This window comes from Comamonas thiooxydans (assembly GCF_000964545.1).
In the GTDB taxonomy this organism is placed as follows: domain Bacteria; phylum Pseudomonadota; class Gammaproteobacteria; order Burkholderiales; family Burkholderiaceae_C; genus Comamonas; species Comamonas thiooxydans.
This window is the reverse complement of record NZ_BBVD01000008.1, coordinates 1-112,752: the sequence shown is the minus strand read 5'-3', so window position 1 is coordinate 112,752 and position 112,752 is coordinate 1. Positions and strand designations below refer to the sequence as shown.

Annotated in this window: 104 protein-coding genes, 2 tRNA genes and 3 pseudogenes (1 of these 109 only partly in view); 60 read left to right on the top strand and 49 right to left on the bottom strand. The window is 60.8% G+C overall.

Features of this window, described 5'->3' with window-relative positions; translation table 11 throughout:
* The 6 genes from ligK to Cth01_RS13895 form a co-directional block, all read left to right on the top strand.
* Positions 1-506 carry the 3' portion of a 4-carboxy-4-hydroxy-2-oxoadipate aldolase/oxaloacetate decarboxylase gene (gene ligK, locus Cth01_RS13920; protein ID WP_012838739.1) on the top strand. Its footprint begins 178 nt before the window's first position, so 506 of the gene's 684 nt are visible here — the last part of the coding sequence; the start codon falls outside the window, past its left edge; the stop codon is at positions 504-506.
* 171 nt (positions 507-677) lie between these two features.
* The gene (locus Cth01_RS13915) at positions 678-1,595 is read left to right on the top strand and encodes an amidohydrolase family protein (protein ID WP_045839487.1); all 918 of its coding nucleotides are present in this window, start codon (positions 678-680) and stop codon (positions 1,593-1,595) included.
* A gap of 81 nt (positions 1,596-1,676) precedes the next feature.
* Entirely contained in the window at positions 1,677-2,135 is a 459-nt protein-coding gene (ligA, locus tag Cth01_RS13910) for a protocatechuate 4,5-dioxygenase subunit alpha (protein ID WP_039048948.1), read from the top strand.
* 3 nt (positions 2,136-2,138) lie between these two features.
* Positions 2,139-3,008 (top strand): class III extradiol dioxygenase subunit beta, encoded by an 870-nt coding sequence (locus Cth01_RS13905; protein WP_012838736.1) that lies wholly within the window; start codon positions 2,139-2,141, stop codon positions 3,006-3,008.
* Positions 3,009-3,096: 88 nt separating this feature from the next.
* A complete protein-coding gene (locus tag Cth01_RS13900) occupies positions 3,097-4,056 on the top strand; it encodes a Gfo/Idh/MocA family oxidoreductase (RefSeq protein WP_045839486.1) in 960 nt (319 codons plus the stop codon).
* A 146-nt stretch (positions 4,057-4,202) separates the two neighbouring features.
* Positions 4,203-5,225: an aldo/keto reductase gene (locus Cth01_RS13895; RefSeq protein WP_045839485.1), complete on the top strand. Its 1,023-nt coding sequence runs from the start codon at positions 4,203-4,205 to the stop codon at positions 5,223-5,225.
* A gap of 174 nt (positions 5,226-5,399) precedes the next feature.
* Here the strand turns inward: Cth01_RS13895 and Cth01_RS13890 are convergent, their stop codons facing one another.
* Entirely contained in the window at positions 5,400-6,293 is an 894-nt protein-coding gene (locus tag Cth01_RS13890; RefSeq protein WP_045839484.1) for a CoA transferase, read from the bottom strand.
* Positions 6,294-6,568: 275 nt separating this feature from the next.
* Here Cth01_RS13890 and ygiD point away from each other — a divergent pair, with 275 nt between their 5' ends.
* Complete coding sequence (gene ygiD / locus Cth01_RS13885; protein ID WP_082085666.1) at positions 6,569-7,495, top strand: 4,5-DOPA-extradiol-dioxygenase; 927 nt, start codon at positions 6,569-6,571, stop codon at positions 7,493-7,495.
* Between the two features lie 189 nt (positions 7,496-7,684).
* On the opposite strand, the gene Cth01_RS13880 is transcribed toward ygiD, so the two are convergent.
* Complete coding sequence (locus Cth01_RS13880; protein ID WP_003067573.1) at positions 7,685-8,881, bottom strand: amino acid aminotransferase; 1,197 nt, start codon at positions 8,879-8,881, stop codon at positions 7,685-7,687.
* A 175-nt stretch (positions 8,882-9,056) separates the two neighbouring features.
* Here Cth01_RS13880 and uvrB point away from each other — a divergent pair, with 175 nt between their 5' ends.
* From uvrB to Cth01_RS13830, 10 genes are all read left to right on the top strand, one after another.
* Entirely contained in the window at positions 9,057-11,123 is a 2,067-nt protein-coding gene (uvrB, locus tag Cth01_RS13875; RefSeq protein ID WP_139032070.1) for an excinuclease ABC subunit UvrB, read from the top strand.
* 228 nt (positions 11,124-11,351) lie between these two features.
* Positions 11,352-11,888, top strand: a complete 537-nt coding sequence (gene iscR / locus Cth01_RS13870; protein ID WP_003054211.1) for a Fe-S cluster assembly transcriptional regulator IscR — start codon at positions 11,352-11,354, stop codon at positions 11,886-11,888.
* A gap of 173 nt (positions 11,889-12,061) precedes the next feature.
* The gene (locus tag Cth01_RS13865; RefSeq protein ID WP_034354231.1) at positions 12,062-13,282 is read left to right on the top strand and encodes an IscS subfamily cysteine desulfurase; all 1,221 of its coding nucleotides are present in this window, start codon (positions 12,062-12,064) and stop codon (positions 13,280-13,282) included.
* A 34-nt stretch (positions 13,283-13,316) separates the two neighbouring features.
* Positions 13,317-13,712: a Fe-S cluster assembly scaffold IscU gene (iscU, locus tag Cth01_RS13860; protein ID WP_003054213.1), complete on the top strand. Its 396-nt coding sequence runs from the start codon at positions 13,317-13,319 to the stop codon at positions 13,710-13,712.
* A gap of 4 nt (positions 13,713-13,716) precedes the next feature.
* Complete coding sequence (gene iscA, locus Cth01_RS13855) at positions 13,717-14,040, top strand: iron-sulfur cluster assembly protein IscA (RefSeq protein ID WP_003054214.1); 324 nt, start codon at positions 13,717-13,719, stop codon at positions 14,038-14,040.
* Positions 14,041-14,188: 148 nt separating this feature from the next.
* On the top strand, positions 14,189-14,707 hold the full coding sequence (gene hscB / locus Cth01_RS13850) for a Fe-S protein assembly co-chaperone HscB (RefSeq protein WP_045839482.1): 519 nt from the start codon (positions 14,189-14,191) through the stop codon (positions 14,705-14,707).
* A 94-nt stretch (positions 14,708-14,801) separates the two neighbouring features.
* Positions 14,802-16,661, top strand: coding sequence for a Fe-S protein assembly chaperone HscA (hscA, locus tag Cth01_RS13845; protein ID WP_045839612.1), 1,860 nt, complete (start codon positions 14,802-14,804; stop codon positions 16,659-16,661).
* Between the two features lie 15 nt (positions 16,662-16,676).
* A complete protein-coding gene (gene fdx, locus Cth01_RS13840; protein ID WP_003054218.1) occupies positions 16,677-17,015 on the top strand; it encodes an ISC system 2Fe-2S type ferredoxin in 339 nt (112 codons plus the stop codon).
* Between the two features lie 173 nt (positions 17,016-17,188).
* Positions 17,189-17,920: a DNA polymerase III subunit epsilon gene (dnaQ, locus tag Cth01_RS13835; RefSeq protein ID WP_003067586.1), complete on the top strand. Its 732-nt coding sequence runs from the start codon at positions 17,189-17,191 to the stop codon at positions 17,918-17,920.
* Positions 17,921-17,936: 16 nt separating this feature from the next.
* Positions 17,937-18,011 (top strand) — tRNA-Val (locus Cth01_RS13830).
* A 494-nt stretch (positions 18,012-18,505) separates the two neighbouring features.
* Here the strand turns inward: Cth01_RS13830 and msrA are convergent.
* From msrA to msrB, 3 genes are read right to left on the bottom strand one after another with little or no spacing between them, the layout of a single operon-like run.
* Positions 18,506-19,246: a peptide-methionine (S)-S-oxide reductase MsrA gene (gene msrA / locus Cth01_RS13825; protein ID WP_045839480.1), complete on the bottom strand. Its 741-nt coding sequence runs from the start codon at positions 19,244-19,246 to the stop codon at positions 18,506-18,508.
* A gap of 4 nt (positions 19,247-19,250) precedes the next feature.
* The gene (locus Cth01_RS13820; RefSeq protein WP_045839479.1) at positions 19,251-21,083 is read right to left on the bottom strand and encodes a cytochrome c biogenesis protein DipZ; all 1,833 of its coding nucleotides are present in this window, start codon (positions 21,081-21,083) and stop codon (positions 19,251-19,253) included.
* 13 nt (positions 21,084-21,096) lie between these two features.
* Positions 21,097-21,588 carry a peptide-methionine (R)-S-oxide reductase MsrB gene (gene msrB, locus Cth01_RS13815; protein ID WP_034382044.1) on the bottom strand — a complete coding sequence of 164 codons (492 nt, stop codon included), beginning with the start codon at positions 21,586-21,588 and terminating at the stop codon, positions 21,097-21,099.
* Between the two features lie 177 nt (positions 21,589-21,765).
* Here msrB and Cth01_RS13810 point away from each other — a divergent pair, with 177 nt between their 5' ends.
* From Cth01_RS13810 to Cth01_RS13785, 6 genes are all read left to right on the top strand, one after another.
* Positions 21,766-22,482, top strand: coding sequence for a response regulator transcription factor (locus Cth01_RS13810; protein WP_045839478.1), 717 nt, complete (start codon positions 21,766-21,768; stop codon positions 22,480-22,482).
* Positions 22,479-23,945, top strand: a complete 1,467-nt coding sequence (locus tag Cth01_RS13805; protein ID WP_045839477.1) for a sensor histidine kinase — start codon at positions 22,479-22,481, stop codon at positions 23,943-23,945. The genes Cth01_RS13810 and Cth01_RS13805 overlap by 4 nt, the downstream gene beginning before the upstream one ends.
* A gap of 455 nt (positions 23,946-24,400) precedes the next feature.
* Complete coding sequence (locus Cth01_RS13800; RefSeq protein ID WP_034354211.1) at positions 24,401-25,099, top strand: gluconate 2-dehydrogenase subunit 3 family protein; 699 nt, start codon at positions 24,401-24,403, stop codon at positions 25,097-25,099.
* 3 nt (positions 25,100-25,102) lie between these two features.
* Positions 25,103-26,872: a GMC family oxidoreductase gene (locus Cth01_RS13795; RefSeq protein WP_012838722.1), complete on the top strand. Its 1,770-nt coding sequence runs from the start codon at positions 25,103-25,105 to the stop codon at positions 26,870-26,872.
* 12 nt (positions 26,873-26,884) lie between these two features.
* Positions 26,885-28,264, top strand: a complete 1,380-nt coding sequence (locus Cth01_RS13790) for a cytochrome c (RefSeq protein ID WP_045839476.1) — start codon at positions 26,885-26,887, stop codon at positions 28,262-28,264.
* 371 nt (positions 28,265-28,635) lie between these two features.
* Entirely contained in the window at positions 28,636-29,091 is a 456-nt protein-coding gene (locus tag Cth01_RS13785; RefSeq protein WP_003062481.1) for an Lrp/AsnC family transcriptional regulator, read from the top strand.
* A 177-nt stretch (positions 29,092-29,268) separates the two neighbouring features.
* Here the strand turns inward: Cth01_RS13785 and phnE are convergent, their stop codons facing one another.
* From phnE to Cth01_RS13765, 4 genes are all read right to left on the bottom strand, one after another.
* The gene (gene phnE, locus Cth01_RS13780) at positions 29,269-30,843 is read right to left on the bottom strand and encodes a phosphonate ABC transporter, permease protein PhnE (protein ID WP_045839475.1); all 1,575 of its coding nucleotides are present in this window, start codon (positions 30,841-30,843) and stop codon (positions 29,269-29,271) included.
* Entirely contained in the window at positions 30,834-31,676 is an 843-nt protein-coding gene (locus Cth01_RS13775; protein ID WP_045839474.1) for a phosphonate ABC transporter ATP-binding protein, read from the bottom strand. The genes phnE and Cth01_RS13775 overlap by 10 nt, the downstream gene beginning before the upstream one ends.
* A 74-nt stretch (positions 31,677-31,750) precedes the next feature.
* Positions 31,751-32,632, bottom strand: coding sequence for a putative selenate ABC transporter substrate-binding protein (locus Cth01_RS13770; protein ID WP_034406087.1), 882 nt, complete (start codon positions 32,630-32,632; stop codon positions 31,751-31,753).
* 224 nt (positions 32,633-32,856) lie between these two features.
* Positions 32,857-34,833 carry a choice-of-anchor I family protein gene (locus Cth01_RS13765; protein ID WP_045839473.1) on the bottom strand — a complete coding sequence of 659 codons (1,977 nt, stop codon included), beginning with the start codon at positions 34,831-34,833 and terminating at the stop codon, positions 32,857-32,859.
* Positions 34,834-35,321: 488 nt separating this feature from the next.
* Between Cth01_RS13765 and Cth01_RS13760 the strand changes: the two genes are divergently transcribed.
* Together Cth01_RS13760 and Cth01_RS13755 are read left to right on the top strand one after the other, a co-directional pair.
* Positions 35,322-36,158: an RNA ligase family protein gene (locus Cth01_RS13760; RefSeq protein ID WP_034354191.1), complete on the top strand. Its 837-nt coding sequence runs from the start codon at positions 35,322-35,324 to the stop codon at positions 36,156-36,158.
* Positions 36,159-36,231: 73 nt separating this feature from the next.
* Positions 36,232-37,377 carry an AAA family ATPase gene (locus Cth01_RS13755; protein ID WP_045839472.1) on the top strand — a complete coding sequence of 382 codons (1,146 nt, stop codon included), beginning with the start codon at positions 36,232-36,234 and terminating at the stop codon, positions 37,375-37,377.
* Between the two features lie 72 nt (positions 37,378-37,449).
* Here Cth01_RS13755 and Cth01_RS13750 read toward each other — a convergent pair whose 3' ends face one another.
* The 5 genes from Cth01_RS13750 to Cth01_RS13730 form a co-directional block, all read right to left on the bottom strand.
* Complete coding sequence (locus Cth01_RS13750) at positions 37,450-38,682, bottom strand: cyanate transporter (protein ID WP_045839471.1); 1,233 nt, start codon at positions 38,680-38,682, stop codon at positions 37,450-37,452.
* Between the two features lie 95 nt (positions 38,683-38,777).
* The gene (locus Cth01_RS13745; RefSeq protein ID WP_045839470.1) at positions 38,778-39,218 is read right to left on the bottom strand and encodes a nucleoside deaminase; all 441 of its coding nucleotides are present in this window, start codon (positions 39,216-39,218) and stop codon (positions 38,778-38,780) included.
* Positions 39,219-39,393: 175 nt separating this feature from the next.
* Positions 39,394-40,395 carry an alpha/beta hydrolase fold domain-containing protein gene (locus tag Cth01_RS13740; RefSeq protein WP_045839469.1) on the bottom strand — a complete coding sequence of 334 codons (1,002 nt, stop codon included), beginning with the start codon at positions 40,393-40,395 and terminating at the stop codon, positions 39,394-39,396.
* Positions 40,392-41,348, bottom strand: a complete 957-nt coding sequence (locus tag Cth01_RS13735) for a class I SAM-dependent methyltransferase (protein ID WP_034380845.1) — start codon at positions 41,346-41,348, stop codon at positions 40,392-40,394. The genes Cth01_RS13740 and Cth01_RS13735 overlap by 4 nt, the downstream gene beginning before the upstream one ends.
* A 150-nt stretch (positions 41,349-41,498) precedes the next feature.
* Positions 41,499-41,804: a hypothetical protein gene (locus tag Cth01_RS13730; RefSeq protein ID WP_034380842.1), complete on the bottom strand. Its 306-nt coding sequence runs from the start codon at positions 41,802-41,804 to the stop codon at positions 41,499-41,501.
* A 117-nt stretch (positions 41,805-41,921) separates the two neighbouring features.
* Here Cth01_RS13730 and Cth01_RS13725 point away from each other — a divergent pair, with 117 nt between their 5' ends.
* The 5 genes from Cth01_RS13725 to Cth01_RS13705 all read left to right on the top strand — a co-directional run bounded on the left by Cth01_RS13725 (position 41,922) and on the right by Cth01_RS13705 (position 46,455).
* Entirely contained in the window at positions 41,922-42,638 is a 717-nt protein-coding gene (locus Cth01_RS13725) for a methylated-DNA--[protein]-cysteine S-methyltransferase (RefSeq protein WP_045839468.1), read from the top strand.
* 218 nt (positions 42,639-42,856) lie between these two features.
* Positions 42,857-43,648, top strand: a complete 792-nt coding sequence (locus Cth01_RS13720; RefSeq protein ID WP_003062433.1) for an SDR family oxidoreductase — start codon at positions 42,857-42,859, stop codon at positions 43,646-43,648.
* 126 nt (positions 43,649-43,774) lie between these two features.
* The gene (locus Cth01_RS13715; protein ID WP_034354168.1) at positions 43,775-44,197 is read left to right on the top strand and encodes a PaaI family thioesterase; all 423 of its coding nucleotides are present in this window, start codon (positions 43,775-43,777) and stop codon (positions 44,195-44,197) included.
* 135 nt (positions 44,198-44,332) lie between these two features.
* Positions 44,333-45,349 carry an NADP-dependent oxidoreductase gene (locus tag Cth01_RS13710; protein ID WP_045839467.1) on the top strand — a complete coding sequence of 339 codons (1,017 nt, stop codon included), beginning with the start codon at positions 44,333-44,335 and terminating at the stop codon, positions 45,347-45,349.
* 200 nt (positions 45,350-45,549) lie between these two features.
* Positions 45,550-46,455, top strand: coding sequence for an SDR family oxidoreductase (locus Cth01_RS13705; RefSeq protein ID WP_045839466.1), 906 nt, complete (start codon positions 45,550-45,552; stop codon positions 46,453-46,455).
* Positions 46,456-46,500: 45 nt separating this feature from the next.
* Here the strand turns inward: Cth01_RS13705 and Cth01_RS13700 are convergent, their stop codons facing one another.
* On the bottom strand, positions 46,501-47,124 hold the full coding sequence (locus Cth01_RS13700) for an Lcl C-terminal domain-containing protein (protein WP_233425172.1): 624 nt from the start codon (positions 47,122-47,124) through the stop codon (positions 46,501-46,503).
* Between the two features lie 200 nt (positions 47,125-47,324).
* On the opposite strand from Cth01_RS13700, the gene Cth01_RS13695 reads away from it, so the two are divergent.
* The 5 genes from Cth01_RS13695 to Cth01_RS13675 all read left to right on the top strand — a co-directional run bounded on the left by Cth01_RS13695 (position 47,325) and on the right by Cth01_RS13675 (position 56,161).
* Entirely contained in the window at positions 47,325-48,524 is a 1,200-nt protein-coding gene (locus Cth01_RS13695) for a multidrug effflux MFS transporter (protein ID WP_034380836.1), read from the top strand.
* Positions 48,517-49,950: an MFS transporter gene (locus Cth01_RS13690; protein ID WP_045839465.1), complete on the top strand. Its 1,434-nt coding sequence runs from the start codon at positions 48,517-48,519 to the stop codon at positions 49,948-49,950. Before Cth01_RS13695 ends, Cth01_RS13690 begins: the two co-directional genes overlap by 8 nt.
* A gap of 287 nt (positions 49,951-50,237) precedes the next feature.
* A complete protein-coding gene (locus Cth01_RS13685; protein ID WP_034354154.1) occupies positions 50,238-51,536 on the top strand; it encodes an efflux RND transporter periplasmic adaptor subunit in 1,299 nt (432 codons plus the stop codon).
* A gap of 18 nt (positions 51,537-51,554) precedes the next feature.
* On the top strand, positions 51,555-54,722 hold the full coding sequence (locus Cth01_RS13680) for an efflux RND transporter permease subunit (RefSeq protein WP_034354150.1): 3,168 nt from the start codon (positions 51,555-51,557) through the stop codon (positions 54,720-54,722).
* Positions 54,719-56,161: an efflux transporter outer membrane subunit gene (locus tag Cth01_RS13675; protein WP_045839464.1), complete on the top strand. Its 1,443-nt coding sequence runs from the start codon at positions 54,719-54,721 to the stop codon at positions 56,159-56,161. The genes Cth01_RS13680 and Cth01_RS13675 overlap by 4 nt, the downstream gene beginning before the upstream one ends.
* Before the next feature lie 125 nt (positions 56,162-56,286).
* Here Cth01_RS13675 and Cth01_RS13670 read toward each other — a convergent pair whose 3' ends face one another.
* Positions 56,287-56,925 carry a TetR/AcrR family transcriptional regulator gene (locus Cth01_RS13670; protein WP_034354146.1) on the bottom strand — a complete coding sequence of 213 codons (639 nt, stop codon included), beginning with the start codon at positions 56,923-56,925 and terminating at the stop codon, positions 56,287-56,289.
* Between the two features lie 171 nt (positions 56,926-57,096).
* Positions 57,097-57,597 (bottom strand): flavodoxin family protein, encoded by a 501-nt coding sequence (locus Cth01_RS13665; RefSeq protein ID WP_034380827.1) that lies wholly within the window; start codon positions 57,595-57,597, stop codon positions 57,097-57,099.
* 552 nt (positions 57,598-58,149) lie between these two features.
* On the opposite strand from Cth01_RS13665, the gene Cth01_RS13660 reads away from it, so the two are divergent.
* From Cth01_RS13660 to Cth01_RS13635, 6 genes are all read left to right on the top strand, one after another.
* The gene (locus Cth01_RS13660) at positions 58,150-61,281 is read left to right on the top strand and encodes a bifunctional diguanylate cyclase/phosphodiesterase (protein ID WP_045839610.1); all 3,132 of its coding nucleotides are present in this window, start codon (positions 58,150-58,152) and stop codon (positions 61,279-61,281) included.
* A 51-nt stretch (positions 61,282-61,332) separates the two neighbouring features.
* Positions 61,333-61,662 carry a YnfA family protein gene (locus Cth01_RS13655; RefSeq protein ID WP_034354139.1) on the top strand — a complete coding sequence of 110 codons (330 nt, stop codon included), beginning with the start codon at positions 61,333-61,335 and terminating at the stop codon, positions 61,660-61,662.
* A gap of 252 nt (positions 61,663-61,914) precedes the next feature.
* Positions 61,915-65,442, top strand: a complete 3,528-nt coding sequence (gene smc / locus Cth01_RS13650; protein WP_034354136.1) for a chromosome segregation protein SMC — start codon at positions 61,915-61,917, stop codon at positions 65,440-65,442.
* A 36-nt stretch (positions 65,443-65,478) separates the two neighbouring features.
* The gene (locus tag Cth01_RS13645; RefSeq protein ID WP_034354132.1) at positions 65,479-66,828 is read left to right on the top strand and encodes a cell division protein FtsZ; all 1,350 of its coding nucleotides are present in this window, start codon (positions 65,479-65,481) and stop codon (positions 66,826-66,828) included.
* Between the two features lie 63 nt (positions 66,829-66,891).
* Positions 66,892-69,018: an NAD-dependent DNA ligase LigA gene (gene ligA, locus Cth01_RS13640; protein ID WP_034406052.1), complete on the top strand. Its 2,127-nt coding sequence runs from the start codon at positions 66,892-66,894 to the stop codon at positions 69,016-69,018.
* A gap of 29 nt (positions 69,019-69,047) precedes the next feature.
* Positions 69,048-70,094, top strand: coding sequence for a patatin-like phospholipase family protein (locus tag Cth01_RS13635; RefSeq protein WP_012838693.1), 1,047 nt, complete (start codon positions 69,048-69,050; stop codon positions 70,092-70,094).
* A 41-nt stretch (positions 70,095-70,135) separates the two neighbouring features.
* Here the strand turns inward: Cth01_RS13635 and Cth01_RS13630 are convergent, their stop codons facing one another.
* From Cth01_RS13630 to Cth01_RS13620, 3 genes are all read right to left on the bottom strand, one after another.
* Positions 70,136-70,486, bottom strand: coding sequence for a DsrE family protein (locus Cth01_RS13630; RefSeq protein WP_034354121.1), 351 nt, complete (start codon positions 70,484-70,486; stop codon positions 70,136-70,138).
* 76 nt (positions 70,487-70,562) lie between these two features.
* The gene (dsbG, locus tag Cth01_RS13625; RefSeq protein ID WP_052703322.1) at positions 70,563-71,408 is read right to left on the bottom strand and encodes a thiol:disulfide interchange protein DsbG; all 846 of its coding nucleotides are present in this window, start codon (positions 71,406-71,408) and stop codon (positions 70,563-70,565) included.
* 56 nt (positions 71,409-71,464) lie between these two features.
* Entirely contained in the window at positions 71,465-72,832 is a 1,368-nt protein-coding gene (locus Cth01_RS13620) for a prolipoprotein diacylglyceryl transferase family protein (RefSeq protein ID WP_045839463.1), read from the bottom strand.
* A 237-nt stretch (positions 72,833-73,069) separates the two neighbouring features.
* Between Cth01_RS13620 and Cth01_RS13615 the strand changes: the two genes are divergently transcribed.
* The 4 genes from Cth01_RS13615 to Cth01_RS13600 all read left to right on the top strand — a co-directional run bounded on the left by Cth01_RS13615 (position 73,070) and on the right by Cth01_RS13600 (position 77,470).
* Positions 73,070-73,744 carry a response regulator gene (locus Cth01_RS13615; RefSeq protein WP_003062385.1) on the top strand — a complete coding sequence of 225 codons (675 nt, stop codon included), beginning with the start codon at positions 73,070-73,072 and terminating at the stop codon, positions 73,742-73,744.
* Positions 73,744-75,570, top strand: a complete 1,827-nt coding sequence (locus Cth01_RS13610; RefSeq protein ID WP_072248251.1) for an ATP-binding protein — start codon at positions 73,744-73,746, stop codon at positions 75,568-75,570. Before Cth01_RS13615 ends, Cth01_RS13610 begins: the two co-directional genes overlap by 1 nt.
* A 185-nt stretch (positions 75,571-75,755) precedes the next feature.
* The gene (locus Cth01_RS13605) at positions 75,756-76,475 is read left to right on the top strand and encodes a c-type cytochrome (protein ID WP_045839462.1); all 720 of its coding nucleotides are present in this window, start codon (positions 75,756-75,758) and stop codon (positions 76,473-76,475) included.
* 17 nt (positions 76,476-76,492) lie between these two features.
* Positions 76,493-77,470 carry a c-type cytochrome gene (locus Cth01_RS13600; RefSeq protein ID WP_012838687.1) on the top strand — a complete coding sequence of 326 codons (978 nt, stop codon included), beginning with the start codon at positions 76,493-76,495 and terminating at the stop codon, positions 77,468-77,470.
* A gap of 287 nt (positions 77,471-77,757) precedes the next feature.
* On the opposite strand, the gene cyoE is transcribed toward Cth01_RS13600, so the two are convergent.
* Positions 77,758-78,663 carry a heme o synthase gene (gene cyoE / locus Cth01_RS13595; RefSeq protein WP_003062379.1) on the bottom strand — a complete coding sequence of 302 codons (906 nt, stop codon included), beginning with the start codon at positions 78,661-78,663 and terminating at the stop codon, positions 77,758-77,760.
* A gap of 24 nt (positions 78,664-78,687) precedes the next feature.
* On the bottom strand, positions 78,688-79,866 hold the full coding sequence (locus Cth01_RS13590) for a COX15/CtaA family protein (protein WP_045839461.1): 1,179 nt from the start codon (positions 79,864-79,866) through the stop codon (positions 78,688-78,690).
* 508 nt (positions 79,867-80,374) lie between these two features.
* Between Cth01_RS13590 and Cth01_RS13585 the strand changes: the two genes are divergently transcribed.
* Positions 80,375-80,448: transfer RNA gene (locus Cth01_RS13585), tRNA-Gly, on the top strand.
* Between the two features lie 30 nt (positions 80,449-80,478).
* Here the strand turns inward: Cth01_RS13585 and Cth01_RS24295 are convergent.
* From Cth01_RS24295 to speG, 6 genes are all read right to left on the bottom strand, one after another.
* Complete coding sequence (locus tag Cth01_RS24295; RefSeq protein WP_233425170.1) at positions 80,479-80,790, bottom strand: site-specific integrase; 312 nt, start codon at positions 80,788-80,790, stop codon at positions 80,479-80,481.
* Positions 80,759-81,118: a tyrosine-type recombinase/integrase gene (locus tag Cth01_RS24290; RefSeq protein ID WP_232096793.1), complete on the bottom strand. Its 360-nt coding sequence runs from the start codon at positions 81,116-81,118 to the stop codon at positions 80,759-80,761. Before Cth01_RS24290 ends, Cth01_RS24295 begins: the two co-directional genes overlap by 32 nt.
* Positions 81,119-81,329: 211 nt before the next feature.
* On the bottom strand, positions 81,330-82,688 hold the full coding sequence (locus tag Cth01_RS13575) for a Fic family protein (protein WP_052703320.1): 1,359 nt from the start codon (positions 82,686-82,688) through the stop codon (positions 81,330-81,332).
* A gap of 363 nt (positions 82,689-83,051) precedes the next feature.
* On the bottom strand, positions 83,052-84,320 hold the full coding sequence (locus Cth01_RS13570) for a type II toxin-antitoxin system HipA family toxin (protein WP_045839458.1): 1,269 nt from the start codon (positions 84,318-84,320) through the stop codon (positions 83,052-83,054).
* The gene (locus tag Cth01_RS13565; protein WP_045839457.1) at positions 84,317-84,844 is read right to left on the bottom strand and encodes a helix-turn-helix transcriptional regulator; all 528 of its coding nucleotides are present in this window, start codon (positions 84,842-84,844) and stop codon (positions 84,317-84,319) included. Before Cth01_RS13565 ends, Cth01_RS13570 begins: the two co-directional genes overlap by 4 nt.
* Positions 84,845-85,362: 518 nt before the next feature.
* Positions 85,363-85,878, bottom strand: a complete 516-nt coding sequence (gene speG / locus Cth01_RS13560) for a spermidine N1-acetyltransferase (protein ID WP_034354104.1) — start codon at positions 85,876-85,878, stop codon at positions 85,363-85,365.
* A gap of 108 nt (positions 85,879-85,986) precedes the next feature.
* On the opposite strand from speG, the gene Cth01_RS13555 reads away from it, so the two are divergent.
* Both Cth01_RS13555 and Cth01_RS13550 read left to right on the top strand, forming a co-directional pair.
* Complete coding sequence (locus tag Cth01_RS13555) at positions 85,987-86,859, top strand: LysR family transcriptional regulator (RefSeq protein WP_045839456.1); 873 nt, start codon at positions 85,987-85,989, stop codon at positions 86,857-86,859.
* 33 nt (positions 86,860-86,892) lie between these two features.
* Positions 86,893-87,224 (top strand): annotated as a pseudogene (locus Cth01_RS13550) (transposase); the annotation flags it as partial.
* A 19-nt stretch (positions 87,225-87,243) separates the two neighbouring features.
* Here Cth01_RS13550 and Cth01_RS13545 read toward each other — a convergent pair.
* The gene (locus Cth01_RS13545; RefSeq protein WP_233425169.1) at positions 87,244-88,062 is read right to left on the bottom strand and encodes a fimbrial protein; all 819 of its coding nucleotides are present in this window, start codon (positions 88,060-88,062) and stop codon (positions 87,244-87,246) included.
* A 296-nt stretch (positions 88,063-88,358) separates the two neighbouring features.
* Between Cth01_RS13545 and Cth01_RS13540 the strand changes: the two genes are divergently transcribed.
* Both Cth01_RS13540 and Cth01_RS13535 read left to right on the top strand, forming a co-directional pair.
* Entirely contained in the window at positions 88,359-88,631 is a 273-nt protein-coding gene (locus Cth01_RS13540; RefSeq protein ID WP_045839455.1) for a hypothetical protein, read from the top strand.
* Positions 88,632-88,722: 91 nt separating this feature from the next.
* Positions 88,723-88,875, top strand: coding sequence for a hypothetical protein (locus Cth01_RS13535; RefSeq protein ID WP_156160276.1), 153 nt, complete (start codon positions 88,723-88,725; stop codon positions 88,873-88,875).
* 6 nt (positions 88,876-88,881) lie between these two features.
* Here Cth01_RS13535 and Cth01_RS13530 read toward each other — a convergent pair whose 3' ends face one another.
* On the bottom strand, positions 88,882-89,337 hold the full coding sequence (locus Cth01_RS13530; protein WP_045839454.1) for a universal stress protein: 456 nt from the start codon (positions 89,335-89,337) through the stop codon (positions 88,882-88,884).
* Between the two features lie 149 nt (positions 89,338-89,486).
* Positions 89,487-89,960, bottom strand: coding sequence for a universal stress protein (locus Cth01_RS13525; RefSeq protein WP_012838626.1), 474 nt, complete (start codon positions 89,958-89,960; stop codon positions 89,487-89,489).
* Positions 89,961-90,188: 228 nt separating this feature from the next.
* Between Cth01_RS13525 and Cth01_RS13520 the strand changes: the two genes are divergently transcribed.
* Entirely contained in the window at positions 90,189-90,746 is a 558-nt protein-coding gene (locus Cth01_RS13520; protein ID WP_045839453.1) for a DUF1003 domain-containing protein, read from the top strand.
* Positions 90,747-90,892: 146 nt separating this feature from the next.
* Positions 90,893-91,318, top strand: coding sequence for a hypothetical protein (locus tag Cth01_RS13515; protein ID WP_045839452.1), 426 nt, complete (start codon positions 90,893-90,895; stop codon positions 91,316-91,318).
* Between the two features lie 619 nt (positions 91,319-91,937).
* On the opposite strand, the gene Cth01_RS13510 is transcribed toward Cth01_RS13515, so the two are convergent.
* The 8 genes and pseudogenes from Cth01_RS13510 to Cth01_RS13475 form a co-directional block, all read right to left on the bottom strand.
* Positions 91,938-93,050, bottom strand: a complete 1,113-nt coding sequence (locus Cth01_RS13510; RefSeq protein WP_233425168.1) for an AAA family ATPase — start codon at positions 93,048-93,050, stop codon at positions 91,938-91,940.
* Between the two features lie 9 nt (positions 93,051-93,059).
* Positions 93,060-93,755 (bottom strand): AAA family ATPase, encoded by a 696-nt coding sequence (locus tag Cth01_RS13505; protein ID WP_072248250.1) that lies wholly within the window; start codon positions 93,753-93,755, stop codon positions 93,060-93,062.
* 52 nt (positions 93,756-93,807) lie between these two features.
* Positions 93,808-94,350: a hypothetical protein gene (locus Cth01_RS13500; RefSeq protein WP_233425167.1), complete on the bottom strand. Its 543-nt coding sequence runs from the start codon at positions 94,348-94,350 to the stop codon at positions 93,808-93,810.
* 194 nt (positions 94,351-94,544) lie between these two features.
* Entirely contained in the window at positions 94,545-94,955 is a 411-nt protein-coding gene (locus tag Cth01_RS13495; protein ID WP_082085663.1) for a LexA family protein, read from the bottom strand.
* A gap of 286 nt (positions 94,956-95,241) precedes the next feature.
* Positions 95,242-95,580: a DUF6616 family protein gene (locus Cth01_RS13490; protein ID WP_034396900.1), complete on the bottom strand. Its 339-nt coding sequence runs from the start codon at positions 95,578-95,580 to the stop codon at positions 95,242-95,244.
* Positions 95,581-95,590: 10 nt separating this feature from the next.
* Positions 95,591-96,364 (bottom strand): annotated as a pseudogene (locus Cth01_RS13485) (DNA alkylation repair protein).
* A complete protein-coding gene (locus Cth01_RS13480; protein WP_045839448.1) occupies positions 96,361-96,855 on the bottom strand; it encodes a MarR family winged helix-turn-helix transcriptional regulator in 495 nt (164 codons plus the stop codon). Before Cth01_RS13480 ends, Cth01_RS13485 begins: the two are co-directional and overlap by 4 nt.
* 320 nt (positions 96,856-97,175) lie before the next feature.
* On the bottom strand, positions 97,176-97,856 hold the full coding sequence (locus tag Cth01_RS13475) for a hypothetical protein (protein ID WP_045839447.1): 681 nt from the start codon (positions 97,854-97,856) through the stop codon (positions 97,176-97,178).
* A gap of 78 nt (positions 97,857-97,934) precedes the next feature.
* On the opposite strand from Cth01_RS13475, the pseudogene Cth01_RS24285 reads away from it, so the two are divergent.
* Both Cth01_RS24285 and Cth01_RS24445 read left to right on the top strand, forming a co-directional pair.
* A pseudogene (locus tag Cth01_RS24285) lies at positions 97,935-98,048 on the top strand (GNAT family N-acetyltransferase); the annotation flags it as partial.
* Between the two features lie 156 nt (positions 98,049-98,204).
* Positions 98,205-98,501 (top strand): TOBE domain-containing protein, encoded by a 297-nt coding sequence (locus Cth01_RS24445; RefSeq protein WP_267884609.1) that lies wholly within the window; start codon positions 98,205-98,207, stop codon positions 98,499-98,501.
* Between the two features lie 221 nt (positions 98,502-98,722).
* On the opposite strand, the gene Cth01_RS13460 is transcribed toward Cth01_RS24445, so the two are convergent.
* The 3 genes from Cth01_RS13460 to Cth01_RS13450 form a co-directional block, all read right to left on the bottom strand.
* Positions 98,723-99,055, bottom strand: a complete 333-nt coding sequence (locus Cth01_RS13460) for a hypothetical protein (RefSeq protein ID WP_034354061.1) — start codon at positions 99,053-99,055, stop codon at positions 98,723-98,725.
* A 148-nt stretch (positions 99,056-99,203) separates the two neighbouring features.
* Positions 99,204-99,545 carry a hypothetical protein gene (locus tag Cth01_RS13455; RefSeq protein WP_045839605.1) on the bottom strand — a complete coding sequence of 114 codons (342 nt, stop codon included), beginning with the start codon at positions 99,543-99,545 and terminating at the stop codon, positions 99,204-99,206.
* 75 nt (positions 99,546-99,620) lie between these two features.
* A complete protein-coding gene (locus Cth01_RS13450) occupies positions 99,621-100,544 on the bottom strand; it encodes a LysR family transcriptional regulator (RefSeq protein ID WP_034354058.1) in 924 nt (307 codons plus the stop codon).
* Positions 100,545-100,642: 98 nt separating this feature from the next.
* Between Cth01_RS13450 and Cth01_RS13445 the strand changes: the two genes are divergently transcribed.
* From Cth01_RS13445 to blaOXA, 3 genes are all read left to right on the top strand, one after another.
* A complete protein-coding gene (locus tag Cth01_RS13445; RefSeq protein WP_034354055.1) occupies positions 100,643-101,164 on the top strand; it encodes a DMT family transporter in 522 nt (173 codons plus the stop codon).
* 200 nt (positions 101,165-101,364) lie between these two features.
* Positions 101,365-101,781, top strand: a complete 417-nt coding sequence (locus Cth01_RS13440) for a VOC family protein (RefSeq protein ID WP_034408464.1) — start codon at positions 101,365-101,367, stop codon at positions 101,779-101,781.
* A 200-nt stretch (positions 101,782-101,981) separates the two neighbouring features.
* On the top strand, positions 101,982-102,782 hold the full coding sequence (blaOXA, locus tag Cth01_RS13435) for a class D beta-lactamase (protein WP_045839446.1): 801 nt from the start codon (positions 101,982-101,984) through the stop codon (positions 102,780-102,782).
* 117 nt (positions 102,783-102,899) lie between these two features.
* Here the strand turns inward: blaOXA and Cth01_RS13430 are convergent, their stop codons facing one another.
* From Cth01_RS13430 to Cth01_RS13415, 4 genes are all read right to left on the bottom strand, one after another.
* On the bottom strand, positions 102,900-103,619 hold the full coding sequence (locus Cth01_RS13430) for a PA1136 family autoinducer-binding transcriptional regulator (protein ID WP_034354045.1): 720 nt from the start codon (positions 103,617-103,619) through the stop codon (positions 102,900-102,902).
* Between the two features lies 1 nt (position 103,620).
* Positions 103,621-104,469: a glyoxalase III HchA gene (gene hchA / locus Cth01_RS13425; protein ID WP_034396576.1), complete on the bottom strand. Its 849-nt coding sequence runs from the start codon at positions 104,467-104,469 to the stop codon at positions 103,621-103,623.
* A 119-nt stretch (positions 104,470-104,588) separates the two neighbouring features.
* Entirely contained in the window at positions 104,589-106,235 is a 1,647-nt protein-coding gene (locus Cth01_RS13420; protein ID WP_045839445.1) for a sensor domain-containing diguanylate cyclase, read from the bottom strand.
* 239 nt (positions 106,236-106,474) lie between these two features.
* Positions 106,475-107,875: an aminotransferase-like domain-containing protein gene (locus tag Cth01_RS13415; RefSeq protein WP_174447083.1), complete on the bottom strand. Its 1,401-nt coding sequence runs from the start codon at positions 107,873-107,875 to the stop codon at positions 106,475-106,477.
* Positions 107,876-108,044: 169 nt separating this feature from the next.
* Between Cth01_RS13415 and Cth01_RS13410 the strand changes: the two genes are divergently transcribed.
* Entirely contained in the window at positions 108,045-108,278 is a 234-nt protein-coding gene (locus Cth01_RS13410) for a hypothetical protein (RefSeq protein ID WP_034381030.1), read from the top strand.
* A gap of 165 nt (positions 108,279-108,443) precedes the next feature.
* Here the strand turns inward: Cth01_RS13410 and Cth01_RS13405 are convergent, their stop codons facing one another.
* Entirely contained in the window at positions 108,444-109,325 is an 882-nt protein-coding gene (locus tag Cth01_RS13405; RefSeq protein ID WP_045839444.1) for a LysR family transcriptional regulator, read from the bottom strand.
* A gap of 51 nt (positions 109,326-109,376) precedes the next feature.
* On the opposite strand from Cth01_RS13405, the gene Cth01_RS13400 reads away from it, so the two are divergent.
* Both Cth01_RS13400 and Cth01_RS13395 read left to right on the top strand, forming a co-directional pair.
* Positions 109,377-110,315 (top strand): DMT family transporter, encoded by a 939-nt coding sequence (locus Cth01_RS13400; RefSeq protein ID WP_045839443.1) that lies wholly within the window; start codon positions 109,377-109,379, stop codon positions 110,313-110,315.
* An 81-nt stretch (positions 110,316-110,396) separates the two neighbouring features.
* Positions 110,397-111,029 (top strand): LysE family translocator, encoded by a 633-nt coding sequence (locus Cth01_RS13395; RefSeq protein WP_045839442.1) that lies wholly within the window; start codon positions 110,397-110,399, stop codon positions 111,027-111,029.
* A gap of 164 nt (positions 111,030-111,193) precedes the next feature.
* Here the strand turns inward: Cth01_RS13395 and Cth01_RS13390 are convergent, their stop codons facing one another.
* Positions 111,194-111,445, bottom strand: a complete 252-nt coding sequence (locus Cth01_RS13390; protein ID WP_045839441.1) for a TonB-dependent receptor domain-containing protein — start codon at positions 111,443-111,445, stop codon at positions 111,194-111,196.
* Between the two features lie 162 nt (positions 111,446-111,607).
* The gene (locus Cth01_RS13385; RefSeq protein ID WP_045839440.1) at positions 111,608-112,555 is read right to left on the bottom strand and encodes a bifunctional helix-turn-helix transcriptional regulator/GNAT family N-acetyltransferase; all 948 of its coding nucleotides are present in this window, start codon (positions 112,553-112,555) and stop codon (positions 111,608-111,610) included.
* Between the last annotated feature and the right edge of the window lie 197 nt (positions 112,556-112,752).

Sequence of the window (112,752 nt, the reverse complement as noted above, 5' to 3'; positions counted from 1 at the left end):
TGCTGCTGCAGCCCGGCGACAACTGGATGATGCATGTGGCTGCCGAGCAGATTCAGCCCGGCGACATCGTGGTTGCTGCCGTCACCGCCGAGTGCTCCGACGGCTACTTCGGCGACCTGCTGGCCACCAGCTTTCAGGCGCGCGGCGCACGCGCTCTGATCATCGATGCCGGCGTGCGCGACGTGAAGACGCTGCAGGAGATGGACTTCCCGGTCTGGAGCAAGGCCATCTCTTCCAAGGGCACGATCAAGGCCACCCTGGGCTCGGTCAACATCCCCATCGTCTGCGCCGGCATGCTGGTCACGCCCGGTGACGTGATCGTGGCCGACGACGACGGCGTGGTCTGCGTGCCCGCCGCGCGTGCCGTGGAAGTGCTGGCCGCTGCCCAGAAGCGCGAAAGCTTCGAAGGCGAAAAGCGCGCCAAGCTGGCCTCGGGTGTCCTGGGCCTGGATATGTACAAGATGCGCGAGCCCCTGGAAAAGGCCGGCTTGCGCTATGTGGATTAACACCCCCTGAGCGGCTGCGCCGCTTCCCCCTCTCTCGCTGCGCGGGAAGGGGACGACACCCTCGGTGCGGGGCGGCCCTTCCTCGGTGTCTCTGAGATGTGGCAGCGCCAGTTTCATGGATGGTGGGAAGTGCGCAGCGCACGGTGCAATCAACAATTGAGGAGCAAACAGATGAGCGCCTTTGAAAAAACCCCCGGTTGGCTGGACTGGTATGCCAACCCCAGCAAGCCCCAGTTCAAGCTGCCTGCCGGCGCTGTGGATGCGCACTGCCATGTGTTCGGTCCCGGCAACGAGTTCCCCTTCGCCCCCGAGCGCAAGTACACGCCCTGCGATGCCAGCAAGGCCCAGCTGTATGCGCTGCGCGACCACCTGGGTTTTGCACGCAATGTGGTGGTGCAGGCCACCTGCCACGGTGCGGACAACCGCGCCATGGTCGATGCCTGCAAGTCCTCGGGCGGCAAGGCCCGCGGCGTGGCCACGGTCAAGCGCTCCATCAGCGATGCCGAACTGCAGGAGCTGCACGACGCCGGCGTGCGCGGCGTGCGCTTCAACTTCGTCAAGCGCCTGGTGGACTTCACGCCCAAGGACGAGCTGATGGAGATCGCTGGCCGCATCGCCAAGCTGGGCTGGCATGTGGTGATCTATTTCGAAGCCGTGGATCTGCCCGAGCTGTGGGACTTCTTCACTGCGCTGCCCACCACCGTGGTGGTTGACCACATGGGCCGCCCCGACGTGACCAAGGGCGTGGACAGCGAGGAGTTCGCGCTGTTCCTGAAGTTCATGCGCGAGCACAAGAATGTCTGGAGCAAGGTTTCCTGCCCCGAGCGCCTGTCCGTCTCCGGCCCCAAGGCGCTGAATGGTGAGCAGAACGCCTACCAGGACGTGGTGCCTTTCGCGCGTCGCGTGGTCGAGGAGTTCCCCGAGCGCGTGCTCTGGGGCACGGACTGGCCGCACCCCAACCTGAAGGACCACATGCCCGACGATGGCCTGCTGGTGGACTTCATTCCCCATATCGCTCCTACCGCGCAGCTGCAGCAAAAGCTGCTGGTGGACAACCCCATGCGTCTGTACTGGCCCGAAGAGGTCTGACGGAGTTCCGGCGACACATACACCCGGAAACAGGCCGCAGCCTTGTCGCATGGGCTGCGTCATCCGCAACGAGGAGAATTTATGGCTTTGGAAAAACCGTATCTGGACGTGCCCGGCACCATCATTTTCGATGCCGAGCAGTCCCGCAAGGGCTACTGGCTCAACCAGTTCTGCATGAGCCTGATGAAGGCCGAGAACCGCGAGCGCTTCCGCGCCAACGAGCGTGCCTATCTGGACGAGTGGGCGATGACCGAGGAGCAGAAGCAGGCCGTGCTGGCGCGCGATCTGAACTGGTGCATGCGCACCGGCGGCAATATCTACTTCCTGGCCAAGATCGGCGCCACCGACGGCAAGAGCTTCCAGCAGATGGCGGGCTCCATGACCGGCATGACCGAAGAAGAGTACCGCGCCATGATGATGGGCGGCGGCCGCTCTGCCGATGGCAATCGCTATGTGGGCGAGGACGGTGATGCGCAGGCGCATCGCCAGCCACAAGGAAGTGCTCGCAGCGCAGGCAACCAGAACAAGGAAGGCAACTAAGACATGGCACGCATCACCGCATCCGTTTTCACCTCGCACGTGCCTGCCATCGGCGCCGCCATGGACATGGGCAAGACCCAGGAAGCCTACTGGGCGCCTCTGTTCAAGGGTTATGACTTCTCCCGTCAGTGGATGAAGGACAACAAGCCCGATGTGATCTTCCTGGTCTACAACGACCACGCCACGGCCTTCAGCCTGGACTGCATTCCCACCTTCGCCATCGGCACGGCTGCGGAATTCCAGCCCGCCGACGAAGGCTGGGGCCCGCGCCCCGTGCCCAAGGTGGTCGGCCATCCCGATCTGGCCAGCCACATTGCCCAGTCCGTGATCCAACAGGACTTCGACCTGACCATCGTCAACAAGATGGACGTGGACCACGGCCTCACGGTGCCGCTGTCGCTGATGTGCGGCGAGCAGGACCCCAAGACCGGCTCCTGGCCCTGCCCGGTGATCCCCTTCGCCGTGAACGTGGTGCAGTATCCCGTGCCCACCGGCCAGCGCTGCTTCAACCTGGGCCGAGCCATCCGCAAGGCCGTGGAGAGCTACGACCAGGACATCAACGTCCATATCTGGGGCACGGGCGGCATGAGCCACCAGTTGCAGGGCGCGCGCGCGGGCCTGATCAACAAGGAATGGGACAACCAGTTCCTGGATCTGCTGATCGAGAACCCCCACGGTCTGGCGCAGATGCCGCATATCGACTACGTGCGCGAAGCCGGCTCGGAAGGCATCGAGCTGGTGATGTGGCTGATTGCGCGCGGCGCCATGTCCGATGTGGACGGCCCCGCACCGCTGCCCAAGGTGGCGCACCGCTTCTACCATGTGCCCGCATCGAACACCGCAGTGGGCCATCTGATCCTCGAGAATCAGTAAACGTTTCACCACGTTCGCTGCTTCGCGTATTCACTGCCCCCTGTGGGGGGCTTCGCCTCCTTGAGGCGGCTCTACGGAGATCCCAATCATGAGCAAGAACATCAAAGTAGCGCTGGCTGGCGCAGGTGCCTTCGGCATCAAGCACCTGGACGGCATCAAGAACATCGACGGCGTGGAAGTCGTCTCCCTGGTCGGTCGCCGTTTTGACCAGACCAAGGAAGTGGCCGACAAGTACGGCATCAAGCATGTGGCAACCGATCTGGCCGAAAGCCTGGCGCTGCCCGAAGTCGATGCCGTGATCCTGTGCACGCCCACGCAGATGCACGCCGAACAGGCCATTGCCTGCATGAAGGCCGGCAAGCATGTGCAGGTCGAGATTCCTCTGGCCGATGCCCTGAAGGACGCCCAGGAAGTGGCCGAGCTGCAAAAGCAGACCGGTCTGGTGGCCATGGTGGGTCACACCCGCCGCTTCAATCCCAGCCACCAGTGGGTGCACAAGAAGATAGCAGCCGGCGAGTTCAACATCCAGCAGATGGATGTGCAAACCTACTTCTTCCGCCGCACCAATATGAACGCGCTGGGCCAGGCTCGCAGCTGGACCGACCACCTGCTGTGGCACCATGCCGCCCACACCGTGGACCTGTTCGCCTACCAGGCCGGCAGCCCCATCGTCAAGGCCAACGCCGTGCAAGGCCCGATCCACAAGGATCTGGGCATCGCCATGGACATGAGCATCCAGCTCAAGGCCGCCAACGGCGCGATCTGCACGCTGAGCCTGTCGTTCAACAATGACGGCCCTCTGGGCACCTTCTTCCGCTACATCGGCGACACCGGCACCTATCTGGCCCGCTACGACGATCTGTTCAACGGCAAGGACGAGAAGATCGACGTGTCCCAGGTCGATGTGTCCATGAACGGCATCGAGCTGCAGGATCGCGAATTCTTCGCCGCCATCCGCGAAGGCCGCGAGCCCAACTCCAGCGTGCAGCAGGTGTTCAACTGCTACAAGGTCTTGCACGATCTGGAGCAGCAACTCAACGCCGAATAAGTCCCGGTGATCGATTGAGACAGACAAAGGCCGGGGCATGCTCCGGCCTTTGCTGTTTTTGCTTTGAAATTTATAGCTTTAAACGCTCTGTTCATATGGGCTATAGGCTATAAATGACTTAACTTTGCCATCCTCAAGGAGCATCCGTGCAAAACCGACCACTAGGCCCATTCAGCGTCGCCAATGTCGCGCTGGGCTGCATGAATTTCTGCCATGCCTACGGCAACCCCGTCTCTACCGAGCAGTCGCACGCCGTGCTGCATGCGGCACTGGACGCGGGCGTCACGCTGTTCGACACTGCCGCGCTCTATGGCTTTGGCGCCAGCGAATCGCTGATCGGACCCGTGCTCAAGCCCCATCGCAACCACATCACCCTGGCCAGCAAATGCGGCATGGCGGGCGTGCGCGGCGAAGACGGCGTGATGCGCCGCGTCATCGACGGTCGTCCCAAAACCCTGCGCCAGAACTGCGAAGACAGCCTCAAGCGCCTGGGCACTGATGTGATCGATCTCTACTATCTGCATCGCTGGGACAGGAACGTGCCCATCGAGGAGTCGGTGGGCGAGATGGCACGCCTGAAGGAAGAGGGCAAGGTTCGCGCTCTGGGTCTGTCGGAAGTGGGCGTCGATGCGCTGCGCCGCGCGCACAAGGAGCACCCGATTGCCGCACTGCAAAGCGAATATTCGCTGTGGTCGCGCAATGCGGAGCTGGGCACGCTCGCCGCCTGCAAGGAGCTGGGCATTGCCTATGTGGCTTTCAGTCCCATGGGCCGCGCCTTCTTCAGCGGCAAGCTGCAGCAGGTGGACAACCTGGTCAAGGGCGATATCCGCGCCACCATGCCGCGCTTTGCCGGCGAGGCCTATGCGCAGAATCTGCGCCTGCTCGCGCCCATGCAGGCCGTGGCGGAAAAGGCTGGCTGCACGCTGGCCGAGCTGGCCATCGCCTGGGTGCTGCACCAGGGCGAGCATGTGATTGCCTTGCCCGGCACCACCAGCGTGGAGCATCTGCACGAAGACATTCGCGGCGGCAGCGTAAAGCTCGACGCCGAGCTGCTGGCCGAGCTCGATGACATCTTCAAGCCCGAAGCCATTGCCGGCGACCGCTATGCGCTGCAAGGCCAGGGCGAGGTCGATACCGAGAAATACGCGTTTGAAAAACGCCCAGGCTAGTGCCTTTGCGGACGCCCGGTCAGGGGCCGTCTGCGGCGTTGCCTCGCCGGTCGCGCAAATCCTCGCAATAGCACCACTATTGCTGCGGTATCGCGCGCGGGGGGCCGCCCCCTAGCATCCCATTCCGCGAAGGCCCTGGCGCGGAGGGGGAGCGTAAACAGGTTCTGGTTTGCTTCAGGTTTGGGGCAGGGCGTGCAGGGGAATATCCTTCTCCTGTGCCAGCTGCATCAGTTGCGCGCAGCTGCGTGCGGCCAGAAACCGGGCCACGCCCTGATGGATCTCGGGCTTGCGCATATCGGTTGGGTTGCTGAACAGCAGGTCTGCCGCTTCACACAGGCGCTGGGCAAAGTGAGGCTCCAGCGCGGCCACGGCCACGATGCCGTCGGCACAGGGATAGATGCGGTAGCCCGCATGGGCGCCGCCGACATCGCCTGCGGGCTGGGTCAGGCCCCAGTGCCAGGGCAGGGCCAGCCATTGCGCGGCCTGGGCCAGTCCGACCTCGCGCAGTATGCCGCGCCCGCTGCGGCTGCTGACCAGCACGGCCTGGAGCACGGCTTCGCTGGCCATCAGCGCCCCCGCCATATCGGCAAACAGGCTGGGGGGCAGGGCGGTGCTGTGCACGAGGCCCGCTTCGGCCTGATAGGTGAGGTCATGGCCGGGGACATCGGCCAGCTCGCCCGCGCTGCCGACCACGCGCACCAGCGACAGCCCGGGGTAGCGCTGCTGCAGGGCTTCCCAGCCCAGGCCCAGCTTGCTCAGGGCCGAGGGACGGAACGAGGTCAGCAGCACATCGGTTTGCGCCAGTTGCGCATGCAGACTGGCCTGACCTTCGGCGGTCTTGAGATCGGCCTGCAGGGTTTGCACCCTGTCATGCATCTGCGCGTAGGCATCTGGGCAGTAGAGGCCCATGGGGTCGGCGCTGCGGCTTGCGCCGGAGGCCAGAGGCTCGAGCTTGCGGCAATCGGCTCCCATGCCGGCGCAGCGCCACAGTGCGGCAGGGCCGGGCAGGTTCAGAGCCAGGCTCAGTATGCGAATTCCTTGCAGGGGTTGAATGGCGGTGCTGGGCATGAGTGGGAGTATTCCTTGTCTGGGCTTGTGCAAGCCAGGGTGGCATCAGGATGGTTTCCTTGAAGCGAAGCCCTTGCCTGAGCCTGTTTGGCGTGAGTCGTGCTTGTGCAACTGCCGTTGTAGTGCAAGCCGGGCCCTGACCCTGGCACTTTCAGGACAGTCTGTTGCGGTGGCGGTGCTTTCAGGCGCTGTTGCGCTGTGGCAAGCTTGTCCTATCTGTAAAAAAATGCCCCTAGGGGCGTGTTCGATTGACCGAGATGCGTAGACGTACGCTTTTGTCCCTGGGCGCAGCCTCCGTGCTGGCCGCCGGCGGGGGCTGGAAGGCTTTTTCCATGAACTCCACTTCTTCTTCCCTGTTGCCCGAGCAACTGTTGCAGCAGCTCAAGCCTTCGCCGCGCATGCCGGTGATGTTCCTGGGCCACGGCAGTCCCATGAATGTGATCGAGGACACGCACTGGCGCCAGAGCTGGAAGGCGCTGGGCCAGGAACTGACGGCCAAGGGCATTGAGCCGCAGCTGATTCTCTGCGTTTCGGCCCACTGGCTGACCGAGTCCGACTGGGCGCTGACCGGCATGGCCCAGCCGCGCACGATTCATGACTTCGGCGGCTTTCCGCAAGAGCTGTTCGACCAGCAATATCCGGCTCCCGGCGCGCCAGAGGTGGCGAGACAGCTGGCGGCCGAGCTGCATTCGCCGCTGGACGGATCGGCCCTGCTGGTGGACCAGAAATGGGGTTTTGACCACGGAACCTGGTCGGTGCTGCTGCCCATGTTCCCCGAGGCCAGCATTCCCGTCATGCAGCTGAGCATGCCCTATGGACTGGCGCCCGAAAAGCATTTCGAGATGGGTCGCCAGCTGCGCGCGCTGCGCGACCGCGGCGTGCTCATCGTGGGCAGCGGCAATGTCGTGCACAACCTGCGCGCCATGCAGCGCGGTGCCAGCGACAACCAGGCCTATGACTGGACGATACAGTTCGACACCGAAGTGCAGCAGCGCCTGGACAGCGGCAATCTGGCGGACCTGAGCACCTTTCTGGACTGGGGTCCGCAGGCCCGTCTGGCCCATCCCACGCACGACCACTATCTGCCTCTGCTGTATGCGGCAGGTGCCGTGCAGGAGGGCGAAGCGCCGCGCGTGTTCAACACGGCCTACCAGTATGCGGCGCTGTCCATGCGCTCGGCCATCTGGGGACTGAGCGCCTGATCAAGATTTTGATAGCTTGCTGCGCTTGGTTTACAAGGTTTTCAGATAATTTTCTGCCTGAAAGCGATATGGGAAGAGCGCTGGCAGCTATCAATTAATAGGTGGACACTGAAGCAGCCATAAAAAAGAGCAACGGATTGAAAGTCCGTTGCTCTTTGGTCTTCAGGGCCGAAGCCCCGCATCGTGAGCTTAAATCACGGCGGCGATGGCCTTGCAGACATAGTCGATGTTCTTGCTGTTCAGCGCAGCCACGCACATGCGACCGGTGTCGGTGCCGTACACGCCGAACTCGGAGCGCAGGCGTACCATCTGGTCCTTGGACAGGCCGGAGTACGAGAACATGCCGATCTGGGTGGTGATGAAGGACATGTCCTGGGTCACGCCAGCAGCCTTCAGGCCGTCAACCAGCTTCTGGCGCATGGCCTTGATGCGCACGCGCATCTCGCCCAGTTCCTTTTCCCACAGAGCGTGCAGCTCAGGGTTGTTCAGCACGGCTGCCACGACGGCGCCGCCATGGGTGGGAGGGTTGGAGTAGTTGGTGCGGATGACGATCTTCAGCTGCGACAGCACGCGAGCGGCTTCTTCCTTGTCGGAGGCCACCACGGACAGGGCGCCCACGCGCTCGCCGTACAGGCTGAAGCTCTTGGAGAAGGAAGTCGAGACAAAGATGTTCAGGCCGGCAGCCACGAACTTGCCGATCACGGCGCCGTCTTCGGCGATGCCGTGGCCAAAGCCCTGGTAGGCCATGTCCAGGAAGGCGACCAGGCCCTTGGCCTTGACGACGGCGATCACTTCATCCCACTGGGCGGCAGTGATGTCGTAGCCGGTGGGGTTGTGGCAGCAGGCGTGCAGCACGACCACGGTGCCGGCAGCGGCAGCGTTCAGGTCGGCCAGCATGCCGGCGAAGTCGATGGAGCGGGTGGCTGCATCGTAGTAAGCGTAGGTGCCGACTTCAAAACCAGCGTTGGTGAAGATGGCCTTGTGGTTTTCCCAGCTGGGGTTGGAGATCAGGACCTTGGCGTTGGGGTTGAGCTTCTTGAGGAAGTCGGCGCCGATCTTCAGGCCGCCGGTGCCGCCGATGGCTTGCACGGTGGCCACGCGGCCGGACTTGACCACGTCGGACTCGGCTCCGAACACCAGGGCCTTGACGCCGTTGTCATAGGCGGCAATACCGTCGATGGGCAGATAGCCACGGGCGGTGGGCTTTTCCATCATGGCCTTCTCGGCGGCCTGCACGCACTCCAGCAGGGGCAGCTTGCCGTTGTCGTCGAAGTACACGCCCACGCCCAGGTTCACTTTGTTGGGGTTGGAGTCAGCGTTGAATTGCTCGTTCAGACCCAGGATGGGGTCGCGGGGGGCCATTTCGACGGCGGTAAACAGAGACATGAAAAAATCCTTGAGGGATGGAAATAAGTCAGGTCACCCCCAGCTACTGCTCCGAGCGCGTTAGACGGGCAGGGCATTGCCCGGTGCTCGAAAAAACGCATCAGCCTAGGTTAGGCTTGAGGGTTGGGCTGCCATTCTACTCCGCGCTTACCCTATGCGTCATGGACATGAGATCATGCAAGAACAAAATATGAATGCCAAGCCGCAAGGCCGTTTCGTGCAATACCCGGACTCGCCGTTCGAGCTGTTCCAGCCCTATCCACCGGCGGGCGATCAGCCTGCGGCCATCGAAAAACTGGTCGAAGGCGTCAATGACGGCGAGTCTTTCCAGACGCTGCTGGGCGTGACGGGTTCGGGCAAGACCTTCACCATGGCCAACGTGATCGCGCGTCTGGGCAAGCCCGCCATCGTGTTTGCGCCCAACAAGACGCTGGCGGCACAGCTGTACTCGGAGTTCAGGGAGTTTTTCCCGAAAAACGCGGTCGAGTACTTCGTCAGCTACTACGACTACTACCAGCCCGAAGCCTATGTGCCCCAGCGCGACCTGTTCATCGAAAAGGACAGCGCCATCAACGAGCACATCGAGCAGATGCGCCTGTCCTGCACCAAGAGCATCATGGAGCGGCGCGACGTGGTGATCGTGGCCACCGTCTCTGCCATCTACGGCATCGGCGAGCCCGAGAGCTACCACCGCATGATCATGACGCTGCGCGCGGGCGACACGCTCAACCAGCGCGATGCGATTGCGCAGCTGATCCGCATGCAGTATCAGCGCAACGACCAGGATTTCTCGCGCGGCACCTTCCGCGTGCGCGGTGACACCATCGATGTGTTCCCGGCCGAGCATTCGGAGCTGGCCGTGCGCATCGAGCTGTTCGACGATGAGGTCGAGAGTCTGCAACTGTTCGATCCGCTCACGGGCCGGGTGCGCCAGAACATTCCGCGCTTCACCATCTATCCCAGCAGCCACTATGTGACGCCGCGCGACAAGGTGCTGGCGGCCGTGGAGACCATCAAGGAAGAGCTGGCCGAGCGCCTCAAGCAGCTCGTGGGCATGGGCAAGCTGGTGGAGGCGCAGCGCCTGGAGCAGCGCACGCGCTTCGATCTGGAAATGCTCAGCGAAGTGGGGCACTGCAAGGGCATCGAGAACTACACGCGCCATCTCTCGGCCTCCAAGCCCGGCGATCCGCCCAGCACGCTGACGGACTATCTGCCGCGCGACGCCATCATGTTCCTCGACGAGAGCCATCAGATGATCGGCCAGCTCAACGCCATGTACAACGGCGACCGGGCGCGCAAGACCACGCTGGTGGAATATGGCTTCCGCCTGCCTTCGGCGCTGGACAACCGGCCGCTCAAGTTCGAGGAGTTCGAGCAGCGCATGCGCCAGGTGGTGTTCGTCTCGGCCACGCCCGCCGAATATGAAAAGACTCATGCCGGGCAGGTGGTGGAGCAGGTGGTGCGCCCCACGGGCCTGGTCGATCCCGAGATCGAAGTGAGGCCGGCCATTCATCAGGTCGACGACGTGCTGCAGGAGATCCGCCAGCGCGTGGAGCTGGAGGAGCGCGTGCTTATCACCACGCTGACCAAGCGCATGGCCGAGCAGCTGACCGAATACCTGACCGACAACGGTGTGAAGGTGCGCTATCTGCACTCCGACGTGGATACGGTGGAGCGCGTGGAAATCATCCGCGACCTGCGTCTGGGAGCCTTCGATGTGCTGGTCGGCATCAACCTGCTGCGCGAAGGCCTGGATATTCCCGAGGTTTCGCTGGTGGCGATTCTGGATGCCGACAAGGAAGGCTTTCTGCGTGCCGAGCGCAGCCTGATCCAGACCATCGGTCGCGCGGCGCGCAACGTCAACGGCAAGGCGATCCTGTACGCGGACCGCATCACGGAGTCCATGAAGAAAGCCATCGGCGAAACCGAAAGACGCCGCGAAAAACAGATGGCTTTCAATGAAGCCAATGGAATCGTGCCAAAACAGATTGTCAAGAGGGTGAAAGACCTGATTGATGGTGTCTACAGCGAAAAAAGCGGCAAAGAGGCCGAACGTCTGCAGGAGCAGGCTCTACAACAGGCACGTGTCGAGGATATGTCGGAGAAAGACATCGCCAAGGAGATCAAGCGTCTGGAGAAGCAAATGCTGGAGCACGCCAGGAACCTGGAATTCGAGCAGGCAGCGCGTGTGCGAGACCAGCTTTCGCTTCTCAAACAGCAATTGTTCGGGGCGGCACCGTAGGAATATTTCTTCGCAAATCTCGGGGTTATTACGTGAGTGCACGCTGTTACCCGACAAAATTGATGGGGAATGTGATATACTCGCCTCAAACACTCAACAACAAACTTCCCTCACAGAAGGGCTCTGAACCTAATCACAGGACGGAGTAAGGGCGGAGACTGTGCTCGTCTAGGTACTGTGACCGGGCGTGCGTTTCTGTAACGAACAATCCTGACTGAAGGAGCTCGTATGCGTCTTACGACCAAAGGCCGCTTTGCGGTCACCGCGATGATCGACCTGGCACTGCGCCAGAACAATGGCCCTGTGACTCTGGCTGCCATCAGCCAGCGTCAGCAGATTTCGCTGTCCTATCTGGAACAGTTGTTTGGCAAGCTGCGTCGCCACGAACTGGTGGAATCCACCCGTGGCCCCGGCGGCGGCTACACCCTGGCCCGTAAGGCAACGGACATCACCGTGGCTGACATCATCGTCTCGGTGGATGAACCTATTGATGCGACCCAGTGCGGTGGCAAGGAAAACTGTCTGGGCGAAGCAGGCCGCTGCATGACCCATGAGCTGTGGGCTGCACTGAATCAGCGCATGGTGGAATTCCTGGACTCCGTCACTCTGCAAAAGCTGGTGGACGAGCAACTGGCCAAGGGCATCCAGATCGAGGACAAGCCCGTGGTGCGCCGCGCCATCTCCACAGCACCCGTGGTCAAGCCCATTCGTGTGAACGCACCGAACTCGGTGTTCGCCCTGGGTAACGCCTTCGCGAAATCCTGATCCGGGGCCGCTCGAGCAGTGCTCAGGCGGCAACCAGATCGGCATGAAGCCCGACTCCGATAGTCAGGGCCTGGATGCATGCATGGCTGTGCGGCATGTTTCTTCGCCCTGATGGCACCACAAGGTGCATCGATTCCTCACGATTTGTCAGCCAAAAACAAGACGAGCCAGTCATGGACATGACCCCGCACTTTCCCATTTATCTCGACTACGGTGCAACCACTCCGGTGGACCCCCGCGTGGCGGACGCCATGATTCCCTGGCTGCGTGAACATTTTGGCAATGCCGCATCGCGCAGCCATGCCTGGGGCTGGGAAGCCGAAGAAGCCGTCGAGAAGGCCCGCAAGCAGGTCGCCGATCTGATTGGCGCCGACCCGCGTGAAATCGTCTGGACCAGCGGTGCGACCGAGTCCGACAACCTGGCCATCAAGGGTGCAGCGCATTTCTACCAGGGCAAGGGCAAGCACCTGATCACCGTGAAGACCGAGCACAAGGCTGTGCTGGACACCATGCGTGAACTGGAGCGCCAGGGCTTTGAAGTCAGCTATCTGGACGTGCAGGAAAACGGTCTGCTGGACATCGAAGTGTTCAAGGCCGCGATCCGTCCCGACACCATCCTCGCCAGCGTGATGGCCGTGAACAACGAGATCGGTGTGGTTCAGGATCTGAACACCATTGGCGCTCTGTGCCGTGAGAAGGGCATCATCTTCCACGTCGACGCCGCTCAGGCCTCGGGCAAGATGGATCTGAACATGCAGACCATGCCCATCGACCTGATGAGCCTGGCTTCGCACAAGACCTACGGCCCCAAGGGCATCGGTGCGCTGTACGTGCGCCGCAAGCCGCGCGTGCGTCTGGAAGCTCAGATGCACGGCGGCGGTCATGAACGCGGCATGCGTTCCGGCACGCTGGCAACCCACCAGATCGTGGGCATGGGCGAAGCCTTCCGCATTGCCAAGGAAGAGATGGCCAAGGATATGGAGCACGCACGTGCACTGCGCAAGCGTCTGCTCGATGGTCTGAAGGATCTGGAGCAGGTGTTCGTGAACGGCGATATGGAGAACGGCGTTCCCCATTACCTGAACATGAGCTTCAACTTCGTCGAAGGCGAGTCGCTGATCATGGGCATCAAGGGTCTGGCCGTGTCCTCGGGTTCCGCCTGCACATCCGCCAGCCTGGAGCCCAGCTATGTGCTGCGTGCCCTGGGCCGCAGCGATGAGCTGGCACACAGCTCCTTGCGCATGACCTTTGGTCGCTTCACGACGGAAGAAGAAATTGACTACGCGATCAAGTCGATCCGCGAAAACGTGCTGAAGCTGCGCGAGCTGAGCCCTCTGTGGGAGATGTACAAAGACGGCATCGACCTCAGCACTATTCAATGGGCTGCACACTAAGCATAGATTACAAAGAGTTCAAGAGGTAGACACCATGGCTTACTCCGAAAAAGTTGTTGACCACTATGAAAACCCCCGCAACGTGGGCTCGTTCGATAAGAGCGATGACTCCGTGGGCACGGGTATGGTGGGTGCGCCCGCTTGCGGCGACGTGATGAAGCTGCAGATCAAGGTCAATCCTGCCACCGGCGTGATCGAAGATGCACGCTTCAAGACCTATGGCTGCGGCTCTGCCATCGCCTCGTCTTCGCTGGTGACCGAATGGGTCAAGGGCAAGACGCTGGATGAGGCTGCCGCCCTGAAGAACAGCCAGATCGCCGAAGAACTGGCGCTGCCACCGGTCAAGGTTCATTGCTCCATCCTGGCTGAAGACGCCATCAAGGCTGCTGTGAACGACTACCGCGCAAAGCGCACGGCGACGGAAGCCTAAGGCCATGGCCATCTCAATGACCGAGGCGGCTGCCCGTCATGTGAACCGCTACCTTTCGCGTCGCGGCAAGGGGATTGGCGTACGCCTCGGCGTGAAGACCACGGGCTGTTCCGGCTTGGCCTACAAGCTGGAATATGTGGACGAAGTCCAGCCCGATGATGTGGTGTTTGAAGACCACGGCATCAAGGTGTTGATCGACCCCAAGAGCCTGGCCTATATCGATGGCACGGAACTGGATTTTGTGCGCGAAGGCCTGAACGAGGGCTTCAAGTTCCACAACCCCAATGAGCGTGATCGCTGCGGTTGTGGCGAGAGCTTCAGGATTTGATTTTCCCCTGAGTCGCTTCGCGCCTTCCCCCCAAGGGGACGACACCTTCGCTGCGAGGCGGCTCTTGCTCGGTGTCCCTGGCGTGTGTAGCGCCCAAGCGTAAGAACGGAACCGCCTCAGCGCTGCTGCAGGCGGTTTTTTTAATGCCATGAATCTGCAATCTGACGACTTTGAATTGTTTGGCTTGCCGCGCAAGTTTGCGCAGGAGCGCAGCCAGATCGACGCACGCTGGAAAGAGCTGCAGCGCGAAGCGCACCCCGACCGTTTTGCCGCCCAGGGCGCAGCCGCGCAGCGCGTGGCCATGCAATGGTCGGTGCGCATCAACGAGGCCTATCAGCGCCTCAAGGACCCGCTCAAGCGCGCTGCCTATTTGTGCGAGCTGGCGGGAGCGCCGGTGCGGGCTGAAGACAACACGGCCATGCCTGCGGCATTTCTGATGCAGCAGATGGAGTGGCGCGAAGCGCTGGAAGACGCTGCCAGCGAGCAGGAGCTGGATGCTCTGGAGGGCGAGATGCTCGCCGCCAAACAGCAGATGCTTGGCGAATGCGGTCGTCTGCTGGACGAGGCTGGAGATGCCGCCGCTGCCGTGCAGCAGGTGAGAGCCCTCATGTTTGTTGCGCGATTTGCGCAAGATGTGGATCGCCGTCGCGATCAACTGGGACAATAAGAGCCAGAGCAACGCGCTGTGCCCTAGGCACGCAGCGTATCCACCTTGAGCGGGCCAGCCACGCTGGCCTCTGATGTTTCAAAAGAAGAATTTCATGGCGCTTTTGCAGATTTCCGAGCCCGGCCAATCCCCCGATCCCCACCAGCGACGCATTGCTGTAGGTATCGACCTGGGCACCACGCATTCTCTGGTCGCTGCAGTGCGCAACGGCGTGGCCGAATGCCTGCCCGACGATCAGGGGCGTGTGCTGCTGCCATCGGTGGTGCGTTACATGGAAATGGGCCGCCGACAGATCGGTTTTGATGCCAAGGCCGCGCAGGCGCAGGATGCTGCCAACACTATCAGCTCGGCCAAGCGCTTCATGGGGCGAAGCCTGACCGATATCGAATCGCCCGAGAAGCTGCCTTATCGCTTCAAGACCGATGACAGCAGCGTCATCTCCGTCGAAACCGTGGACGGCGCCAAGACGGCCGTGGAAATCAGTGCCGAAATTCTGGCGACCTTGCGTTTCCGTGCCGAAGACACGTTCGACAACGATCTGTATGGTGCAGTCATCACGGTGCCTGCGTACTTTGACGATGCCCAGCGCCAGGCCACCAAGGATGCAGCCAAGCTGGCAGGCATCAACTTGCTGCGCCTGATCAACGAGCCCACGGCAGCAGCCATTGCCTACGGCCTGGACAACGCGGCAGAGGGCGTCTACGCCGTCTACGATCTGGGTGGCGGCACCTTTGACATCTCTGTGCTGCGTCTTGCACAGGGTGTGTTCGAAGTGATCGCCACAGGTGGTGACTCGGCATTGGGCGGCGACGACTACGATGACGCGCTGGCTGCCTGGGTGGCGGAAAAGACCGGCACGCAGCTGGAGTCGGCAGCAGACAAGACCGCCTGGCGCATTGCTGCGCGCCATTGCAAGCAGGCCCTGACTGAATCAGAAGTTGTAGCGTTTACCGCTGATATTTCCTCGGGTTCAGTGTCTTTTGATGTCAAGCGTGAGGAATTCATTGCGCTGACTGCTCACTTAACCAGCAAGAGCCTTGCGGCTGTGCGCCGCGCGCTCAAGGATGCAGACCTGGGCCGCGATGAGGTGCAGGGCGTGGTCATGGTCGGCGGCTCCACCCGCATGCCCCAGATTCGCCAGGCCGTGGCCGACTTCTTCGGCAGCGAGCCGCTGATCAATCTCAACCCTGACGAAGTGGTGGCCCTGGGCGCTGCCATTCAGGCCAATCAGCTGGCCGGCAACAATACCGCCGGCGACCTGCTGCTGCTGGATGTGATCCCGCTGTCGCTGGGCGTGGAAACCATGGGCGGCCTGTCCGAGCGCATCATCACGCGCAACGAGACCATCCCCACGGCCCGCGCACAGGACTTCACGACGTACAAGGACGGCCAGACCGCTCTGGCCATTCACGTGGTGCAAGGCGAGCGTGATCTGGTTGCGGACTGCCGCAGCCTGGCGCGTTTCGAGTTGCGCGGCATTCCGCCCATGGCTGCCGGTGCGGCGCGCATCCGCGTGACCTTCACGGTCGATGCCGACGGCCTGCTGTCCGTCAGCGCCAAGGAGCAGACCAGCGGCGTCGAAGCGCATATCAACGTCAAGCCTTCCTACGGCATTTCCGACGACCAGATCGCCCAGATGCTGCAGGACGGTTTTGCCACGGCCCAGGAAGACATGAAAGCCCGCGCCCTGGTCGAGGCCCGCGTGGATGCCGATCGCATGTTGCTGGCCACTCAGAGCGCGCTGGATGTGGATGGGGATGTGCTCAGCGCCGAGCAGCGCGACAGCATCGACGGCCTGATGACAGCGCTACGCGCGGCCGTCGCCAGCGATGATCCGGCCGTCGTGGAAGGCGCAACGCAGGCCCTGGCCAAGGGAACCGAGTCGTTTGCGGCCGAACGCATGAATCGCAGCATCCAGCAGGCGCTGGCTGGCAAGAGTGTCAACACCATTTAATTCATAAACAGAACAATGCCCATCATCAAAATTCTTCCTCACGCCGAGTACTGCCCCAATGGCACGGAAATCGAAGCTCCCGTCGGCACTTCGATCTGTGAAGCCATGCTGGACAACGGCATCAATATCGAGCATGCCTGTGATATGAGCTGCGCCTGCACGACCTGCCATGTCATCGTCAAGGAGGGCTTCAACTCCCTGAACGAGGCGGAGGAAGAGGAAGAAGACCTGCTCGACAAGGCCTGGGGTCTGCAGCCTCAGTCGCGCCTGTCCTGCCAGGCGATTCTGGCGCGCGAGAATGTGACGGTGGAGATCCCCAAGTACTCCATCAACCACGCTAAGGAAAATCACTGAGCACCCCCTGAGGCGCTTTGCGCCTTCCCCCTCTCTCTACGCGCTTCGCGCTAGGGGAGGGGGACGACACCCTCGGTGCGCGGCGGCGCTTCCTCGGTGTCCTGGCTTTGGTGCGCGCTTGTTTTAGAAATTGTTGGGCGATGTGAGCGCCGCAGGTAATTGGGAGAAATTGAATGTCGCGCCAAATTGTTCTGGATACGGAAACGACCGGCCTGTCGGCCATCGATGGCGATCGTCTGATCGAGCTGGGCTGCGTGGAGCTGGTCAACCGCAAGCTCACCGGCAACAATCTGCATCTGTACTTCAATGCGGGTCGGGACAGCCATCCAGATGCCTTGCGCGTGCACGGCATCACCACGGAGTTCCTCAAGGACAAGCCGCGCTTTGAGGAAAAGATCGACGAGATCTGGGAGTATCTGCAGGGCGCAGAGCTCATCATCCACAATGCGCCGTTCGACCTGGGCTTTCTGAACAACGAACTCAAGCTGGCCAAGCGCCCGCCACTCAAGCAATGCGTGGGCGGAGTCCTCGACACCCTGGTCATGGCCAAGGAGATGTATCCGGGCAAGCGCAACTCGCTGGACTCGCTCTGCGATCGCCTGGGTGTCGACAATTCCAACCGCACGCTGCACGGCGCTTTGCTGGATGCGGAGCTGCTGGCGGATGTCTACATCAATCTCACGCGCGGGCAAGATGCCTTGCTCATGACCGAGGAGCCGGCAGATGCTCCGGCGGCTGGAGCGATTGTCGTTCCCTCGGTGGACCTGAGCAGCTTCAAGTTGCCAGTGCTGCGCGCCAATGAGCAGGAGCAGCAATCCCACGATGATGTGCTCAAGCAGATGGATAAATCCAGCGGTGGCAAGACTGCCTGGCGCAACTTTGAAAATGTGAGCGCCAATCCTTGATATAATCACGCCTATCGGGTGATTAGCTCAGCGGTAGAGCACTGCCTTCACACGGCAGGGGTCACATGTTCGATCCATGTATCACCCACCAAATACGAAAACCTCTTAGGTCATTGACCTAAGAGGTTTTTTGTTTGTGTGCGTACTGCGTACATCCCGTTGACACAGGCTTTGCAGCTTGAAGTGGACGGCGTGGCAGCAGCCATTCCGGCCGAAGCAAGGTATGTGCCCGGCTGGCCAAGGGGCGAAAAGCCCTTCGGCATATGCTGCAATCTGCCAGGCCAGCGCATTGATCCCGACCTTGCCGTGGTGGCAATCGTGGACGCTGATCCAGCCGCGCCGGCTGTGCCTGAGTACCTCGTCCTGCTGCGTGCGCTGGCTAAGCGGTGGCTGCATGAGGAGGCAGAGGGGGAGCGAAGACATGCTGCACAGGCTGCTGGCGGTGGTGCCGGACATGACCGAAGCCGATGGGCAGGATGGTATTCATAGGGCGCCCTTGATGCGGCAGGATCGTCAGGGCGTGCAGCAGGCCATCAGCTGCGCCGACAATTGCTGCTCTGCCGCAGCATCGCTGAGATGGAGTCGCTATGGGCGCGTTTTCTTTACCAGAACCGGTTCGCTGCGGTAGCTGTCGGGGAAGAGACGCTTGAGGCTGTTCACCTTGGGAATATCGTTGAAGACGATATAGGGGTGGCGCGGGTTTTCGGTCATGAAGTCCTGGTGGTAGAGCTCGGCCGGATAGAAGCTGGCCTTGTCCTCGAGGCGGGTGACTATGGGCTTGGGATACAGGCGCGCTGCATCGAGCTGTGCGACGTAAGCCTGCGCTGTCTTGAGCTGGGCCGGGCTGGTCGTGAAAATTGCCGAGCGATACTGCGTTCCTGTGTCCGGACCCTGTCGGTTGAGCTGGGTGGGATCGTGGACGACAGAGAAAAATATCTGCAGCAGCTTTCCATAGCTCACCTGGGTCGGATCGAAGGTGATCTCGACCGATTCTGCATGGCCGGTGTTGCCGCGGCTGACCAGCTCGTAGGAGGCGGTGGATGCAGCACCTCCGCTATAGCCGGAGACCGCGCGTTGCACGCCCTTGACGTGCTGGAATACGCCCTGTACTCCCCAGAAGCAGCCGCCGGCAAAGATTGCACGCTGCGGGGAGGGTCCGGTGGCCGGGAGGTCCAGGACAGGGGCAGGAAGGCGAACCGCTTCTTCGGCCGAGAAGGCCATTGGTTGCCAGAGCAGTCCGCCGCCCGGCAAAACGATGCTGCCGGCCAGTGTCTGGAGCAGGCCGCGCCGGTTCAAGGCGGCCCCTGAGATGATGCGCGTGTTCATATGGCTATCCGAAAGTGAAGGCATAGGCGGAAACGCCGCTGTCCAGGAACTCGATGCTGAAGGTGTGCTCGGTAATGACTCCGGATTGGCGCACCAGTTGGTAAAGCCGCTGGCCGGTGACAGTGCCGCTGCCGTCGGCGGCCACGTCCACGCCGTGGGCGGTGCCGGGTGGTTTGCCGTCAATGCGGACCTTGAAGCGCACGGGCTTTCCGTCAGGGCCGGGGCTCAACACCAGATGCAGGTCACGTGCCTTGAAACGGTAGACGATGCTGCCTGATGGACCGGTCAGCAAGGCGCTTTCCGCTCCAACCATCCATTGCCCGGCAAGGCCCCAGGTGTTCAGCCTGGGCTGTTCCGGTTCCCGATACGTTGCCGTCCTGTCGGGAACGGCTTTGGGTGTGGAGAGAAAGTTCTCGGCACGCTCATAACCCAGATAGGTCTCGGGGGACGCGACCTCATCCATGTTGGCGGCCAGTTGAACGCCCCCGGCATCTACCTCCGTCAGGCCCATGGTTGACTGGGAGCTGCCTGCCTCTTGGAGAAGCTGTTGTATCACCCGCTCCGACTCTGCGTAGCCGCCTTCGCCAAAGTGGTGATGGCGGATGCGTCCCGTGGCATCGATGAAGTAGTGAGCAGGCCAATACTGGTTCTTGAATGCACGCCAGATTGCATACTGGTTGTCAACGGCCACCGGATAGTTGATGCCCAGGTCTTTCATGGCCTTGCTCACGTTGCCGATGTCGCGCTCAAAAGCAAACTCGGGGGCGTGCACACCGACCACGATCAGGCCTTGATCACGGTATTTTTCTGCCCATGCCTTCACATAGGGAAGGGTGCGCAGGCAGTTGATGCAGGAGTAGGTCCAGAAATCCACCAGCACCACCTTGCCACGCAGGTCTTGCCCGCTCAGAGGCTTGGAGTTGAGCCATTGGGTTGCCCCGCCCAGCGACGGTGCGATGCCTTCATCGGGCAGTGCAGGGGCTTTATTCGATGGTCCGCTCATGCGCATTGCGGCTCCTGCAGCCATCATGGCGCCCCCTTCGGCGGGTGCGAGGGCTGGTCCCTGCATCATCGTGCCCGGATTGCCGCGCATGGTCGTGGAGTCTTCTCCATGAGGCTGGTTAAGGCGCTCGACCAGTTTCTGCTCCAGGCCGCCGGTGGATGCGGTTGACAGTCGAGCCAGCACGCCGGTATCGATCCCCAGGGCGATGGCGGCCACGCCCGCGAGCATGGCTGCACCGAGGCCGCGACGTACCCATTCACCGGCACCCAGCGAACGCTTGAGCGCGGCAAATACCCGCCCCCCCAGCAGCAAAGCCGCAGCCATGGAAGTCGCAGCCCCGGCGGCATAGGCCAGAAGCAGCAGGGTCGAGGTGGTGTTGGCGCCCTGGAGGGCGGCACCGGTCAATATCAGTCCCAGGATGGGCCCGGCACATGGAGCCCATAGCAGCCCCGTTGCGACTCCCAGCAAGACGGAGGATCCTGTTTGCGGTGCAACGCCGGTCTGTGCCGATTCCGACAGGCGTGCGCCGACTGCCACCAATGGGCGGGTCAGCCGCTCCGACAGATGCGGCAGCAGCAGTGTCAGCCCGAAAACCGCCACCAGAGCGAGTGCCAGCCAGCGGCCATACTTATTGGCAGCCACCACCCAGCCGCCGCCGACGGCGGCGAGAGAGGCAACGATCGCAAAGGTCAATGCCATGCCTGCCAGCAGTGGCAGGCCGTTGCGCACAAAGGGCTGGTTCGCGCGAGAGAACACAAACGGCAGCACGGGCAGGATGCAGGGACTGACGATGGTCAGCACACCGCCCAGATAGGCAAGGACGATCAGCAGCATGGCCTGTTTCTCCTCAGGCAGGTTTGGGTGTGAAAGCCAAGGCCAGGCCGTTCATGCAATAGCGCAGACCTGTGGGAGGCGGTCCGTCTTCGAAGACATGGCCAAGGTGACCGCCGCAGCGCCGGCAGTGCGCTTCGACACGCACCATGCCGTAGCTTCGGTCCTTGCGGGTGGCGACGGCGTTGTCCAGCGGCTTCCAGAAACTGGGCCAGCCGGTGCCGCTGTCGAACTTGGTGGAGGAGGCAAACAAGGGCAAGGAACAGCCTGCGCAGGAAAATGTTCCAGGACGATGCTCCTTGTTGAGCGGACTGCTGCCGGGGGGCTCCGTGGCCTCCTGGCGCAGCACGGCATATTGCTGAGGACTGAGCCGGGCACGCCACTGGGCGTCGGTATAGCTGATTTCGAAGGTCTCTGTCGCTGCAGTCGCGTGGCGCTGGAAGATTCCGGTGGCAAGCGCTGCGGTGGAGGCTGCTGCGCCCAGCAGCATATGGCGTCGGGTGGTCATGGCATCGGCTTTCTGGGTTCGATGGCATTGAGCTTATGGAGTGGCGATCCCGAAGTCCTCACGCAAAGTTAAAAAAAACGTGATAACTCCCCGCGAGCAGTTTGAGCACAATGTGAAATCATGTGGCTGTGCTCCACGGTGCTGCATCAACCACCCCTGCCGGAGACCTGATTACCCATGACTCTCGCCCGTCGCATTCTGCTGGTCGAGGACGATGCCCACATCGCCGATCTGCTTTCGCTCCACCTTCGGGACGAAGGGCTGGAGGTGGTGCATTGCGCCCGCGGCGATGACGGCCTCGCGCATCTGGAGCGCGGTGGCTGGGATGCGCTGGTGCTGGATCTGATGTTGCCTGGCGTGGACGGCTTGGAGATATGCAGGCGTGCGCGTGCCATGACCCGCTACACGCCGATCATCATCATCAGTGCCCGCTCCAGCGAGGTGCATCGCATTCTGGGGCTGGAGATCGGCGCGGACGACTATCTGGCCAAGCCGTTTTCCGTTCTGGAGCTCGTGGCACGGGTGAAGGCTCTGCTGCGCCGGGTCGATGCTCTGGCTCTGAGTGCGCGCCTGGAATCAGGCAGCCTGTCGGTCAATGGGCTGGTCATGGATCCGGTGGCAAGAGATGCATGCCTGAACGGACGCCGTCTTGATCTCACGCCCCGTGAGTTCGATCTTCTGTATTTCTTTGCTCGCCAGTCGGGCAAGGTGTTTTCGCGCATGGACCTGCTCAATGCGGTCTGGGGCTATCAGCACGAGGGCTACGAGCACACCGTCAACACCCATATCAACCGGCTTCGTGCCAAGGTGGAGCTCGATCCAGCACAGCCGACGCGGATCCTCACGGTTTGGGGGCGCGGCTACAAGTTCGCTGAAACTGGAGAGGGCGAATGAACCTGACTCTGACCCAGCGGCTGGCGATCGTGTTTGCCGTGTTGCTACTGGTCTGCAGCGGTACCTCGGCCTGGCTGCAGCTTCGCTCCAACCGCATGCATGAACTGGAGGTGGTGCAAGCCTTGTCCCGGGACGTCGCAGAGAGTATTGCCCGCGATGCCCAGCTGACCGATGCGAATGGCTTGATGCCTAACGCGGTGCGAAATCTTTTCAACCAGCTGATGATGGTGAACCCGAGTGTGGAGGTCTATCTGCTGGAGCCTGACGGCCGCATTGCCGGCCACGCGGCACCCGAGGGGCGTTTGCGTCGCGACCGGGTCGATCTTGAGCCGGTGCATCGATTCATCGATGGACAGATGCTGCCGATTCTGGGCGATGATCCGCGCAGCCGCGATGGCCGCAAGGTCTTCAGTGCGGCCCCTTTGAGCGTGAACGGGCGGCAAGTCGGCTTCATCTATGTGGTGCTGCTTGGCGAGGCCCATGATCTTCTTGCAGCCAGAGGCTCGGCAGATGCGGTGTTGAAGACGGCACTGCTGTCGATTGGCATGGTCGGGCTGCTCTGTCTCGCTGCGGGCCTTGTCGCCTTCACCTTGATCACGCGTCCCTTGCGGCGCCTGACCGAGTCGGTTCGGCAGTTTGACATGCATGGCGCACCTTCCGAGATGCCGGAACGCTCCCCGGATGTGGCCAATCACAGCCGTGACGAGATTGCAGTGCTGGACGCTGCCTATCGGCAGATGGTGCTGCGCATCAGCGAGCAATGGGAAGCTCTCACGCGGCAGGATCAGGAGCGCAGGGAATTGATCGCGAATATTTCCCACGATCTGCGCACACCGCTGTCATCCTTGCATGGGTATCTGGAGACCTTGCTTCTGAAGGATGCAAGCCTGGAGCCTGCAGAGCGCAGGCGCTACCTTGGCATTGCGCTCGACCAGAGTCGAAGGGTGGGGGCCCTGTCCCAAAGCCTGTTCGAGCTGGCCAGACTGGAATACGGCTTTGTGCAACCGGAGCTCGAATCATTCTTCCTGGCTGATCTGGTGCAGGACGTTTTCCAGAAGTTCGAGCTTGCGGCAGAGTCGCGCCATATCGCCCTGCAGGCGGACCTTGCTCCTCAACTTCCGGCAGTTCGTGCGGATCTGGGAATGATAGAGCGCGTCCTGAGCAATCTGCTGGATAACGCCTTGCGCTATACCCCTGAAGGCGGGGTGATCAGGATCGCCATAAGAGCAGTGGGCCAAGAGCTGGAGGTGACGATCAGCGACTCCGGCCCGGGCATCCCGCCAGAGTTGCGCGAAGGCCTGTTCAGGCGTCCATTTACCGTAGGTGGTGCTCGCCGTGACGGTGGCCTGGGCTTGAGAATCGTGCACCAGATGCTGGAGCTGCACGGAGTCTCCATTCATCTTGTCGAGAGTGGCGGACAGGGCACCACGTTCCGGTTTTCATTGCCACGGACTCCAGCTTAGTGTCGACAAAGTGCGCCGTCACCTTCCCTCTTTTGGCCGTATGAGTAAGCAGTGAAGGGCGAGTCTGGGCTTCTCCATCGTCTTGAGTCTGGCATCACTGCCTGGCAGCGTCTTGGGCCGCAGAGTAGTAGGTAGGCGGTCTTATGTCTTATATCTAAGTGAAAACCCCAGTTGCGCACTCCAATGAAAAACCACGACCTGCTGGCAGGCAAGTAGCTTGCCTGGTACAGATACTTGCCAGCGCAACTATTATCAAATTGTTAAGGCGGTATGGGCCGGCTTGAAAAAAGACTTTGGCTCTGCGTATGAGTGCCCGCTTTGCGGGCATTTTCTTTGGGGTGTGTGCTTCTTTCTGCCCGACCTCAAACCCACCGCTGATTCAAAAAACCTGAACACTCGGTCATCGCGCAACTGGCTGTGCATGGCCGAGGTTCGCACGATGTAGGAATCGCACAATGTCCAACTTTTCCCCACCAAGCCGCAGATCCTTTCTGTTCGCCTCCGGTGCTGGCGTCGCACTGGCTGGAACGGCCGTGGCAATGCGTGCCAACTCCAAAGAGCCTGCGCTCAAACTGGATGCATACAAGCCCGAGTACTTCAATGCGGACGAGTGGGCTTTTGTTCTGGCGGCAACAGCTCGCCTGATCCCGTCCGAAGGGGATGGACCTGGAGCGATCGAAGCTCATGTGCCGGTGTTCATCGATCGCCAGCTCAAGGGCTACTACGGCAATGCCGAGATCTGGTACATGGAAGGCCCGCACGACCCGGCCGCCACGCCCGATCGCGGCTGGCAATCGCCTCTGAACCCTGCGCAGCTCTATCGCAAGGCCATTCCCGCCTTCAATGCGGCTTGCACGGAGCGCTTTGGCAAGGAGTTCAAAAGCCTTGCCGCAGAGCAGCAGGACGAAGCTCTGACCGCGTTGCAAAAGGGCGAAATCAAGCTAGACCCTGAACTGAGCTTTTTCTTTACCACCTTGCTGGCCAATACCAAGGAAGGCTATTTCGCCGACCCCTTGCATGGCGGCAACCACGGCATGCAGTCCTGGAAATACATCGGCTTCCCTGGCGCCCGCGCCAGCTACGCCGAATGGGTCGATCAGCACAACGTGAAGTACCCGCTGGGACCGGTATCCATCAAGGGCGAAAGGGCTTGAGTCATGGCACGCATTGAAAAGAAAAAAGACGTGGTCATCGTTGGCCTGGGCTGGACAGGCTCCATCGCCGGCATGGAACTGGCCGCTGAGGGCCTGGAAATCGTGGCGCTGGAGCGCGGCGGCGACCAGAACACGGTGCCCGAATTCAAGTACCCCAATCAGATCGACGAGCTGACCTATGGCGTGCGCCTGAAGAATATGCAGCATCCCCGTCAGGCGACCGTGACGGTGCGCCGCGACGACAGCGAAATCGCTTTGCCTTACCGTTCGATGGGGTCCTTCCTGCCAGCGAATGGCGTGGGCGGTGCCGGCACGCACTGGAATGGCTTGCTGTGGCGCCCTCAGCCCGAGGAAATCAAGCTGCGCAGCTATGTGAGGGAAAAATGGGGCGAGTCCATCATTCCGGAAGGCATGAACCTGATGGATTACCCCGTCAGTTACGACGAGCTGGAGCCTTTCTTCACCCGGTTTGACGAAGTGGCTGGCGTCTCGGGCAAGGCCGGCAATATCAAGGGCCAGATCCAGGCCGGCGGCAATCCGTTTGAAGGCTGGCGCTCGAAAGAGTACCCCATGCCTGCTCTGCCATCGACCTACGACGCGAGCAAGTTCGAAGCCTGTGCCAGGAGCATGGGCCTGCATCCCTTCCCGGCGCCTGCCGGCATTGCGTCCACGTCCTACGTGAACCCTTACGGCATGCAGATGGCTCCCTGCAACTTCTGCGGCTTCTGCGAGCGTTTTGGTTGCTACCAGTATTCCAAGTCCTCGCCCCAGACGGCGGTGCTGGATGCGCTCAAGCGCAAGAAGAATTTCTCCTATCGCACGCACTGCGAAGTGCTGCGTGTGGAGAGCTCGGAAGACGGCAAGACCGCAACCGGCGTGACCTACTTCGACTCCAACACGAACGAGGAAGTGTTCCAGCCCGCCGACCTGGTGATTCTGTCGTCCTATCAGCTCAACAACGTGCACCTGCTGCTGGTCTCCGGCATCGGCAAACCTTACGACCCCAAGACCAACACCGGGGTGACAGGCAAGAACTACGCCTACCAGATGAATGGTGGCGTGACCCTGTTCTTCAAGGAAGAGAACTTCAATCCCTTTATCGGTCACGGCTCCAACGGCATGTGTATCGACGACTACGGTATCAACCAGAACGACTTCGGCAAGCTGGGCTTCATTGGCGGCGCCTACTGGCGCGTGGGCACCATGAATGGCCAGCCCATCCGTTCCATGCCGCTGCCCAAGGGCACGCCGGGCTGGGGCGCAGGCTGGAAGAAGGGCATTGGCGAGTGGTATGGCCATTCCATGTCGATCGGCACGCACGGCTCGCACATGTCCTACCGCAACAACCATCTTGATCTGGACCCCACCTACAAGGATCCACATGGTCGTCCCTTGATGCGCATGACCTTCAACTGGCAGGACAACGACATCCGGATGACTCAGTACCAGAAGATCAAGGCCGAGGAGGTGGGCAACGCCTTGAAACCGGATCTGCTGCAGTCGGGTTTCAAGAATATCGGTGCCAAGTTCGACGTGCGTCCCTACCAGACCACGCACAACACCGGCGGTCACATCATGTCCGACAAGCCCACGGACGGCGTGGTCAATCGCTACTGCCAGGCCTGGGATAAGCACAACGTGTTCGTCTTCGGTGCCGGCAACTTCGTGCAGAACACCCAGTACAACCCTACCGGCATGGTCGGCGGCCTGGCGTACTGGACGCTGCATGCGATTCGCACCATGTATCTGAAAAACCCACGTCCGCTGGTCTGAGGAGAGCAAGACATGAAGAAAATCCTCAGCATTCTGATTGCGCTGATCGTTCTGGGCGCTGTTGCGGCGCTGGCGCTGATCTACGTCCCTTTCAAGCCCACACCCGCGAATGAAGCGCTGGCCGCCGACTGGAAAGCCGAAGCCGGCCGCGGCGAATATGTCATGCGCGCCAGTGATTGCATGGCCTGTCATACCGCCAAGGGGGGTGAGCTCATGGCCGGTGGTCGCGGCATTGACAGCCCCATGGGCACGATCTGGTCCTCCAACATCACGCCAGACAAGGAAACCGGCATCGGCAACTGGACTCTGGAGCAGTTCCGTGCCGCGATGGTGGACGGTATCGGTGGTCATGGCCAGCAGCTGTATCCGGCCATGCCCTACGAGAACTATCGCTTCATGAAGGAAAGCGATATTCGCGCGCTGTTCGACTACCTCCAGACCGAGGTGAAGCCCGTCAGGAACGAGGTACAGGCCACCAGCCTGAGCTTCCCGTTCAATATGCGCTTCGGCATCCGTGCCTGGAACTGGCTTGCGCTGTCGGGTGACGCAGACTTCAAGCCCATGGCTGGTGACGATCAGCAGATTCGCGGTCAGTACCTGGTCGAAGGCGCCGGTCACTGCGCAGCCTGCCACAGCCCCCGCACTGCCTTCATGGCGCAGAACGGCACACGCCTGTCCGACTCCGGCTTTCTTACCGGCGGTATGGTGGATGACTGGTCTGCTCCAGCGCTGCGCGGCAAGGACTCGCGTGTTCAGAAATGGACGACCGAGCAGGTGGCAGCCTATCTGGCAACCGGCCGCAATGCCCATGCGGTGGCCAACGGAGAAATGGCGCTGGTGGTCGAACACTCCATGCAGTACATGACCGACGCGGACCTGAACGCCATGGCCAAGTTCCTCAAGACCATGGACGGCCAAGCCGCAGATGCAGCCCCTGAAAAAGTGGCCACGCCAGGCCCTCGCAGCACTGCGGTTGCCAGGGCTGACGAAGCTGGTGAAGCCACGGCCAAGCTGCTGAAGTCCGCAGCGCCCGACATGCCCTTGGGTGCTCGTCTGTATCTCGACAACTGCGCAGCCTGCCACTTTGTCAGCGGCAAGGGTGCTCCGGAGATCTTCCCCGAGCTGCAAGGCAATGCCATGGTGCTGGGCAAGGATGCCAGCCCGCTGGTGTCGGTGATTCTCAAGGGCGCCTCATCGCCCGCTACGGAGCGCCGTCCCATGCATCTGGTGATGCAGGGCTATGCCGACCGCCTGACCGACGGCGAAGTGGCCGCACTGGCCACCTTCCTGCGCAAGGGCTGGGGCAACCAGGCTTCGGATGTGAGCGAAAGTCTGGTTAGCAAGGTGCGCAAGCATGTGCAAGCCGATGCTGCTCCGCAGCGAGCCCTGTAGACAGCATGAGCGTCCGCCAGGTGCCTTGTGCGCCGGGCCGGCTCCCGAAAACCCGGCCCGATGGAAATCCGGCCGGGTTTTTTCATGCCGCTGTCGTTTGCCGGAGTGACTGAGCAGTCCAAATATCAACAGGCCGCATCACTGTGCTTAAGTGATGCGGCCTGTTGCATATGCGTATTGCGGATCAACCAACCGGATGCTGACGGTAAACGGCGCGGTATGTTGAATGGTTTTGCTGCGTCGGTAAACGTGCTTCCATGGACTCAAGTGTGCATGTTGCAGTGCAGAAAATGTTGCTTCAAATTCTGTAAATACAGTGTTGCTACAGAAAATTTTTCTGTTTTTGAATTTTTGGCAGTAAATTCCAAGATATGGATACTCTGGATAAAAAGATTCTTGCTGCATTGCAGGCTAACGCGCGCGCCAGTCTGCAGGAGATTGGCGCGGCCGTGGGTCTGAGTGCATCACCATGCTGGGCACGCATCAAGAAGATGGAGGAGGCCGGCGTGATCGAGGGCTATACCGTGCGTCTGAACCCGCAGGCGCTGGGACTGGCCGATTCGGTTCTGGTCATGGTCACGCTGGACAGCCACTCGGACAACACCCTGGAAAAGTTCGGTGAGGTGCTGGCCACCATTCCCGAGGTAGTGGAGGCGCATCTGGTTTCGGGCGAGTACGACTATCTGCTGCGTATCGTTGTCAAGGACACGCGTGATTACGAGCGCCTGCTGCGCGAGAAGCTCTACAAGATCAAGGGCATACGCCATAGCCAGTCCAGCTTTGTGCTGCGCACGCTGAAGAAGGCCGACCTGCCCCTGGGAGTGTGAAGCAGCATCGCTAAGCGGTGCCAGGTGTGGCCGAAGTCATTCAGGTTTCAACTCTCATCGAGACCTGGATGCAGACCGGATCGCCGGCAGCGTTGGCCCATCTGGGGGGGCTGCGCGGCGGATGTGATGGAGGAACGGATGAAGCTGATTCGGTGCTAGGGCGCCGCGTCAACTGTCTCAACGCATGGCGCGGCGCAGGCCGGCGCTGCTCCAGTCCACGGCAATGCTCAGCAAAAGCATGGCCATGATCACGGTGCTGGCCTGGGCATAGTGGAACAACGAAAGCTCGAAGTACAGCAGTTGGCCCAGACCGCCGGCACCCACAAAGCCCAGAATCGCGGCCATGCGGATATTCATTTCCCAGCGGTACAGCGTGTATGCCAGCAACTGCGGCGCTGCGCCAGGGAGGGTCCCATAGCAAAATGCCAGCAGGCGATTGCTGCCGCTGAGCTTGAGCGCATTCGCGGGAGCGGCCGGAGCATTCTGCAAGGCCTCGGCAAACAGGCGGCCCAGCACGCCGGTGGTATGCAGGGCCAGGGCCAGCGCACCGGCAAACGGGCCCAGGCCCACGGCCAGCGCGGTAATCGTGGCCCAGACCAGCTCGGGCACGGAGCGCAGCACGTTGAGCACCACATTCCATGGCGCACGCCAGCGCGGCAGGGCCAGCAGCAGGCCCGCGATCGCGGCCAGCAAGGTGCCGACTATGGAGATGGCCAGGGTCTCCCAGATGCCTTGCAGCACCTTGAGCAGCCAGGGCTGGCTCAGGTCGGGCGGGAAAAAGCCACGGACGAAGTCGCCCATGCTGGCGGCAGCATCCGCCGTGAACAGCGCCGAGAAATCAATATCCAGAAGCCGCAGACTGGCCCATAGCACCGCGCAGGCCGCCAGCACAAATGTGCCGGTTCGCCAGCCGAAGGGCAGGGCGCGCGCGGCAGGCGCGGCGTCGAGCGCGCGACGCAGCCACCAGGAAAGCAGATCGGCCGCAGCCACCAGCAGCATGAAGGCCAGCAGAATGCTGGCGGCTTCGCCGCCGTTGAGCATCTTCATGGCCTGATCCATGAGCTGGCCTAGACCTCCCGCCCCGACAAAGCCCATGACCACCGAGGCGCGGACCGCGCATTCCCAGCGGTAGACGGTGTAGGAGGTCAGCTCCTTGGCCGCCTGCGGAAGCAGGCCGTAGAGCAAGGCCTGAATACGGCCGGTGCCGCTGGCACGCAGGGCACGGGCCGGGGCGGGATCGGTGGATTCGAGAATTTCCGCATAGACCTTGGCCAGCATGCCGCCATAGGTCAGGCCCAGGGCCAGCACGCCGGCTGCAGGACCCAGGCCGAAGACACGCACGAACACCAGAGCCCAGACCAGCTCGGGAATGCCGCGCAGGATGGTGAGCACGCTGCGGGCGATGGGGTTGAGCGTGACCCTCTCGCGTGCCGCGCCCGTGGACAGATAGGCCATGGGTACGGCAATCACAAAGGCGAGCGCCATGCCGGCGGTGGCGATGGCCAGGGTCTCCAGCGTGGCCTGAGCCAGATAGGCCAGGAACTCCCCACTGGTTTCGGGCGGCAGAAACTGCGCGAGAAAGCCGCCTATGACCTTGAGATTGTCGGCATCGAAAAGCGGCTTGAGCGAAAAGCCCGAGGTCTGCAGCATGGGCCAGAGCACGACCAGGGCCAGGATCAGCCCGCTCAGGCGGCCGCGAGCAGAGGGGTCGCGGCGTGATGGCCGGGCTTGCTCGACCATGTCTACCGGCATGCGTTCACCTGAATGGGAGTGGGCGTGGCGCTGGCGGGATCGCGCTGAGCCAGGCGGTTGTGCAGCATGGGCAGGTCGGCCGCTCTGCCATCGGCATGGGCATAGAGGGCTTGCAACTGCGCATCGCTGACCTGGGCGGCTGGCAGGTCAAAGGCCAGGCGGCCATCGCGCACGCCCACGATGCGGGCAAAGTTGGCCAGCGCCAGATCGACGGCATGCAGGCTGGCCACCAGCGTGGCCTTGCGCGCGGCGGCTTCCCGCACCAGCAACTGCACCGTGGCCTGCGAGAGTGCCGGGTCCAGGGCCGAGACCGGCTCGTCGGCCAGAATCAGCTCGGCCTGCTGGTAGAGCACGCGGGCAATGCCCACACGCTGCAGCTGGCCGCCGGAGAGCTGGTCGCAGCGTGCAAACAGCTTGTCCTCGAGCTGCACGCGAGCCAGGGCTTCGCGCGCGCCCGCAATGTCCTGCGGATAGGCCAGCGATGCCAGGGCCTTCCACAGCGGCCAATGGCCGAGCTTGCCGGCCAGCACGGCCGTGACCACGCGCTGGCGCAGCGGAATGGGCGCGGCCTGGTGCACGGTGCCGATGCGGCTGCGCAAAGTCTTGAGTTCGCGGGCGGCGGATTGCGCAGACGCGGTCCGGCCCAGCACCTGCATGCGACCTGCCGTGGGCAGGTAGGCTGTGCCTATGGTGCTGAGCAGCGAAGTCTTGCCGGCACCCGAGGGGCCGATGAGCGCAATGCTATCGCCCTGGATGGCGGACAAGGAGATATGGGACAGGGCGGTAAAGCCGTTGCTGTGGGTCAGGCCCACATCGTCCAGCATGAAGCTCATGAGACGAATACTCTGAAAACAATAGCTGCCAACGCCTGATAGATAAGCGTTGGCAGTCAAAAAAGCTGAATTTCTTACTTCAGCAGACCGGCGGACTTGGCGGCAGCTTCGATGCCGTCGTAGTTCTTGGAGTCGGTGGCGATGAACTTGGAGGCGCGCTGCAGGTCCATGATGGCCTTGTGCTCTGGCTTGCTGGGGTCCAGTGCCAGGAAGGCCGCGGTCAGCTTCTTGACGATGGCCGGGTCCAGGTCGCCGCGCACCGTCCAGTTGTAGTCAAAGTAGGTGGGTGTCGTGGCGAACACACGCACCTTGCTGGTGTCCACCTTCTTGGATTCGACCAGCTTGTCCCACACCGAAGTGTTGAGCACGCCGGCCTCGGCCTTGCCTGCGGCCACAAAGGCCACGGTGGCGTCATGCGCGCCCGAGTAGGCCACGGTCTTGAAATCTTTTTCGGGATTCAGGCCGTCCTGCTGCAGGAAGAAGCGCGGCATCAGGCTGCCCGAGGTGGACGAAGGTGCACCGAAGGCAAAGGTCTTGCCCTTGAGGTCGGCCAGCGTCTTGATGGCGGGGTCGGCCGTGATGAACTTGCTGGTGAAGACCGCATCTTCGGCCCGTTGCACGATGGGGATGGCCGTGCCGTTGGTGCGAATCTTGGCCTGCACATAGGTGAAACCGCCCAGCCAGGCCAGGTCCAGCTTTTTGGTGGCCAGGGACTCGACCACGGCTGCGTAGTCGGATACGGGGGTGAACACCACCTTCATGCCGGTGGCTTGCGAGAGGTATTCGCCCAGGGGCTTGAACTTGCGCTGCAGCTCGGTCGGCGCCTCGTCAGGAATGGCCGAAACGCGCAGCACGGCGGGGGTGTCTGCATGCGCTGCGGACAGCAGGGAGGAGGAGGCGAGAGCTGCCACGGCCAAGCCGCGCAGCGCCTGGCGGCGAGCGAAAGAGTGCGTCATTAAGTGCTCCGTTCAAAAAGCCACCGCCGTCCGGATACACGGCGGTTTAGTAGGTCGCAAGCGTCTGGCTTGCGGCGAATGGGAACCCATAGGCGGTACACCGACCGCTGGCGCTTATTGTTACGTAATTGAGAAACCCTCGGCGCAGTCTTTGCTTGATTTGAATAGCAAAAAGCCCCGTGGGGACGGGGCCTGGCATGAAAGCGATTGCTTGTCTGCAGGTTTCAATATTGCAGATTGAGCTGGTAGATGGCCGTGGTGCCGCTGACCTCGTTGCCCACCATCAGCAAGGGCTTGCCGTTGGGTGACTTGGCGGCAGAAATGAAGTGCAGGCCTTCGGGGCCCAGATCGCCCACATCGCTGAGTGCGGTACCTGCCGGCGCGGACTTGCCGTCAAAGCTGGCGGTCCAGTTCTCGCGAGTGTTCAGATAGTCGATCTGCTTGGGTGCCTTGGGGTCGGTGATGTCGAACACCAGAATGCCGCCCATGCGTTCCAGGCCCACAAAGACAAAGGTCTTGGTGCCGATCTGGCCCACGGTCAGGCCTTCGGGCTCGGGACCCTTGGCGCTGCTGCGCGCATCGAGCCTGGCCGTTTCGTCATGACCGGTGTTGAAGTAGGTGGCGCAGGCAATGTCACGTCTGGCGCCCAGCTTGCATTCGGGGCCGGCGATGAATTTTTCAATGGCCGCGCCAGAGTCCCAGACCTGCTTGCCCCTGGCATCCCAGATGGAGATGGAGCGGCCGCCATAGGCGTATAGCCTGTCATAGGTCAGATAGCCCTTGCCATCCTTGACGGGGTTGCCGCTGCTGTCGGTCTGGTAGCCCATGGTCCAGGTGACCTTGAGGCGGCCCAGTTTGTCATCGTCGCGGCAGGTCTTGGGGTCTGTGCCGAACGCACCGCACCAGGCAAAGTTGCTGGCATTCAGATAGGCGCCGCTGGCCAACTGAGCCAGATGGGCAGGCAGATCGTCGCCCGCACGGCGCAAAAAGCCGTCCTTGTGCACCAGGTGCTTGATGCGCCACTCTTCCACAAAGCCCTTGCTCATATCGCCCGCCGTGGCCGGAGTGCCAGCCGTCTTGTCGGCGGCCGTACCGAAGTAGCTCTTGTTGCCCTCGCCCCAGGCACGTGCATCGCCTTCGTTGGCAGTGACCAGATAGGTCGCACCGTCGGCGGCCTTATAGGCGGCGATGGAGTCGGGCTGGTACATGCCAAACACATTGGCGGCCTGGGTGATGTTGATGACCGGGCTCTTGCCGTCGCTGTCGGCGAAGTCCAGCTCGTTGCCGGCCGCGCCATGATCCTTGAAGCCCAGAGCCACCACATCGGTCACGGTGGCGCTGGCGATGTCCACGATGGCCAGCGCATTGTTTTCCTGCAGCGTCACCCAGGCCGTCTTGCCGTCCGGGGCCACGGCAATGTATTCGGGCTCCAGGTCATTGGCCACGGCGGCCGTTCCCAGGCCGTCTGCGGTCGGGCCGAAGATGCGCACGCCCTTGGCCAGCAACTGCGCCTTCTGGCTGTTGAAGGCCTTGAAGTCGGCAGTGCGCGCCACGGGCTTGGCGGGCGTGCTCACATCGATCACGCTGATCGAGCCTTCGGGGTCGATCTGGTAGTCATCGCTGGGCTCGCCCTCGTTGGCGACCAGAATGGTCTTGCCGTCGGGGGTGAAGGTCAGCATATCGGGCAGGGCGCCCACGGGCACTTCGGCGATCACGCCGAGCTTGTCGGCGTCATAGATGACGACCATGCCCTTGTCCGTCTTGACCGATGCCTGCACGGCTGCAGCCACCAGGCCGCCATGCACGGCCACGCTGTTGATGGAGGCCCCCGCACCCAGCGAGAGCTTTGTGGCATCCAGGCTGGCCAGCATGCGCGGTGCGGCGGGGTTGCTCATGTCCAGCACGTCGAGCGCACCCTTTTGGGCGTTGACCACAAAGCCGCGCTTGGTGACGGGATCGAAAGCCGTAATTTCGGCGGCGCTCTGCAAAAAAATGCCCGACTGATAGCTGCCGATTTTCTCCAGTGTGAGCGAGGTGGGCGTCTTCTCGGGCTCGGGTGCCGGCGCCGGGACTTCAGGAACCGGAGCAGGCGCTGGTGTGGTGGTGTTAGTGTTGTTGTCACCGCCACCACAGGCGGCCAGGGCAGCGGCTGCGATCAGGGAAATCAGAAGAGGTTGGCGCAAGGTCTGTGCAGATGTCATTGAGAGTTTGGCAGGTGCAGGAAGAAAATACGATTTGTAACCAGCCTGTGTTTCATCTCTGTGAAACCGTTTTGTGTTCTTTGCGCAACAAGTTTCGGTCAAGCGCTTGGCAGTTGGGCTTGCAAGCAAATACACTCGCCAGCCTTGCTCCACTTGCGCTATTAGCTCTCATTTTTGAGGTGCACCATGTCCCGCCGTATTCGTTTGAGCTAAACGACTTCGTCACACGCTGATCCTTCTCGCGTGTGCGCTGCGGTGTGGAACTCCCGTTCTGTGAAGGGCGGCAATCTTCCTGCTTGGCGTCTCTGGCCTGAATTGCATTCAGGCTCCAAGCTCCTCCCACTCTCTGAACTCTAGGCCGGCCCTTTGCTTGGCGGCTTGGGTTCTGTCTTTTTCCGATGGCAGCGGAGAGCGGCGCTGTCCATGTCCTTGATTTGTCTGCCGCGCCTTTTTTGCGCGTGGCTTATTCCCTTTTAGGAAAGCACAACATGACTTCACCACATCTATTCAATCTGGAGATCCTCAAATATCCGCGCACGCCGCATCTGCGTGGCTCGCGGCTGCAGGTCGGCGATCAGGCCGATGCCGTGCCTTATGAAGCGCTGGCCGGCCGTCATATCGTGGTCGAGGAAAAGCTGGACGGTGCCAATGCGGCGCTGAGCTTTGGTGCCGACGGCAGCTTGCTGCTGCAGTCGCGCGGCCACTATCTGCAAGCCGATCAGATGGGCGGGCGCGAGCGTCAGTTCAACGCCTACAAGCAATGGGCCCGAGCCCATGAAAGCGCGCTGATGGCCCTGCTGGACGATCGCTATGTGATGTATGGCGAATGGCTGTATGCCAAGCACTCTCTGTACTACGACGCCTTGCCGCACTGGTTTTGCGAGTTCGATATCTGGGATCGCTCGGCGCAGCAGTTTCTGGACACGCCACGGCGCCACGCGCTGCTGGACGGTGTGCCCGTGGTGTCCGTGCCCGTGCTCTACGCGGGCATCGCACCGAGGCGCATGCAGGATTTGCTGGCATTGCTGACACCGTCTCTGGGGCGTAGTGCGCGCTGGCAGGCGGTGTTCGAGGATCAGGTGCAAAGACAGAAGCTGGATCTGCCGCTGGCCTGGCGCCAGACCGACAGATCCGAGCTGGCCGAAGGTCTGTACATCAAGGTCGAGGAAAACGGCCAGACCGTGGAGCGCTACAAGTTCGTGCGCTCCGACTTCGTGCAGGTGATCCTGGAGTCGGGCTCGCACCACAGCGAGCGGCCCATTGTCGCCAACGGTCTGCGTACAGGCGTCGATATCTTTGCCAACAAGATTCAGAAAAGCTGGTGAGGCTTGTCCAACAAGCGTTGATAGCTATCAAAACCGTGGTTTTCATGAAGAGGCTGCGGTGAAAGGAGAATTTATGTGGAGCTGGAAACAGATCGCGGCCCTGGTGCCGCATTCCGCTCGCCATGCGGTGGACTGGGCAGCCTGCCTGGAGGCTTTTCCGCAACTGGAGCTGGCCAAGACCACGCCGCAAGACCCGATCTACCATGCAGAAGGCGATGTCTGGACGCATACGCAGATGGTGGTGACCGAGCTGCTGCAGGACAGCGACTATGCAGGGCTCACCAACGAGGAGCGCGAGACGGTCTTTCTGGCCGCGCTGCTGCACGATGTCGCCAAGTGCTCGACCACGCAGATAGCCGACGACGGCCGCATCTCGCAGCCTGGCCATTCGCGTCGGGGTGCACTCGATGCGCGGCTCATGCTCTGGGAGGCTGGCGCGCCCGTGGCCCGGCGCGAGGCGGTCTGCCGCCTGATTGCCGTGCATCAGGTGCCGTTCTTCGCCTTTGCCGATTCGCGCCGAGGCGTCTCGCCCGAGTTCATGGTCAGAGAGCTGTCCTGGCAGGTCGATCTGCATTTGCTGGTGCTGCTGGCCCGTGCCGATATTCGCGGCCGCATCTGCCCCGATGTGGGCAATGTGCTGGTGAATATCGAGCTGTTCAAAGAGCTGGCGCTGGAAGAGGGCTGTTTGCGCAAGCCGCGCAGCTTTGCTTCGGCCGAGACGGCAGTGCGCTATTTCCGCGGTGCCGAGTTGCACCCGGACTACGCCTTGCACGAAGAGCCGGGCTCGCGCGTCATCGTCATGTGCGGTCTGCCTGCATCGGGCAAGAACCACTGGGTCGCCCAGCATCATGCGGGCCTGCCCGTGGTGTCGTTTGACGATGCGCGCACCGAACTGGGTCTGCGCCACGGCGAGAACGAGGGCGCTGCGGCCCATCATGCGGTGGACAAGGCCAAGAGCCTGCTGCGCGCCAAGGCCGCTTTTGTCTGGAATGCCACGCATCTGTCCAGGCAGATGCGCGGCAAGACGCTGGACCTGTGCCTGGCCTATGGCGCGCAGGTGGCGCTGGTGCATCTGGAGGCAAGCAGGTCCACCTTGCTGGCGCGCAACAGCAAGCGCGACACCACGCTCGGCAATGCCGCATTGCTGGGCATGTTGCACCGATGGGAGGTACCCTTGCCGACCGAGGCGCATGGGCTGCAACTGCTGGTCAACGAGTAGTCCGCACAAAAACGAAAAGGAAAAAGGGCCTGGAAGTTTCCAGGCCCTTTTTTGGGGATCGCAATGCCGTGCTCAAGGCTGCTGCATGGCTTGCGGGTAGCCCTGGGGGTTGAAGCGTGTCACCAGCAGACAGACCAGCGCGGCGACGCCGGCCTGATAAAGCCAGCCCGTCATCCAGCTGTCGCTGATCTGGTGCAGCTGTGCCATGACCAGAGGGGCCAGTGCGGCGAGGATGAAGCCGCCGCCCTGCATCAGCGAGTTGAGGGCACCGGCCTGTGTGGGCGAGGGCAGATGGTCCAGCGCCACCAGCATGAAGAGCGAAAAGCAGCCGCCCAGACCCAGACCCAGCACGATGGCATTGAGTGTGGGCATGGCATCGGGCCAGAGCCCGAGGCCGGCAAAGCCGATGATCTGCAGCAGCAAGGCCAGCATGAGCCAGCAGCGACGGTCCAGGCTGCGGCGCGCGAGAGCGGGCATGGCCAGCGCCGATGCGGCCTGCGCAATCGACAAGATGGCCAGCAGCGAGCCGCTTTGCGTGGCCGTCCAGCCATGGGTTTGATAGAACGGAGCGAGCCAGGCAACGGTGGAACCATAACCGCCGTTCATCAGGCCAAAGCTGATCAGCAGCAGCCAGGTGCGGCCACGGCGCAGCAGCCAGCCGGTGTCGCTATCAGCTTGTACCAGCGGCACGGAGGGGGCAGGGGCAACGGGCTCGTGCATCAGCGTCAGCGCATGCCAGGCCAGCGGCAATGCCAGCAGCACTGGGATGGCCCAGATGGCCAGCGAAGCCTGCCAGCTCAGACCCAGTTGCATGGCCACGGGCGAGAGCTGGGCGCTGAGTGCGCCGCCGCCCATGAGTGCGGCCGAGTACAGGCCCATCATGGGTGCCACGTTGTGGGGAGACTGGCGCTTGATCAGCCCCGGCAGAATGCTTTGTGCCAGCGCCACGCCCACGCCGCAGAGGCCGGCCGTGACGATCAGCAGACTGCCGGTGGCGGCGCCAGCAGGCGTCAGGCGCAGGGCGCAGCCCAGCGCAATCAGCAGCAGCGAGGCGCAGATGGCGGCGCGCGCGCCCCAGCGTCGCAATGCCGTGGGAGCGAGCCAGCCACCAATGCCCATCAGCGCCATGGGCAGCAGCGTGAGCCAGGAAAAGCTGCGCAAATCCATGCCCGTGGCCTGCTGTATGGTCGGTGCCAAGGGACCCGGAGCCGTCAGAAAGGGACGCAGATTGATGGTGACCAGTATCACCACGGCCAGCCACAGCAATGGCGGCACGCGATGTGTGCGGGAAGATGTCGATGTCATGAAGCTCGGGGCTGGCTGCGCTGCGGCGCGCCGGTGTGCGCGCCGCTCGTCCTGGGCAGCCCGGTTTGTTGTTATGGTTTTGGCGGCAACGAGGATCAGGCGGCGGGCCAGGCCTCGTCCCCATAGAGCTGGGCTGCGTGGATGCCGGTGTCGATGCGGGTGATGGGCAGCGGCTGCGGCGTCAGCGACAGGCGCAGGCGCTGGTAGCTGCTCTCGCTGGACAGGCCATAGGGCGCGGCGTCTTGGTTGTCGAAGGCGAAGAACACCTGCTCGGCACCATTCATGACCAGGGCTGCCAGGCACATGGGGCAAGGGTGGCCGCTGGCATAGATGGACAGGCCTGCCAGGCTGGGGTTGGCGCGTTTTTGCGTGCCCGCGCGTATGGCCTGCATTTCGGCATGGGTGCTGGGGTCGTGGCTGGCAATGATTTCGTTGACGCCGGTGGCAATGATTTCATTTCCCTGGGCGAGCACAGCGCCGAACGGGCGGCCGCCCTTGAGGCGGTTGGCATGGGCCAGGTCCACGGCCAGGCGCATCAGTTGTTGTGGGGTGGCGGAAGTTGGGCTCATGACTAAGAAAGATATGGCGGCGAGCGTCGGATGCTTGATGCATCGGCGTCGAGGTACTGTGTTTGAAAGGGGCGGGGCGGCGCCCGGCGCCGTGCAGCGTACACCTGCACGGCCATGCCGCTACCCGCCCTCAGAGCAAAGCTTATTTGCTCTGAGGACGTTGGCGGCCTATTAGTTCCGCCCAGGCCGAGCAGGCGAGCTCGACCTGCTGGCGCGCCGCCGGGCTGGCAGCCAGCATGCGCGCAAAGCCGTGGACCATGGCCGGCGCGCGCAAAAGCTGCAGCGGTGCGCCCAGGGCCTGGGCTGCATGGGCAAAGGCTTCGGCCTCGTCGCGCAGAATATCGTGGCTGGCCGTCATCAGCAGCGTGGGCGGCAAAGCAGCGATGGCTGCGCTGCAGCAGCCCGGCGTCAGCCATTGCGAGGCCTGGCCCTCGGGCCTGCCCAGTTCCTGCCAGTAGCGCTGCATGGCGGCGGGCGTGAGCCCGAAGCCCGTGGCAAAGCAGCGCATGCTGTCATTGTCCTGATCGGGCTCAAGCGGCGGGTAGAGCAGCAGCAGGCCCGCGATGCGGGAGGCATCGGTGGGTTGCTGAATCTGGCGTACGGCCGCTGCCAGCGCCAGATGGGCGCCAGCGCTATCGCCTCCGAGCAGGACCTGCTCTGCCGCAAAAGGCAGCAGTCCGCGCATATCGCTCAGCCACTGCAGCACGGCCATCACATCGTCCAGCGGCGCGGGAAAGCGGCTCTCCGGCGTGCGGCGGTAATGTACGGACAGCACCACATGACCGGTGAACTGGGCCAGATGCTCGCACAGGTCGTCATGGGTGTTGAGATCGCCCACCATCCAGCCGCCGCCATGCAGCCAGACCAGCGTCCGGCCGCTGCCCGCACCTTGCTTGCGATAGCTGCGCACGCAGATCACGCGGCCCTCGGCCGCCACGAAATGCTCGGCCTTGAAAATGCCGGGCAGGGCCGAGCGAATCAGCCCGGCCTGCAGCTCGCTGAGCAGACGCCGGCGTTGCACATAGTCGAGCTGCGGGGTCGGCGTCTCCGCATCGAGCCGGGCAAAGCGCTGCAACGTGCGTGCCAGAGCAGGGTCCACGGGCTGCAGAGGCAGGCTGCGGCTCTGATCTGTGCCCTCGCTCATGGCTGCTGGTCCGCAGCCAGTGCAGGAGCGCGATAGACCATGACCTTGAGGCTGCGCTCCTCGTCCACATCGGCAAATACGGCCGGGTTGGCCAGGCGCTCGACGAACTGCAGCTCGGGTGCGATTTCCGCCATCTGCTCGCGCAGAAAGTCGGTGCCGAGTTCGGGGGCGTTCAGGCACAGCAGGACCTGGCCGCCCGGCACCAGCAGATCGGGCAGGCGGCGCATCAGGCGCGCATAGTCCTTGGTGGCGATGAAGCTGCCTTTTTGGTAGCTGGGCGGGTCCACGACGATCAGGTCGTACGGTCCGCTGCGGTTGATCTTGCCCCAGCTGCTGAAAATATCGTGGGCGGCGAAGCTGGCGCCGGCCTTGACGCCGTTGAGCTGATGGTTGTGCTGACCCGTGGCCAGAGCGCCTTTGCTCATGTCCATATTGAGAACCTGGCCCGCGCCGGCCAGCTTGGCCACGACCGAGAACGCGCAGGTATAGGCAAACAGATTGAGCACCTTCATGCGCGCGGGCCGCTCATGGGCCAGCACCTGCCGGCGCACCCAGTCGCGGCCGGCGGCCATGTCGAGAAACAGGCCGTGGTTCTGCCCGCGTGCGATATGGATCAGATAGCGGGCGCCGTTCTCTGTGACCACATGCGGCTCGGGCAGCTCGCCGGCCATGACGCGGGTTTCGACCTTGCCGCCGCTTTCGCGGGTCTGGAAGGCCCAGGTCAGAGGCAGTCCGGCCGGGGCGATCTGCTGCCAGCGCTGCTCCAGCGCCTGACCGATCTGGCTCAGCTGGGCTTCCTCCATGGGGGCAAAGCTGGTCAGCACGATGACGGGCGCAAAAGCATCCAGCGAGATCTGCTCGCAGCCCGGATACCGCCCGCCGCGGCCATGAAAGATGCGCTGGGCATCAGTGGGGAAGGGCATCTGGGCAATGGCGGCTAGCAGGGCTTGCATGGAAAGAGAACAGTCACACGGTCAAACAAGCCGCCAGTGTAGGCATTGCAGCGAGCTCCGGTGGCCAGGGCGGCACATGTCCCTTGCAATGGTTGGCGGCCCGGGCCGGCGCTGACGGCCTCGGGACTCGCGCCGCCCGCGCCCGTTCACTCAGTGGTAGATGCGCCGCACATCGAAAAAACAGCTTTCGGTGCCGCCAATGCCTTGCAGGCCGGCTTCGGCAGCGGCGCGGGCGGCTTTCATCCAGCGCTGGAAGGTGAGCTTGGCGTCGTCGGTGATTTCTTCGGGCGGGGTGTCTTCCAGGCCTTGCACCAGCGACAGGGCTTCGCCGACCTGTTCCTCTCCGCCGAGCTGGCGGGCCAGCACGCGAGCATAGCGTGCCTCGGCCTGCTGGCGTTTGTCTTCGGGCAGCTCGGGGTAGTCGCAAAGAGAGACGGTGAAATGGGCTTCTTGCATGTCCGTATATCCACAGTGTTTTGACTGTTTAAATGTACAGTAATTAACTGTTTTTGCATCCAGTCTCTCTGGAAATTTTTGCAAAAACAAATGGACTGCGTTTTGTAGACTGTGGCAATGAATCCTGCTGCTTCATTGCCCTTGCCAGGGCATGCCCTGTTTGTCACGCGCATCGGTGCCTGTGGTCTGGCCTGGAATGCCGCTGCCATCTGCGCCGTGCAACTGCCCGAGGCCAGCTGGGGCGAGACCCGGGAGCGCATGCTGCTGGGTCTGTCCAAACGCCATGCGCTGCAGCCGCAGCGCGGGCCTGCGGCATATGATGCCGTGACCTCCATCTCCGCTGTTCCGGGCTTTGCCGTGCAGGCCATGGCCGGGGTGCAGTGTCTGCTGGCCGGAGTGAATGCGCAGATCGAGCCGTGCTGGGCGCAGCCCAGCGCAGAGGCCGTGGCTGCCGGCGTGCTGGGAGATATGCGGCAGGACAGAGTGCAAGGCCCGGTTGGTGTTCTGCCTGACCTGCAGGAGATTGCACTCGACGAGTTCGCCGTGCCTGCATTTCACGGCCAGGTCTATGCCTTCACGCGCGCACTGGCGCCAGGGCGGACCAGCACTTATGGCGAAGTTGCCGCAGCGCTGGGCGAGCCCGGTGCAGCGCGCGCCGTGGGCCAAGCGTTGGGAGCCAATCCGTTTGCGCCGATTGTTCCCTGCCATCGCGTGCTGGCCGCAGGGCGGGCACCGGGAGGCTTCTCGGGCGGTCAGGGCGCTTTGACCAAGCTGCGCATGCTGGAGATCGAAGGCGGGGCCTGGGGCGGCACGCAGTCGCTGTTTGCCGATTGATGCCGATTGAAGGCGCCGGATGCGCTTTGCCTGGCTGCTGCCGGCAGACCCTGCAAGCCGCGCCAGCGCGGGCTCTGCCACCTGCGGGACAGCGCCGACACGCAGGTGACAACACCGGGCCTGAGGCGCCCGCACAATTCATGCAGCTTTTGACGGGCAGGCCTTGCAAGGCACTGCGCACCCGGTTTGAACCTTGAAAACAAACAGGAGACATGAGAATGACACGTACGGTGCAGCAACTTTTCGACCTCTCGGGCAAGACGGCCCTGGTGACCGGCGGCTCGCGTGGCCTGGGTCTGCAGATGGCGCATGCGCTGGGCGAGGCCGGCGCGAAGATTCTGCTGAGCTCGCGCAAGGCCAAGGATCTGGAAGAGGCCGCAGCCGAGCTCAAGGCCGCTGGCATAGAGGCCGACTGGATTGCTGCCGACTGCTCGGACGAGGCCGATATCACGCGCCTGGCCAAGGAGGCCGTGCAGCGTCTCGGCCATGTGGACATTCTGATCAACAATGCCGGAGCCAGCTGGGGCGCTCCTGCCGAGGACCACCCGACAGCGGCCTGGGACAAGGTGATGAACCTGAATGTGCGCGGCTATTTTCTGCTGAGCCAGCAGATCGCCCGCCTGTCCATGCTGGAGCGCAAGAGCGGCCGCATCATCAATCTGGCCTCGATCGCCGGCCTGGGCGGCAATCCCACGGGCATGAAGACCATTGCCTACAACACCTCCAAGGGCGCAGTCATCAATTTCACGCGCGCGCTGGCCGGCGAGTGGGGAGAGCACGGCATCACCGTCAATGCCATCTGCCCGGGCTTTTTCAAGACCAAGATGGCAGCCGTGCTGATCGAGACATTGGGCGAGGACGAAATGCGCTCCCATGCGCCGCTGCGCCGCCTGGGCGACGATGAGGATCTCAAGGGCCTGACGCTGCTCTATGCCAGCGATGCCGGCAAGCACATCACCGGCCAGTGGATGGCCGTGGATGGCGGCGTGAGCGCTCTGGTCGGTGGTTGACAGTGGCAGATGAAGGGTGAGTCATGTTTTTTGTGCGGCGCAGCATTCTGAGGTTGTCCGCCGCGCTTACATTCACGGTTCAGCAGCTGCAGTCTGCGGCGCATCACTCTTCTGAAAGGTTTCGCGGTGTTGTCATTTGGTCCTGAAATTCCCTTTGTGCATGAGCTGGGCTTCACCCTCCACAAGATGGAGAACGGTGAGTCCGAGCTGCACTTCACACCGCGTCCCGAACATCTGAATTCCTTTGGCATCACCCATGGCGGAGCCTCGATGACGTTGATGGATGTGACCATGGCCGTGGCTGCGCGCAGTGTGGATTTCGATCTGGGCGTGGTCACCATCGAGATGAAAACCTCGTTCATGCAGGCAGCCAATGGCCCGCTGGTCGGCAAGGGCGCGCTGCTGCATCGCACCGGCACCATGGCTTTTACCGAAGGCCGCATCTATGACGCGCAGGGTCGACTCTGCGTACATGCCACGGGCACCTTCAAGTACATGAAGCGCAGACCTGCGGCCGAAGGCGGATTGCAAGCCCTGCCCACGGATTGAGTACGGATCGGTTGCTCTGTTTTTATGAGCGGCCACCGCTTTACCTATCGTTGTTTTGTGTGTTATCAGCTCCAAGTGCGAGGTATATCAAGCGCTTGAAGCTATGAAATCTGAAGTTCAAACAGGAGACGAAACATGACGGTCAATCAGCAAATCCTTCTGGACAACCGCCCCCAGGGCGAGGCGATGGAGAGCAATTTCAAGCTGGTGCAGTCGCCGCTGCCCACGGTGGGCGAGGGCCAGGTGCTGGTGCGCCACCACTATCTGAGCCTGGACCCCTATATGCGCGGCCGCATGAACGACTCCAAGAGCTATGCCCAGCCCCAGCCGCTGGGCGAGGTCATGCAGGGCGGCACGGTAGGCGAGATCGTCGAGAGCCGCCACCCCAAGTTCAAGGCTGGCGACAAGGTGGTCGGCATGGGCGGCTGGCAGGAATATTCGTTGCTCGACCCCAGCGTGCCCGGTGCGCTGCGCAAGGTCGACACCGCCCATGTGCCGCTGTCCTACTATCTGGGCGCCGTGGGCATGCCGGGCGTGACGGCCTGGTATGGCCTGGTCAAGATCATCAACCCCAAGGCCGGTGAAACCATGGTCGTCAGCGCTGCCACCGGTGCCGTGGGCAGCGCCTTTGTGGCGCTGGCCAAGGCACGTGGCTGCCGGGTGGTGGGCATTGCGGGCGGTGCCGAGAAATGCCGCTACGCCGTGCATGAGTTGGGCTTTGATGCCTGCATCGATTACCGCGAGCACCCCGATGTCAAGACCATGGCCAAGGCCTTGAAGGATGCCTGCCCCAACGGCATCGACGGCTATTTCGAGAACGTGGGCGGCTATATCTTCGACGCCGTGCTGCTGCGCACCAATGCCTTTGCGCGTGTGGCCCTGTGCGGAATGATTGCCGGCTATGACGGCCAGCCCCTGCCGCTGGCCAATCCGGCGCTGCTGCTGGTCAACCGCATCAAGCTCGAAGGCTTTATCGTCAGCGAGCACATGGAAGTCTGGGGCGAGGCCCTGACCGAGCTGGGCGGCCTGGTGGCAGCCGGCAAGCTCAAGCCGCGCGAGACGATTTCCCAAGGTCTGGCCTCGGCGCCCGGCGCGTTCCTGGGCCTGCTCAAGGGCAAGAACTTCGGCAAGCAGCTGGTGAAGCTGATTTAACCCACTGCGGCTGAAAAAATCACCCCCTGAGGCGCTTTGCCTGGGCGGCCCCGCGCCTTCCCCCTCTCTCGCTTCGCGGGAGGGGGACGATGCCTTCGCCGGGGCGGCCCCGCAGCGAGGCGGCTCTTGCTTGGCATCTCTAAGCTGGAGTGCGCCAGTTGCAGGCGCTATTCCCATATAAAAAATATCCGGAGACAAGAATGATCACGAATTTCGCGGGAAAGACGGCGGTTCTGACAGGTGCGGGCTCGGGCTTCGGGCTGGAGTGCGCGCGCATCGGAGCCGCCAGAGGCATGAATCTGGTGCTGGTCGATGTGCAGCAGGAGGCGCTGGACAAGGCCGAGGCCGAGCTCAAGGCTGCCGGTGCCAAGGTGCTGGCGCGCAGGGTCGATGTCTCGGATGCGGCGCAGATGGAAAGACTGGCTGCCGAAGTCAAGGAGACCTTTGGTGCGCCGCACTTTGTCTTCAACAACGCGGGCGTCGGCGCGGGCGGCCTGGTCTGGGAAAACACCGTTTCCGACTGGCAATGGGTGCTGGGCGTCAATGTCTGGGGCGTAATCCATGGCGTGCGCCTGTTCACGCCCATGATGCTGGAGGCCGCCAAGGCCGATCCCGCCTATGAAGGCCATATCGTCAATACCGCCAGCATGGCGGGTCTGCTGGCGCCGCCGAACATGGGCATCTACAACGTCAGCAAGCACGCGGTGGTGTCGCTGACCGAGACGCTGTACCAGGACCTGGCCCTGGTCTCGGACCAGGTCAGTGCCAGTCTGCTCTGCCCCTTCTTCGTGCCCACGGGCATAGGCCATAGCGAGCGCAACCGACCCCAGGGCCTGGAGGCGCAGCCTTTGACGGCCAGCCAGAAGATCGGCCAGGCCATGACCGACAAGGCCGTGGGCTCGGGCAAGGTCACGGCGACCGAGGTGGCGCAGAAGGTGTTCGATGCCATTGCGTCGGGTCAGTTCTATATCTACAGCCACCCGCAGGCCCTGGGCTCGGTGCAGGTGCGCCTGGAAGATGTGGTTCAGGGCCGCAACCCGACGGATCCGTTTGCGCACAAGCCCGAACTGGGCGAGAGCCTCAAGGCAGCACTGCGCGCCGGCTAAGCGTGCGGGAGTTGAAAAAGCCTTGCCAAAGCGGCAAGGCTTTTTTCATGGTGCGGCCGAAGTCTGGGGGCCGAGCTCGGCCTCGGTGGCTGGGCGCACCAGGCGCAGCAGCAAGGCATTGCCTTTGCCCATATCGGGCACGGCCTGCAGTGTCTCGGTGTTGACCGCCCAGGCCTGCTGGGCGGAGAGGCCGGAGAGGCTGCTGGATTTGTCCACCTGGGCGTAGTTGTAGGTGTTCAGGCGCTGGGCATTTACGGCGGCCGTGCCCGTCCAGTGCCAGTCGCGTGGCGCATTGGGAAAGAGTTCCGGGTTCAGGCCCTGGGGTTTGCTGCTGCGGTCCAGCAGGCGCTTGAGTTCATTGACGCGTGGCAGGCGCCAGCGCAGGTTTTCGGCCTTGCTGCGTTCTGCGGCATGGGTTACGGCCTGCTTGTAGCTGAAGACCTCGGCCTGACCGCCGCAGGCCTTGCCATTCCAGCTCATGCCCTCGGCGCAGCGTGACCAGGCCAGCCTGGCGCGCGTGTCTATCACCATGCTGGCATCGGGCGAGAGCTGAAAGGCCGGGGCAGCAGGCGCGGGCTGTGCGCCGGCCGACTGAGACGCCAGACATAGCGCAGCGAGTGTGGTCAGGAGTGAAAAGGGCAGACGTGGGAAGGAGCTTGCAGCAATCACGGCGAGAGCAGGGAATGGTGGTTGAGCCCATTGTGCTTGTTGTCCATGCGGTCATGGCCTGGATGACCGGGTCTAAAGCCTTGTAATTGAGGGCTTAGGCACAGGCGCTGCCCGGCGGACTGGCGTGAGCCTGCAAGGTCATGCAGGAAACCGGCAGCTGTTCAGCACATAAATCAAGTTACCACGACAATCACACCCCTATGCAAGCTTCTGTTTCCCTGCGTCTGGTTCTGATCCTGGGCCTGTTGTCGGCCATCGGGCCTTTCGCCATCGATATGTATCTGCCGGCCTTGCCCCAGATCGGCGCCAGCCTGGATGCCCAGGTTGGGGCCGTGCAAGCCAGTCTGACCGCGTTCTTTCTCTCCATTGGTGTGGGCCAGCTGCTCTATGGGCCGGTCTCCGACATGCTGGGCCGCAAGCCGCCGCTGTACTTTGGTCTGACGGTCTTTGCCGCAGCCAGCGTGGGATGCGCGCTGGCTCCGAATATCGAGACATTGGTGGCGTTTCGCTTTGTGCAGGGCCTGGGCGCTGCGGCCTGCATGGCCGTGCCGCGTGCCGTGGTGCGTGATCTACATACCGGCCATGCTGCCGCGCGCATGATGTCGCTGCTGATGCTGGTGTTCAGCGTCTCGCCGATTCTGGCGCCTCTGGCCGGCAGCGGCGTGATTGCCCTGGCTGGCTGGCGTGCCGTGTTCTGGGTGGTGGCGGGCGCAGCCGTGCTGGGCCTGGTTGCCACGTGGCGCGGCGTGGAAGAGACCCGCACGGCCGAGGCGCGGCTGGACAGCAGCCTTGGCGGTGCGCTCAAGGCCTATCTGGTCCTGTTGCGTGACTGGCACTACCTGGGCCTGGTGTTCATCGGCGGCTGCGCCATGGCGGGCTTTTTCGTCTACCTGGCGGGCTCGCCCTTTGTGCTCATCAACTACTACGGTCTCTCGTCCACCCAGTACAGCATGGCGTTCGCGCTGAACTCCATCGCCTTTATCGGCGCGGCGCAGCTGACGGGGCGGCTGGGCCAGCGCTTTGGCCTGGTCAATGTGGTCAAGGCTGCGGCTTCTGCTTCGGGCCTGACCATGGCCGCATTGCTGCTCTATTACCTGCTGGGCGGTGAGAAGCTGGCGGTGCTGATCGTGCTGTACTTCATTGCCAGCGCCTTCATGGGCCTGGTGATTCCCACGACCTCGGTGCTGGCCCTGGAAGAGCATGGCGAGATTGCGGGCACGGCCTCTGCCTTGCTGGGAACGCTGCAGATGCTGAGCGGCGCGGCCGCCATGCAGATCGTGGGGCATTTTTCCAACGGCAAGCCTCTGCCCATGGTGGTGGGCATGGCGACAGGGGCACTGGTGGGTGTGGCGCTGACCTGGATCACGCTGGGCCGTGTGCACCGAGTCGCCCATGACTGAGAGCACTGCTCAAGCTTCCCCTGCCTACGATGGCCTGCCTGACGGTGCGCGTGGCCGCGCCATGCTGGTCATCATTCTGGGACTGACGCTGTCGGTGCTGGACAGCAGCATCGTCAATCTGGCCTTGCCCGCCATTGCGCGCGAGTTGCAGGCCAGCTCGGCCCTGACGCTATGGGTGGTCAACGCCTATCAGCTCGCCGGCCTGGTGCTGCTGCTGCCGCTGGCAGCCCTGGGCGAGCGCCTGGGTTATCGGCGCATCTATCTGCTGGGCATGACGGTGTTTGTCATTGCCTCGGTGGCGGCCACGCTGGCCAGCTCGCTGAGCACGTTGATTGCAGCGCGCGTGTTTCAAGGCATGGGTGCGGCGGGCATCATGAGCGTGAATGCAGCGCTGGTGCGCTTGACCTATCCGCGCGCCATGCTGGGACGCGGCATGGCCATCAACTCGCTGGTGGTGGCGACCTCGTCCATGGCCGGGCCTTCGGTGGCCGCTGCCATCCTGTCGGTTGCCAGCTGGCCCTGGCTGTTCGCCATCAATGTGCCGCTGGGCTTGATGACCTTGTGGATGGGGCGCAAGGCGCTGCCGGCCAACCCCATGGTGCGCAAGGATGGCGAGCCGATAGCGGCGCTTGACGTTTTGCTCAATATTCTGATGTTCACCCTGCTTTTTCTGGGCGGTGAGCAACTGGGCGTGCGCATGGGGCAGGATCAGGGCGCTGCGGGCAGCCCGCTGATGCCTTCGGGCTGGTGGCTGCTGGGCGCCGGGCTGGTGGTCGGCTACGTCTATCTGCGCCGTCAGTGGCACAAGGCGGCTCCCTTGTTTCCGGTCGATCTGATGCGCATTCCCGTGTTCCGGCTGTCGATGTGCGGCTCGGTCTCTGCCTTCTGCGCGCAGATGCTGTCCTATCTGGCCCTGCCATTCCTGCTGCTGGAGGCGCGCGGTCTGTCACCCATGGAGGCAGGCATGCTGATCACGGCCTGGCCGCTGGCCACCGTGCTGACGGCGCCGGTGGCCGGGCGCCTGATCGGCAAGTATCCCGACGGGCTGCTGGGCGGCATCGGCATGGCCATGTTTGCCTGCGGGCTGTGGCTGCTGGCGGCCATGCCGGTCGATGTGGCGCACTGGGACATGGTCTGGCGCATGCTGCTGGCGGGCAGCGGTTTCGCGCTTTATCAGTCGCCCAACAATCACACCATCGTCACCTCGGCTCCCATGTCGCGCAGCGGCGCGGCGGGCGGCATGCTGAGTTCTGCCCGCATGACAGGTCAGACACTGGGAGCCGTGGTGTTGGCCACCATCTTTGCCATCTCGGGCGGGCATGGTGGCAATGCTGAACTGCTGGCGCTGGCTGTGGCCGGCTGTTTTGCAGCGCTGGCCGGAGTTTTCAGCATCTTGCGCGTACGTCCGGGCAAGCAGCAGCATTGATTGGCAGCAAAAGCGGTTTCTGTCCTGATATAGAGAGCGCAGCCAGTTGCCGATTCCGGGGTTTTGCGGGTTCTGGCTCTAGTCCGTTATGACGAGGAGCCTTGCTGCCAAGGTTTTCTACAGTGGTGTCTCAAGCCAGAGACCGCTGCGACGCCGCATGCCCGCATGACAGGAGAATGGCAAGCGGGTGATTGCCGGCATGTCATTGCGCCTTTGGCTGCTTTACATTTTATTAATATTGTCGGCGCACAATGTTGACAAGTTCTTTAGTTCAGACCGCTCCACGTATGAAGATTGACCAGCCCGCTTCGCTGAGCCCGCGCCGAGAGGCGCATTTTTCTTGCCTTCCCAGAGCAAGCCAGCAAGGTCATCGCCAGCAGCGCTGGACTCTGGCTGTGGGAGCCATGCTGATTGCCGCTGCGCTGGCGGGCTGCTCCAAGCCCGAGGCGGAGCAAAAAGGCCCGCCCAAGTCCGAGCCCAAGGTCGGCGTGGTTACCTTGCAGTCGCAAAGCCAGCAGCTGGATGCCAGCCTGCCGGGGCGCACCCGTGCCTTCATGACGGCCGAAGTGCGTCCCCAGGTCTCGGGCATCATTCAGCAGCGCTTGTTCACCGAAGGTGCGCTGGTCAAACAGGGCCAGCAGCTCTATCAGATCGACGCCGCATCGTTGAAGGCTGCCGAGGCCAGCGCTGCGGCTGCCGTGGCCAAGGCCGAAGCCAGCCAGCGTACGCTGGCTGCAACGGCACGGCGCAATGCCGAGCTGGTCAAGATCGACGCGATCAGCAAACAGGCGTTTGACGAAAGCCAGGCGGCGGCGGCCCAGTCCGCATCGGATGTGGCCGTGGCCAAGGCGAATCTGGAAACCGCACGCATCAATCTCAAGTACAGCCGAATCGAAGCCCCTATCGGCGGTCGCATCGCGCTGTCTGCCGTCACGCCCGGTGCGCTGGTCACGGCCAATCAGGCCACGGCGCTCACCACCATCGTGCGGCTGGACCCCATGTATGTGGACTTCACCCAGTCCAGCACCGATCTGATGCAGCTCAAGCGCGATCTGGATTCCGGCCGCTACCAGAAAGTGGAAGGCAACAAGATTCCCGTGCGCATCCAGCTCGATGACGGCAGCGACTACCCGCATCAGGGCAAGCTGGCCTTTGCGGGCGTGATCGTCAACGACACGACCGGCACACTGACCTTGCGCGCCGAGGTGCCCAATCCCGACGGCATGCTCATGCCCGGCATGTATGTGAAGGCCTTGCTGCCAACGGCTCTGGCACCCGATGCATTGCTGGTGCCGCAGCAGTCGGTGACCCGCGATCTGACCGGGCGTGCCAACGTCATGGTCGTCAAGGACGGCGATGTGGTTGAAAAGCGCGATGTGGAACTGGACCGCGCCGTGGGCGCTTTCTGGTTGCTCAAGACGGGCCTGAAAGCAGGCGAGCGTGTGATGGTGGATGGCTTTCAGCGCATCAAGCCCGGCGACAAGGTTCAGACCGTGGAGGTGGATCTGAAGGCCAAGGCCGAGCGCAAGAGCCAGCGGGGCGAGCCGCCCGTGCAGGCCGCTGCCGATGCACCTGCCAAGAAGTAAGCAAGGCAGGCGACACACATGGCTCAGTTCTTCATCAACCGGCCCATCTTTGCGTGGGTCATCGCCATCATCATCATGCTGGCCGGGGCTTTGTCGATCAAGCTGCTGCCGCTGGAGCAGTACCCCGAGATCGCTCCTCCCCGCGTGACCATCGGCGCCCAGTACACGGGCGCTTCGGCCGAGACGGTCGAAAACTCGGTGACGCAGATCATCGAGCAGCAGATCAAGGGCATCGACAACATGCTCTATATGAGCTCGACCAGCAATGCCTCCGGTCAGGCTCGCATCACGCTGACCTTTGCTCCGGGCACCAATGTCGACGTGGCCCAGGTGCAGGTGCAAAACAAGATCCAGGGCGCGGTCAACCGCCTGCCGGACTCCGTGAAGACGCGTGGCGTATTCATCAACAAGGGCGGCCAGGATTTTCTGGTCACCTACAGCTTCTATTCGCCCGATGAAGATGTGACCGCAGTGGACATCGGCGACTACATCAACAGCAATCTGGTGGACATCATCGGTCGCATCGAAGGCGTCGGCGACATCAACGTCTTCGGCACGCCCTATGCCATGCGCATCTGGATGGACCCCGCCAAGATGGAGAAGTACGGGCTGATCCCCTCCGATCTGAGCAGCGCGCTCAACGCGCAAAATGCCCAGGTCTCGGCGGGCCAGCTGGGGGCCTTGCCTGCGGTGCAGAACCAGCAGCTGAACGCCACCATCACGGCGCGCACCAAGCTCAAGACCGTGGAGCAGTTCGAGGGCATCGTGCTCAAATCCTCGAATGACGGCTCTGTCGTCACCATCAAGGACGTGGCCCGGGTGGAACTGGGGGCCGACAATCTGTCCATCCAGGCCAAACTCAATGGCATGCCGGGCGCAGGCATGGGCATCATCCTGGCCGATGGTGCCAACGCCATGGCGGTGTCGGATGCCGTGGCGGCCAAGCTGGCCGAGCTCAAGCCCTTCTTTCCCAATCAGATCGACTATTTCGTGAGCTCGGACTCCACGCCCTTCGTGCGGGCCTCGATCAGCGAAGTGGTGCATGCGCTGGGCGAGGCCATGGTGCTGGTGGTGATCGTGATGTTCGTGTTCCTGCAGAACTTCCGCGCCACGCTGATTCCCGCCATTGCCGTGCCGGTGGTGCTGCTGGGCACCTTCGGCGTGCTGTCCGTCGCGGGCTTCTCCATCAATACCCTGACCATGTTTGCCATGGTGCTGGCCATCGGCCTGCTGGTGGACGATGCCATCGTGGTGGTCGAAAACGTGGAGCGGGTGATGCACGAGACGGGCAAGTCTCCCAAGGAGGCGACGCGCCAGTCCATGAAGGAAATCACGCCTGCGCTGGTCGGCATCGGGGTCACGCTGTCGGCGGTGTTTGTGCCCATGGCCTTCTTTGGCGGCTCCACGGGTGTGATCTATCGCCAGTTCTCCATCACCATCGTGGCGGCCATGGCGCTGTCCGTGTTTGTGGCCCTGACGCTGACACCGGCGCTGTGCGCGACGCTTCTCAAGGCACCGGATCGCAGCCATGGCGACGGCCATGAGCGTCCCATACGCTCCGGGGTGCTGGGCATCAACGACCGGTTCTTCCGCTGGTTCAACCGCAATTTCGATGCCGCCGCCAATCGCTACCAAAGCACCGTGGCCTTCAGCCTGGGCCGGGCCAAGCGCATGATGCTGATCTTCCTGGCTGTGCTGGCTGCGGTCTGGCTGCTGATGGCCAAGCTGCCCACTTCCTTTCTGCCCGATGAGGACCAGGGGTTTGTCTACGTCAACGTGAACCTGCCTTCCGGTGCTTCGAATGCCCGTCTTCAGGAAGTGCTGGACGAGGTGCGCGAGTACCTGGCCAAGCAGCCGGATGTGATCAGCTTCAACCAGGTGTCCGGTCTCAACGGCGACCAGAGTTCGGCGCGCGGCTTCATCCGTCTGAAGCCCTGGAGCATGCGCCCGCTGCCTTCTCAATCGGCCGCGGCCATTGCAAACAAGGCGACCAGGGAACTGGCCAGCATCCGCGATGCACGCGTGCAAGTGGTGCTGCCGCCTGCAGTGCGCGGCCTGGGTTCGAGTTCGGGCTACAACTTCATGATCAAGGACATCAATGGTGTGGGCCATGAAGCACTGCTCGCCGCGCGTGATCAGGTGCTTGGCGAAATGCGCGCCAACAATCTGCTGACTGCCGTGCGCACCACCAATCTGGAAGACGCCAGCGAGCTGCGCGTGGATGTGGATGACCGCAAGGCCGCCGCGCTGGGGCTGGCGTACAGCGACATCAACAGCGTGCTCTCCAGCGCCATGGGTGGCACCTATGTGAACGACTTCTTGAACAATGGTCGCGTCAAGCGTGTCTACATCATGGGCGATGCCCAGTACCGCATGCTGCCCACCGATATCGCCAAATGGACGGTGCGCAACAACAAGGGCGAGATGGTGCCTTTCGGAGCCTTCTCCAAAAGCTACTGGGCCTACGGCTCGCCCCAGCTGCTGCGCTATAACGGCAGCCCGGCCTATGAGTTCGAAGGCCGTGCCGCAGCCGGCATCAGCTCGGGCACAGCCATGGAGACGGTGGAAGATATCTTGAAGAAGCTGCCCAACGGCATTGCCTACGAATGGACGGGCGCTTCTCTGCAGGAGCGCCAGTCCGGTGCGCAGGCGCCCATGCTGTATGCCATCTCGATTCTGTTCGTCTTCCTGTGCCTGGCCGCACTCTATGAAAGCTGGACGGTGCCGCTGTCGGTGATGCTGGCCGTGCCGCTGGGTGTGGTGGGCGCGCTGCTGGCGACCTATACCCGTGGCCTGACCAACGACGTGTATTTCCAGGTCGGTCTGCTCACCACCGTGGGTCTTGCGGCAAAGAACGCGATCCTGATTGTGGAGTTTGCCGTGCAGTTGCAGGAGCAGGGCAAGAAGCTGTTCGATGCGACGGTGGAAGCCGTGCGTCTGCGTCTGCGTCCCATCCTGATGACTTCTCTGGCCTTTGGTTTCGGCGTGATCCCGCTGGCCATCGGCACCGGCGCTGGCGCTGGTGGTCGCAATGCCATCGGCACGGCCGTGCTGGGCGGCATGGTGGCATCGACGGTGCTGGGTATCTTCCTCGTGCCGGTGTTCTTCCTGCTGGTTCGCAGCTGGTTCAAGAGCCGCTCGCGCAGCGATGAGGCGGCTGACGTCAACAAGGAGAGCGCGGCATGAGGCGCCCGAGCATGAAATTTTCGACCATGGCGGCCGCCGCAGTGACGGCCTTGCTGGCGGGCTGCAACCTGGCTCCGGCCTATAAAACGCCTGATCTGCCCGTGCCAGAGACCGTGTCCGGCAACGCCGCGCCGGCCCAGGCCAGCGAGGCGGCGCTGCAACAGGCCCAGGCGCTGCAATGGTTGCAGTCGCCGCAGCTGCGCGAGGTGGTGGCGCTGGCGCTGAGCAACAATCGCGATCTACGTGTCGCGCTGGAGAACATCGAGAAGGCCCGGGCCCAGTACGGCATCACCAGAGCCGATCTGCTGCCGGGCATCACGGCCCAGGCACAGAGCAATCGCACGCGCACCGCAGGGGATCTGACGACGGCAGGGCGCTCCAGCATCACCGAGCAATACACGGCCCAGCTGGGTTTCGCCAGCTACGAGCTGGACCTGTGGGGGCGCATCCGCAATCTGAGCGAAGCCTCGTTGCAGCAGTTTTTGCAAAGCCAGGATAACCGGCGCAATGTGCAGATCGGCCTGGTGGCTGATGTCGCCAATGCCTGGCTGACACTGGCGGCCGATCAGGCGCGCCTGCAACTGGCCAGGGACACGCTGGACAGCCGCATCAAGGCTTTCGAGCTGACACGGCGCATGCATGAGCTGGGCTCGACCTCCGGCCTGGTGCTGGCCCAGAACCAGACCACGGTCGATACGGCGCGCGGCGATGTGGCCAGCTACACCTCCCAGGTCGACAGGGACCGCAATGCCCTGCAACTGCTGGTGGGGGGCGCGGTGCCCGTGCAACTGCTGCCCACTGCGCAGACCCTGGCGGGCGCGGCAGACACGGCGGCTCTCAAGGCCGTTCCCGTACCCCTGCCATCATCGGTACTGCTCAAGCGTCCCGATGTACAGGCCGCCGAGCGCAATCTGCAGGCCATGAACGCCAATATCGGCGCAGCCAGAGCGGCGCTGTTTCCCAGCATCACGCTCACCGGCAGTGTCGGTACCGGCAGCAACGAGCTGGACCGTTTGTTCGGCAACAACAACAGCACCTGGAGTTTCATCCCTCTGGTCAAGCTGCCGATTTTTGATGGCGGGCGCAACCGCGCCAATGTACAGGTGGCCGAAAGCAATCAGCGCATTGCACTGAGTCAGTACGAGAAGTCCGTGCAGACAGCCTTCAAGGAGGTGGCGGATGTGCTGGCCGACCGAGCCCAGTGGGGTGAGCGGCTGGCGGCCCAGACCAGCATGGTGGCCAATACGCAGAAAGCCTTCGATTTGTCGAACGCTCGCTTCAAGGCCGGCGTGGATAACTATCTGACGGTGCTGGATGCGCAGCGCAGCCTCTATACCGCGCAGCAGACCTTGATAGGCCTGCGCCTGTCGGAGCAGCTCAACCGCGTGACCTTGTGGAAGGCACTGGGTGGAGAAAAAGAGGCCGCACAGCAGGGTTGATGGACGAACTCGCCCGATGAACAAAGCCGCAGTCTTTCGAACTGCGGCTTTGTTTTTGATAGCTTCTCACGCTTTACCAGTAAGCGATTGAGTCGGATTTCATTGAATTTTCAACGCGCCAACACTCAAGGCATCTTGAACAGCAGAGCCACCTGAAGCCGGAACAGGGTTCCGGCATTCATGGGCACTTCGGGATGGATGACGGTGTTGTTCATCATGGCCAGCCACAGCGGCGCAAGCAGCAATTCGGGGTGCTGCACCAGCTCCGGCGCCTTGAGTTCGCCGCGTTTGGCGGCCAGCTGCGCGAGCCGGGTGAAATGCTCGAGCAAGGCATCGTGCACGTAACGACGATACATCTGCGCCAGCAGTGGAAATTCCAGGCCTTCGGCGACGACCAGCCTGGCCGTTGCGGAGCGGCCGCTGCTGTCTATGACTTCCGCCGCGGCTCCCACTGTGCGCAGCAGATACTCGCCCACGGATTCATGCTCGTGCATGGGGCTGGACTGCAAGGCCACGGCGGCCGAGGCGATATGTGTCTGGATCACGGCCTCGAACAGGGCTTCCTTGCTGTCGAAATAGCGAAACAGCGTGACCTTGGACAGTCCTGCGCGCTGTGCAACCGACGCCGTGGTGCCACGCGCATAGCCGTGTTCCAGAAATTCTGCAAACGCAGCCGCCACGATGGAGCGGCGTGTGGCCTGGGTCTTTTGCGGACTGGGGCCGCGTGGCGTGCGCTTGGGGCGTTCGGTGTCTGGTTCAATCATGGACGCAAGAGCTGGTGAAGTCGCAGACTATGCCTGCTTGGGAGCGCGCTTCGGGGGCAAAGCATGCGCGAGCAATGATGGCACATTTATACAACTCGATTCGAAGGCTCCATTCTTGCCTTTGTATGGAGCCTGTCCTGCCCGGAATGATGCGGGCAAACCCTTGTTTTTCTAAAAAATGCCCAAGGCCAGTCCCGTGGCCAGCGATTGCCCCAATTCTTCGCAGCGCTGCAAATCGGCGGCCGGTATCTGTTTGGGGGCGAGTATGGCCTCCGGCGTCTGGGCATGGGTGCAGATGATGAGCGGTTCTGCCACGGCCTTCAGGCGCCAGCCGGTGGCAATGCGTTCCATCTGCCTTGCTGCGTTATGACCGTCGCTGCCGGCGCAGACCAAACTGGCATAGGGGCGGCCCTGTATTCGGTCGAGCACGCCGTAATAGCTTCGATCGAAGAAATCCTTCATCAGACCGCTGATGGCGGCCAGATTCTCCGGCGTGGCAAACAGATAGCCCTGAGCTTGCAGCAGGTCTTGCGGGCCGGCCTGGGAGGCATGCAGCACGCGGACCTCGACGGATTCCTCCTGCCGGGCGCCGGTGCTGGCCGCTTCAACCATCTGGAGCGTGCCGCCGGTCAGTGAGTGGTAGACGATCAGCAGGGTCGTGCGTTGTGACATGGTTGCTTTATTGCCGGTGGACAAACCGCAGGCGCTTGCAGGCGGGAATAACCGGGTACAGCGCTGTGGTTCTGCTTGATTGTTGCTAAAAAGATACGGGCTGTCGTGGTTTGTGATGCGGCCTGAATGGGACTAAGCTCCGACAAATATTGACATTTGTCAATTTTGCGACCTGAGGTTGCTCTTGATTTTGCAGCGCTTTGTAATGGATATACAAGCTTATGCCTATGATTTGATCTAAATCTAGACGCAATCATGCCAAGGCTTTCAGGGTAATCACTTGGTGTGAATGTTCTTTGGATGTAGGTTTGCTCCTACAAACTATGTCGCTCCTCATGTTGGCTCATGGTGCTGCAGCCTTTGCTGCAAGGTGCCACTGTCGACTGGAGCCGCCTCGCAACTCAGGAATCTTGTGTCTTTTGCATGTCGCAATTCGCAACGCAGCCAGTGATGAAAGTGCGTAAACCTTGGTTGGCGCTGCTGGCATTGGGTTTTGGAATTTCCTGTGGCAGTTTGGGGGGCTGGATGCTCCATCAACGCCAGGAGTCGCGCATGCAACAGCGCTTGCAGCTCAGTGCCGATATGGCGACGCGAGCTCTGGAGCAACGCCTGGGCAGCTATGACCGTCTGCTCGTCAAGCTCGCCGAGCAAATGGCCAGCAATGCGGATGCGGGCCAGCAGGTGTTTGCCCAGCATGCCCATGCTCTGCTCAGTCAGGATAGTCTGGTGGGGCTGCAGGCCCTGAGTCTGACCCGTGCGCTGACTGCGGAGCAGCACACCGATCTTGCGCGTGATTCACAGGCCTTCGAGGTTTCCTACGTCTGGCCGCTGATAGGCAACGAGGCACTGGCGGGAAGCAACGCGCGTCAGCCGGCGGCGGCATTTCATTCCTTGATGCAGGCGTGGAACTCTCGCCAGATGTCGATGTCGGCTCCATTTCGCTTTCTGCAACTGCCCGATAGTCCCAAGGGCGTGGTGTTGCGGGCTCCGTTGTGGGCTGCAGCAGAGGAGGGCGGCGCCGCCAAATCTTCAGTAAAGCCGCTCGGGACGCTCAATGCCCGGATCCGTCTGGGCGAATTTGCGAGGGGGCTGGTTCCGGCCAACCTCTACCCTCAGGTCGCCTTCAAGCTGGTGGATCTCAGCCCAGCCGACCCATCGCCAAAGGCCGGTGGGGACCACAGGAGACTGACCACGCCGCTGTCGATGCTTGCTGGCGGCTCGGAGATCTTGTTCACTGGCTCGCTGTGGGCGGAGGCGGAAACCCATCCTGAATTTGCCTTGATCAAGCCGCTGGAGCGGCAGATACAGGTGTATGACCGCATCTGGTCGCTGCAGTTCAAGCCAGCACTCAGCACTCAGAGAAGGTTTGAGAGGTATCTGCCCTGGCTGGTATTGGGCCTGGGTCTGCTGGCGGGGCTGGTGCTGGCAGCCTGGGTCTCGGGCTGGTGGCAAAGCCGCTGGAGCTGGAGCCGGCGCCTCAAGTTCAGTGCTCAGGCAAGGCAGGATAGTGATGCGCGTTTTCATGCCATGTGCGAGCAGGCTGCCATGGGCGTGCTCGAGCTTGATATCGCCACGCGCAGCGTACTCAAGGTCAACCAGCATTTCTGTCAGTTGCTGGGCTATGAGGCCCAGGAGATTCACAGACGCAGCGTGCTGGAGCTGGTCATGCCCGAAGACCAGGCGCACTGTGCGCAACTGCTTGAAGGGCTGGACTTGCAGCAGTTCCAGCACAACGCGGGCGAGTTCTGTCTGCGTTCCAGGGAGGGTGCGCCAGTCTGGGTTGAACTCAATGCGTTTCTGACCGGACGTCATGAATCGCGGCGCCTGCAGGTGCTGGTGCAGGACATCGGCGGGCGCAAGCGCCTCGAGCAGATGGAGCGGCTGGGTCATCAGCAGTTGCGCAATCTCATGCAAAGACTTCCGGTGGGTCTGGTCATGGAGGATCTGGATGGGCGCCTGGTCTACTGGAACGAAGAGTTTCTGCGTCTGGCCGGCCATGGGGGCAAGCCCGGCGTATCAACCCAGCAGTGGTGGGAGCGCATGTTCCCCGATGCCGCTGAGCGTGAGCGCGTCATCCAGCGCTGGGAAGTCGCCAAGGCTCAGGCCCGCCGGACGTTGCTGCTGCGTCAATCCGAGCGTGTCGACGATGTGCAGGCCCAGTGGGACGAGCTCGCCACCGAGGCGTCGGCCTGCACGGTGTCTGCGCAGACATTGATGCTCAGTGGGGTAGACGGTCTGCGCCGCCCGGTTGCGGTCAGTGCCGTGTTGCAAGCCGAAGGGTGCTTGATGGTGCTGCAGGATCAGAGCCAGCGCATGGCGGCCGAGCAGGAGGTCCGCCGTCTGGCCTTCTACGACGCCTTGACTGGCCTGCCCAACCGGCGCCTGCTGGCTGATCGGCTGCAACAGGCTCTGGCTGTGGCGCAACGCAAGGCCCATTTTGGCGGTGTGGTGCTGCTGGATATCGACAACTTCAAAGCCTTCAACGAGACCTATGGCCTGGATCAGGGCGATTTGCTGCTGCAGTCGATGAGTCAGCGCATCCGTGGTCTGCTTCCTTCAGGGGCCACGATTGCTCGTCAGGGCGGCGATGATTTTGTGCTGCTGATCGAGGACCTTGGCAGCGATTCCGTGGCGGCTGCCGCCAGGCTGGAGCAGCAGGCCGACCAGTGGCTGAGCCGTTTGCGTGAGCCCATAGAAATCGGCGGCATTCCGCGCTCCATCACCGTCAGCATGGGCCTGAGCCTGTTTGGCGAGCCAGAACTGACGGGTGAAGAAGTGCAGCGCCGCGCTGAAATGGCCATGTACCAGGCCAAGAGCCAGGGGCGCAATGTCAGTTGCTTCTTCGATCCCCAGCTGCAATCGGCGCTGCAGGAGCGTCGTACGCTTGAGCAGGACATGCGTGCCGGTCTGCAGGCCGGTGAATTCGAGCTGTTCTATCAACCCCAGGTGGAGATGGGCAAGGTGATTGGCGCCGAAGGTCTGCTGCGCTGGAAGCATCCTGAAAAAGGCTTTGTCCCTCCTGCGCATTTCATTCCGCTGGCCGAGGAAACAGGCGTCATCCTGCCCCTGGGCGACTGGGTGCTGCAGGCCGCCTGCCAGCAACTGGCGACGTGGGCCAAACACCCCCGTTATGCGCAACTGGTGCTCTCGGTTAACGTCAGCCCCAAGCAGTTCCATCAGAGCGGATTTGTCGAACAGGTGCTCAAGGCGCTGGCCGAGCATGGGGCCGATGCGCGTCGGCTCAAGCTGGAGCTGACCGAAGGCATGCTGGTCTCCGACGTAGACGACACCATCGCCAAGATGATGCGTCTGAAGTCCTACGGCATCGGATTTTCGCTGGACGATTTTGGTACCGGCTATTCCTCGCTGTCCTATCTGAAACGGCTGCCGCTGGACCAGCTCAAGATCGACCGCAGTTTTGTGCGTGACGTGCTGACCGATCCCAATGACGCGGCCATTGCCCGCACCATTGTGGCTCTGGCCAAGAGCCTGAGTCTGCATGTGATCGCCGAAGGCGTGGAGACCCAGGCGCAGTGTCGTTTTCTCGAAGGCATACGCTGCTATGCCTGGCAGGGCTATCTGATGAGTCCGCCCGTGCCCGTCAGCGAGTTCGAGAGCCTGGTCACCAATGGCAATGTGCCGGGATCTCTGACGCCGGCTCTCAGTCCGGTGTCCATGCGTTGAGGCAGTCCATGCTCTCTACAATGCCCGCATTTCGCTGTGTGAGAGATTGAATTGCCTGAGATCAAGACCCTGTTGCTATTTGTTTTGACCGCAGTGGCGGAGATTGTGGGCTGCTACCTGCCCTGGCTCTGGCTCAAGCAGGGCGGCAGCGCCTGGCTGCTGCTGCCCGCTGCGGTCAGCCTGGCCTTGTTTGTCTGGCTGCTGACTTTGCATCCCTCGGCATCGGGTCGTATCTACGCGGCCTACGGCGGCATCTACATCAGCGTGGCGCTTCTGTGGCTGTGGCTGGTGGATGGCATCAAACCCAGCGCCTGGGATATGGCAGGGGTGGCCGTCTGTCTGCTGGGTGCGGGTCTGATTGCTTTTCAGCCGCGCACCTGAGGCGTCCGCTGCTCTCTTACTCGATCAAAATCTGCCCCAATCCCTTGCCGATCCTGCGCAGGCAGCTATGGTTTGCGTGTATGCAGCAATCTTGGCTGACGAGGGGGCAGGCCGCGTTATGATTCCCGTCTGTTGACGGTTGCGAGCAAGAACAGGGCTTTTTCAAGTTTTGCGTTTGTGCAACCGCTTTTGCCGTTTTTCTTTCCCAATCACAAGCCTTTGCTGGCCAGCCTCTAGACCGACACCGACACCGTGCGCCTGAACTCCATCAAGCTCTCCGGCTTCAAATCCTTTGCCGAGCCCACCAATTTCATTCTGCCGGGGCAGATGGTCGGTGTGGTGGGGCCCAACGGTTGCGGCAAGTCCAACATCATGGATGCGGTGCGCTGGGTGCTTGGGGAGAGCAAGGCCAGCGAGCTGCGTGGCGAGTCCATGCAGGACGTGATCTTCAACGGCACCACGCATCGCAAGCCGTCCAGCCGTGCCAGTGTGGAGCTGACCTTCGACAACAGCGACCACCGTGCGGGCGGTCAGTGGGGGCAGTTCGGCGAAATCGCCGTCAAGCGCGTGCTCACGCGCGAGGGCAACAGCAGCTACTTCATCAACAACCAGCCCGTGCGTCGTCGCGACGTTCAGGACGTGTTTCTGGGTACGGGTCTGGGGCCGCGTGCCTACGCCATCATCGGTCAGGGCACGATCAGCCGCATCATCGAGTCGCGCCCCGAAGAGCTGCGCCTGTTCCTCGAAGAAGCGGCCGGGGTTTCCAAGTACAAGGAGCGTCGTCGTGAGACGGAAAACCGCCTCTCGGCCACGACCGAGAATCTCACCCGTGTGGAAGACATTCTGCGCGAGCTCAATGCCAATCTGGACAAGCTGGAAAAGCAGGCCGAAGTTGCGGCCAAGTACAACGGCCTGAACGCCCAGGTCACGCTCAAGCAGCACCAACTGTGGTTCATGAAGCGGGCCGATGCCGAGGCCGAGCAGGACCGCGTGCGTGTCGAAGGCCTCAAGGTCGTCAACGAGCTCGAAGAGCGCATGGCCGATATCCGCAACAACGAGAGCGGACTCGAGACCCTGCGCCAGTCGCACTACGACGCCAGCGATCAGGTCAATCAGGCTCAGAGCAAGCTCTACGAAGCCACGGCCGAGGTCGGCAAGCTGGAGGCCGAAATCCGCTATGTGGTCGAAGGCCGCCAGCGCGTGCAACTGCGTCTGCAGCAACTGGCCGAGCAACTGCTGCTGTGGAGCAGCCGCAGCGAAGAGGCCCAGGGCGAGATCGAGAACATCGAGGGTGCGGGCATGGATGCCGAAGAGCAGGCCGAGATGCTGGCTGCCCAGCTCGAGGAGCAAAGCACCCGCCTGCCCGATCTGGAAGATTCTCTGCATAAGGCGCAGAAAGCCGATGCAGACCAGCGCAACTCGGTGGTGCAGGTGCAGCAGCAGATTCAGGTGCTGGCCGCCGAGCAGCGCAGTCTCGATGAGCAGCGTCGCCAGTTTGAAACCCGTTACGAACGTTTGCGGGCCGACCGCAATGCACTGGAAACGCCGGACGAAGCGCGCCTGAACAATTTGCAGGCGCAACTGGCCGAGGCGCAGGAGCTGGCCGAGATGGCCGATGCCGTCCTCAATGAGTTGCAGGATAGCGTGCCGCAACTCGATGAGGATAGGCGCGCACGTCAGCAGGCCGTGAATGCCGAAAACAGTCGTCACGCCGATCTGTCGGCGCGGCTCGATGCGCTCAAGGCCTTGCAGGAAAAGGTCAAGACCGATGGCAAGCTTCAGCCCTGGCTGGCCAAGCATGGGTTGGACGGCATGCAAGGCCTGTGGAGCCGCATAGCCATCGAGTCGGGCTGGGAAAATGCGCTGGAAGCCGCACTGCGCGAACGTCTGGGTGCGCTGGAAGTCGGTCGCCTCGACATGGTGCGCGGTTTTCTGGGCTCGGGGGGGCTGGACGCTCCGCCGGCCCGGCTGGCCTTCTTCAGCCAGGCTCAGGCCGCGGGTGCACCTGCGGCTGCGCGCTTTGCGCGTCTCAGCGATCTGCTCAAGATCAATGACGCCGGCCTGCGCACCGTGCTGGTGGACTGGCTGACGGGCTGCTATACCGCGCCCACGCTCGACGAGGCCCTGGCCAAGCGTGCCGATCTGCAGGCTGGCGAGACCATTTATGTGCCCACCGGCCATGCGGTGACCGCGCACAGCGTGACCTTTTATGCGCAGGACTCCGAACAATCGGGGCTGCTGGCGCGGGCGCAGGAAATCGAGCACCTGGAAAAGGAGGTCCGCGCCCAGGCGCTGATCGCCGATGAATCGCGTTCGGCCTTGGTACGCGCCGAAAGCGCTTACGCCGATGCCTCGCAGCGTCTTGTGTCCGCACGCCGCGAAGCGAGCGAGTCGCAAAGCCGTGCCCATGAGCTGCAGGTCGAGACCTTGCGCCTGTCTCAACTGGCCGAGCAGGCGCGCGCACGCAATGCGCAAATTTCGGCGGATCTGTCCGAAGTCGAAACCCAGCTCTCCGATATCGAAGAGCGCAAGGTCGCCGCCGAGGCCCGCTTTGAAGAGCTGGACATGCAACTGGCCGACAGCCAGGAGCGCCATGCCCAGCTGGGAGATCGCGTGCTGGAGGCCGAGCGCCGCCTGAACGAATCCCGCGAGCAGTTGCGCAGCCTGGAGCGTCAGGCCCAGGAGGCGACCTTCTCGCAGCGCACGCTGCACGCGCGTCGCGCCGAGCTGTCGCGCACCATCGAAACCGCCAGCCAGCAGGCCAAGTCCCTGGCCGAGGAGCAGCAACGCGCTCAGGACGAACTGGCAAGACTGTCTGATGCCGCAGCGCAGGGCGGCTTACAGGATGCGCTGGATCTGAAGATGCAGCGCGAAAAAGACGTCGCCGAGCGCCGCAGCGAATATGAGGATCTGACCAACAAGCTGCGTGCCAGCGACGAGCGCCGCCAGAGCCTGGAAAAGGCACTGGACCCGCTGCGTCAGCGCATCACAGAATTCCAGCTCAAGGAGCAGGCTGCGCGCCTGGGTCTGGAGCAGTACAGCAATCTGCTGACCGAAGCCGAGGCCGATCTGGCTGCTGTGGCTCAGTCGATTGCCGAAGGCAATGTGCGCATGCACGGCCTGCAGGGTGAGATCGACCGCCTGCACCGCGAAATCCAGGCTCTGGGGGCCGTGAATCTGGCCGCGCTGGATGAGTTGACCCTGGCGCGTGAGCGCAAGACCTTCCTTGATGCGCAGATGGATGATCTGACCAAGGCCATGAACACCTTGGAAGAAGCCATTCGCAAGATCGATGCCGAGACGCGGGATTTGCTGACCGGTACCTTCGACATCGTCAATCGCCATTTTGGCCGCATGTTTCCCGAGCTGTTCGGTGGCGGTCAGGCCAAGCTGGTGATCACCGGCGACGAGATTCTCGATGCCGGGGTACAGGTGATTGCCCAGCCGCCCGGCAAGAAGAACCAGACCATTCACCTGCTCTCGGGCGGCGAGAAGGCGCTGACCGCGATTGCGCTGGTGTTTGCCATCTTCCAGCTCAACCCGGCGCCATTCTGTCTGCTTGACGAGGTGGATGCGCCGCTGGACGACGCCAATACCGAACGTTATGCCAAGCTGGTTTACAGCATGAGCAAGGGAACCCAGTTCCTGTTCATCAGTCACAACAAGATCGCCATGGAGATGGCCGAGCAGCTGATTGGTGTGACCATGCAGGAGCAGGGCGTTTCACGAATTGTTGCGGTGGACATGGAGTCCGCCCTCTCCATGGCTGAGCTATCCTGAGCCCGGTCATCCCCTATTGAAGAACCGTTTTCTCACATGAGTAACTTGCAAATCAGTCTGGCCGTCCTGGGTGTGGTGCTGTTGGCGCTGATCGTTGCCTACAACTCCTGGACTGCGCGTCGCAATGCGCCCAAGCGGGCCGAGCCTGAGGAAGAAAGCACAGATCCTCAGCGCCTTGAGCCCGGAATGAACACCGTCGGTCATGGTGCGGACCTGACCAAATATCAGCATGAGCCCGTGCTGGGGGATTTCGGCAAGGCCATTCCCGGTACCGAGCCCCTGCAGATGCCCGAATCCGCAGGTCGCTTTGCCGAAGCCGATGCCGAACTGGCCCGCCTGGTGGCGCGCGAAGCCCATGAGGAAGCGCAGCGTCAGGAAGCCCTGGCGGCCGCCCAGCACAAGGCCGAGACGACCGAGGCTGCGCATGCTGTGGAGGAGGTGAACGCTCAGGGCACGGATGCAGCCATTGCAGCAGTGACCGAGCAGGCCGCGCAGGCTGTGGAGCCCGTGTTGACGGATGCTCCTCTGGCCGCTTCGATTCCTCCCGCGCCGTCAGTGGAGCGACGCGGCCATCTGGATGCGCTGATCGATGCGATTGCTCCGATCACCGTGGCCCAGATTGTTCCTGGTGAAGTGGCCTTGCAGGCCCAGCCCAGTACCCGCCGTGCCGGCAACAAGCCCTTTGCCATTGAAGGCATGAACCAGGACAGCAAGCAGTGGGAGCCGTTGCAGACCGGCCAGCGCTATCTGGGCTTTCAGGCCGGTGTTCAGCTGGCCAACCGTACCGGTGCCCTCAACGAGATCGAGTTTTCGGAGTTCGTCACCAAGGTGCAGCGCTTCGCCGATGCGCTGGGCGCCATGGCCGACGTGCCCAATATGCTCAACGAGGTCTCGCGTGCACGCGAGCTCGATCAGTTCGCCAGCGAGCACGATGCGCAGCTGAGCTTTATGCTGCGTGCGCGTCAGGCGTCCTGGAGTGCTGGTTATGTCCAGCAAAATGCCCAGCGCCTGGGCTTTGTCATCACGCCCATGCCGGGCCGCATGGTGCTTGCCTCCCCCATCCAGGGCCTGCCTCCGGTGCTGGTGCTGAACTACGACCCCCAGGCCGCCATGGGCGATGATCTGGATCAGTCCGTCGTGCGCGAATTCCTGCTCAGCCTGGATGTGGCCCAGGTGCCGCGTGGACAGCAGCCGTTTGCGCGCCTGCGTCAGGTGGCGGAGCAACTGTGCCAGACCATGGATGGCGTGCTCTGCGACCAGAACGGCTATCTGCTGCCGGTTTCGGCACTGGACCCGATTCAGCATGACCTGGAGCTGCTCTACGACAAGCTCGACAGCGCAGAGCTGTCGGCCGGCTCACTTCTTGCCAGAAGGCTTTTCAGCTAAAACAAACAGGCCAACAATGTTGGCCTTTTTTATCCCGGACCTTGAATATCCAGCGGGCAGAGCATGACCGAGAATTTAGACCTTTTTTCCGCTGAACCCCAGGGCCAGAAAGCGCCAGCAGTTGTCAAAAATGGGGTTCCTGAAAGCGTGATGGCCAAGGCCGCCGCGTTGCGCTCCCAGCTCAACCAGTGGGCACATGAATACTATGTGCTCGATACGCCAACGGTTCCCGACGGGGAATATGACCGCGTCTATCAGCAACTCGAAGCACTGGAGGGGGCTTACCCCGCACTCGTTACGCCGGACTCTCCCACGCAGCGCGTGATCGGTGCGGTGCTGGACGGTTTGACTCCGGTTCGCCATGCCGTGCCCATGCTGAGCATCCAGACAGAGACCGATAACGAGGCCACGGGTGCCATTGCCTTCGACCAGCGTGTGCGCAAGGAGCTGGGGCTGGATGAGTCCGCTGCAGCCATCGAATATGTGGCCGAGCCCAAGTTCGACGGCCTGGCCATGAATCTGCGTTATGAAAACGGTCGCCTGGTGCAGGCCACCACGCGCGGCGATGGCGAGGTGGGGGAAGACGTCACGCACAATATCCGTACCATTCGCCAGATTCCACTGACCCTGTCCGCAGGCCGCGATGTACCCCCCGTGGTGGAGGTGCGAGGCGAGGTGCATATGGCCAAGGCCGATCTGGACAAGCTCAACGCGCGCCAGCAGGCCGCAGGTGCCAAGACCTTTGCCAATCCGCGCAATGCGGCGGCCGGATCGGTCCGTCAGCTCGACTCGAATATCGCGGCCCAGCGTCCGCTGTCGTTCTTCGCCTATGGTCTGGGCGAGATCACGCCGCCGCAGCAGGGCGGGCCGGAGTTCGGCACGCACTACGCCATGCTGCAGACTTTGAAATCCTGGGGCTTCCCGGTTGCACCGCAAGTCAGTATTGCGCTGGGTGCTTCTGAACTGGTAGCGTTTCACGAGCGCATCGGTGCCGAGCGCGCCAATCTGCCCTATGAAATCGACGGCGTGGTCTACAAGGTCAACAGCCTGGCCCTGCAGCGTCAGCTGGGCTTCAAGTCGCGAGAGCCGCGCTGGGCCGTGGCGCACAAATATCCGGCGCAGGAGATGCCTACGCTCATGGAAGCCATTGATGTGCAGGTGGGGCGCACGGGCAAGCTGACGCCCGTGGCCCGCCTGGCTCCTGTGCAGGTGGGCGGTGTGGTGGTGACCAATGCCACGCTGTCCAATCTGTTCGACATCCGCAAGAAGGGTGTGCGCGTGGGCGATCAGGTCATAGTGCGCCGTGCGGGCGACGTGATCCCCGAGGTGGTGGGACGGGTGCCGGGCGAGCGGCCGGCTTATGTGCCCAACTTCCGCATGCCCAAGACCTGTCCCATCTGCGGCAGCGAGGTGGTGCGTGAAAAAGGCGAGGCTAACCACCGCTGCACGGGCGGCCTGTTCTGTGGCGCACAGCGCAAGGAAGCAATCTTGCACTTTGCCCACCGCCGTGCCATGGACATCGAAGGTCTGGGCGACAAGCTGGTCGATCAGCTCGTGGATGCCCAGGTGGTGCGCGTGCTGCCTGACCTTTACAGGCTGGGCCTGAGCTCGCTGGCGGCGCTGGATCGCATGGCCGAGAAATCCGCCCAGAACGTGCTGGCAGCCCTGGAAAAATCCAAGAGCACCACGCTGCAGCGCTTTCTGTTTGGCTTGGGCATTCGCAATGTGGGCGAATCCACGGCCAGGGATCTGGCCAAGCATTTCGGCAAGCTCGACGCCATCATGGACGCCAGCGTGGAGGAGTTGCTGCAAGTCAAGGATGTCGGGCCGGTGGTGGCCGACAGCATTCACACCTTTTTTGCCCAGCCCCATAACCGCGAGGTGGTGGAACAGTTGCGCGCCTGCGGCGTGCATTGGGAGGAAGGCGAGCCAGCCGAGAAGGCGCCTCAGATTCTGGCCGGCCTGACCGTGGTGCTGACCGGCACCTTGCCCACGCTGGGCCGCGACGCCGCCAAGGATATGCTGGAGGCGGCGGGTGCCAAGGTCTCGGGTTCGGTCAGCAAAAAGACCAGCTATGTGGTGGCTGGGGCCGAGGCGGGCAGCAAGCTGGCCAAGGCCGAGGAACTGGGCGTGCCCGTGCTGGACGAAGCTGGCATGCTGGCACTGCTAAGGGGCGAGCAGCCCGGTTGAGTCGACTGTAGAAGCAGCAAGGGGGCTACATGAACAAATTGCGACGCAAACCCGTTGTGGGCCTGGCCCTGGGCAGCGGCTCCGCAAGAGGCTGGGCGCATTTTGGCGTGCTGCGCGCGCTGCGCGAGGCCGGTGTCAGCCCCGACATCATCTGCGGCACTTCCATTGGCTCATTGGTCGGTGCAACCTATGCCGCCGGCGAAATGGATGCCTTCGAGAGCTGGGTGCTGGGCCTGGGTAAGCGCAAGGTCTTCGGCTTCATGGACTTCAATCTGGGCGGCGGATTGCTCAAGGGCGAGAAGATCATCGAGTTCTGGCGCGAGAATTTCGTCCAGGAAACCGTGGAGCAACTGGGCACGCCATTCGGCTGCGTGGCCACCGATCTGCAGACAGGTGCCGAGGTCTGGCTGCGCAAGGGCTCGATTGCCGAAGCCGTGCGCGCATCCATCGCCTTGCCCGGCCTGTTCACTCCGGTGATGCGAGAGGGGCGGCTGCTGGTCGATGGCGGTCTGGTAAACCCGGTGCCGGTGTCGCTGGCGCGCGCCATGGGTGCGGACATCGTCATCGCCGTCGATTTGAATGCCGACATTATGCGCAGGCATATGAAGCCCGTTGACATGAGCGAGAGCGAAATCAACCTGCATTCCCGCGAGCTCAGGGTCTCGCAGCTGCATCTGGATGAGGAAGAGCCTCCGGTGCCGCTGGGCCAGATTCCTGAAGCGCTGGCGGCGAATGGCTCACCGCTCGGTTGGGCGGGCGCATGGATGCGCAGCATGACGAGCGTGAAGACATTGTCCTCATCCGTCATGCGCAGGGGCCGCAAGGGGGAGGGCGATGCCGAGGACGGGGATTCTGTGCCTGTGCCCTCGCTGGTCAATGTGGTCATGGCCAGTGTCAACATCATGCAGATGCGCATCACCCGCAGCCGCATGGCGGGTGACCCGGCCGAGGTGCTGATTGCTCCGCGCCTCTCGCATGTCGGGCTGATGGACTTCTACCGGGGGCGCGAGTCCATCGATGAAGGCTATGCCGCAACCCAGCTGGCGTTGCCTGCGCTCAAGGACTGGGGTCTTTAGCCCGGAGTGCGCACGGCTCTGCAGTGCCGAGCACAGCCTGCTCAGCTGCGGATATAGGTCCAGCCATCCTGCTGCATGCGGGCGATGGCTTCGACGGCGCCCATGGGCAGCACCTGAATATTGTCCGGTGCGCTGATGCCGGCGTTCCTGAGCGTGTTGGGGCACAGCAGCACATGTGCCAGAGCAGGACCCATGTCGTCCGGCTGGTCCAGCACGGCTTGCACGGCCTGGGCATTGACGACAATCCAGACTTCCAACTCGGGGTTGGCGGCTTTCAGGTTCTTGAAGTTGCCGCGTGCGCGGACCAGTGCTTGCGTGCTGGGTGCGTGCAGCACGATGCGGGTGCTGGGGCGCAGGGCGGGCAGCAGGGTGTTCCAGTCAGGTCGGCTCATGGTGTTGGGGCAGATTTGCTAGCGCGATGATAGCCGCTTGCAAATTCTGTGCAGGGGCTATGCGGTGACTGGAATCCTAATGTGCGGGCGACTTGGCGGGAGCTTTGTCCATCAACTCGTCCAGCAGCCCGGGCGGCATGCCGGTGCGGATCTGCACCAGCCCCTGGGCATTCTTCCAGATCGTCGCGGGTGTGGCACGCAGGCCTGCGTTGTTCATCAGCGCGGCGTTGTTGGCTAGTGCATCGCGGGCCGAAAGGGGGATGCGCTGCAGCGGTGCAATACCTAGGACATCGGGATTCTTGCCATGAGCGTCGGCATAGGCCATGGCATGGCTGGCAAGAGCCTGCTCGGGTGCCTTGGAGGCCAGAATGGCGGCGGCCTTGCCTTCGCTGCTGGGGCGCAGCATGCCCACCAGAATATGGCGCAACTGCAACTGGCCAGCTTGCACCAGTGGCCTGGCATCGCGCCAGAGCTGGTTGCAATAAGGGCAGTTGGGATCGGTGAACACATAGGCGATGCGGGCGGCATCGGGCTTGCCGTCGCCAATCCAGTGTGTACGCTCCAGATCGGTCCAGAACTCCTGGCCCATGGGCTTTTGCACGGCGTTGTGCAAGGCTTTGGCGTTGACGTCCTTGCCCTGGGCATCGATGACGGTGCCAATCACCCAGTGCTTGCCGTCAGGCATGCGGTAGATGGGGATGGGCTGCTGGTCGCGGTAGGCGGCCCAGGCCTTGAGGCCGCCGGCGCTTTGCATGGGGCCCACGATCTGCAGGCCTTGCTCGGCGAGAAACTGCGCTGAGGGCAGGTCGCTGCTTGCCGCACCGCTTGCTGCAGCGCCACTGGCGGCAATCACGTCGCGGGTATAGGCCACGGCGACTACGGTGGCTGCGGCTGCAGCGAAGATGGGGAGGATCAGCGCCATCAATTGGCGTGACAGGGGCTGTAAACGTGGCACGATAAACCTTTGTCCATCTTGAGTCATGGGGCCTGTGTTGGAGGCGCAATGATGCGCAACTGCTCGCTCAGGCTTGCGCGGGAGAGCTCCCCCGTACGCGTGGACCGCAGGCGTCCGTTCGCGTCATAGAAATAGGTGGATGGCAGGGCGCGCTGCTGCCAGCGCTGACCGGCGAGCTGCTCAGGGTCCAGGAGCACCTGGGCTGGGGGTAGAGGCATGGACTGCAAATAGCGCAGCACTGCAGCGGCGTCTTCACCCTGGTTGATCCAGATGAAACGCACACCTGGATGGTCTTTTTGCGCTTGGGCCAGTACCGGCATCTCGCGCTTGCAGGGCGGGCACCAACTGGCCCAGAGGTTGATGACCAGCGGTTGACCGCCGTAGCTGCGCAGATCCGTGGGCTGAGCGGCAGCGCTGACCAGCGTCAGAGAGGGGAGTGAAGACTCTGAAGGCTCAACCCAATTTCGCAATGTGTAAGCTGCCATCAGGATGAACGCACCCACACCCAGGGACTGCAGCACGCCACGTTTCAGGAGTGCATGGCTGCGGCAGCTCCAGGCTGCCCAGAGAATCGCCACCAGCAGTCCGGCCCAAAGGTTCCAGCCACCGTCGCGAATATCCAGAATCTGCAGCACGCTGGCGGGAGATGCGCTCACGGGCCCCCAGTACTCGGGCCACCATTGCACGACGTAGGCCGTGCGCGCCGCCACCAGTCCGGCAAGCGTGGCGTGAAGCAGCACAGTCTCTACAGGCTGATTGCTTTGCCGCTGCCTGAGCCGTGCCCACCACTGGCTGGCAAACAATGCCAGAAATGCGGCAAGAGCCATGGTGGGCAGAGCGAGAGGGCCTATCCGCACACTGGCGGGCAAGGCCAGTGCCTGCAACAAGCCGGGTTGAGCTGCTTCGGTATTGCCTTCGCCAAGGGCAGGAGTCGGGGCATCCGCATTCCCGTCCATGCCTGCTTGAGCGGCGCTGATGCTCTGCTGCTGTACCGGGTAGCAGATGCCTATCTCGGCACAGCCCTGCCATTGCAGCTCCAGCGGCCATTGCGCCGGCCGTTCAGGCAGCGTGGCCTGAATGCGCAACTCCCGGTGAAAGACCTGCACACGGCCAAAGAAGGCATCGCTCAGGGTCCGACCTTCAGGAATCTGCAGCGGTATTGGCTGACCCTGAGCATCGAGCAGGCGCAACTGGTCGCGGTAGAGATAGTGACCAGGAGCAATGTTCCAGCGCAGCTCCAGCAGGCGGCGGCCGTCAGCCTCTGTTTGGATGGCGCTTTGCTCGGTGTGGACGAGCTCGAAAGCCTGTTCGGCAGTCAGGACTTCGGGTTGCGCAGCGGGCTTGTCGGCACTCAGGCCGGGCAGGGTCAGCGGCTGTGCCCAGGCAGTCATTCCCATCAGCAGGACTGAAAGCAGAGCTAGGGCTGCGGCAGAGCGAAGAGACATGAATGGTGGTGGCTGAGTGTCTTGGATGAGGCAGCCCGCATCTTGGGCGCAAGGGATTAAGCAGGGGTTAACGCTGCGAAAAGACAAATCTGCGATGCTCGACCGCTTCGGATAAACAAGGCGCGTAACGGGTACTCACATCTCCGGATGTGATGGTGAGGGTGGCGGTTGCGCAGTGAAAAAATGCATGTGCTGTTAGTGGAAGATAACGCTTTGGTCGCCAGCGGGGTGAAGGCGGGCCTGCAGCTACAGGGCTTTGGCGTGGACGTGGTGGGTTGCGCCAGCCAGGCTGATGCGGCACTCAAATCCTCCCACTTCGATGTATGTGTGCTGGATCTGGGTCTGCCCGATGAGGACGGTCTGCATCTGCTGGCGCGGTGGCGCCGTCAGGGGCTGGAGCTGCCGGTGCTGGTGCTGACCGCACGTGATGCAGTGGACCAGCGCATCGAAGGCTTGCAGACCGGAGCTGACGACTATCTGGTCAAGCCCTTCGATCTGCACGAGCTGGCGGCACGGCTGCATGCGCTGCTGCGACGGGCGGCGGGGCGTACCGTGGACTGGATTGTGCTGGGCGATGTCAAAGTGGATCTGGCCGCTGGCCAGGCCATACGGGAGGGCAGCATCGTGGACCTGTCGCGTCGTGAATGGGCGTTGCTGCGCGCGCTGCTGCAGTCGCCCGGGCGAGTGCTGAGCCTGGAGCAACTGCGCGACAGCCTCTATGGCTACAGCCTTGATGTGGAAAGCAACGCGGTCAATGTGCATGTGCACCATCTGCGTCGCAAGCTGGGCTCGGACATGGTGGAGACCGTGCGTGGTGTGGGCTTCAGATTAGGGCGCGTGCAGGGAGGCAGTTGCTGATGCGCAGCCTGCGGGTCCGTTTGCTGGTCTGGCTGTGCCTGGCGCTGTGCACTCTATGGGGCGGTGTGGCCGCCTGGATGTTTGCCGACATGAGGCATGAGCTGCGTTCCGTGCTCGACGACCGGCTGATTGCATCGGCCCGCATGGTGGCGGGCATTGTTCACCAGTTCAAGCCGCACAACACCAGTCCCGAGGACTGGGGTCCCATGCTCAATGTGGTGGCACGTGATGGTGTGGCTTGCGAGGTCAGCATGATTCGCAGCGAAGTGCATACCGCACCTACGCATGATGTTATGGATCCGGATGCAGATGCTGTGTCGGACGAGGCGAGCGGCAAGGCGGCTCGCCCGGCACTGATTCCTGCATCTCCGCTGGATGCACCGCGCGCCAAAACTGCAAAGACCGGCCGCGCCGAGGACTCCGCAGATACGGCTTCCGAGCAGGCGGCCGAGCCTACCGATTCTCAGGTGCTGGCTCGCACTGCGGGTGCGCCCAGCTTCCAGGGGCCGCTGCCGCTGGGCTTCTCGAGCATCACCAAAGGCGGCAAGCCCTGGCGTACCTATGTGCTTGAGGAGCATGGCGTGCGCATTGCCACGGCCGACCGCATCGATGTGCGCGAGGGGCTGATACATGGTTTCGCCTACACCATCATCCTGCCCTTTGTGCTGGCGCTGCTGGCCAGCATGGTGTTGATGTGGTGGGGGGTGACACGCGGCCTGCGCCCCCTTGAGTCGCTGCGCCAGGAGTTGAGCGAGCGCCCGCCCGGAGATGATTCGCCCGTGGCGCAAGGCAGGCAGGTCAAGGAGCTGGCGCCACTGGTGCAGACCATCAATCACCTGCTGCAGCGCGTGCACAAAGCCATTGAGCGCGAACGTCGCTGGAGCGACGATGCCGCCCATGAGCTGCGCACTCCGCTGACTGCCGTCAAAACCCATGTACAGGTGGCGCAGATGGCGGTGGCCAATGCGGGGTCTCAGATGGTCGCTTTGAGGGATCAGCCCGGCGCTGGCAAAGAGGATGCTGCGCCCAGGCCGATTTCAGAGACCGCACAGTGGCAGATGACCCGGCAGGCGCTGGAGCAGGCGGGGGAGGGCGTGGAGCATTTGCAGCACACGCTGGAGCAATTGCTGCTCTTGGCCAGGCTGGATTGCCAGCCGGTGAGCGAAGGTGCAGGAGGCTCTCGCGCCATGGCCTGCGGTAGCGAGCCCGCCTGTGCGTGGGAGGCTCTGGAAAAAGCCTGGGGATTGGCCGCCACGGCCATTCCTTCAGGCTCGCTGCGCTTGCGCTGGTTGCCTCAGCAAGCCCTGAATGACGCCAGGCTGCAGGACTTGCGTGTGGCCGTGCCTCAGCCCCTGCTGGTGTCGGCATTGCGCAATCTGATGGAAAACGCCTTGCGCTATGGGCAGCAGGCAAGTGGCGAGCCGGACGACTCTGCGGTGCTGCTCGGCCTGCGCCACATTCCGCAGCTGGCGCAGGTCGGCGGCGACAAGCCACAGACGATGCCTGTCAATCCTGCCGGTTATGTGGAGTTCACGGTGATTGACCATGGGCCCGGGCTGAGCAGCGAGGACTGTGCCGTGGCGACCCAGCGCTTCTGGCGCAAGCAGCATCAGGCCCATGGCAGCGGTCTGGGGCTGGCGATAGTGCAGCGCATTGCACAGTGCAGCGACGGTGAGCTGGAGCTGCTGCCCTTGGCCCAGTGGCAGCAGCATAAGGGCTATGCATTCGAGCAGGTGCACAACGGCCTGGCGCCAGAAGCGGCGACAGGGCTGGTGGTGCGTTTATGCCTGCCGGTGAAGTCCTGTGCTGCGCCGCCTGATTACTGATTAGTCAGATTGGGGGGCCAATTGTTTGCAGCATTAATTGGCTCTTAATCTTCTATAAGTATCTTCGGGCAATGTGCTTGCTGTCATTGGGCTGCTTTGGCTCGTGACATTCCAGGTCAGACGTCGGCGTTCAGCACACGCCTGATGTGCGGCAGATCTGAGCCGCTTAAACCTCCATTCCCAAGATGAATCGCTTGAACACAAAGACTCTGCCCCGGTCGTGGGTGGCTGTCGGCATTTCCATGCTGATGGCGACCAGCGCCTGGGCGCAAGAACCTGCTGCCGCCAAGGCTGCATTGAACGGCAATGTCGCTGCCGGTGCAAAGATAGCTCAGTCCGGCTCGGCCGGCGGTGCGGCTGCCTGTGTCACCTGCCATGGTGCCAAGGGCGAGGGCCAGCCTGGCTTCCCTGCACTGGCGGGCCAGCACGCCGGTTACCTGGAGCGTCAGCTGAACCAGCTGGCGGCTGGAGCCCGTCAGTCCGCTGTCATGGCTCCCATGGCCAAGGCCTTGAGCGAGCAGGAACGCGCCGATGTGGCCGTCTATTACGCCAGCCTGCAACTGCCTATCAAGAGCGTGCGTGGTGCCTTGCCCGGCAAGAGCGACGATAGCGGTGCCTGGTTGGTCGAGCGTGGTCGCTGGGCTGACGGCATTCCTGCCTGTGCGCAGTGCCATGGCCCCGGTGGCGTGGGCGTGGGCAAGGACTTTCCGGCCATCGGCCATCTATCTGCCGACTATATGCAAAGTCAGATCGATGCCTGGAACAAGGGGCAGCGCGAGGCCGGCCCACTGGGTCTGATGGGGGCTGTGGCCAAGAAGCTCACGGCTGATGACGTCAAGGCCGTTGCTGCGTACTACCAGCGCCTGCACAACCCCGCTGCTGCCGCAGCAACCGCCAAGCCTTAAGAGTTCGGGAGTTGACAATGTCGGACAAACAACAAACTGCTTCCAAAAGCTCCAATCTCGCTGAATACGCGGTGGTGGCCTGCCTGTTCGCCGGTCTGGGCGGCGCGCTCTGGTATGGCATGAGCATCAGCAGCCCCAAGAAGGCTGAAGAACCAGCCAAGGTGGCTGCGCCTGCTGCAGACGCCAAGGCCGTGACCGTGGCAGCCAAGCCCGGCGAATTCACACCTCCCGGCGTCAGCGACTATCCGGAAGGCCCCATGGGCGAGTGGGTACGCCGTGGCGAAGCGATCTTCACACGCACGCCGGTCAATGCCGTGGGCTTCTCGGGCAACCCGCTGAGCTGCACCAATTGCCACCTTGACGCGGGTCGCTTGAAGGGCGCAGCCCCCATGTGGGGGGCCTACCCCATGTACCCGGCCTATCGCAAGAAGACCGACCATGTGGACACCTTTGCCGAGCGCGTGCGCGGCTGCTTCATGTACTCCATGAACGGCAAGGCACCGGACGACGGTCATGACGTTCTGGTGGCACTGGAGTCCTATGCCTACTGGATGGCACAGAAGGCCCCCACGGGCGAGAAGCTGCCCGGTGCAGGTTTCAAGAAGGCGGGCAAGCCCGAAGAGACTCCCACCTATGAAGCCGGTGCCAAGGTTTATGAAGCCAAGTGCGCGCTATGCCACGCAGCAGACGGCAAGGGCCAGTTTGTCGGCGATGTGGCCGTGTTCCCGCCGCTGTGGGGCAAGGACTCCTATAACTGGGGTGCCGGCATGCATGACATCGACAAGGCGGCCAACTTCATCAAGAACAACATGCCCTACGGCAATGCAACGCTGAGCGATCAGGAAGCCTGGGATGTGGCGACCTTCATCAACAGCCAGGAGCGTGGCCAGGATCCGCGCTTCAACGGCAATCTGCAGGCCACGGCCGAAAAGCACCATGGCCAATACTCCATGTACGGCAAGGAGGTGAACGGCAAGCTGCTCAAGGGTCTGTAAATGGACGCTTGATTAGGTCTGCCGGATGCAGGCTCAAGGCCAGCCCTGTAGTCGGGGCTGGCCTTTTTTGGTGATCGGGGTGATCAGAGTGGGTGTCCGGCCAGGCCGCCGTTGAGCCGTCGGCGGTACGTTGCGCCCTGGGCACGGAGCCCGGGGTTTGGCAGGGCTGCACAAGATCCATTGAATCCGCACTCAAACCTAGACTCGGAACGCACGGGAAGATCACTTTCCGACAGACGTAGAAAAGCCCGGCGAGCCGGGCTTTTGCAATGGCAGGGCTTGAAAGATCAGGCCATGAACAGGTAGTGATCCACGAGCAGGGCGAGAAACAGCAGGCTCAGGTGAAGCAGTGAAAAACGGAATGTGCGGCGCGACAGCTCGTCCGAGTAATTGCGGTACAGGGCCACGGCATAGGCGATGAAGCCTGCACCCAGAACGACAGCCGCGAACAGATACAGCCAGCTGCTCATGCCGTACATGAAGGGCAGCAGACCGGCCGCAAACAGCACAACGGTGTAGAGCAGAATCTGCAGGCGTGTGTATTCGCTGCCATGGGTCACGGGCAGCATGGGCAGGCCGGATTGGCGGTAGTCCTCCACGCGGTACAGGGCCAGGGCCCAGAAGTGGGGCGGAGTCCAGAGGAAGATGATGAGGAACAGAATCAGCGCCTCGGGGCCGACATTGCCTGTCATGGCGGCCCAGCCGAGCACGGGTGGCATGGCGCCTGAAGCTCCGCCGATCACGATGTTCTGTGGCGTGGCGGGCTTGAGAACCACGGTGTAGATCACCGCATAGCCGACAAAGGTGGCCAGTGTCAGCCACATCGTCAGCGCATTGGTCCAGACCAGCAAGATCGTGGCGCCAATCATGCAGAGAATGGCCGAGAAGGCCAGTGCCTGCTGACTGGAGAGTTCGCCGCGCGCCGTGGGGCGCCATGATGTGCGCTTCATCTTGGCATCGATATGACGTTCCACCAGGCAGTTGAAGGCCGCAGCGGCAGCCGCCACCAGCCAGATGCCGACGCAGGCGACGCCCATATGGATCCACTGATTGGCTGTGGGCCAGCCGGGTACGGCCAGCACCATGCCGATCAGGGCGCAGAACACGATGAGCTGCACCACGCGCGGCTTGGTCAGCGCGTAGAACTGGCTGATTCGCGAGGTGTTGTTCAACAAGGCTTCACTTTGACTCATGCAATCACTCTTTTGCGCTATGCCTCAGACAGGGCGGTGCGCCATTTCAGGGTCGGGGGCGGTGACGGCATGGCTACGCGTCACGGCCAGGCTCCAGACCACAATCGTTACCAGGGCCGCGGCTCCACCGGTGTGGAGCACGGCCGCCACCAGGGGCCAGTCCAACACCACGTTGGACAGACCTGTCAGAACTTGCAGCACCGCAAAAAATCCCAGCAGCCGGCGCTGCTTGGCCAGTGCAGGGGCATGACGCAATGCCCACCACAGGCTGGCCAGTGCCAGAACCACCACATAGGCTGCCAGCCTGTGGGTGTAGTGGATCGCGGTCAGCGCTTCGAAGCTGATGTGGCTGCCGTCCTTGAGCATGCCCAGAGGGCGCCAGATCTGCAGCGCTTCGGCGAAATTCATGGCCGGCCACCAACTGCCCTGGCAGCCAGGGAAGCTCGTGCAGGCCAGCACGGCGTAATTGGTGCTGACCCAGCCGCCCAGGCTGACCTGGACGATGAGCAGCGCCAGACACAGCCATAGCGCGATGCGCAAGCGTCCGGCAATCGGGGCCGCAGAGCGACCGGCCTGCTGCTGGCTCAGTCCCGATGCAGGAATGGCCAGCAAGGCCAGCAAGCCGGTACCGCCCAGCAGATGCAGCGTGACGATGGCCGGAAACAGTTTCATGGTGACCGTCAAGGCGCCGAAAGCGCCCTGTATACAGACCCATACCAGAGCCAGAGTTGGCCACCAGGGGTTGGCCGCGCCGCTGAAAGACGCATGCTGGCCCTTGCGCCTGGCGGCCCGTACCTGCTTCCAGCTCATGACCGTCATGGCAATGATGAGCACGCCGACCGTGGTCGCCAGATAGCGGTGAATCATTTCCACCCAGGCCTTGCCATGGGTGACCGGGCCGGTCGGCATGGCAGCTTGCGCCTCGGAGATCTGGGCATGTGCTGCGATAGGGCTGGCCGTGCCATAGCAGCCAGGCCAATCAGGGCAACCCAGGCCCGAGTCCGTCAGCCGTGTGAAGGCGCCGAACAAGACCAGATCGAAGGTCAGGAACAGCGTCAGCACGCAAAGGGCCTGCAGACGTTTGCCGGGGCCGGTGCCGCGACTGCGCCACCAGACCCAGCACAAGGGCCCCAGGGCCAGCACCAGACCGAAAGCCATCAGCTCCAGCGCAGGAGCCAGGTCATAAAGCTGCTGCTCCGTCATGCCGCAACTCCGCGAGCCGGCTTCCATCGTCCAGCCGCCTGTGCTTCAGACAAGGCACGGCGGTCAGCGGGCAGGAAAAAATCGCAGAAGCAAAGCGGCATGATTCGGCAGGGGCGGTCAGTACTTGGCCAGTATTTACAGAAATTATTGAAGATCTTGGTCAAGCGTAAATCGCGAGGAACCTGTTTGCCCGTAGCGAGACTTGCGTGCTCCAGGACCAGGACTTTGCTCGACGCTTGGAGCAGCAGTTGAATGCAGGCTCTTTGATCCCGCACAATTTTACCCATGTGATTTGAGGCTAGGCAGTCGTGACCGGAGTGTCCCTAACAACGAGGAAGAAAGGCTGGTCCTCAAAACCCTGCTTTCGGGGAAACTCCGAGGCAAAAAATTGCCTAAATGCTCCGATTTTGAACGGAGGCTACACAGCCTTGATGTACGATAGCCCAAGCTCGCAGCCTGGAACTGTGAGCGTGTCGAAGACAGCTGCAGTCGTGGCTTCGTCGCAGACGCGGGTGTCGTTCAATGGTAGGACTCTTGCTTCCCAAGCAAATAACGTGGGTTCGATTCCCATCACCCGCTCCAGTTTTATTCTTCTAAAACAAAGACTTATGGCTATCTTTGTTTTTGCAGGGGAGTTCCTGGGGAGTTTTGTCCGATGAAGGACTCCAGCTTCGCCTGCTCTATATTCCCCTGACCGTTGTCCAGCCACTTGGAATAGACGTTCAACAACATCTCTACCGAATGCCCGATCTGCTTGGCTGCGTAGGCCGGCGTGGCACCTGCCATGAGCAGCATCGTCGCATAGGTGTGGCGCATATGGTTGGGCAGCCGGTAACGAATGCCCAGGGCCTTGAGCACCGGCACCCAGAAAGGGTTGTGAAACCGCTTCTCGTCAGCCCAGGGCTCTCCATGCGTCGGTTCCACAAAGACCGTCTGTGAGTCCTTGGGTGTGGTTTGGCGCATGACGTCCCCGGCCACGTTGCCGAGTTGCGCCCTCGGGGGTCTGCTCCTTTTGTCTTTCCAATGCATCCAGGGCCCGGCTGTTCAAGCTGACGAGGCGGGCCTTGTTCGTCTTGGCCTGCTTGCGCAGGCCGCCTTGTGGGATCAGCACCTGCATTTTGTTGCAGTCGATGCTTTGCCAGCGCAGGGTCACCATCTCGCTGGTGCGCAGACCTGAGAAGAATCGAAACGCGATCAAGTTGGCGACCGTCGGCGCAAAGTTGGTGCGCGCGTGGTCAATGATTTTCTCCACTTCCTCACAGTCGAACGGGTCGGGCGGTTCTCGCTCAGCAGTTTGTCGAGCACGGCCAGGTCCATCGCGGACCTGAGGGCCGATACATAGTTGTTGATGGCCTGCTCGCCCGCCAGTCGCCCCAGTTCGTCGCGGTCTGAGGTATCGGTCGTCAAGACTCCTTGGTGAAAAAAAAAGCCCGCGTGTGCGGGCTGTTCCATTGATTGCATCCTTAATCTGGGCTTTCTTCGTTTAACGCTTCTTGAGCAATCTGTTCGGCTTCGTTCAGTAGCTCCTCTGTGCAGCCTTTGGCTATGAACATTTTTCGCCTGCTGATTGACAGAGCGCCATCGTTTTGCACGAGTAGTCTTGTGATCAGGTTCATGAGGTTGTTGTTCATGTCAATGGCTTTATTGAGCCGTGAATACACACGATCAAATCGGCCGAGGAAATGAACTTCTTCATGCAGGTCACGCTGGAGTGCCTCTTTGGCCATCTCCAGGCCAAACTGCACGCACTGTGTGGCGTCCCAGAAATGGTAGATCTCGGGTGAGCCGTCAAAGGCGCAGTCGTACTCCAGGTCTGAGACTTTGGCCACTGTCCATAGGTCGCGCGCGGGGGCAGAGAAGGACTTGAGGGCCCTCAGGTAGTGGCCTTCATGGCGTGCCATCGCTGTAGAGATGGGAAGTACCAGACCGTTGGGTAAATTGGCATTGCGGCAGGCAATTTTGTGGAACAAGAAACGCGATAGGCGACCGTTTCCGTCCATGAAGGGGTGGGCGAATACAAATCCAAAGCTGACCAGCGATCCCAGAACCAGTGGATGGATGCTGTTGTCTTTTTGGTTGGCCAGTGTGAGCAGGCCTTTCATTACGGGGAGGAGGTGCTCAGGTGCTGGCGGTACGTAGGTGATGCTGCTGTCACGTCGCAGCCAGTTTTGCTGTTTGCGGTACTCCACTGCCTGATCCATGGCCGATTGCACGGTGAGATTTTGAAGCTCGACCAGATATTCTTCAGTGAGAAGGATCTCTTCATGAGCGCGAGCAAGAAGCTTGGCAAATGCTTCTGTGCGGTTGCCTGTAGGCGCTTCGCGCTCAATCGCGTATGAACCTTCGGTCTCGCTGAGATACGCCCAGCGCACCGCGCGCTCGACCATGTCGGGGTCCATGGATTGGATGAACTCGCGGGCCTGACCAAGGATATCTTCGGCCAGCAGAGCCTTGATTTCAGGGGTGAGTCTGACGGTGGGGCTGTACTGTATGGAACCTATGCCGTTGAAGTCCACGCGCCATCGGGTGTATTTGCTCGATGGGCCGGTGAGAAATAGATTGGGGTCAAATAGCGGCTTGGTCGCACCTTTGGCTGGTGGTGCATTCAAAGTTTGCTGGTTGGCTATTTCCCAGAGGAAGCAGGCTTGCTGGAGATAGCTGCTGCTGGTGGCCTGTGAAAATTGCTCCACCAGTGGTACTGGGTCGATTTTGAGGGCTAGTATCGCGGCTTGCAGATCCAGCTCTTCATGCTTGAGGGCGAAGAGCAGATGCTCCAATGCACTGGCATCGGAGGCAGGAGCGGCGTGTTCAGGTACTTGCACGCAGTCAGACAGTCGCACAAATTTCTGGACAGGGTAGACTTTGGCAGGTTGTGACGGCTCGAATGCCCCTGTGCTCAGGCGCTCACGTAGATGTGCATAACCACTTTACGGTGATGTGCCATCTGTTCCTTGAGGAAAAAAGTTATTTGGCAAATGCTAAACAAAATTTTTCCGACTTCACTGAAGAAAAAATTACTTTCTTTGTCTTTTTGAAGATTTTTCTTATCTCTGATGCCTCTGCTTAGCTGCGAAGCAATTGTTCGCGGTCTGAGGTGTCGGTCATCAAGATTCCTTGGGAATCAAGAAAGCCCGCAAGGTCTGGAACCTTGCGGGCTTTTTGTTGAGGTGAGAGGTGCTTAGCTTTTACAGAAAGGCCTGTCTCTGCGATCTGAGCGCATCGCGGTCGATGCTGGCGGCGAGCAGCTCCATGTCGGACTTGCTGACCCCCAGCGCAGTAAAGTGCGTGGCCCAGCGATCGACGGCAGCGGCCATCTGCCGTATCAGTTCGATGGCGCGGGGCATTTTGATGCCGTACTCGTTGATCTGGGTGAGTGCGTTTTCCAGGCTGGATTCGGAGCCTGCGGTACCCACCACGAGTGCCTGATAGCCAAGGTTTTGCAGGCTGGGCACCACGTCATAGGCGGGCGTGAGGTCGTAGTAGCCGTCTGCCAGATTGAGGCTGATGCTGTGGTTGCGCTCATGGTCGTCGGTGTTGTCCATGAGGATGTTGAAGACCATGCGCTTGAACAGTTCCTCGCGCATGGCGGCCTGCCGGTCCGGGTGGCCCAGGCGCAGCAGGATGGTGGCCAGATTGCTGTAGCTTTGCTCCAGCCCCGCAGCGCGCAGGGCGGTGTGGGCGGACTGGCAGTGCACGCGGTAGGGGCCCAGGCGGTCGAAGCGCTCGATGGTGAGAGCGTGCCGAGCCTTGCCGTAGCGTGGCGGCAGTGGCAGCACGGCGGTGTCGGCCACATACATGCCGGCCTGTGCGGCCAGCGTCATGGTGGCGTGCTCGATGAGCGGGGTGTCCACGGGGTCGTCGAGCTCGCTGAACTTGATGACGCAGGGGCCGTTATCCGTCTGCAGCAATGCCTTGGGCCGCGCGCCGCCGAGGGTGACGCCGGGCTGGATAAGGCGCTGTATCTCTGCGGTGATCGGGGCCTGGGTCTGCACGTCTTCTACCGCGGCGGCGAGTTGGGCCAGATCCTTCAACTGCGGATAGGGCCCGAGGTAGCGCGGAATGTACTGCTCTGCCGAGGTCGACACGCCCAGCGCGCCAAAGCGGTCGTCGCCCGCGAAGAGCAGCATTTCCAGAATGGACAGGCGGGCAGGCCGGTCGATGTGGCGAATGATGCGCTCGCCCCAGCGGTCGGGGCGGGCGTCGTCGATTGCGCCGGGGGCCGTGTTCCTCTCGCCCGTGCTGAAGATCTGCCCCTGGACGATGGGCATGTCCTCGCTGAGCGCAAAGTTCCACCAGTCCTGCGTGTAGGTAAAAGTGGCGCAGTCTGCCACCAGCTGCGAGAGGCTGAGCTCGCCCACCAGCGTGGGCGCCGCAGGGTTGACCATAGCCCACACATAGAGCTGGTCTTGCGGCACGTAGGTGCGTGGCGAGACGGCGTTGATGGGCAGGCTCATAGCTTTTGAGGCGTTGATTTGTTCATGAGAGCGGCTAGTCCTGCTGCTGCAGCTGTCTTTTTGTCGCCCTGAGCTTGCATCTCTTGCTCTAAAGCGTACCTGGCCATCCGTTCAACCAGTCCAGCCAAGCCTTTCGTTTCTGAAGTCGATGGCTGAGGCGATGCAGCTTTCGTTGCCGCCGTTGACGGCTTGTTCTTTTTGGGAGCGCTGCTCTTGCGCTTGCTGTCAATCTTCGCGACCTCCTTCTCCAGCGCCGCATGGTCGTTCTGCGGCGCGATCAGGTCGGCCAGGCCGCCGGCCTGATTGACCAGCCACATGCACATCACATACGAGGCCATGGCGACGGACGGGTCGCCGCGCTCTATGCGCGCCATGGTGGGCTGCGATATGCCCAGCTTCTTGGCCCACTGCGCCTGCGACTCGCCGCGCCGTTTACGGGCGATGACGATGTTCTGCGCAAGCTGCTCGATCTGCTGGAGTACGGCTTGCGGGTAGTCTGCGGGCGATGTGTTCTGGCGTGGCATGCATAGATATTAGTGTTTTGGTCAAAACATGTAAATCTATGAATTATTTTTGTCTCTAAAGCATTGCTTGCATGCGACAGCAGGCGACTTCATTGTTGTCTGTATGCTTATTCAATACATAGATGTATTTAAATATCGATTTTTGATTCATCTATAAATAATTTTGTGCTTTCTATATATGAATTTGTGAGCACGTTGCGCTTGATCTGACTGCGTTTTAAATTAGTTTGATGTCGATAGCTTTGCTGGGCTGGCGGTGGCTGCTTTGCTTTTCATAGCGCGTGGCAGGCGGCTGCGCTGGCGACCGCGGTGCTGCAATTCGAGCAGCTCGGTGTCTATCGGATGTATCGGCGGGAGACCCCCAAGCCCAGGCGGCCCGGTGCGGCAAAGCCATGGTCAAGCCATTGCCAGCGACGTTGGCATGTGCCGCAAGACACCAGTACTGCTGATGCAATGAACTGCCGGCGCAATGAACTACCGGCGCAATGAACTACTGAGCCCAGAGGCTCCTCAATGATTCATTCCTTGTTGAGGTAACTTTTCTGCAGCAAATACATGCGCAACACGCTTCGATATTGGCCGTTGGCAAAGAATTCATCGACCAGTTCACCTTCCGGCTGAAAGCCAAGCTTCGTATAGACATGGATAGCCTTGGCATTCTCCTTGTCCACATGCAAAAAGATCTTGTGCAGATTGAGAACCTTGAAGCCATAGTCAAGCGCCAGGCGAGTAGCACGAGTGGCAATCCCCTTGCCCTGCTGATCAGGCGCAACAATGATCTGGAACTCCGCTCGGCGGTGTACCAGGTCGATTTCCACCAACTCAACCAGCCCCCCTCGGGCCCCTTCATGCTCGACTACAAAGCGACGTTCAGTTTGGTCGTGAACATGTGAGTCGTAGAGGCTGGTCAGTTCATCAAAGGTCGCATAAGGCTCTTCAAACCAGTACCGCATGATGCTGGCGTTGTTATCCAGGTGGTGCACAAAGCGCAAATCGTCGCGCTCCAATGGTCTTAGCTGAATGGATGTCGTCATGGATTCTTTCGTTCAATGGTTGGAGAGGCCGCTTGAAGCGACCATGTTGCCAATGATCAATCAATTTTTTGTTTGAGAAAAGTTCAGATCAATCAGTAAAATTGATCTATGGAATGGACACTAGAACGTTTGAGCCAATTCGTTGCCGTGGCGGACTGTGGCTCGATGACCCAGGCCGCTCGGCGCCAGGGCCGAACCCAATCTTCAGTGAGCATGGCCATGGGACTGCTGGAGGCGGATCTCGGGCTGGAGTTGTTTCATCGTGTAGGCCGGTCGGTGCGACTCACGCAGGCTGGCGAAGTCATCCTGCTGGAGGCACGGGCCTTGCTCAATCAGGCCCAGGCGCTAGAACTGCGCGCGCGCAAGCTGTCGCATGGCCAGACAGCCAAGCTTTGCGTGGCTATCGACGAAGCCTTGCCCTATCCGCCGATTGCCAGGCTGCTGCAGGAGCTGGCGCACCAGTTCCCGGCTTTGGAGTTGACCCTGCTCAATGGCACGGCGGCAGAAGTCGCACGCCAGGTGCAATCAGGTCGAGCTGAGCTTGCCTTTCAGTTTGACCGAGGCCCGGCAGGCGCTCAGTTTGCTCAAACTTATGTGGCTGGCGTACCTCAGATGGTGTTCGTATCGCGCGACCACGAGCTGGCCAAGTGCAATGGAATCAAGCGCGAGGACCTGGCCTCTCACCGGCAGTTGGTGATGCACATCGAGGGTGTTGAAGACCTCGTGATCAGTCCGAGCATCTGGCGCTCGGAGAGCTTCTACGTGCTTGCCGACATGCTGGCCGACGGCATAGGCTGGGGAATTCTGCCGCGCAATATTGCCCAAGCACCCGATATTGAGCCCCGCATCGTGGCACTGGACTGCGCGGAACTGCAGCTTCCGCCGTTAGCCGTGCGTATGCTCAATTTGCAAGGTGCAGAGCTGGGCGCTACGGCCTTGTGGATCGAGCAACGGCTGGCAACGCTGCTGCGTTCGAGCTAGCAAGGAGGCTTCAGCACCTGGGAAGATGAAGCCATGAAGAGCTCGAACAAGCTCTCCCCCGAGGTTCGCGAGCGCGCGGTGAGGCTGGTGCAGGAGCTACATCGGGGAGGGCCCATCACTGTGGGCAAGCATCGAATCCATCGCTTCCAGGATTGACTGCGTGTCGCAGACCTTGAACGAATGGGTCAAGCGTGCCGAGGTCGATGCCTGCGTACGCGAAGGCACCACGACCGGCGAGCTTCAGCGCATGAAGGAACTGGAGCGCGGGTCAAGGAACTGCGCCGGCCCAGCGAGATATTGAAGCTGGCCAGCGCGTTTTTCGCCCAGGTGGAGCTCGGCCGCCGACTCAAGCCCTGAAGGACTTCAAATCTTGGAGTCGGTAGCCTACAAGTAGCTCATGATGAATATCAGCTCTGTATTTGCGGTTCCAGGCTTGTATCTAGGCTCGTTTGTTAATCGGTAATAGTTCGCCTTCAGCGGGATCTGAAAACTACCGCCCTGGCGGGAGTCGTAGCCTGTAAATGTATGGGGAGTATCCAAAGCAAGAGGTACGTCATTGCCGTCTCTGATTTGAAGCCCGACTCCAATGGCGCCTGATCCATTATTAAGCCCGACGATTCCCTGACTGGCGTCAATGACCTTTGTCAACGCAACAAAGGTGTAATTGACCTTGCCCATTCCAGGTGGGCATCGGTTTAGATTCAGGTTGAAGGAGACCGGTATGGTACGGGTACCTGGTCCATCAAAATCGGACGAAATATAGTCATCCCCCATGGGAACGTTCACGTCCGGACTCTCGCAGGAGCCTGCGATAAAGTTTATGGGTTGGGCCAGTCTATATGTGACGAGGATATCGGGTCCAATCTTTAGGGTTCCGATCTCGCCTGCTTTAATCTGGCCGCTGGGATCAAATGCCGAAGTCTTGAGAAGTTCCAGTGTCATGTTGTTGACCAGCTCCCATTGACCGGCTTCAACCTCTATCGGAGGAGTTATGACGCCCCCGTTTCGCGCCTTTATTCGAAACGACAGTCCAGGTGTACCGGTAGGAAAGTAAGACGAATCTACTGGAGTCGGTCCTCGCGCAGGAGCGGCGAGTATCCCATACAGGGTTGTACTGGTGTTGCAGGTGAAGCGGATGTCTTTGGAGAGTGGCTTAATGTCAGTAAAGACCAGAGTCTCATTCGGTACATCACGAGGCACCATGAGCTCTCCCGGGCCATCGAACGTCAACGTTTGGAGCCCCCCCACCAGTTACAGTACACCGCGACTGTGCCTCTGCCTGAGACGAGATTCCCATCAAGGCCACCACCACCAGCCAACACAACATTATTCGGCGCATTTGGCATTTGGCATTTGGCATTTGGCATTTGGCATTTGGCATTTGGCATTTGGCATTTGGCATTTGGCATTTGGCATTTGGCATTTGGCATTTGGCATCCTATCAGTGAATATCCGAGGAGATTAAAAATCCAGTCAAAGCTGCGTGAAGTATGTAATCAATGGCTATGCGAAAAAATAAGAAAAATCTTATTTTTACCAAGACCTTTTCGTGCACCGTCCTGCCCGGCGTCTGCACGATGGCGCTCCGTTTGAATGCCCGCACAAGTGCCCAACTCGTACTGCAACATGGCTTGGGAGTGGTGCCAGCCCTTGCTGCTTCAAGCGCGGGCGTGGTTGGAGTGCTGGTCAGCCTGGTCGAACGCCGAGACGCCCAGGTCAATGCCTTGATAGGGCAGGTGCAGGTGGACAGGCAACTGCTGGCGACCCACTGACCAAGCCCGCAGAAAAGGTGAAAGCCCCAGGCGTTCAGACCGACTGAGGCTTTCGTTCCCATCCCTTGAAAGCCCAAGGATCGGAGCGCCGATGATGCTTTCCAAAGTGACCGTCACCACACCATTGAATGCCGCCGCCGCAGACCGCCATGTCCGCCGTATCGCAGTGGCCTATGTGCTGGCCGCATTGGGCACCACAGCCGCAGGCTTGGGCGGCTTGATCGCCGCCATTCGCGGGTGGTGAGCAGTTTTACTCTTTGATCACAGGCCTGTGCACCAGCACCGGAATGTGGCTGTTCACCAGCACGCGCTGGGTTTCGCTGCCCAGCAAAATGCCGGCAATGCCCTTGCGGCCGTGCGATGCCATGCAGATCAGGTCGCAGTGGCTTTCCTCGGCCTGCCGGATGATGGCCTTGTGCACCGAGGCGTTCATGGCTCGCGCAGTCTTGCAATACACCCCCTCGGCCCTGGCAATGTCCTGCACCTCCTGCAGCACCCTGTCGGCCGTTTTCTCGGCGTCCTTGTTCAGGTCGCTGGTGTTGTAGGTCATCATCGCCTCGCCGCTGTACATCAAGGCGGCATAGTCCGGCATCACATACAGCACCGTCACCTGGGAGTCTTGCTCCTTGGCCAGCTGCATGCCCGCGCGCAGCGCGGCTTCGGATAGTTTCGAGCCGTCCGTAGGAATCAGAATGTGCATGAACATTTTCAGCCTCCTTGCGCGCCAGCGCCTGTGGGGTTGCCACGCAATCCGAACGATTGCCAAACCCATACTCACACTCCGGGGCGGCTGATGCAACACCCAGAAGTAGGTATTCAAGCGGTTTTTTTGATGGGCAAGAAAAGGCCTGAAATTCAGTGGGAATCGGCTCGGACCTCTTTGACCACAGGCCTATGCACCAGCACCGGAATGCCGCTGTTCACCAGCACGCGCTGGGTTTCACTGCCCAGCAAAATGCCGGCAAGGCCCTTGCGACCGTGGGACGCCATGCAGATCAGGTCGCAGTGGCTGTCCTTGGCCTGTTGGATGATGGCCTGGTGCACCGAAAAGTTCATCGTCCGCTCCAACTTGCAGTCCACTCCCTCGGCCTTGGCAATGTCCTGCACCGCCTTTAGCACTGTGTCGGCCGTTAGTTCGGCGTCCCGGCGCATCTCGCTGGGGTTGTAGGCCACCATCCCCTCGCCGCTATACATCAAGGCCGAATAGTCCGGCATCACATAAAGCACCGTCACCTCGGAGCCTTGCTCCTTGGCCAACTGCATGCCCGCGCGCAGCGCGGCTTCGGAGAGTTTCGAGCCGTCTGTCGGAATCAGAATGTGCTTGAACATTTTCAGCCTCCTTGGGCATCAGCGGTAGCTACGCAATCCGAACGATTGCCTACCCATACTCACACTCGAAGGCAGCCATTGCAACACCTGGCGTCAATATTCAAGCATTCCCCCGCTTGTGCTTGTTGCCGCATGACGGTGGCGGCGGCGCGACAGGGCGCAAGGCAAGCTCCAGGCTTGGGTAGCATCCAGACAATGTCCTCATCTTTCGGATGACAAGGAAGTCCCATGCTCAATACGGATACCGTTGCGAAGAGGCTGTTTGGTGCCTCCGCAGATACCTTGGACGCCAGAGCGCTCAAGGTCGCCCAGCACATTGCCCGGCGCAAGCACATTTCACGCAATGTGGACCAGGAGCTAGATCAGACACCGCCCACCTTCGGCCAGCGCGCAGCCGATGCCGTCGCCACCTTTGGCGGCTCCTGGGCCTTTGTGGCGCTGTTTTGCGCAACCATGCTGGTCTGGGTGGGCCTCAACGCCTTTTTGCTTTGGGCGCGCGGCTCCACGTTCGACCCGTATCCCTACATTCTGCTGAACCTGTTTCTGTCCATGCTGGCGGCCATACAGGCGCCCATCATTCTCATGTCGCAGAACCGCCAGGCAGACAAGGACCGCATTCGCGGAGAGCACGACTACGAAGTCAACCTCAAGGCCGAGCTGGAAATCATGCTGCTGCACCAAAAAATCGACGAGCTGCAGAAAACGCAGTGGAGTGAGCTCATCACCATCCAGAGCGAACAGCTCCAGCTGCTGCGCCGGCTGGCGGACGGGCCGCGGCCCGTTTAACTGCGCAGGTTTTGCGTAGTCTGAGGTGCTTGCCAGCGCCTCGCCGGTGCCACACGGGGCCTGCCGCATCCGCGGTGCAGATTGTTAAGAACAGGTAGGGCGGGAAGGGCGGTAGTACGATTCACCCATAGCAACTTGGAGAGGGTATGGGCAAATCGACGTATCGCGCATTGGTGATCGCTTCGCTGGGCATCCCGTTATTCGGAATGCTGGCGGAATATGGCTTCGATCTGGTGCCCCATGAGCTGACCGATCTTTCCCAGAGCCTTTTGATGCAGTCGGAAGTCGGCCCCACGGACTGGATTTTCTTGCTGGCGCTCTCGGTGCTCGTGGTGCTCGGCCTCATTGCTTTTTACGGCCTGCTGCGGTTCAGAGCATGGGCGCCTCGGTTTACCCTGTGGTCTTCTGTTGCGACCGTAGTCGTCGCCTGTTTCAGTCCGCCGATTGTGCTGTCCGGCCTGGGGAACGCGACATCGGCCTTGGGCTTTGCACTATTTGGTGCGGTGCTTGTCTTGCCGTACTACGCACCCGAAGTGCGAGAGATGTTCTGGCCCTCCAAGGCAGAGGACTGAACAAAAGCCCCTGTCAGGGGCTTTTTGCATGGCAAAGCGCGTCGGGCTTCAGAGCAGGCTACCTGAACGTCATGCGCCGCAGGCCTTCATCGGGCTGCGTGGCTGGCAAGGCTGGTGCAGGCGCGGGGTGCTGGCCGGGGTACACCGGCAGCGTCACCTGCCTTTCGCGGTGCTGGGCGCAGGCCGTAGTGGGTGATGCGGTAGACGGGGCGACTCTCGCCTTTGGCATCCGTGTAATCAACCAGTCGAAAATCCAATTGGCGCTCATGCGGCAGGTCTGCGATGAGGGCTCGAGTGCGCTCCATGACGTGCAGATGTTGCTAGCCGCAGTGCAAAGCGACTTCGCTGCTGGTGGTGCAAGGTTTTCCGTCAACGAGCGTGACGGCGGGAGGTAAAGGGAGATAAAGCCAGATTGGACTTGGACATGCTGGCGCTCCGTGATGAGACTTTGAGGGCCTATCGCAGCGTTCTTACGCACTGCAATAGGCGGCCGGGAGGGTAAGAACCTAGATCACGCTAGGCGGACGTGAAGATAAAAGTGGTTGAATAATTTATTTAGATAAAAGAAAAGGTGCAATTTCTTGCACCTTGAAAAATATTTAATCTGATTAGAGAATTTTTAATTCTGTGAATTCAGAATGGATTCAACTTGCTCAAGCACTGTAAGAAAATACTTGAAGTCTTCTTCCGTTCCGTTACTACACAACCAGTCGCAGAGATTCCCTTTTTCATCCTTGTTAACTTTTTTGACAAGAGGTGCATCCGTGATAATTCCCCGCTCTCTTTTTCGAGAGGCTTCAAAAACATCAATGAATTCTGGCTTGAAATTCTCGGCTTTACTGATTGCCTCTTCAGGAAATAGATTTTCAATACCCTTTTGTATAGGGTTTTCTTCAACGATTTTCATCGCTGAACGATAAATTTTTCCTTTATTTTCAGACTTTCTTTCCTGATCGCAATCATATAGTAATACTATCTTGCATTCTGGTAAGTGTGCAAGCGCATTGTCATATGATCTCCAGATTTTATCTAAATTACCGAAGCCTCCACCATCTTTTAGATGTATCTTGGATAAAAGTTCTTCTTTTTTGAATAAATTGGCTGCTTTATTTAAATAGCGAATGTCGTAATCGCCCTCGACATAAACAATGGGAGCTGATCTTTGTGCCAGAATTTTATCTATAGCATCACGATGTTGTTTTGTTTCTCTGAACGCATCAAATGCTACCTGAAATTCTGAAAAATCTCCTGAGGAAATAGATTTGCCATCTGGCATATTTATTATCTGAAAGCCATCTGCTCCATAGCACTCATCCATTCCCAATAAAAATAACGGGGAGTGTGAGGTGATAATAAATTGAACTTTTGGAAAAAGCTTTAATAATTTAGGAGGTATTTCTCGTTGATGAATTGTGTGCAGGTGGGCGTCAATTTCATCGATAACCACTATCCCTTTGACATCCGAAAGCTGATTTATCTCATTTTTGCTTAAGTCAAAATCTCGAATGATAGATAAGAATAGGTTGATTAGAAGAACTTCACCAGTTGAGAGTTGAAAAAGATCAGGCACCCAGAGCTTTTCATTTTTAATAATAGATATTAATCTATTATGTCTTCGACCCGCGCCAAAGCGAATTGCATCATCAGGTTTGTTTAGTGCTGTCTTAAGTATTATTGAAATTTCTAAGTAAATTCGGGCTGCTTGGCCTTCAAATCCTTTAAATAAAGGCAAATTTATTGGCTATTTATCATTATCGCAGAAGTGCGGTGTATTTTCTATTTTGAAATCTAAAACATGTCTATCGAAAAGTAGGTCTAGAAGCCAATCTCTATTTTGCTTTAAAGGAGATATACAAATAAGGTCTCTGTTGGAATTTCTTTTCGTGTGAAATAGATGAGTGTAGGTGGCTTTGTTCTTTAGATTTTGTGTGTTTAGCCAAGATGGCTCTTCAAATCTATTAACGGGAAAATAAAGGCAGCATTGTTTTTCGTGTAAATCTCTGACTAAGTCTTGCTGACTATGAAAGTTTTCGGAAAACAAACTAGTTTCTTCTTCAGGAATTTGCTCCCAAGAAGGATTTTCTGGCGTGTAGTTGAATTTTTCTAAAAAATCTTTTTTAGATGATAAAAGTTGCCATTCTATTAGATGTAATCCGGAGTCAAAATCTATTCTTGAATAAGAATGACTTTTCCCGGATTTGATGTATTTGGGTGTTCGTAATTTAAATACTTTTCCCTCTTCAACTTCCACATCATCAAATATCACCTGTTTGCTGGCCATTAGTGAGTTAACTATATGTGCCAGTAATATGCTTTTTCCTGATCCATTTTCGCCGACTATAATTAGCGGAATGGGGTTATTGTCTTTTATAATGGTGTCGATGACTAAGTGATCAATAGGACCAATATTATCTAATTCTACTTTTCTTAGGTACATGTTATGTTTGATTGAATGGTGATTATTTTTCAACGTAAGATAAATAAAACCGTTAGCACTTTAGTCGATATTGCTCATCTCTGGCCAACTTGCGCTCCCTCCGCACCCAATCCAGGTCGTAATACTGGCTGCCAGCGCGTCCCATGCTATCCAGAGCTTTGACACGTTCTTCCAGCGCGTCACAGACTTGTTTTTTGCCGGGTTCGGCAGGCTGGGCAGGGCGGTTTTGGTAGACAACCGCAGGGGCTGCGGTATTGCGCTGGGTTTTGCGCCATTGGGCTTCGGCCTGGGCGACTTTTTGATCCCATGGCAGGCCGGAGGGCACGGTTTCAGTACGTTCGAGAAAAGCGTTGTGCTGGCCGCATTGCGAACTTGACCAGAAAAGCCCGCCGCCATGGCCTTTGCACAAATAAACGGTACTGCCTGAGTGGCCGCTGTGCAGAGTGGTGGTTTTGTCTTCCACCACTTTGCCGCCTTTGCATGCTTCTTGAGAATAGGTATTGCCGCAGCGATAGATGGGCTGCGCTATGGCTTGGGTCATAGCTGCGGCTGGCAGCAAAAATGCTGCGACAGTCAAGGCAGGCAGAAAATGCATGCGAAGCATTATCTGTAAAAATTAGTTACCAAGACATTAACCCCGGCCTGCAGTGCGATGTTGGGTCACTGTAATAAACCAAAGAAAAAGGCAATGTAAAGAGCTACATTGCCTTTGTGCGTTAGCAGGCGCTTTTTTTGGGGCGCTAATCAGATTTCAATGGCAGCCTGCATCGGGCTGGCGCGCGCATGTATTCATCTCGCAAAGCGCTTGATGCAACTGGTGACGACACCCCAGATTTCCAGAGTCTGTCCTTCTGGCGGCGCGATATCGGGGTAGGTGGGGGCGCCTGCCCTGAGCTTGCAAGTGTCGCCATCGCTGTCCAGCGCTCTGATGACGAGTTCGCGCTCGACAACCGCCACGACGATGCTCCCATCGCGAGCGCGCAGCTCCCTGTCCACCACGACAATATCGCCGTCATCAATGCCGTGTTCCTGCATGGACGGGCCGGCCACGCGCAGCAGGAACGTGGCTTTGGGGTGCGTGACCAGCAGGTCTGTAATATCCAGCCGCTTGCCTGCAAAGTCATTCGCGGGCGAGCCTGCGCGTGCGCTGCGATCAGCCAGCGGCAAAGTAACCGGGGACGCGATCAGTTGGACGGGCATACCACTCATAAGACGATGACTGTGCATATGTACAGTGTAGCGATTGATGCGACTCCGGTGTCATGAATCCACGTTGATGTCGCATGCTTTCCACTCGATCCTGCACCCGGTTCTGTGCGGAGCCGGGGGGCCATGTTGAGTTGCATATGCTGTGCCGAAAGCTGGCCAGCCCGCAGTGGTGACTGTGGCGGGCGGCCATTAGCAGGCATTAGTGGACATTAACGGGCACTAGAAAATGACTAGCCGCATGCATTGCAACCACGCAGGCATTGTCCGAAAGACTGCGCTACGCGGCGGCTAGAGCAGCCAAGTGAATATCCGCCGCCCCTTGAGTGCTGGCTGCATTCACATGGTCAAAATAGTCGTACCAGCCGCTGGCTTTGATGCCCGCCAGCAGGGCGTCACGAGCGGCCTGGTCAGGAAAGCGCCAAATACCAAGGAATGTATGCGCGGTTCCCTGGTCAATGCTGGAGTCCGTTTCTGCCAGGGAGAGGACTTCGACACCGAGGGTGGAGAGTTGATTCAATGCGAGTCCGATGCCGCCAAGAAAATGTTGCCTTTGTTCGGCGGACAGCGCGAGCCAAGCCGAATTGGGGGTGTAGAGCTCTACGAGGTAATGAGACATGGTTCCACTTTCACTTGAGATTGCGCAGTGCGCGTTGACATATACGATGTGTGGCGGCGGCTTGGGAGCTTTGAAGCCATTGGGCACAGATGTCACGCACCCAGGCTGGCTAGTCCTTGGCGGCATCATTGAGCCAGTTGGCGACCGAGTCCTGCACATAGACCGAAAGGTCGCTCTTCAGAGCTGAGAGCAAAGGCAGCGCTTGCTCGGGTGAGTGTTTGAGCTGCGAGATATGCGTGCTCCACACCCCGCGGGGGCGCAAAACCTCGCACGCGAATCGTCGGACACGTTCAGAAGGATCTTGTGTCCATGGCATCAGCTGTGTGATAGCCGCAGCCAGGTCTTGTACCAGGTGCGGCCGCATCGCCATCCAAGCCCATTCGCGCACACCAAAATGGGCATCGTCTGCCAGCGGGTGCATTGCGGCCAGCCGTGCACCGAGATCCAGGTTAGGCTGAGCACCGATCATGAAACATGCCCAGCCTCGTGCCATATCGGCGCGGTGCGTTTGGCATTGTGCGATGCCCTCAGTACCCAGGGCCTCCAGCAAGACTGCGCCGATACGGGCCATGCGTTTGAGCACACCTAGTTGGCAGGCTTCATCGATCGTGCTCAGTGCTTGAGCCGTAAGTGCCGGAAAGAGTGTTCGTGCCAGTACGGCCTGGTCGACTGCCAGGCACTCGGCCAGCGTTGCACATTGCAACTCCCCGCGCGATAGCGCGTGCAGAACGTCTCGAGGAATGTCAGCGGTGCGCGTCGCACCCTTGCGGACTGGATCCCTCATGATTCAACGTCCGATTCAGGGCCTCGTACTTTCTCCAGCAACGCTGCCAGCTGCTTTCGCTCATCTACGGACAGGTTGCCAAACAGGCCTGCAATCCACCGACCATGCTGGTCGATAACGGTACTGGCAAGTTGTTTTCCTTTTGCGGTCAGTCGAATGCAAAGTGCGCGGCGGTCTTCGGCGTTGGCGTGACGTTCAATCAGACCCTCGCGCTCCAGTCCGTCTAAGAGGCCGGTCACCGTGGCGCGGGTCACGCCAGCCTGTTCGGCCAGCGCGTTGGGTGCGAGTCCGTCAGGCGCCACATCGAGAAGGAACAACAACACAAAGCGCCCCTCGGACAAACCATGAGGGGCCAGCAAAGCAGCGCAGTCGCGGTCGATGTTTGCAGCCATCGACAGCACTTGAAAGCACAGCTGGATGCCATCCACATCAGGAAGATTGCGTCGTTGTGCCTCTTCAATTAGCGCCTGGTACTTCTGTTCAAGCTTCATTAGTTAGCCAAAATATAATATTGTGGCTAATTATATGAGGAAGATCACTGCATGAATAGTGGACCGAGCACCACTGAGACAGATGCCGGCTTGTCGATTGCAGGCCTTGGCCTAGCGGAGCGCCGATTCAATGACCAGGCAGAGTAGGGTGGCTGTGAGCACTGAACCGTGGGGAGCGCTCAGGGACGGCGCTTGCTTGCGATCAAGTTGGGCAGCGATATCGGTGTGCCGGGAGCGTGTTGATCTTCATGGTCTTGTTCAAGCAGGGCAAGCAAGCCTGCTTGAACTTGGGCGGGCCGAGGCCCGCGCTTTCATCCCGCTCAGTTGGTCGCAAAGCAGTACATCAGCCCGGCGCTGCCGCTCTGCTGCAACTGCTCGACGCTGCAGCCGCGCGTGCCGTGCGATGAGTTCCACGAGGCATTGGCCACAGGGTCGGGGTTGGTGCCCTTGTGGTCGTGGTGGCCCACGATGGCAGAGCCGCCGTCACTCTTGGTCCAGTTGCCGCAGGTGGTGTCCTTGCCGGGCTCGGGCACGGCCAGCGTGCCGTCAGGGCGCGAGCCGGTCAGGATGTCGTGGCGGTTGACCTCATCGCCAAAGCCCGAGACGACTTCGCCCTTCTCGGTCAGCGAGGTGTCCTTGCCGACCTTGGCATTGGCGCTGTGCAGGTCGGCCACGCTGGTGGCAATGACCACGCCCTTGGCGTTGCGCCACGGGCCGTTGCCGATGCGATCGCGCGCATTGACCGCCGGTTGGCCATTCAGCGCTGCATTGCTCAGATAGGCGCGCCAGGTCTTGTTGCCTGCGCCCACGCTTGCGGCCAGCGACTGGCAGTAGCGGTCGGCCCCGGCCAGCCCGCCCAGGTCGCCGCCCTTGCCGGGGTTGGCGCTGGTGATAAAGAAGCTCATGGGGTTGCCGCCCGACGCCCCCATGGCGCCGCAACCCACAATCAGAGCGGCAGCCGCAAGGGCGGTGCTGGCGGAAAGAACCAAACGACGGGACATGGCAGGCTCCTGAGCAATGGTGGAGCACGCAGGCTAACGCAAGCTTGTGTTAGCGGCAATACGAGAAAGGGCTTTGTGGCTGGCGCGAATCGTGTCTACTGGCAAACGCAAGCATCCAATGAAGCTGGTCGCGCGTTCTGCGACAAGTTAGCCAAACATAGCGGATTTAGCGTCTACGGCCATGAGCTATAGCCTGTTGCGGCATACTGGCACGATGAGGCCGCAGCTTGGGTTTGACCTGAGGCTGTCGCAGTACGAACATGAACATACATTCGATCATTAGTTGTTGTGGCTAAAACGGGCTGTAATATTGAAGTTTTTAGGGTTGCCTAGAAAATAACTTGGCAGTTGTTTACTAAAAATTCGCGGATAAATTCCTCCTTATACGAACGACAAAAGCTTTTTGTTCATCATCTAAATCTAGTTAAACGTCAAAGTCAAACCGTCAGCGGGTTAGTCAATGAAGGCAAGGTTATCTCGATTGTCACGGGCCCGGTCAGCACGGAATTGACACTGGAAGTTGCCCCTGGTGTGAGAGTCACGTCCTCTATTACCTCGACGTCGGCCCAGTCCCTGGGGTTGAAAGAGGGCGACAACGCATATGCCGTCATTAAAGCGTCGTCGGTAATGGTCGCTGTGGATTAAACAGCTCTTCTGTCTAAGCAAGGAGGCTCCTAAGGGAGCCTTTCTGATTCAGCCAGTTCAGATCAGTTGGATGCGCTAAGTTAAAAACTTCTTTTGCAAGCAACGACCTCCAGACCGGCGCAGCGGATAGCGCGGCAATGTTTGCGCAGACAGCTAACAGGCATCAGAAGCCGGACAAGGGATTGCTGCGCTTCTGAATTCCGGGGGCGTCTGAGGTCCAATCAGGTCAGGTGGTCTTCCACAATCAACCAGCCCATGCTCCCAACCCCATCATTGATGATGTCCAGGTGGTTGCCGCCCTCGTACAGGCGAATGTTCTGACCAACAAAGGCTCTGGGTGCAAGGCGCTCAATATTGGACAGGGCCAGCCTTATTTGCTCGCCAAGCTCAGAAAGTGACTTTTGAGAGTAGTCAATGTCGATAGCCTCGGCCAGCAGTCCATAGACAACTCTCTTTTTTCTCTCTTCGGGGAAAGCGAGCACCTTTGTATGTAAGAGCTCTGCATCCGAAAATTTGCGACCAGTGAGCTTTTCAAAAACTTCAATGCTTGGCAAAGTTCCCTCCTAGCGCTGCGTGACTCAATGTAACCAGCATAGTCGAGCGCATTGAAGAGATGCAAGCACCAAGAGCGCGTAGTTACGCCTACTTCACCAATGAATTCAGGACTGCAAACGACGCAGACCAGCTGCTGCGCATGGTTTGTCAATCGCCCTCAGGTGCCTGATCCTGCCCGTGAAAGGCTTCCCATGCAGCTGCTTCCAGCTCACCGCAATCAGAGATGAGATTGCCGTCCTCATCATGCAGCGTATACGTTTGTTGCTCACCTCCAATGCTCGCGGCGCCATCAAGTCCCAGCAGCAAGGTATACATGGTGTCTTTCAGCACCGCATCCAGAATCGCTCGAAGTTGCTCGTGCTGCTTGGGCGTGAGCTCTAGGGCTTCGATCCGCGCTGCGACCTCCGACTCCTCATGAGCATTCATGAAAGACAAAAGAAGTTCTGATTTGAGCTTGACCCAGTTTTCAACAAATTGTTTGGCGTTCATCGTTACATGCGCAGTCATCGGCAGCGTCCAGGAGACTGAAGAAAAATTACCGCAAAAGTCGCGACTTGTGGCAACTCACTGCTGCCCAGCATTCGGTTTGCAGCTGTTCATCACAGCAAGCCTGAGCCAGGCCAACGCGGGATCATTGTGCTTTCGCGCATGCCAGGCCTGTTGGTATGCCATTTTCGGTAGTTGCAATTGGCGTGGAGGCGCAAACTGCCGCAGATTCTTGAATGAGCGCAGCGGGCCGACAGCACGACGGGCAATCGTCAGAACCAGATCGGTACCTGGCAGCAATTCAACCGCAGCGCTCCAGTGTGGCAAGGCCACCGCAATCCTCCTTTTGAGTCCCTTGGCGGCGAGTGCGCGCTCGATCTCGTCGTTCGCGTCCGGCCTCAATGCCAGCATGACATGAGGGCGCGTCAGCCATTCCTCTAGCGACAGTCCTCCTTTTTCCGGACTGACGGCCTTGTCTGCGAGACAGATGAAATCCTCTTCAAACAGTGTTTCGACCTGGATGTCTTGTGCAAGATCGGGAAAGATCCCGAGAGCCAGGTCCAGTTCACCATCGGCTAGCTGTACCAGCATGGCATCCCGGCTGGCCTGACTGATGGCGAAGTCAAAGCCGGGCGCATGTTTGCGGACATATCGCATCAGGTCCGGAAGTACCAGACGAGCCGCATAGTCGGACAGTGACAGCCTGAATCGTCGTTGTGCCTGCAGTGGATCGAACTGAGGTGTTCCCAGCAGAGTATTGAGGCTGCCCAAAGCCTCCGAGAGTGGTTGCAGCAGCGCATTGCCTCGGGCCGTCAGCTCCAGCTTTCCCTGTTTGCGCACCAGCAATGGGTCATTGAAATGTTCGCGCAGCTGAGCTAGCGAATGACTCACGGCCGGTTGGCTCTTGTGCAGGCGCATGGCAGCCCTGGTCACGTGCTTCTCGGTCAGCAACGCGTGAAGTGCCAGCAGCAGATTGAGGTCGATACGACGCAGATCATCCATGCGAAGAATAGTACATGTGCATATAAACGATTTCCATAATTAATCCGTATGCGAGACCATCCAAGCATTGCTTGTAGACGTTTGAAGGAGTGGCAGATATGAACAGCAAGATGGCATTGATGACGGTCGCCTCACTGGGCATGGCCTTGCTGGCGGGGGCCATCCTGCCTTTTCAGGCCGCTGCAAATGCCAACGTAGGCCGTGCTCTTGGTCACCCTTTCTGGGGGGCTGCCACATCGCTGGTGATCAGCCTGGCCGTGATGGTGCCCATGCTGATTCTGGTCAAAGCCCCCATGCCGAATTTCAGCAATGCGTTTCACGGTCCCTGGTGGTTGTGGATCGGTGGTGTCCTGGGGGCTGTTTACGTCGCCAGTGCTGCAGCCCTGATACCCAAACTGGGTGCCGGCGGATTTCTGGTCGCCGTGGTCGCAGGACAGATGGTCGTGGCGGTATTGATCGATCACTTCGGTGTCATGGGGCTGGAACCCAAGCCTATCAACGTCATGCGTGTGCTGGGTGTGCTCCTGATTCTTGGCGGGGTGTTCCTGATCCAGGGAGCGGGAGCAGCCAGGCCTGCAGCCACAGCGATCCCCGCCACCTCCAGCGTGGGCTTGGCTTGAGCACAAAAATAGTGATGGCCCCACTGGCGCGGCGCCAGTGCGCTGAGCACTTCTCGAAAGGAAATGGACATCAGCGCCTCACGCCGAAATGCTCAATGCGAGGATCGAAAAAATGTCCCTGACGCTCGCCGAACGTCTGGGGTTCCATCACACCAAGTGCATACGATTAGGAGTGTGCATGCCTGGAGCAGGAGATCGCCATGAGCAAATTCAGTATTCAGCACATTGATCACATCGTGTTGCGCGTCACCGACCTGGAGCGCAGCATCCGCTTTTACCAAGCGGTCCTGGGCTGTGCCTTGGTGAAGCGTCGCGAGGATTTGGGTATGGTTCATCTGCGAGCTGGTGCATCCATGATTGACCTGGTGGATGTTGAGGGCCCTTTAGGCCGTGCGGGCGGAGCTGCGGCCTCAAGCGAGCGCAGAAATGTCGATCATTTTTGCCTGCGTATCGAGCCTTTTGACGAGCAAGCCATACTCACCCATTTGGCTGGCCATGGTCTTGAGGCGGATAGGGCGGTGCGGCGCTTTGGTGCTGACGGCATGGGCCTGTCCATTTACTGCAAAGACCCGGACGGCAATCAGCTTGAACTTAAAGGGCCAGCGAGCGCCGATTGACAACTCAGGCGGCAGTCCGAACTCCCTGAGTGTTCGCTATGCCCGATCTGGTTGCTCGAAAGACAGCCTCTGGCTGTGGATTCAAGCGATTGCGGCTGTCGCTGTCCGGCCCGCAAGAGACGCTCCCCATCGCGGCAAGGTGTCACCGCCACTGTCCCTGTCACCTCAGGACGGGTTCGTTTGACCCTTAAACTAGCCGCATGAATCGACGTAGTCTGGTCTTATCCGCCCTGGCCGCAGGGTTTGCTCAAGTGACGGCGGCTGGCCCCCAGCCTCAAGAAATGGCCGAGTGGTCTCGGTTTTTCGCAGAAGCCGATGCGCAAGGCAGCATCGTTGTTCTCGATGCACGCGATAACTCTGAAACTACCCACGTCTACAACGTGTCGCGTTCCGCTCGGCGTTACTCGCCAGCCTCTACCTTCAAGATTCCGCACAGCTTGTTTGCGCTTGATGCAGGGCTGCTGCGTGACGAATTTCAGCTCATTCAATGGGATGGTGTGAAACGACCTGTGGAGGCCTGGAACGTGGACCAGAATCTGCGCTCCGCGATGAGGAACTCCACCGTCTGGGTGTATGAGCGCTTCGCCAAGGAACTCGGCGATGCACGCGAGAGCGCCTATATGCGAAAGATTGGGTATGGCAATGCGGTCGCCACTGGCGACAAGCCATTCTGGGTTGAGGGCGACCTCGCCATCTCGTCCTTCGAGCAGATTGCTTTCTTGCAACGGCTTTACCGCAATCAACTGCCTTTCCAGGTCGAGCACCAGCGGCTCGTGAAGGACGTGATGGTCAATGAAGCGGGGCCTGACTGGATACTGCGTGCAAAAACGGGCTGGACCGGAAAAATCGGCTGGTGGGTGGGCTGGGTAGAGTGGCCCAGCGGCCCCGTCTTCTTCGCCTTGAACATGGACACTCCCAACAGACTTGCCGACCTTGCCAAACGGCAAAGCATCACACGCAATGTTCTGCGCTCCATTAAAGCGCTACCCACTTCAGCATAGATCTGGACCGGGAGCAGAAGCCGGCAGGGCTGTGTCTTGAAGAGCTCTTGCGGCCGGTTCCTGCCTCCCGTTTGCATGTTCCAAAGGGATACTTGAGATGTGGGCCGACATGGATAGTCAGGCGACGATCTCTCCGTTGCGGATCGCTACGCGAATGGCCTGCGCCGTCGTGGCGACGCCCAGGCGCTTGCGGATGCGGCGCAGGTGGTTTTCCACAGTGCGTTCGGACAGGCCGAGGGTTGCGGCAATCTCCGTCTGCCGCCGGCCGGCGGCCGTCCATGCGAGCACCTCACGTTCGCGATCGGACAAGGGGCCGAGCTCCTCTTGCGCGGGCAGCTCCAGCAGCCTGCGCGCCGTGCGGAATGCGGTTTGGGCGATCAGCTCCAGCGCCAGCCGGGCCTGCGGCGAGGCATCGATGCGCTCGCCGCCCAGGCTCATTGCGCCTTCCAGCCCCAGGAGGCCGAATACAGGCACTTGCAGACCGTGGATACCCGGGCCTTGCGGCGCGCGGACGACGCTGTAACGCTCGCCCTGAGCGCCGTTCGTCTTGGTCCAGAAGAAGGGCTGGTTCGTCTCCAGGATATGGCGCGTCACCGGGCAGTGCCGCACGTAGGTTTCAGCATCCACAGGCGCGCCCGTGCCGAACCAGTCGCCTTCGATCCAGTAGATGCGCTCCACCGCATCGTCCCGAGCGCTGGAAGCCGAGAACAGCACAAAACGGTCGTACCCCAGCGGCGCGCCGACAGCACGCACCGTATCCTGGATTGCGGCGAGGCTGCGGGCGCCCTCGATGGCGAGGGCTCCGTGCAATGCCGCCTGCGCGATTGCAGTGCTCATCTCAGGCCGTGACTTCCTTGAGCAAGGTTTCGGCCGCGAGCTTGCCAAGCGCATTGCCAGCCAAAGGGCTGTCGCCGGTGATCAGCTGGCGGTCCCGGTGCACGGCACCCGAGATGCCGTCGTTGACGATCTCGAAACCCAGGGTCTTGAGCCTTTCGCCGAACTTCCAGGTCAGGTGACCCGGCATGTAGCCGATGGCCGGGGTCTGCGCATCAAGTGCATCGGGGAAGGCGCAGATCTTGTAGCCTCGGTAGATGTCGCTGTCGCCAACCGCTAGGAAGGCAGCAGGTCCGTGGCACAGTGAGATGACGAACCGGTTGTTGGCCGCAGCCCATTCCAGCACCGCACCTACGTCACGGCTGTCGGGGATGCCTATCAGCGCGCCATGCCCGCCGGGGACGAAGATGGCTGCGTACTGCTCCAGCCCTTGCTCAAGCACCGTCGACAGGCGCAGCGGCTCCTTGAATTGCGAGTGGTACTTGTTGAAGAAGCCCTTGACCGTCTCGTCTTCGGAAGGCATTGCCCAGAACTCGAACTTGACGGGATTTCCCGACACCGTGGCCACATCGAACGCGAAGCCCGCCTTGTCCAGGTGGTACATGGGCAGCAGTGTCTCGACCGGGTGGTTGCCGGTGGAGAAAAAGCTGCCGTTATCGGTCAGCAGGTAGCGCTCGTCTGCGCCGATCATCAGGATCTTCTTGCTGCCTTGATAGGTTTTCGCGTAGTCGGCGCCGCTCAGGTCGGACTTGGGCGACGTGAACTGGCTGAGCGAGTAGGGGGAGGGGAAGAACGCATTGAGTTCGGCCGGATCGGGTTGCGGTTGCTTGTCGGGAGTCGATGGTTCAGCCATGGGGCACCTCTGGGGTAGTTTGCGGAGGGCACAACAATGCGGCGGCAAGAAACCTGTGGCAATGAGGGATTTCCGTCAACGCGGGTCGGGTGAAGCCGGAATTTTGCTCCCGGCCTGTTTCAGGCTCGCACAGAGCCAAGGTCGGGAGCAGAAGCCTGGAGGCGCTCCGCCAATTCGCGTGTCTCAATGGTTGAGTCACTTTGGGCCGACTGCATTTTCGATGCTCGCCGCGCCTGTTTGTCCGCATACATGCACTGATCCGCCTCCTTGAGCACAGCCTGCGGAGAGCTGGCGGATGGATCGGCACTCACAATGCCAAAGCTGGCTCCTGGGTAGTCGAAGCTGCACTCGGCAAATTTATAGCTTCCGATCAGCAGCGGTGCCAATCGACTGCGCATGGCTTCAAGAGCCTTGTCCTGATCCATTGGGCCAGGTGGAGCAATCAGCCCGATGACGACAAATTCATCACCACCTAGTCGCCCCAGCATGTCACTCTTGCGCAAACCCGCAGACATGCGCCGGCCGACTTCGACGAGGAATTGGTCACCGACCACATGTCCGTAGGTGTCGTTGATCGCCTTGAACCCATCCAGATCGATGAAGGCCACCAGGACCCATTGCTGCGTGCGGCCCGCTAAAGCGAACAGCCGATCCAGTTGGGCCATCACATTGCGCCGGTTCGGCAGATTGGTCAGTGCATCATGGTTCGCCGCATGTCGCTCGTCCTGCCGCCGCGCCACCATTTGCCCGATCACGTGGCTGGAGAGCAGGATGAAAAGCAAGCCGATCGCCGCCACCAGCCCTGCCATCCAATAGTGCTGTCGACGCATGGCAGGCAGGTGATCCAGGGCCGCCATCGTGATCAGCTGGTACTGTGTTTTGGATAGCGGCTCACGCTGCAGCAGATAGGGTTTGCCATCGATGAGCCACTGATCAGCATGGCCGGAGCTGGCCATGGCTTGCACATCCAGAGCTATTCCTGGATCTTCTCCATTGTCTGGCGAAGAGGGCGTGCTGGAAGACTGCGCAGTACCCGGCGAAAGAAGCCCTGCCGCATTGCGCAGCATGAATGGAGCGGACGAAGCGGTGGTCACTCTTCCCTGGCGATCCACGATCAGTGCAATGTGGTGTCCAGTCAGGTAGAGCGCTATTTCCGGGGTATCGAACTTCACCGTGACGGAGCCCAGAGGCATGTCGTCTTCGTTCTCAATGCGGCTGGCTACAAAATAGGATGGTGTCTTGTTCAGCCGGGCGATACCGAACGAATGGCCATTGCCGTCACGCAATGCATCAATCAGATAGGGACGGCCAGAGTAGATCATGCCCACGATGCTGTCAGGCTCGTTCCAGTTGCTGGCCGTCACCGTGTCGTCCGACATGTTGTTCATGTAGATGCGGGCATAGCGCAGATCACTGGAGAGTTCATGCATGAAGTTGCCGACCTTGCGCACCAACGGATCCTGTGTGAATTGCGCCGCGCGCTGCTGGCGCGTGAGCCTGGCCAGACTTGGCGGATCGTCGCGATACCGGGTGGCCAGCTGGATCACCGAGCCCTGGCGCGCCACCATATTGGCCACACTCGACATTTCAGTGAACAGCCGATCCATGATGCGTGCGGTCGTCTTGGCTTCATATTCGGCGCTGGCCGCCAGGCGATCCAGCTCTGCACCCACGACTCGCTGTGACATCCACCACCCCAGACCAGCCACCAAGGTCAGCCACGCAACGGCCATTCCCAGTGTCGCCATGCGCACGGTGGGGCGCATTGACTGTTTGTGCTGAGCTTGCAGCGGTAATGCCTTGCCCACGTACACCCTCCAGACTGTTTTGAAAGCATGGTAGCAAGTACGTCTGGAGCGAAAAGTCAGGAAAGGTCATCGGTGAAGCCGGTGTCGCGGCCGTATGAGTCCTCTGCGAAAAAAGCCGGCGCAGTCGATGGTTGAGCCGGCCTGGATGCGACCGCATTGAGGGTGCTCCTGAATGGTGCACCGTCTTTCCCGGGCACTTAAACCACCGCAGCGCTGAACGGCTCTGGCCTTCGTGCAAGCAGATGAGACAGCTTTTGAAGGCCCGTCTGCAAGCGTCCACGGTCCTTGATGCTGCCCAGCGAGATGCGAATGGCATTGACGGAGCCGCTGCCGGTGGCGCTGGTTGCGAATGCCTCCGCCGGCGTGACGGCGATGCCCTCGCCGTCGGCCGCACGCGCAAGCTGTGAGGAGTTCCAATACCCTGGCAACTCCAGCCATACATGCAGGCCGTCTCCAGTGCCGCTGTACCTCCCCGCAAGAATATCCCTGGCCATCCAGTGGCGCAGACGCGCCTCCTTGCGTACGCCCTCCATCAAAGCAGCAGCCGAACCGTCGAGAATCCACTGTGTGGCCAGTGCGGCCGTCAGAGGAGCGACCATCAGCGCAAATGACCTGAGCGCGACCAGGAAACGTTCGCGTTCATGCGGGTCACGTATGAGCACGAAGGCGACACGCAAGCCGGGCGTCAGGCATTTCGACAGGGTCGAGATGTAGGACACCTGTTCCGGGGCAAACGTGGCAATAGGTGGTGGCGGTGCATCGGCAAGCAGCCAGTAGGGATCATCTTCGACAATGCGTACATTGCAGCGCTTCGCGATGTTGGCGAGCTCCTTGCGCCGGCGCTCCGGAATGGTGATGGCGGTCGGGTTCTGCAATGTAGGGTTGAGGTAGACCAGCCCAGGCAGGTGCTGATGGCAGGCCTGCTCCAGCATCTCGGGCACCATCCCGTGCTGGTCCGCTTCCACCGCAACGATGCGCCGGCCGAACTGGGTCGCAGCAGTACGCAGGCCCGGATAACTTGCTGGCTCTGTCAGTATCACATCGCCAGGCTTCGTCAGCGCCAGGATCAATGCGGCAATTGCAGCTTGAGCGCCCGGACAGACAACAACCTGTGCTGAATCCAGAGCTCCAAACATCGGCTCCAGCCATCTGGCTCCTGCCTTGCGGTCGGAGTCGCTTCCTCCGCCCAGGTGGTAAGTCATCAGCAATGCGGTGTCTGCCCCCATCATTACCTGAGAAAGGCCTTGTTTCAGCAGGTCGTCGAAGTCCACGCCAGCGGGTGGGGGAGGAGTGTTCATGCTCAGGTCGAGGACCGAGGTCAGTTCAATTCTCGGTGCTGCGACATAGGTGCCTCGCGCGCCGCGGCCTTCGAGCAGATGGCGGCGTCTGGCTTCGTCGTATGCGCGCGTGACCGTTGTCAGGTCGAGGTTCAGCTGTGCTGCCAACTGGCGCTGCGGGGGCAGACGATCACCCGGTTTCAGCGAACCGTCTGCCATTGCCGACTGCAAGGCATCCGCAATCTGCAAGAAGCGCGGCCCGCCATGCACGGCCAATCGCGGCAGCCAAACTGGCAAACTGTCATCTTGTATGGTTTTCATACGCAGACATTTTGTCTCAATGTATGGAAATTGCTTTTAAGTAATATGCCTCAGAGCGTGTAGCGACCCCATTCTTGTATGGCAATCGCCGACGTTTTCGCCTCTCTCCCTAGGGGGGCGGTGTTCCTCACGGTAGACAGTGTCAAGTCATAGGCTGGAAATTTTCAAAATGATCGATTGGGTCCCTGTAATCTTTGTTACGTTCAAGGTTCTCATCTTCGGCGCATGCATGTTCTTCGCCATCAAGTGGCATTACGACCAAGGCAAGAAGGGGATGGACAGGCGCGCGCTGCTGCGCACGGGCGGCAAGGTGGCTGCCGCCTTCATGCTGGCGCTGTTGTGTGTGCTGCTGTTCACCTTCGGCCTTGCCAATATGCTCGGCATGGACTTGAGCCTGCCATGACGGCGAAGGCTGCTTGGCCGATATCCAGTCATGCAATGAACCTTGCATTCATCGCTCGGCCATGACTGGCTGCCTTATCGAAGATGGCAATCTGCCTTGCATGGCCTTTGCAGACTACCTTTGGCTCCAGGCACTCGGGAGACCACTTGCTTCGGATGACGAGGTTTATTCAATCGCCAGGCTGCCTCTGCTTTTCCGGGCCAGCTCGACAAAAGCCAAAGCAGCGGGCGAGAGCTTGTCAAACCTCAGCGCGGCCAGCGCGATTTTCCGGCGACAACGGGGCTTTAGCGGGCGGTAGACAACACCTGCCGGGGGCTCGGGCAGAGCCAGGCGTGCGGCAATGGTGACTGCCTCGCCTTGCGCTACAAAGCCCATCATCGAGGTGAGCTGCTCAAACTTGAACAGAGTTCTGGGTGAGGCGCCCTGGCTGGCCAAAAAAGCATCGATATGGGGGCCTGAGCCTGCGCTGGTACGGATAAAGGGCTGTCCATGAAAGCTCATGGCAGCAATGGCCGATTGGGACGCCAGGGGGTGTGCAGCAGGCAGCACCGCCACCAGCTCGTCTTCGGCCAGGGTCAGGGTGTCAAAGCGCTCGTCGGGCAAGACGACAAAGCCCAGTTCCACGCGCCGCTCCAGCAGCCACTGAACGACTGTGTCGTCCATGGCTTCCTCAATGTGCACCTCGACCAGGGGGTGCTTCTGCTGAAAACGTGCCAGGAGCTTCGGCAGCAGACGCAGCGACGAGGTGGCGCCAAAAGATGCGATGCGCAAGGTGCCCCGGGCAATGCCATGCTCCGCATCGGCTTCCTGCTGCAATGCCTCTTTTTGCTGAAGGATGTCATTGGCGCGGCTCAGTAGCCTGGCGCCCACTTCGGTCAGTGTTGCCGCTACTCCTTCTCGCTTGAAAAGCGAGACGCCCAGCTCTGTCTCCAACTGCTTGATGGCATGGCTGACGCCGCTCTGGGAAATACCCAGCACACCCGCTGCGCGAGAGAAGCTGCCGACTCGGGCGAGCGCTGCAAAGACTTCGAGTTGCGTGAATGTCATGAGCTTTTACTCATTCGACGATGAATACTGATTATCAGATAGTAACGTCTCATGAACACATTACGAACTTCCACCCATTTGGGATTGATCGGCATGGCTGCCCTGTGGGGCGCCTCCTGGCCCTGGGGGCGCATCGTCGCGCAAGCCATGCCTCCGCTGGCTGCGGCCAGCCTGCGCTTCTTTCTGGCTGGTTTCCTGCTGGTGCTGTGGCTGTACCGCAGCGGGCGCATGGGTGCATTGCGTACCCTGGGGCCTCGCCAATGGGCGGATCTGGCCTGCGCTTCTGCCGTGGGCGTGCTGGGCTACTCCGTGTTCTTCTTGCTGGCACTCAAGACCGTGCCTGCCGGCAAGGCGGCCATGGTGGTGGCGCTCAACCCGGTCCTGACCATGCTGTTCGCAGCGCTGCTGTTTCGTGAGCGCGTGAATGCCATCATGTGCCTGGGCTTGGGGCTGGCCGTGACGGGCGCCCTGTATGCGCTGAGCGGCGGTGCTTTGGGGGAGCTGGTGTCTTCCTCGTCCGGCATGGGAGAGTGGCTGCTGCTTGGCTGCGCTGCATGCTGGGTTGCCTATACCCTGATAGGACGCATTGTTCTGACCCGCGTGGATGCGCTGACCACGACGACGGCAACCGCACTCATTGGCGCTGCACTGCTTCTTATGGCCAGCATTGCTCTGGAGGGCTCGTCCGCCTGGACTGGCCTGGCAAAAGCCCCTGCCGTCGCCTGGTACAGCGTTGTGGCGCTGGCCCTGGGTGCTACGGCATTGGCTTACGCCTGGTACTTGAAGGGCGTCCAGGAGCTGGGTGCTGGCGCCGCAGCTGCGTATATGTCACTGGTGCCGCTGTTTGGCATGCTGCTGTCCAGCGTCTGGCTCGGAGAGCCCATTACCAGCTCGCTGCTGGGTGGCGGCGCTACGGCCATCTTCGGCATGTTGTTGATGAATATCGGGCGCATACGACTGGAGAGAGCCTCTCACTCTGCGGCAGCCTGATTCGGGTCGAGTGCTGCTGCTTGCGGCCAGGAGCAGACCTCGACTGATATATTCAAATGCAACAACACTTAAGAAACCATCATGCCTGGCTTTGAGAATTGGCTTGCCTTCGGCCTTGTTTCCCTTGGAATGGTCCTCACTCCAGGACCGAACATGGTTTATTTGATTTCCCGATCGATATGCCAGGGGCGGGCCGCCGGGCTTATCTCCCTGGGGGGAGTTGCTCTCGGTTTCGTGTTCTACATGATGTGCGCGGCACTGGGCATTACGGCGATCGTCATGGCGATACCCTATGCCTACGATGCGTTGCGCATTGGCGGGGCTCTGTACCTGATCTATCTAGCATGGCAAGCCGTCAAGCCGGGCGGCCGCTCTCCGTTCGAAGTCAGGAACCTTCCGCAGGACGGCCCAAAGAAGCTGTTCCTGATGGGCTTCCTGACCAATCTTCTCAACCCGAAGATCGCCGTGATGTATCTGTCCCTGCTGCCTCAATTCATCAGCCCTGAACATGGCAGCGTGCTCTCGCAATCCCTGGTTCTGGGCTTTACCCAGATTGTGATCAGCGTCAGTGTGAACGCTACGATTGCCATGCTTGCAGGATCGATAGCAGTATTTCTTTCCGGCCGTCCGACCTGGATCCTGGTCCAGCGATGGCTGATGGGAACGGTTCTCGCCGGCTTGGCCGTTCGGATGTTGACTGAAGCAAGGAAATAGCACCTTGCCGAACCACCTTGGAACGTATTGCGACAGTCACAGATTGACCATATGCGTCCTGCCATACCTGTCGGAAACGGTCACTGGGAGATGAAGCCATTGGCAACGGCGATGCTCAACAGCCAATCGGCGTTCAGCATCTTCGAACCTTACACGCCCGCCCCTTAGAAGCGGTAGCGCACTGTCACCAGCACATTGCGCGGATCGCCGTAGACACCCGTGCCGTAAGAGCCCAGACCCGGCATATAGGTCTTGTCGAGCAGGTTGTTCACGTGGACCGACATCGACCAGTGTTTGTCCATTTCGTAGCGTGCCATCAGTCCCACCACGGCATAAGAAGGCTGGGTGGCGCGCCAGTACGGAGCGCTGGGTTGCTGGTAATAGGTTTCGGTTTGCCAGGTGATATTGCCACCCACTGTTCTTTGCGGAGCCGCCGCGCCAATGGCTCTGTGCCATCGCTCCATTCACGGTGGGGCGCTACATTTGCATCATGGCTCCCATGGCGCACCGCGAAATCGCCACAGCAGCTTTGCCGCCTGCTGTCGGCCAGGAGCTGTCCTTGAACCGGCAATGAAATTTCAAGTCAAGCGAACGAGTTGCTGCTCGGTAACCGTGCTTCCCCATTGCGCTCCTTGTTCCTCCTTGTGCAGCTTGAAGCCAAAAGACTCATACAGCTTGCGGGCGGCGTCCAAGCCTTTGAATGTCCACAGGTGGACTTCACGGAACCCGCGTATATCGCAGAATGTCATCGCTTCTGTCATCAACTGCCTGCCGACACCGCTACCGCGACAACCATCGTCCAAGATGAACCATCGCAGATGGGCTCTGTTGTCGCCCAGGTCCTGGCCGTCAATTGCGAGCGAGCCAACAATTCGGTCATTGAGCAGGGCGGTCCATACCCTATTGCATGGCTCGTTCAGCCGTCCGGCGAACTCTGCCGCGCCAGTCGCGACCTGGCTCTCGAAAAACTGCCCGAAATTGGAGTGCTTCGAGTAGAACGCCGCATGCATTTCGGCAATGCGCCCAACCAGTCCGGGGCGATATCCTGCGCTTACGGTGATTGGGCTTTGCTGCTTTTCCGCCATATTCAAGCGATGGGCTTTGAGCGCTCCTGCATATGCAGACAAGCCCTGCGCAACCGCCTGTTGCTGGGAGCGATTGAGGTGCTGAAACGCAGCTTGCACCTGCATCTGGCCATAGGAATGAATCTGCCTGACCGTGCTGCGCCCCTGGTCCGTCAACTGCAGTAGCTTGAAACGGCCATCATCGATAGCAGCCACCTCCTTGATCTCTCCTGCTGCAACCAGCTTCGCAAGCATTCGGCTGACGCTTGACTTCTCCAACCCCAAAAGCTGCACAAGTTGAACCGAGGTCATGCCTTCATGGGCGTCGATTTCAAGCAATGCATGCACAGCCGATGCCGAGTAATCCGTTGCGGCCAGTGTCGGCTGCATGAATCCGAGCTCTCTTACCAGGGCGCGGGAGTCGGCTCGAATCGAGTCAATTTCAGACATGGTGTTGGTCATCTGTGGCGTCATCTAATCAATATTGGTTGCAATATACAACTATGTAGTTGTATTGTGCAACTGATTTGTGACGCAACCTGGTCTGGGTGGATTGCTGGCGATGGCAAGGCCCAGCATGCCGGTCAAGACTGGTAAGAATGCCCGGATGTACAGGACGATGCCTTTGCGCATCGCAATGCGGTGATTGGCGAGTGTGG

Bases quoted from the DNA above. Each gene is read 5' to 3' on its own strand.
- Cth01_RS13890 (WP_045839484.1), bottom strand. From the start codon at position 6,293: ATGCCCAGCACCGCCATTCAACCCCTGCAAGGAATTCGCATACTGAGC.
- Cth01_RS13430 (WP_034354045.1), bottom strand. From the start codon at position 103,619: ATGAGCACTGCAATCGCGCAGGCGGCATTGCACGGAGCCCTCGCCATC.
- Cth01_RS13685 (WP_034354154.1), top strand. From the start codon at position 50,238: ATGAAGATTGACCAGCCCGCTTCGCTGAGCCCGCGCCGAGAGGCGCAT.
- Cth01_RS13790 (WP_045839476.1), top strand. From the start codon at position 26,885: ATGAAGAAAATCCTCAGCATTCTGATTGCGCTGATCGTTCTGGGCGCT.
- Cth01_RS13475 (WP_045839447.1), bottom strand. From the start codon at position 97,856: ATGTCCCGTCGTTTGGTTCTTTCCGCCAGCACCGCCCTTGCGGCTGCC.
- Cth01_RS13410 (WP_034381030.1), top strand. From the start codon at position 108,045: ATGATCGATTGGGTCCCTGTAATCTTTGTTACGTTCAAGGTTCTCATC.
- Cth01_RS13495 (WP_082085663.1), bottom strand. From the start codon at position 94,955: ATGCCCGTCCAACTGATCGCGTCCCCGGTTACTTTGCCGCTGGCTGAT.
- Cth01_RS13555 (WP_045839456.1), top strand. From the start codon at position 85,987: ATGGAATGGACACTAGAACGTTTGAGCCAATTCGTTGCCGTGGCGGAC.
- Cth01_RS13865 (WP_034354231.1), top strand. From the start codon at position 12,062: ATGGACATGACCCCGCACTTTCCCATTTATCTCGACTACGGTGCAACC.
- Cth01_RS13455 (WP_045839605.1), bottom strand. From the start codon at position 99,545: ATGAACGCCAAACAATTTGTTGAAAACTGGGTCAAGCTCAAATCAGAA.
- hscB (WP_045839482.1), top strand. From the start codon at position 14,189: ATGAATCTGCAATCTGACGACTTTGAATTGTTTGGCTTGCCGCGCAAG.
- Cth01_RS13515 (WP_045839452.1), top strand. From the start codon at position 90,893: ATGGGCAAATCGACGTATCGCGCATTGGTGATCGCTTCGCTGGGCATC.
- Cth01_RS13665 (WP_034380827.1), bottom strand. From the start codon at position 57,597: ATGTCACAACGCACGACCCTGCTGATCGTCTACCACTCACTGACCGGC.
- Cth01_RS13785 (WP_003062481.1), top strand. From the start codon at position 28,636: ATGGATACTCTGGATAAAAAGATTCTTGCTGCATTGCAGGCTAACGCG.
- Cth01_RS13735 (WP_034380845.1), bottom strand. From the start codon at position 41,348: ATGCAAGCCCTGCTAGCCGCCATTGCCCAGATGCCCTTCCCCACTGAT.
- Cth01_RS13755 (WP_045839472.1), top strand. From the start codon at position 36,232: ATGTGGAGCTGGAAACAGATCGCGGCCCTGGTGCCGCATTCCGCTCGC.
- Cth01_RS13400 (WP_045839443.1), top strand. From the start codon at position 109,377: ATGAACACATTACGAACTTCCACCCATTTGGGATTGATCGGCATGGCT.
- Cth01_RS13590 (WP_045839461.1), bottom strand. From the start codon at position 79,866: ATGACGGAGCAGCAGCTTTATGACCTGGCTCCTGCGCTGGAGCTGATG.
- Cth01_RS13520 (WP_045839453.1), top strand. From the start codon at position 90,189: ATGCTCAATACGGATACCGTTGCGAAGAGGCTGTTTGGTGCCTCCGCA.
- Cth01_RS13710 (WP_045839467.1), top strand. From the start codon at position 44,333: ATGACGGTCAATCAGCAAATCCTTCTGGACAACCGCCCCCAGGGCGAG.
- Cth01_RS13615 (WP_003062385.1), top strand. From the start codon at position 73,070: ATGCATGTGCTGTTAGTGGAAGATAACGCTTTGGTCGCCAGCGGGGTG.
- Cth01_RS13820 (WP_045839479.1), bottom strand. From the start codon at position 21,083: ATGCTGCTGATCGTCCTTGCCTATCTGGGCGGTGTGCTGACCATCGTC.
- Cth01_RS13605 (WP_045839462.1), top strand. From the start codon at position 75,756: ATGAATCGCTTGAACACAAAGACTCTGCCCCGGTCGTGGGTGGCTGTC.
- Cth01_RS13540 (WP_045839455.1), top strand. From the start codon at position 88,359: ATGGCTATGCGAAAAAATAAGAAAAATCTTATTTTTACCAAGACCTTT.
- Cth01_RS13610 (WP_072248251.1), top strand. From the start codon at position 73,744: ATGCGCAGCCTGCGGGTCCGTTTGCTGGTCTGGCTGTGCCTGGCGCTG.
- Cth01_RS13805 (WP_045839477.1), top strand. From the start codon at position 22,479: ATGAACCTGACTCTGACCCAGCGGCTGGCGATCGTGTTTGCCGTGTTG.
- iscU (WP_003054213.1), top strand. From the start codon at position 13,317: ATGGCTTACTCCGAAAAAGTTGTTGACCACTATGAAAACCCCCGCAAC.
- Cth01_RS13795 (WP_012838722.1), top strand. From the start codon at position 25,103: ATGGCACGCATTGAAAAGAAAAAAGACGTGGTCATCGTTGGCCTGGGC.
- Cth01_RS13905 (WP_012838736.1), top strand. From the start codon at position 2,139: ATGGCACGCATCACCGCATCCGTTTTCACCTCGCACGTGCCTGCCATC.
- Cth01_RS13880 (WP_003067573.1), bottom strand. From the start codon at position 8,881: ATGTCTCTGTTTACCGCCGTCGAAATGGCCCCCCGCGACCCCATCCTG.
- Cth01_RS13705 (WP_045839466.1), top strand. From the start codon at position 45,550: ATGATCACGAATTTCGCGGGAAAGACGGCGGTTCTGACAGGTGCGGGC.
- fdx (WP_003054218.1), top strand. From the start codon at position 16,677: ATGCCCATCATCAAAATTCTTCCTCACGCCGAGTACTGCCCCAATGGC.
- ligA (WP_039048948.1), top strand. From the start codon at position 1,677: ATGGCTTTGGAAAAACCGTATCTGGACGTGCCCGGCACCATCATTTTC.
- Cth01_RS13645 (WP_034354132.1), top strand. From the start codon at position 65,479: ATGAGTAACTTGCAAATCAGTCTGGCCGTCCTGGGTGTGGTGCTGTTG.
- Cth01_RS13730 (WP_034380842.1), bottom strand. From the start codon at position 41,804: ATGCAAGAAGCCCATTTCACCGTCTCTCTTTGCGACTACCCCGAGCTG.
- Cth01_RS13765 (WP_045839473.1), bottom strand. From the start codon at position 34,833: ATGACATCTGCACAGACCTTGCGCCAACCTCTTCTGATTTCCCTGATC.
- Cth01_RS13395 (WP_045839442.1), top strand. From the start codon at position 110,397: ATGCCTGGCTTTGAGAATTGGCTTGCCTTCGGCCTTGTTTCCCTTGGA.
- Cth01_RS13725 (WP_045839468.1), top strand. From the start codon at position 41,922: ATGAATCCTGCTGCTTCATTGCCCTTGCCAGGGCATGCCCTGTTTGTC.
- Cth01_RS13740 (WP_045839469.1), bottom strand. From the start codon at position 40,395: ATGAGCGAGGGCACAGATCAGAGCCGCAGCCTGCCTCTGCAGCCCGTG.
- Cth01_RS13490 (WP_034396900.1), bottom strand. From the start codon at position 95,580: ATGTCTCATTACCTCGTAGAGCTCTACACCCCCAATTCGGCTTGGCTC.
- Cth01_RS13620 (WP_045839463.1), bottom strand. From the start codon at position 72,832: ATGACTGCCTGGGCACAGCCGCTGACCCTGCCCGGCCTGAGTGCCGAC.
- dsbG (WP_052703322.1), bottom strand. From the start codon at position 71,408: ATGGCGCTGATCCTCCCCATCTTCGCTGCAGCCGCAGCCACCGTAGTC.
- Cth01_RS13915 (WP_045839487.1), top strand. From the start codon at position 678: ATGAGCGCCTTTGAAAAAACCCCCGGTTGGCTGGACTGGTATGCCAAC.
- cyoE (WP_003062379.1), bottom strand. From the start codon at position 78,663: ATGAGTCAAAGTGAAGCCTTGTTGAACAACACCTCGCGAATCAGCCAG.
- Cth01_RS13675 (WP_045839464.1), top strand. From the start codon at position 54,719: ATGAGGCGCCCGAGCATGAAATTTTCGACCATGGCGGCCGCCGCAGTG.
- phnE (WP_045839475.1), bottom strand. From the start codon at position 30,843: ATGCCGGTAGACATGGTCGAGCAAGCCCGGCCATCACGCCGCGACCCC.
- Cth01_RS13770 (WP_034406087.1), bottom strand. From the start codon at position 32,632: ATGACGCACTCTTTCGCTCGCCGCCAGGCGCTGCGCGGCTTGGCCGTG.
- Cth01_RS13480 (WP_045839448.1), bottom strand. From the start codon at position 96,855: ATGAAGCTTGAACAGAAGTACCAGGCGCTAATTGAAGAGGCACAACGA.
- Cth01_RS13445 (WP_034354055.1), top strand. From the start codon at position 100,643: ATGAACAGCAAGATGGCATTGATGACGGTCGCCTCACTGGGCATGGCC.
- Cth01_RS13505 (WP_072248250.1), bottom strand. From the start codon at position 93,755: ATGTACCTAAGAAAAGTAGAATTAGATAATATTGGTCCTATTGATCAC.
- Cth01_RS13525 (WP_012838626.1), bottom strand. From the start codon at position 89,960: ATGTTCAAGCACATTCTGATTCCGACAGACGGCTCGAAACTCTCCGAA.
- hchA (WP_034396576.1), bottom strand. From the start codon at position 104,469: ATGGCTGAACCATCGACTCCCGACAAGCAACCGCAACCCGATCCGGCC.
- Cth01_RS13680 (WP_034354150.1), top strand. From the start codon at position 51,555: ATGGCTCAGTTCTTCATCAACCGGCCCATCTTTGCGTGGGTCATCGCC.
- Cth01_RS13500 (WP_233425167.1), bottom strand. From the start codon at position 94,350: ATGCATTTTCTGCCTGCCTTGACTGTCGCAGCATTTTTGCTGCCAGCC.
- Cth01_RS13695 (WP_034380836.1), top strand. From the start codon at position 47,325: ATGCAAGCTTCTGTTTCCCTGCGTCTGGTTCTGATCCTGGGCCTGTTG.
- Cth01_RS13450 (WP_034354058.1), bottom strand. From the start codon at position 100,544: ATGGATGATCTGCGTCGTATCGACCTCAATCTGCTGCTGGCACTTCAC.
- iscR (WP_003054211.1), top strand. From the start codon at position 11,352: ATGCGTCTTACGACCAAAGGCCGCTTTGCGGTCACCGCGATGATCGAC.
- iscA (WP_003054214.1), top strand. From the start codon at position 13,717: ATGGCCATCTCAATGACCGAGGCGGCTGCCCGTCATGTGAACCGCTAC.
- Cth01_RS13545 (WP_233425169.1), bottom strand. From the start codon at position 88,062: ATGGTGCCTCGTGATGTACCGAATGAGACTCTGGTCTTTACTGACATT.
- Cth01_RS13900 (WP_045839486.1), top strand. From the start codon at position 3,097: ATGAGCAAGAACATCAAAGTAGCGCTGGCTGGCGCAGGTGCCTTCGGC.
- Cth01_RS13600 (WP_012838687.1), top strand. From the start codon at position 76,493: ATGTCGGACAAACAACAAACTGCTTCCAAAAGCTCCAATCTCGCTGAA.
- Cth01_RS13630 (WP_034354121.1), bottom strand. From the start codon at position 70,486: ATGAGCCGACCTGACTGGAACACCCTGCTGCCCGCCCTGCGCCCCAGC.
- uvrB (WP_139032070.1), top strand. From the start codon at position 9,057: ATGCAAGAACAAAATATGAATGCCAAGCCGCAAGGCCGTTTCGTGCAA.
- Cth01_RS13660 (WP_045839610.1), top strand. From the start codon at position 58,150: ATGCAACAGCGCTTGCAGCTCAGTGCCGATATGGCGACGCGAGCTCTG.
- Cth01_RS13720 (WP_003062433.1), top strand. From the start codon at position 42,857: ATGACACGTACGGTGCAGCAACTTTTCGACCTCTCGGGCAAGACGGCC.
- msrA (WP_045839480.1), bottom strand. From the start codon at position 19,246: ATGAACACGCGCATCATCTCAGGGGCCGCCTTGAACCGGCGCGGCCTG.
- Cth01_RS13440 (WP_034408464.1), top strand. From the start codon at position 101,365: ATGAGCAAATTCAGTATTCAGCACATTGATCACATCGTGTTGCGCGTC.
- Cth01_RS13800 (WP_034354211.1), top strand. From the start codon at position 24,401: ATGTCCAACTTTTCCCCACCAAGCCGCAGATCCTTTCTGTTCGCCTCC.
- Cth01_RS13635 (WP_012838693.1), top strand. From the start codon at position 69,048: ATGAACAAATTGCGACGCAAACCCGTTGTGGGCCTGGCCCTGGGCAGC.
- Cth01_RS13530 (WP_045839454.1), bottom strand. From the start codon at position 89,337: ATGTTCATGCACATTCTGATTCCTACGGACGGCTCGAAACTATCCGAA.
- Cth01_RS13760 (WP_034354191.1), top strand. From the start codon at position 35,322: ATGACTTCACCACATCTATTCAATCTGGAGATCCTCAAATATCCGCGC.
- Cth01_RS13415 (WP_174447083.1), bottom strand. From the start codon at position 107,875: ATGAAAACCATACAAGATGACAGTTTGCCAGTTTGGCTGCCGCGATTG.
- Cth01_RS13570 (WP_045839458.1), bottom strand. From the start codon at position 84,320: ATGAGCCTGCCCATCAACGCCGTCTCGCCACGCACCTACGTGCCGCAA.
- Cth01_RS13670 (WP_034354146.1), bottom strand. From the start codon at position 56,925: ATGATTGAACCAGACACCGAACGCCCCAAGCGCACGCCACGCGGCCCC.
- Cth01_RS13405 (WP_045839444.1), bottom strand. From the start codon at position 109,325: ATGACATTCACGCAACTCGAAGTCTTTGCAGCGCTCGCCCGAGTCGGC.
- Cth01_RS13750 (WP_045839471.1), bottom strand. From the start codon at position 38,682: ATGACATCGACATCTTCCCGCACACATCGCGTGCCGCCATTGCTGTGG.
- Cth01_RS13810 (WP_045839478.1), top strand. From the start codon at position 21,766: ATGACTCTCGCCCGTCGCATTCTGCTGGTCGAGGACGATGCCCACATC.
- Cth01_RS13775 (WP_045839474.1), bottom strand. From the start codon at position 31,676: ATGAGCTTCATGCTGGACGATGTGGGCCTGACCCACAGCAACGGCTTT.
- blaOXA (WP_045839446.1), top strand. From the start codon at position 101,982: ATGAATCGACGTAGTCTGGTCTTATCCGCCCTGGCCGCAGGGTTTGCT.
- ligA (WP_034406052.1), top strand. From the start codon at position 66,892: ATGACCGAGAATTTAGACCTTTTTTCCGCTGAACCCCAGGGCCAGAAA.
- Cth01_RS13385 (WP_045839440.1), bottom strand. From the start codon at position 112,555: ATGACCAACACCATGTCTGAAATTGACTCGATTCGAGCCGACTCCCGC.
- Cth01_RS13745 (WP_045839470.1), bottom strand. From the start codon at position 39,218: ATGCGCCTGGCCGTGGACCTGGCCCATGCCAACCGCCTCAAGGGCGGC.
- Cth01_RS13690 (WP_045839465.1), top strand. From the start codon at position 48,517: ATGACTGAGAGCACTGCTCAAGCTTCCCCTGCCTACGATGGCCTGCCT.
- Cth01_RS13565 (WP_045839457.1), bottom strand. From the start codon at position 84,844: ATGCCACGCCAGAACACATCGCCCGCAGACTACCCGCAAGCCGTACTC.
- Cth01_RS13420 (WP_045839445.1), bottom strand. From the start codon at position 106,235: ATGCGCCCCACCGTGCGCATGGCGACACTGGGAATGGCCGTTGCGTGG.
- hscA (WP_045839612.1), top strand. From the start codon at position 14,802: ATGGCGCTTTTGCAGATTTCCGAGCCCGGCCAATCCCCCGATCCCCAC.
- msrB (WP_034382044.1), bottom strand. From the start codon at position 21,588: ATGACCACCCGACGCCATATGCTGCTGGGCGCAGCAGCCTCCACCGCA.
- speG (WP_034354104.1), bottom strand. From the start codon at position 85,878: ATGACGACATCCATTCAGCTAAGACCATTGGAGCGCGACGATTTGCGC.
- Cth01_RS13535 (WP_156160276.1), top strand. From the start codon at position 88,723: ATGATGCTTTCCAAAGTGACCGTCACCACACCATTGAATGCCGCCGCC.
- dnaQ (WP_003067586.1), top strand. From the start codon at position 17,189: ATGTCGCGCCAAATTGTTCTGGATACGGAAACGACCGGCCTGTCGGCC.